Raw genomic sequence first — 88382 nt, 5'->3', positions numbered from 1 at the left:
CTAAGTCTTAAGGCTTGGGAGAGTAGGTCGCTGCCAGGTCTGCCAAAAACGGATGTCTCAATACAATCTCGAAACAAAAGCCCCGCACTCAGAAATGAGGCGGGGCTTTTTGTCGTTCGGAGATGAGCGGGGGAGAGGGGATAGAAGAAGGCCATATCCTTGCCGTGGTGTGGGCCCAGTATGCTACCACCATTTTCCCGCTCCCAAACTTCCGGCCCCGTCCTTCATGATCCTTGCGCGTATTCTTTTGATCTTGTGCATGCTCGCACCGGCGCTAACGGGCAGTGCGCTCGCTCAGGTGCCTCTTCTTCCATCCGCAGACCAGCCGGCTACGGCTAGCGATAGCGAGGTCCAGGACGATCAAAGCGTCAGGCAGTTGATCGAAATCCTCGAAAACGATGCCGCCCGGCAGGCGCTCATTGAGCGCCTGGAAGGGGCCGCAGGCCAGGATGCCAGCGCACCAGTAGAGGAGCCGGCCCCGACGCTGAGCGTCGCCCGTCAACTGGCGGAACATACAAGGGCTCTGTCCAAAACCGCCGGGCGCGCCGCTGATGCGTTCGTTCACGTCGTGCAGGACTTTCGCGGTAGCATCAATGCGGCCCTCAGTACCGACTTCGCCCAGGTGCGTACCGCAGCCTTGAACCTCGCGCTCGTTGCTGCTGGGCTCTTCGGCAGCCTGATGGCCCTGCGCATCGTCGTCATTTGGCTGCAACAGCGTTTAGCCGGCCGGGTGGCGGCGCGCGGATGGCGCGTACGGACAGGGGCCTTCGTTGCGGCGGCGCTGATCGACGGGGCCTCGGTGTTGATGTCCTGGGGGATTGGTTTTGCCACCGCGCTGACTTTGGCCAGAGACAGTGGCGGGCAGGTGGGTGTCAACGAGTCGCTGTTGCTCAACGCGTTCCTATTGGTGGAACTCAGCAAGCTCCTTATCCATACAGTTTTTTCCCCGCGTTCGGCGGCATTACGCTGGATTCCTCTCTCGAACAGCGACGCGGCTTATTGGTCGTTCTGCACCGGCCGGCTGATATCGCTGCTCGGTTATACGTTTTTTTTCGTCGCTCCCGTGCTTTCAAGTAGTGTTTCGCGTGATGCGGCCGCCGCCGTCCAAGTTATCGCCATGACCGCATCGGTGGCATTGGCCATCATCGTGGTGCTGCAGTGCAAGGAAGGGGCACGAGCCCGGCTCACCGAGGTTGCCGCGGAGCGCGGCAATGACGGGGTCGGTCAGGCGCTCCTTCTTGTGGGCCGCTATTGGCACGTTGTGGCCATCGCCTACCTCCTCACACTGCTGGTCGCCTGGTTTGCCAATCCGGACGGGGCCCTCCCGTTCATGTTGGGCGCAACCTTCCAGACGGCCATCGCGGTCCTGGCCGGAATGGCTATTTCGGGCGCCATCTCTCGGGTGATCCGCTTCGGTTTGAGTTTGCCTGAGGATGTGCGCGAGAACTTGCCTCTCCTTGAGACGCGGCTGCAAGCCTTTGTGCCCCGCGTCATGCAGATCATCCGCCTTGTGGTCGTTGCGGGTGTTGTCCTCGCCGTCGTGCAGGCCTGGGGGATGTTCGATGCACTCGGCTGGTTGGGTTCGGAACGGGGCCAGGAGATCGTGGGCTCCCTCATCGCCGCAGCGTTTATCGTTCTCGCCTGCGTGGTGCTTTATATCGTCGTGGCGTCGTGGATCGAGTTTCGGCTCAGCGCCAGAGCCGGCAAGATGCCGACAGCGCGCGAGAAAACTCTGCTGAGCCTGTTCAAGAATGCTTTCACGATCGCACTGGTGGTGTTTGGCGTGATGCTGGCCTTGGCACAGATCGGCGTCAATATCGCGCCGCTGCTGGCAGGGGCTGGTGTGCTGGGTCTGGCTATCGGTTTTGGATCCCAGAAGCTTGTGCAAGACATCATCACCGGCATTTTTATCCAGTTCGAAAACGTCATGAACGAGGGGGATGTGGTGGAGGCCGGTGGGAAGTCCGGGGTGGTGGAAAAACTCACCATCCGGTCGGTCAGCATTCGCGATCAAACCGGAACCCTCCACCTGATCCCGTTCTCGTCGGTGGATCTGGTTTCCAACATGGTGAAGGGTTTCTCCTTCCATGTGGCTGAAATCAGTGTCGCCTACGAGTCCGATATCAGCGTCGTCAAGCAGGCGCTGCGGGACGCCTTTGAGCGTTTGCTGGAAACCGAGCACAAGAACGAGATTATTGACGAGCTCGACATGCAGGGGATCATTGCGTTCGGCGATTCCGCCGTGGTGGTGCGGGTGCGCATCAAGACCCTGCCCGGCAAGCACTGGGGCACGGGTCGGACCTATAGCGAGATCGTCAAGACGGTGTTCGAAGAGCGCGGAATCGAGATTCCCTATCCGCACATCACCTATGTACGGGCCAAGGGCGCAGCTGACGCAAGCGTGCCCTTTGGTGGCGATGACAACCAACGCGCCCTCGCGTGAGCGGCAATGACGTCGACGTGATCTGCTTGAACCGGAGCCTTAAGGTGATCTTAATCCGGATAGTTAAGTTTGTGGTAGCGGTGGCGAGACAACCGCCATCGCGCAGACCGGCTTTAGCCGCCTCGCTTAAGCCTTTTCGCACTCTCCGGAGGCTCACTTGATGTTGCACCCGTCGCTCAGAAGGTCGCGCTACTCGATTGTAGCGCTTTGTTTTGCCGCTTTGTTGAACTTCGGAAGCGCGCCTGCGCTTGCCAGTAGCGCCGATTTCGTTCGTGGGCTCTGGCCACAAGCGGAAGCAAGGGGAGTGAGCCGGAAGGCCTTCGAAGCTTCGTTTGCTGGGTATAGTCCGATCCCTCAAGTCATGGAGCTCACGCGCAAGCAGCCGGAGTTTGCCTCATTGGCGTCAGACTATGTCACCAAGCGAGTGACGGACGCGCAAGCGGCAAAGGGCCGAGCAATGCGCGCCGAGTGGAACCAGACGCTTTCCGCGGCGGCGCAGCGCTATGGTGTGCAGCCCGAGGTCGTGTTGGCGATTTGGGGCATGGAGACCAATTTCGGTGGCTTCATGGGTGGGAACAACACCATCCATGCCTTGGCGACGCTGACGGAAGGTGGCTATCGAGCGGATTTCTTCCGCGATGAACTGCTCAACGCCCTGCGCATCGTTTCGGATGGCCATGTAAGCCCCCGTAACATGGTGGGATCCTGGGCGGGCGCCATGGGGCACACCCAGTTCATGCCCTCCAGCTTCATGCGCTACGCTGTTGATTTCAACGGTGATGGTCGCAAGGACATCTGGAATTCAGTGCCTGATGCCTTGGGCTCTACCGCCAACTATCTCAAGTCATTCAACTGGCGCCCGGGCGAGACCTGGGGCTATGAAGTTCGCCTCCCACAAGGGTTCAATTTCGCTGCCGCGCGGCAGATGGAGCGCGCCTCAGTCAGCCAGTGGCAGGCCATGGGTATCAGCCGAGCTTCCGGCAAGCCATTCCCTCGCTCCAGCGATACAGCCCGGCTCTACTTGCCAACAGGTGCCTCGGGGCCCGCCTTTCTTTTGCTGCCAAATTTCGAAGTGATCAAACGCTACAACAACTCAGACAGTTACGCTCTGGCCGTTGGACATCTGGCCGACCGGATCATCGGCGGCGGTCCCTTTGTTGTCCCCTGGCCCCGGGACTATGCACTGAACAAGAGCCAACGCGCAGAGCTCCAAAGCCTGTTGGCCCGCGCCGGATTTGATATTGGCTCTCCAGACGGTGTGCTCGGCCCCAAGACCCGGGCTGCTGTCCTAGCCTACCAGGCCAAGGCCGGATTGCCGGCTGACGGCTATATCTCCGGGCGCCTGCTGGACTCCCTGAAGCGCTAGTCTCGAGAGTTCATCCGCCGTCACAATATGCCCGGCTTGGCCGGGCATCTTCGTTATCCCGCACTTCGATTGCTTTGCCCCATGATGAAACTTGTCTCGGTTAGATCGCTGCGCGGAGCCATTATGGCCGTTCTGCTGGCTTCCTCACTCCAAGCCAGCCCGGCCCTGGCCGTGTCAGTGATGGACCCGTTCAACCTTCCTGCGTCAATGGACAGCGGTACCGCCAAGGTGGCCGATGGGCTAGCCTATGCCGACGGACCCCGGCACAAGCTGGACATCTACGCCCCCGAGCAGCGTGGCGCCGCTGCACCGGTCGTCTTCTTTATCTATGGGGGCGGCTGGAATCGCGGCGAGCGGAGCGACTACCAGTTCGCGGGCCGCGCGCTCGCCGCCCGCGGATTTGTCACGGTGATCGCTGATTACCGCCATGTACCCGAAGTGCGATTCCCTGGGTTTCTTGAGGACAGTGCCAATGCACTCCGGTGGGTGCAGGACAACATCGCCGACTATGGCGGCGATCCTAATCGCTTGTTCCTGGCCGGGCATTCGGCCGGCGCCTACAACGCCGTAATGCTGGCGCTGGAGCCGTCATTCTTGCGCGAATATGGGGTGACGCTGTCGATCCGGGGCGTCGCGGCGCTCTCGGGGCCTTACGATTTCTACCCGTTCGAATATGGTGAGGTACGCGAAGCCTTTGGCTCGGCGCCGAATCCCGAAGGCACGCAGCCAATCAATCTTGTTGGCCCGGATGCGCCACCCATGTATCTGGCCACCGGCACCACTGACCCTATTGTGCGTATGCAGAACACCCAGCACTTCGCTGAGGTGCTGAAGGCCAATGGCGTTTGGGTCACCACCAAATATTATGAAGGCTTTGGTCACATGGAGCCGGTGATTGCCATGGGCTCGCTCTGGCGTTGGCGCATGCCGGTGCTCGACGACATGGTGTCGTTCTTCCAGATGTTTGGTGCGTTCCCGAGCGGGGTGCCTTACGCGGCAGTGGCGCCCGAAGCGCCCGAGCAGCTGCCAGAGGCGATTGCCCCGATGGACCAGATCGCAGAGCAGCTCAATTCAATGTTTCAGCCCATCGCGCAGTGACGATCAACTGCGCCTTCAGCTTTGGTCAGTTTCAGTGATCGGCCGAAGCTCCACCGATTCAGCCGAGCGTGCTGCGGGGCCGTGGAACACCGCTTCGATGTTGTTGTTGTCGGGGTCGAGCACAAAGCAGGCGTAATAGCCCGGGTGGTAGGAACGCTCCCCCGGCGCGCCATTATCCTTGCCGCCAGCGGCAAGAGCTGCCTGGTAGAACTTGTCCACCGTTTCGCGATCGCGAGCCTGGAAGGCTAGATGGATGTGCGTTGGCGCAGAGGCGGCGTCGGCAGCGTCGACGAACAACTCGTCCACCTGAAACCAGCCTTGGCCGCCTTGCTCAATGGGGCGGCCAAGGGTTGAGAGTGCGGCTCCGTAGAAGCGCCGGGTGGCCTCGAAGTCACGGGCACGAAGATGAACATGGTCGATCAGTCGTCCAACATGCCAGATCATCTTGCGCCTCTTAAGCCGTTATTCAGCCTCGTCCGCTGGAGCGGCGTTGAGCTGACCGTAGCGCTCCTCGCCAATCTTGGCCAACAAGTCCAGCTGGGTTTCAAGGAAGTCGATGTGACCTTCCTCATCGGCGAGCAGTTCATCGAAGAGCTGCTTGGAAACATGATCGTGCAGCTGTGAGCAGAGCTCGCGGCTGGTGCGATAGGCTTCACGCGCCTCGTATTCGCCGGCCAGATCGGCCTCGAGCACTTCCTTGATGGTCTGGCCAATACGCAGTGGCGCAACGCGCTGCAGATTCGGATGGCCTTCAAGGAAAATGATGCGTTCGATCAAGCGATCGGCATGGTGCATTTCTTCGATCGACTCGGCGCGCTCCTTGGCGGCGAGCTTGCGATAGCCCCAGTCGTCGAGCAGCCTGTAGTGCACCCAGTATTGGTTGACTGCACCGAGTTCAAGAAAGAGGGCCTCGTTAAGCCGCTCTATGACCTGTGGTTCGCCCTTCACGCGGTACTCCGTTCCGTTTCTGCTTAAGCTTTTCCAAGCGGGCCTGTACATCGACAAGTTCGCCCGGGGTTCGTGCCTGCTGCAGGTGGAAGCTCTCCGTCACGCGGACGATGATGTCCACCACATTAGGTACACAGCCGCCGCATTTAGCACGGCGTTCCAGTTCGCGGTAGACCTTTGCGGGCACGACCAACTGCCACGGATCTTGTTCGAGCAGTTCAAGGACGATGTCCTCGATCTGCTTGGAGGTAATCATGTTGCATTGGCAGACGAGCATAGCGTGCCAGAACTTCTCGTGGGTGGATGGGAGTGCAGTAGCGTTCGTTATTGCTGATTGTCAATGTCACAAAATGGTGTCGGTTAATCAGCAGCAGGCGCAGCGTCTGCAGGACGGAGCTATTGCCGTTGTCCCTTCTGGCGCCTGGCGGCAATGAGGGCAGCCGATGCCGCGGTGCGGTGCGCCGTCGAGAAGAATTCCCGATAAGCCAGTACTAGGACGGTGCAAAGGCAGACCGCCACGGCCAACCATTCGGACACGAACCAGGCAACTGTGGCGACAGAGAAGTAGTACGCACGGATGCCACTGTTGAAGTTGCGCGCTCCCAGGGCGTTCATATGAGCAATCGCGTCGATTTCCTCGGGCGTGGCTTGGGTTTCGTGATCGAGTGCACCCAGCATGATGCAAAAATGATTGAACTGGCGCAGCGAGAGCGTGAAGGCAAAAAAGGCCAGCACGAACATGGCAAGCATGACGACGAGATGCATCTGCACTTCAACGATGGAATAGGTGCGGTCCAGTGACAGGGACTCCAGAGCGTCCATCAGCGCGGGCAATTGGCCAAAAACCGCGAACACTGCCAAGACCAGCAGTACGGCGGTGGAGGCAAGAAAGCTGACGGACTGCATGATGTTGCCCGAAAGGATGGCGTCAAACGGGCTTTCGCGCCGTGCCGCATTCGCCACCCAGCGCCGCCGCTGCATGTTCATGATCACCGACAATGAAGGGCGGCGCCGCTCCACCATCGGCACGATGATGTTGTAGGCGAAGTAGCAGAGCAGCGGAAAGACAGTGGTAAGCAGGGTCATCGCAGCCCGTTGGAATGGTTGTGGTGACCGAGCTTACTGCGCCAATGCGGCAATTGGGAATGCGCCCGATCAGATCGGGCGCGGATAGCGGCGGTGAATGGCCTCGATGCCGGCCAGAACGTCGGGCGACAGCACGCAATCGGCAGCACCCAGCGCAGTGGCCAGCTGTTCGGTGCTGGTCGCCCCAACAATGACCGACGTCAAGAAGGGACGGGTGAGGCAGAACGCGAGTGCCATTTGCACCGGATCCAACCCATCCTCTCGCGCCAGGGCAATATAGGCCTGGGTGGCTGCCTTAGAATGCTCGTTCAGTCGCCACATGCCGCCTTGATAGTCAGCTCGGCTGCCTGGGGGAACGGTGCCATCCGCATACTTGCCCGTCAAAATACCGGCGGCGAGCGGGGAATAGGCAAGGAGCCCGACATCCTCGTGGTGGCTCAGCTCAGCAAGATCGAGATCGAAGTGGCGACGTAGGAGACTATATTCGTTTTGCACGGATACAAGGCGGGGCAGCCCCTTGGCCTCGGCGATGCGCAGCCATTGTGTTATCCCCCAGGTGGTCTCGTTGGAGACGCCGATATGCCGTATCTTGCCCTGCTGGACCAGCGCGCCCAGGGTTTCAAGCATGTCCTCGATATTGCCCAGCACGTCCGCTGTCTGCTGCTTTTGGGGCGCGTAGGTCCACGAGTTATCGAAATTGTAGTGGCCGCGCGAGGGCCAATGTATTTGGTAAAGGTCGATGTAGTCGGTCCGCAGCCGGCTCAGGCTTTGCTCCACCGCCACTCGGATCGATTCGCCATCTGATCGTCGCCCGTCGCGGATATGTTTGGAGCCGCCACCGGCAATCTTGGAAGCCAGAATCCACTTGTCGCGCTTGCCGGAACTGGCAAACCAGCTGCCGATGATTTCTTCGGTACGCCCGGAGGTCTGCGGGCTGCCGGGCACCGCATAAAGCTCGGCGGTATCCATGAAATTGAGACCGGCTTCCAGCGCCATGTCGATTTGCCGATGGCCTTCGGCTTCGGTGTTCTGGCTACCCCAGGTCATGGTGCCAAGGCACAGTTCGCTTACGTGGATGTCGGTACGGCCAAGGCGTCTGGTGTTCATGAATCGGTTCCGGTTTGCGGCGGCACACTAAGCAGGGCTGGCGTGTGCGGTAAAGCGAGCTTGGCCGCGCGAGCAGACGCGTTCTCCCCAAGAAAGCGTTTTTGTCGTCGTTTAGGGGTTGAGCTATCCCGAACCAGCTCGTATATACCCGTCACGTTCGGCGCTAGCCAAACGGTTGACGCGGGATGGAGCAGCCCGGTAGCTCGTCAGGCTCATAACCTGAAGGTCGCAGGTTCAAATCCTGCTCCCGCAACCAAAATAAAAAAGCGCCCGCAAGGGCGCTTTTTTATTGGCCGCAGCGAAGCTGGCAGCTCGGGAGGAGGGCCGATTTCAGGTTGCCGGCGCGCCCGCAGCGCGCGTTGCGTGAACCGGCCCACTATCCCCCCACACCAGATCGACATGGATGGCCCTCACTCGGCGCCTTTCGCCCCGGCATGAAGTTGCCCGTCATGTTGGCGATAAGTGGCTGGACAACCGGCAGGCAGCCTCATCACCAGTCATTGCAATCTGCACGACACGTGCGTTGCCTGGCGCCTCGCCATGAGGAGCCGCTACACTATCCCCGCCGGCACCCGCACAGCCGACGCAAAAAAGCCGATTAACCTACTTGAGTTAACTTAAAGTGCGCCGCAGTCTTCCCTTACCGTCACCAGCCTGCAGGAGGCAGGCGTGACAGCTAAGGAGAGGCTGTTCCATGACCCGACTCACCCGCAGAACCTTTATCGCGTCCGTTCCCCCCTTGCTGGCGACTACGCAAATTCCAGCTTGGGCGGCCCCGGCATCAGATCTCGACCTGATCGCAGCGCAAAAAGGCGAGCCGGCCCTCGTCAAACTTTATCGCCAGCTCGAACGGCTAACCTCGACCGTGACACTGATGACCACGGGGGCCCATCCCGACGATGAGCCCAGCGGCATGCTGGCGGCACTTCGGCATGTCTACGGCATTCGCCCGGTGCTTTACTGCATCACGCGCGGCGAGGGCGGCCAGAACGCCATCGGTCCGGAACTCGGATCCGTGCTGGGTGTGTTGCGGACGCGCGAAATGACGGAGGCGTCGCGGGCGCTGGACGCCTCGCTGGCCTTCGGTAGCCAGGGGCACCACGACCACATGCACGATTTCGGGTTCTCCAAGGATCCCAATGCAACAATCGACCGCTGGGGTCGTGATCGCGTGATCGAGCGGATGACTTGGGCCGTACGCCAATACAAGCCCGATGTGATCATGAATTGCTTCCTGGATGTTGGCGGACAGCATGGTCACCATCGCGCTGCCAATGTCGCGACCTTTATCGTGGCCGATCTTTCCGGCAATGAGGCGGAATTCCCCGAACAGATCGCGGCCGGCCTAAAGCCCTGGACCGTGCCCAAGATCTATCAACCCGCCTGGGGTGGGGGCGGGGGCGTTTATGATGACGAAACCCCGCCGCCGCCAACGACGCTGGTGATCAAGGCGCCTGAACGAGACCCGATCTCTGGGGCCACCTTCCCGCAAATGGGTGAATGGTCGCGCTCCTGCCATCTGACGCAAGGGATGGGCCGCTGGCGCCCAGACCCGCAGACCGAATGGCCGCTCAACCTCAGCTGGGCTTCGGTCAGCGAAGCCGGCAAGGAAGAAGCGGATATCCGCGACGGTCTTGTCGCCACTGTTGGACACATCGCCGAGCTCGATGGAATGCCCGCTGGAGCCGCCGAGGCCTTGCGCAATGCCCAGGGGCTGATCGAAGAAGCGGTGGATGATTACGGCGACCCGGCCGTTGTCACCGCCAAGCTGGTGGAAATCGGCAAGGCCCTCAAGGAAGCGCAAAGCGCAGTTCCGCCTGAACTGCAGGACCAGGTCGCCCATCGCCTTGAGCGCAAAATCCGGGAAACCGATCTGGCGCTGGCCACTGCCGCCGGCATGCAGATCCGCGCCTATACCGATGGTGGCGATCTTCGTCCCGGTGAAGAAATCATCGTCAAGACCGTTGTTGATGCACCCGGGCAGGTGGCGGTGAAATCGATCACGGTCAAGTCGCGCGATGGTATCGGCGCGGGGGAAAATGACGTGGAAGGCGTAGGCGTCAACATCGCGCCTGACGCGGCCTTGACCAATCCGCTGACCGAGCAGTTCGATCCGCTTGGTGGCAATGGGGATGCCTTTGTGCAGCTGACGGCCGAGATTTCGGGCTATGAGGCAGTGCTCGACATCGATCTGGAGGACGCCTTGCGCGTCCTGCCCGAGGCGTCGCTCGAACTCAAGCCCGATGCCGTGCTGTTCAACACCGAAGCCCAGATTTCCCCGGTTGAGATGACTGCGGTGGTTTCGGGCGCCACCACCGCCGATCTGGACTTCGATCTGCCCGAAGGCTGGGCTGCAACAGCAAAGGGAAAAACCGGCACCGAGGCTGGCACTTTCGAGCTGGTTCCCCCCGCAGAACTGGGCACAGAGCGCATCACCATCGCACCCAAACTGCTCAACAAGCCTGCCTATGCCATCAACGTCTTCAGCTATCCCTATATCGGGCGCTCGGTGGTGCCGACGGAAATAGCGATCCCTGTGCAGGCGGTAGGTGCGGCGCTACCGGAAGGCCGCATCGGCTATATTGGTGGGGGTAATGACAATGTCGGCACCTGGCTGTCCCGGATGGGAGTTGATCTGAAAGAGCTGACGGCTGCCGATATGGAAGCAGGGGCCTACCGCGATCTCGATACCCTGGTGGTCGGCATCTTCTCCTTCGGGCGCCGCGACGATCTGGTGGCAGCGCTCGCGGGCATTCATGAATGGGTGCGCAATGGCGGGCACCTGGTGACGCTTTATCACCGGCCGTCCGATGGCTGGGATCCAGAAATGGTGCCACTGGCTTACCTCCAGATCGGATCACCCTCGATCCGCTACCGGGTCACCGACGCCGAAGCTGCCGTTGAGGTGCTCGAGCCCGATCATCCCCTGCTCAATTATCCCAACAAGATCGGGGAAGCCGATTGGGCCAATTGGGACAAGGAACGGGGGCTGTATTTCGCGTCGGAGTGGGACGAAGCCTATCGCCCGCTCCTGGCAATGAACGATCCCGGCGAGGAGCCGCTGACCGGCTCGCTGCTAACCGCTGAGATCGGGGAGGGGCGGCACACCCATACCAGTCTCATCCTGCACCACCAAATGGACAAGCTAACTCCTGGGGCCTTCCGCCTGATGGCCAATCTGATTCAGCCAGCCAAGCGCGCTAGCTAGATCCTGTTCGGTCCGCTCGGCCTCCCACGAGCGCACCGGCTCGCGGCCGCAGTTGCGGCGGCAGCCCCCGGTCCTTCAGGGCCGGGGGCGTTTGCCTATGAAGTACAGGAAGCCTAGAGCACGCGCGATGGCCTGGGACGGTCCTGGCGCGACGTAAGCAGCAGGGCGCCCAAAATGATGGCGATGCCGGCGATGGTGGTCCAGGCCGGAATTTCGCCAAAGGCCAGAAAACCGGCAAGGCTCGCCAGCACAATCGATAGGTAGCCGAACGGCGCCAGGAGATTGGCTGGCGTGCTTTGATAAGCGCGCAAATAGCAGTACTGCCCGATCTGGGCGAGCACGCCGATCCCAAGTAGCAAGGGCCAGTCCGCCATGGCGACCGGCTGCCAGGCTATAAGGGCCGGAAGTGCCGTGAACACCGAAAGACCAACCGTATAGAAGACCATAAGTACCGTGGTGTTCTCGGCAGCCAGCGCGCGGGTTTGCACCGTAGCAAGCGAGCCAAAGAGCACGGTGGCAAGAGCGGCGATCAAACCAAGGTTCCAGTGCATCTCGCTGGGGCCCACCATGACGAGGACGCCCGCAAATCCAATCACGGCGCCAACCCAGCGCCAAGGTCCGGAGCGCTCCCCCAACAGCCAGGTGGCCAAAGCCAGGACCACGAGCGGGCGCATGAAGCCGATGGCATTGACGAGGGCGAGAGGAAGGGCGGTAAGGGCAGCAAAATTGGCATTCAGCGCCAGGGTGTTGCAGAGCACGCGGAAGCCGTGGCGTCCCCATTGGCGAGTTTGGCTGAGGGAATGGCGGTGCCGCCAGGCGAGGGGGAGGACGCCAACCAGGCCAATCAACGAGCGGATGAACACCATCTGAACGGCTGGATAGGTGGCGCCGCCGAGCTTGACCAGCACTGTCATTACAGTGACCAGCAGCATGTCACTCATGAGCCAGGCGATGCCCGCCCCTGAGGGCCTTGTTGACTCCATCTCAGGCCGCTTGCAGCAGGTTCGCCATCACCCGAAAGGCGCCGGGCACCAGACGATCAAGCTGATGGTGGAGCACCAGGCTGGTATGGGTGTGGCGACCCGCACCGATCGAGGCGGAAAGCAGGGATCCAGTGAGCGGCGCTTCCCCTGCATCACTCATCGACAAGAGGGGCTGATAGGCAGCGTCCCAGCTTGAAGCGAAATAAAGCCCGCGCTCCTTGTTCCACCCCGCGAAGTCGGCGGTGGTGATCTGGTTGGGTCCACTAAAGAGCGGGTGGTTTGGCGCAAGCAAGGTGACTTCCGCCGCAGGGTTGGTGACCCGCCAGCGCAGCGACGGGCTGCCAATGGTGAGCGGCAGTGGTGGGGTGGCTTGCGGGTTCCAGCCATCACTGGGCCGGTGGTAGAGGGTGACAAGGTGCCCGCCACTCTTTACCCAGTCGTGGAGCTTGTTCGTTGCGGCCGCAAGATCCGGGCGGGTTCCAAAGGCAAAGATGCCGACCACGATCGTATCAAGGCCCGAGAGATCGCCGGCGAGGGCATCGGCATCCAGATCGGCGACCTGTGCACCCATGCGCTCCAGCCAGAGGCCGACCCGGTCAGCGCCACCGCCGATATAGCCCACGCGGGTGCTTGGCAGCGCCAGATCGAGCGCCAGGATGTCAAGGTTGAGCGGCCGCACGAAGCGGGCGCGGCCAATATGCGGATAGGCGAATGCGGCAACGCTGTGGGCCTGGAGACCATCGACCAGGACGGGCAGGGTATAACGGCCGCGCGGAAGGTCTGCTGCAGGGGTGACAGTCAAACTGTTCCGGTGGGTGGCGACGGTCAGGCCCGGCACCGGCGCGATCGTGATCTCCGCTATTTTTTCCGCTTTTGCATTGATCGTGCGGGGAGCCTGGTCGCCTTGCGGCAGGATCAATGCGTCGGGCACAATGGCGAGGCTATGCGCCGGGGCGATCTGCAAAGGCTCTTCAGTGTCGATGGCAAAGGTGATCTCCTCTCCCCCGACATTTGCCTGGGCCTTGAGCCAAATCCTGCCGTTGCCACCCAGGCTCTCCCACTGCGGCAGGAAGGCGTTGGCTATATCGGCACCTTGTCGTGCCCGTAACGTCAGCACGGCTTTGTCGTCCGACAGATGCAGGCTTTCAGAGGGTTCGAAGGCGGAGGACGCGACCGGCGTTATCGCGATCGCTTCGGCAGTGCCGGGCTCGGCCTCAATAAAGAGATCGACGCAGCCACCAGGCGTTACGCTGTCTGAAGCAAGCGCGGCAGAAATCTCTAAGCCCGCAGCCAGCGCCATGGCCGTGTCCACCTCGCGCAGCTTGCGTTGCAGCCGATGGGTGTGTTCTGGCGCAACATGGGCGGTGGCACCACCGAGAGCCTGCCGCGCCTGCGCTAGTGCTGCGACGACGGCGGTGCCGTCGGCAAATTGCGCCAGCGCCTCCTCGATAGCAGCATCCGCTTGGGCAAGCTGAGACGAGGGACCGAGATCGGCGAGCCGGGAAGGCAGGCCAGCGAGAATGCTGTCCTCTGCGGTGCCGCCAACGCGATGCAGCCCCCATTGCGTCTGGGCGGGGTGCTGCCAGTGGCCCATGTTCTGGCTGGCGTGAAAGGCACGTGATGCCTCCCCCAGGCGGTCAAACCTCATGCCGGTGGCTTCATCCACGCCTTGCGCCTCGATCCAGGTCGTCGCTGCAGGCGGGGGCACTTCGTCGTCATAGGTGCCGCCGCCGCCCGACCAGGCCGGCAGGTAGAACTTGGCCACCCGCCAGGGGGCAAGCTCGTCCGTGCGATAGGTGGGGTCAGCCGCAAGAGCCAGCGCTCTTTTGGCCGCCTGGGTCATCGCCCGATGATGGCCGTGCTGGCCTCCGACATCGAGGAAGGTGGGGATGACGATATCAGGGCGATATTGCCGGTAGGCGCGCACCAGGCGCTCAATGATCAAGTCCTCGCCCCAGCGAGCCAGCGTGTCCGGACCAGATTTGGAGAAACCGAAGTCATGAACCGCATCATCCGGGCCATGGCCGAGCCAGGCGATATCCGCATCGATGACGCGGGCGGCTTCTTCCATTTCACGCGAGCGCAGAACGCCCAGCGCACCCGATCGCTCCGGTCCAAGCGTGTTCTGCCCCCCTTCGCCGCGGGTGGAACAGGCGACGACGATGCGCATGCCATAATGGTGCCGCAGCAAGGCCAGCATGCCATTGTGCTCGTCGTCTGGATGGGCTCCGGTATTCATCACCGTTACCGTTGAACGCAAGCGAGAAAGCGCGCGATACAGGCGCACGAGACGGGGCGATGTGGCACGACGGTGCAAGCGCTGGCGATCATCGAGCATGAAAGTGGTCCAGAGTTTAAGAGTCAGCCGGTGGGGTCGGCGATGCTCAGATGGGGAGAAACCGTGTCGAGCAGCGGCAGGGCGGCTGCGCCGAGCGCGGCGGTGAGCTGACCCGTTTGTCCCCGCATGACGCGGGGCAACGGCCGCTGGTGGCGCGTCGCAACCGAGACAGGAAGTGGATCGAGGGCGGCGATAACAGCTTCGAGCACTGCGTCCGGAAGGCCGCCGCCGAAGATAACCGTTTCTGGGTCAAAGATGTTTTCGAGCATGGCAACTGTGGGTGCGAGATAGTCAGCGGCCATGTCGATCCACTCCACCAGGGTCTGATTTTGATCATCGTGGAGCTTTTGGATGTCTTCGACGGTGGCGACATATATTCCCGCCATCGCCAAGCGTTCGCGTAGGGCAAAGACCGACACAAAGCGTTCCAATGCGCCAGCGGGGCCATAGCGGGCAGTTCCTTTGCGCGGGACAAGGCTGAGATGACCAATTTCACCGGCGTTACCGAAAGCACCGCGCAGCGGACGGCCATCCTGGATCACCCCAAGTCCGAGACCGACCCCGAAATACAAAAAGCAGAAGCTGCCGAGCTGGCGTCCAGCACCGTAAAGCCGCTCGGCGACCACTGCCGCGGTGGCATCGTTTTCCACCACGACATGTTGCCCGGTTGCCCTGGAGAAGAGCGCGGCCGGATCAACACCTGTCCAGCCAGGCAGGGTCGCCGGGCCAACCGAGCTCATCCCCTCCACTTCAAATGGGCCGGGCATAACGACACCGATGCCCAGCAGCTTGTTCTGGTCGGCACGGAGCGAGGTTTGCAGTCGCTCAACCTCTTGAGCGACTTGACCAGGAACAGTGTCGGGCCCGGCTTCGGAGAGGGAAATGATCGATTGTGCCCGCACGCCTCCCGACAGGTCGACAAGGGCGGTGACCATATGGTCGGCCGCAATTTCGACCCCTGCCGTAAGGGGCCCGTCGGGATTAACAGCAAACTGGATGGGTGGTTGGCCACGCCCCGAGCGCAGGCGGCCCAGTTCGATCAGCAAGCCTTCCTCGAGCAGTTCATAAACGATGTTGGCCACGGCTTGAGGCGTGAGATGAGCGCGGCGGGCGATTTCGGTGCGGCCGAGGTGATCGTGCATGCGAATCACCTCCAGCACGACACGGCGGTTGTGCGCCCGGTTCCGCTCCGGGTTGGACCCGATCGCCACCCGCTGGCGCAATTCGCTCTTGCTGCGGCTGTTCACGTTCTCGCCCCCTCACCAAGCCCATCTCCTCCAACGAGAGCTTAGAACGGAAGGGTAATAACTCAAGTAGATTATTTTATTGACAAGGGAGCGTCACATATCTGACGCTAGTGGCGCTTGGCGGCTGGTCCGCCTCACACTGGTGGAGGGGCCGGAGGACGAGCGGCGGCCCTATTGGAGGACTGAGAAATGCTTACCAAAACAACTTTGGCCGGCCTGGCGGCTGGTGTCAGCCTGCTGGCAATGGGTTCGGCCCAAGCCGTGGAAATTGAGTACTGGCAGTATGTGTTCGACAGCCGTGTCCAGGCAATGGACCAGCTGATCGAGAAGTTCGAGGCTGCCAATCCTGACATCACCGTCAAGCACACGACCTTCCCTTACGCCGACTACCAGACCCGTGTCGTGGCCGCCAAGGTTGCGGGCCAGGGGCCAGACGTGGTGCAATTGTTCTATGGCTGGACCGACCAGTTCGTGAATGGTGGCTTGATCAAGCCGCTTGATCCGGCGGTATTCCCGCACGAAGAGATTGAATCGCAGTTCTTCCCGATCGTTTCGGCGATGAAGCGCGGGGAAGACTATTACGGTTTGCCAACCGCAGTGCGCTCACTGGCGCTGTTCTACAACAAGGCTTTGCTGGACGAGGCTGGCGTTCAGCCGCCACAGAACCTTGAAGAACTGCTTGCCGTCGCCAAGGCGACGACCAAGGTTGACGGCGGAGGCAACATGACCTCAGCCGGTATCACGCTGGACATGGCCGGGCAGGATCACCAGTGGTGGCGTGAAGTTCTGGTGCGCCAGAATGGTGGTGTGCCCTACGACGAAGAAGGCAATGTCGCTTATAACGACGAAGCGGGCGCCGCGGCGCTGAAGTTCTACACGGACCTGCAGACGGAACACAAAGTGGGGCAGACCGGCTTCATGGATGAAGGGCAGGCCGCGTTCCGTGCCGGGTTGGCTGCGATGACCATCGACGGCACCTTCCGCCTCGGCGCCTTTGAAGCCAATCCGTTCGAATGGGGAGTGGTGGAGCTGCCGGCCGACGCCAACGGCATGCGCTCCAACTATTCGAGCTATTTCGCCAATGCGATCGGGGCGACTGCAGAGGGTGAAGAGCTCGCTGCTGCACAGAAGTTCCTTCAGTATATCTCCTCGCCTGAAGCGATGGAAATCTGGCTTGATGCAGTGGGTGAGCTTCCCGCTCGCCGGGACGTTGCCTTGACCGAGAAAAACCTTGCCGACCCGATTCTGGGGCCCTTCCTCAAGGGTCTGGAATATGCCCAGACGACCCGCTTCTATGACGAAGCGGCGCAACGCCAGACCACGATCGACATGGTCAACCGCGTCCTGCTGGAAAACCAGTCCATCGAGGACTCGCTGAACCAGGCGGCGCAGGCTGAGCAGGCCATCATCGACCAGGGCCGTCAGTAACCACCAAGCCATGCAATGCGGCCGACGGCAGTTTACCTGCCGCCGGCCGAGCTAGTTCTTGCAGGAGCGAAAATGTCGTCGGCGAGCGCCATCCAAGCAGGCCCAGTTCGCTTCTGGGATCGTCTGAATATCGGCACCAAGCGGGTGATCTGGGCCTGGGGCTTTCTCGCCCTGCCGATCATCTTTTATTCGGTTATTCGCTTTTATCCCACATTCCAGGCCTTCTGGCTGTCGATGACCAACTGGGACCTGTTGCGCCCGGCTCAGTTCATTGGGCTGGCGAACTACCAGAAGATGTTCGCCGACCCCTTGTTCTGGAAAGTGTTCCAGAACACCTTTCTTTACCTGATCATCGGCACGCCGCTGAGCCTGGCGATCTCCTTTGTGATCGCGTTCTATCTCGATCGCGTCCGGTTCATGCATGGCTTTATCCGCGCGCTCTACTTCCTGCCCTTCCTCACCACGGCGGCGGCAATGGGTTGGGTCTGGCGCTGGTTCTACCAGCCGGTGCCGATCGGGGTGATCAACGGTTTTCTCAGCACGATTGGCATTCCGCAGCAGCCCTTTTTGCGCTCGATCGACCAGGCGCTCCTTTCCATCCTCATCCCGGCGATCTGGGCCGGCCTTGGCTTTCAGATCATTATCTTCATGGCCGGGCTGCGTGCCATTCCGAACACCTTTTACGAGGCGGCTCGCATTGACGGGCTAGGGGAGTGGGCAATCCTGCGCAAGATCACCGTGCCGCTGCTCAAGCCCACTACGGTGTTTCTGGTGGTGTTCTCCTCGATCGGCTTCTTGCGCATCTTCGACCAGGTCTACAACATGACCACCAATGATCCGGGCGGGCCGCTCAATTCGACCAAGCCCCTGGTGCTCATGATTTATCAGACCGCCTTTTCATCCTACCAGATGGGCTACGCCGCCGCGCAGACCGTGGTGCTGTTCACCATCCTGCTCGTCGTGTCCTTGCTGCAGCTTTATGTGCTGAGGGAAAAGCAATGAGCGTCACCACAGTGTCGAGCGAACTCACCGCCAATCGGCGCGATATTCGCCCCGGTCGCATCATCGCCTGGACCTTGCTGTTCATCGGCGGGCTCATCGTAATCACGCCGCTGCTGTTCATGTTCTCGACCTCGCTCAAGACCTCGGGCCAGGTGTACGATCTTCGCCTGATCCCGCTGGCGCCGACGCTCGATAACTATGTCAAGGTTCTCGGTGACGGCCGCTTCATGCAGTGGTTTTTCAACTCCACCTTGATTGCGGTGACGGTCACGCTGTCGAACGTGTTTTTCGACAGCATGGTTGGCTACACGCTGGCCAAGTTCCAGTTCCGGGGCCGCTATTTCATCTTCCTCGCGATCCTTTCGACACTGATGATCCCCACGGAAATGCTGGTGATCCCCTGGTATCTGATGGCCAGTCAGCTGGGTTGGCTCGATTCCTATTGGGGGATCATGTTCCCTGGAATGATGACGGCCTTTGGCACCTTCCTTATGAAGCAGTTCTTCGAGGGCGTTCCCGACGACTTCCTGGAAGCTGCGCGCATTGATGGCCTCAACGAATTCACCATCTGGTGGAAAGTCGCGATGCCGATGGTCGTGCCCGCCATTTCGGCGCTGGCGATCTTCACCTTCCTTGGCAATTGGACCGCGTTCTTCTGGCCGCTGATCGTAACCACGTCCAAGGAGCTTTATACGCTTCCCGTCGGGATCTCGAGCTTTTCGGCCGAGTCCTCCATCCAATGGGAGCTGATCATGACTGGTGCCGCGATCGGCACCATCCCCACGCTTCTCGTCTTCCTCGTGCTGCAGCGCTACATTGTCCGTGGCGTCATGCTGGCCGGCCTCAAGGGTTAACGCCGTGACCGATCCCCGTCTTGCCGATCAGTCGGTCTTTCCCGATCCCGTCTACAAAGAAACGGTGCTGCGGCCGCTATTTGATGGCGCCAAGGACCACCATGTTGCCGGCTTTCGCGCCATTGATCGCGCTCACCTGGTGATGCTGTCCCAAACCGGCATTCTTGATGCCGATCAAGCGCGCGAGATTGCCGGAGCCCTCGAGAGCATCGATGCCGAAATCGATCCTGTCGCGCTGGTTTACACCGGCGAGGTCGAGGATTTCTTTTTCCTGATCGAAAAGGAACTGAAGAAGCGCATCGGTCCAGATCTTGGCGGGCGGCTGCATACCGCCCGCTCGCGCAACGACATCGACCACACGCTGTTCAAGCTGGGGTTGCGCGAGCGCCTCAACCTGCTGATCAACAAGGCGCTCAAGCTGCACTCGACCCTGATTGAATCGGCAGAACGGGAGCAGGCGACACTGATCGTTGCCTACACCCATGGCCAGCCGGCACAGCCGACCACGTTCGGGCATTACCTCTCGGCGATTGTGGAGTTCGTCGGACGCGACATCGAGCGGTTGCTGCAGGCTTATCGTTTGGTGGACCTTTCGCCCATGGGCGCCGCGGCCATCACGACCACGGGCTTTCCCACGGATCGGGCTCTGGTCGCCGAGTTGCTTGGCTTTGCCGCGCCTCTGCAAAATTCCTATTCCTGCATAGCGGGCGTTGACTACATCACGGCCACCTACAGCGCCATGGAGCTGATGTTCCTGCATCTCGGCCGGCCTATTCAGGATTTCCAGGTCTGGTCCAGCTTTGAAGTCGGGCAGCTTTATGTGCCCAACAGCCTCGTGCAGATTTCCTCGATCATGCCGCAAAAGCGCAATCCGGTGCCGGTCGAGCATCTGCGGCACCTGGCGAGCCAGACCTGCGGGCGCGCGCACGCCATGCTGACGGTGATGCACAACACCCCCTTCACCGACATGAACGACAGCGAGGGTGAAACCCAGTCCATGGGCTATGGCGCCTTTGAGAGTGCCTATCGCGTGCTTGATCTGCTGGCAGCATTGGTCGCCCAGGTCCGCATCAACCCTGAACGCGTGCGCGCCAATATCAACCGCTCCTGTATCACCATTACCGAACTGGCCGACAGCTTGGTGCGGCGCGAGGGTTTGTCGTTCCGGGAGGGACACGAAATCGCGGCGTCGGTCGCCAAGGCGGTGGTCGCTGCGGGCGGCGATCTGGCTGGGGATGGCTACGCACCGTTCCTTGCGGCGTTCGAGCACGCAACCGGACGCAAGAGCGCGCTTGATGCTGCAGCCTTCGCCGAGATCGTGTCGCCCGAATATTTCGTTGCAGTGCGCACCCGTTTCGGCGGCCCCGCGCCCGAGCCGCTGCAAGCGGCCATCACTGATTACAAGAAGGATGCGGCCGCATTGGCCGCTCAACATCAAACCATTCTGCGCCGCCAGGACGAAGCCGCGCGCATGCTCAATGAGCGCTTCGACGCATTAAAGGGAACAGCCTGATGGCCAAGATTGAACTGCAGAGCCTGGTCAAGAACTACGGCAAGACCCAGGCGGTGCATGGCATCGACCTCACCGTTGAAGATGGTGAGTTCGTCGTGTTCGTGGGCCCGTCCGGCTGTGGCAAGTCAACGACGCTGCGCATGATTGCCGGGCTTGAGGATATCTCTGCCGGCAATCTTCTGATCGGCGGCGAGGTGGTGAACCAGCGCGAGCCGAAGCAGCGCAACATCGCCATGGTGTTCCAGAACTACGCTATTTATCCTCACAAAACGGTGGGGCAGAATATCGGTTTTGGGCTCTACACCTCCAAGCTGTCCAAGGAGGAAAAACGGCAGCGCATTCTGCAAACGGCCAAGATCCTGGGCCTAGAGCCGCTGTTGGATCGGCGCCCTGCAGCACTGTCGGGCGGTCAGCGCCAGCGCGTTGCCATCGGCCGAGCCATGGTTCGTGATCCAGTGGCGTTTCTGTTCGACGAGCCACTGTCGAATCTCGATGCGCAGTTGCGGGCGCAGATGCGTATGGAGATCAAGAGCCTCCATCGCCGGCTTGGTACCACCATCGTTTATGTTACCCATGACCAGGTCGAAGCCATGACCATGGCCGACAAGATCGTGGTGATGCGTGACGGGCATATCCTGCAGGTCGGCACGCCCACCGATCTCTACGAAAACCCCAACGATGTCTTCACCGCGCGCTTTATCGGCAGCCCGTCGATGAACATGCTCGATGGCAAGCTGAGTGGTGGCACGCTCAGCATCGAAGGCACGACGATCTCGGGCCTGACGCTGCCTGCGCAAGAGGGCGATGTGCTTGTCGGCCTGCGCCCGCATGATCTGGTTGTAGGCGAGGCGAGCGAGCCAGGCCTTGGTGCAACTGGCATTGTCGAGGCGGTGGAGCCGCTGGGCTCGGAGACACTGGTGCATGTTCAGGTCGGCAAGAGCCAGATCATCGCCACCGCACCTGGTCGTGTGGTGCCCAAGGTGGGCAGCACGGTATCGATCAATGCCGGATCGGGGTCGCTCTATCTCTTCGATAAAGCCAGCGAGAAGGCCCTGGGCCGCGCATGACGTCTTCCCCCGTTGCAGCTGGGGCCGTGCTCAGCCTTGGGCGCATTTATTGCGACCTGGTGTTTCGCGGCCTCGATACCATGCCCCAGCTTGGCCGCGAGGTCTTCGCCGGAGAGTTCGAGTTAACCCCAGGCGGCGGCGCCCTGATTACCGCGGCACATCTGGCGGGCCTGGGGCGTCCCTCGGCCTTGTTGGCGCGGTTCGGCACTGACGATTTATCCCTATCGCTCGAAGCCACGATCAAGGCTCTCGGGCTTGACCTGCAGTTTCTCGACCGAAATGCAGCGGCCGGTCCGCAGTTAACGGTGGTAATGGTGCAGGACGGGGATCGTGCATTCTTGTCCAAGCGGGCGGGGCAGGCTCGTCCCCAGACCCTGGAGGCGGCCTTGGCGTGGCGCAAAGCGGCGCATTTGCACATCGCCGAATACGCGACCCTGCACGAGGCAAGCGATGCCATCATCCTTGCCAAGCAGCATAACCTCACGGTCTCGCTCGATCCGAGTTGGGACGACCAGCTGATCCGGGATCCCGATTTTTTCGCGCTCAGCTCAGGAGCCGATATCTTCCTGCCCAATATGGAAGAAGCCGAAGCGCTGACCGGCCAATCCGATCCTCAAGTGGCGCTGGTAGAGTTGGCCCGGTATTTTCCTTGCGTCGCGTTGAAATGCGGCGCGGAGGGCGCCTTGCTTGCCGTTGATGGCCAGGTTTTCCGGCTGCCGAGCCCCAAGGTGGAGGTGATCGACACCACCGGCGCTGGTGATGCCTTCAACGCCGGGTTCCTGCACGCCTGGCTCAGCGGCGCCGATCCGCAAGCATGCCTGGCCGCAGCAATCGATGCCGGTAGCCGTTCCGTTCAGGCTTCGGGCGGCATCGGGAGCTTGCGGGCTGAAGCTTGATTGATTGCGGCCGTGCCCGGTGCCAAGGCGGCGGGAGTCAGCCTTTCGCCTTGCCTGTCTTGGTCACCAGCAACTGGTTGAGCCGCATCTTGTCGGCGTCCACCACCTCAAAGACATAGCCGGCTGCTTCCACCTTGTCGCCCTTGCGGGCCGCTCGGCGCAGCCGATGGACGATGAAGCCGCCAATGGTTTCATAGGCCGCTTCGGCTTCAAGGTGCTTGATCCCCAAGGTGCGCGTGACATCCACGAACGGCGCTACGCCGTCGACAAGCCAGCTCTGCTCATCGCGCTTGAGAATTGCCTGCTCTTCGAAGGGGTTGGCCAGGCCTTGCATCAGCGCGCCCATTAGGTCCTTGAAGGTGACCACGCCAACCACATGGGCGTATTCGCTGACCACGAGGGCAAAGCCCGTGCTCTGGGCTTGGAACTCGGCAAGGACCTCCCAAACATTGAGCGTGTCGGGCACCGACAGCACGTCGCGGCGGGCCTTGGCGAAATCCACCTCGCCATGCTTGTCCATGGCGGTGACCAGCACGTCCTCGGCGCGAACACAGCCAATCACCGCGTCGATGCCCCCGTCGCAGATGGGGTAATGCGAAAATGGTCGGCGGCGCACCTTGTCCTGCTGCACCTCATGGGGGTCGCTGATGTCGAGATAAACGATGTCGTCGCGAATGGTCATCACCGAGGTGACGCTGCGCAACTCGAGCGCCAGGACATTTTCGATCAGCCGATGTTCGTTTTTCATCAGCATGCCGGACGCGGCACCGCCGGCCAAGATAAGCCGGAAGTCCTCGGCCGTGACTTCGTCGGCAGCCACTTTGGACTCGATGTTGAACCAGCCGATGATCACGTCGGACAATCTGCCGAAGAACCAGACCAGGGGCTTGAGCACCTTGACCGAAGTTTCGGGAAACCACACCAGCGACAGGGCGACCTGTTCGGGCACCAGCATGGCAATGCGCTTGGGCGTCAGGTCGGCCAGCAGCACAAACAGCATGGTGACCAGCAAGAAGGCCAGCACGGAGCCGATCGGCAGGGCCAGGTCGGGGGCAACGCCCACCAGCCGCAGGGCGTCGGCGAAAACCGGCCCAAACGCATCATGCCCGAGCGTACCCGCCAAGATCGACACGGCATTGGTCACGATCTGCAATGCGGTGATAACGCTGCCCGCCTCGCCCCGCAGCGCCACGAACCGCAGGGCCCTGCTGTCGCCCCCTTCAGCCAGCGCGCGGATGCGCACTTCGCGCGCTGCCGCGAAGGCGATTTCCGACAGCGACACGATCACGCTGACGCCGATCAGGCCGATGATCAGCAAGACGCCGAGGATGGGAGTCATATTGCTTTCCAGTTAATGCCGGGTCTTCATAGCGACACGCCCACTGAACGTCCAATCGGCAGGGGGCATGTCTTCCAAGCGGGGCCGCACGGCTCAAGCTCTTAGCCGAGGCGCAGGATCTCCGGGGCGAGCGCAACATGCAGTTCATGCCGCACCGCTGGTAGTCCAGGGATGTAGCCGAAGTCGAGTTTGAACTCTGTGGCGGTTAGGCCGCGTGCGGCGGCGTACGCATAAAGCTGGGCAAACCCATCGGCTATGCCACTCACGGGTCCCTCATATCCGATCCGCAGATAGCGTTGTGCCGGGATCTCATGGAGGATCATCCCGGCAGGCACATCGGTTTTGCGGGCGGCCAGAAAGCCCACGAGTTCACGATGGATAGCGCCCTCAACGCCGATCGAGGCGGCAAGAAAGCTCGACGCTCCGGTCTCGGTTTCAAACAGCCAGGTCCATGCCCTCGAGATTGCTTGTGCCAGTTCTGGCTCGGGCGCCTCGACCATGATGCCGATGGCAGTGAGTTCGGGCAGTTCGATGAGTTCGATCATTGGTCACCGGTCCAGGCGGTTTGAGCGAGCGCGGCTGCAGCGCGCCTCGTCAGCGCGAAACTGCATTCTTTGCTGCTGAGCGCTTGTTGGTCAGAGCCCTTACATAGCACAGCCCGTCGGCTTGGCGGCAAGGCGATGAGCTCATATCCTCGCCGCAGTGAGTGCTCGCTGGCTTTAGGATGAGGGACTAAGCACCAAGACCTCCACACGCCGAGACACCGATAGCCATCCGCAGTGTTGCTGTCGACAGCTTGCGCACAAAAGACCTCTCAGGGGTATTGACGCTTCGAAGCGTTGGTATACGCTTTCTTTACTTAGGATCGACACGTCGAGTGCCATGCTCGGCTGTACGAGAAGGGGACACCATGAGACTCTTGCTTACCGCCGCCTTGGCGCTTGCCTCCTTGACGACCGTGCTTCCTGCTTATGCCGACAAGCTCGATGACATTATTGCATCGGGCACCCTGCGTTGCGCCGTGGTGCTGGATTTCCCGCCGATGGGATCTCGCGACGAAAACAACAACCCGGTCGGATTTGACGTCGATACTTGCAACGACCTTGCCGCGGTGCTCGGCGTGCAGGCAGAAATCGTCGAAACCCCGTTTCCAGACCGCATCCCCGCGCTGGTTTCAGGGCGCGTCGATATCGGCGTTGCCTCGACCTCCGATACGCTCGAGCGCGCCAAGACCGTTGGTTTTTCCATTCCCTATTTTGCTTTCGAAATGGTGGTCTTGACCAAGGAAGGCTTGGGTATCGCCGATTACGACAGTCTCAAAGGCAAGAAGGTGGGCTCCACCTCTGGCACCTATGAGGCTTTGGCCCTGGAAGAAAGCGTCAACGAATGGGCTGACCCGGCCGGTTCGTTCCGTTCCTACCAGACCCAGGCGGACGTGATGCTGGCGCTTTCGCAAGGCCAGATCGATGCGACCGTCGTAACCTCCACCGTCGCTGCTTCCACCATCGCCACCGGCAATTTCCCCGGTTTCGTCATGGGCGGCAAGGCGCCGTACGAAATCGATTATGTTGGTCTCATCACCCTGCGCAACGAGCAGGGCTTGCTCAACTACCTCAACCTCTTTGTAAATCAGCAGGTCCGCACCGGACGCTATGCCGAGCTTTACGCCAAGTGGGTTGGTGAAGGCGAGCCGCCGAACCTGACGGTTCCGGGTGTTTATTACTAAGGATCTGGCAAGGAGCGCCCGGGCAGGCGCTCCTTTTTTTCTGCGCACTACGGTGAGCTCTAGCGCCTCGAGAATTGTAGCCCTGATGGTTAGAACGCGCCCTTGATGTTTAATTATACCTTCCACTGGCGTCCGGCGCTTCAAGCGTTGCCGCAGATGCTGGGCGGAGCCGTGGTGACGCTGCAGCTCGCCATTCTTTCCATGATCATCGGCATCATCATTGGCGTGTTGCTGGCACTGATGAGTGGCTCGGGCAGCAAGTTTCTCCGTGGCCTTGCCAGCACCTGGATCGAGATTGCCCGCAATACACCGGCATTGTTCCAGATCTACATGGCCTATTTCGGCCTCGGGCAGTTCGGCATCCATCTCGACAGTTTCGTGGCGCTGCTGGCCGGCATTGCCTTCAACAATGCCGGTTATCTTGCCGAGACCTTCCGGGGTGGGCTGCGGGCCGTTCCCGCCACTCAGGTCCGCGCCGCGCGATCCCTCGGCTTTGGCCCGATCAGTGCTTTCCGGCTCATCGTGTTGCCGCAGATGTTTCGTGCCGTGTTCTACCCGGTGACCAACCAGATGGTGTGGGCGATCCTGATGACCTCGCTGGGCGTCGTGGTGGGGCTCAATACCGATCTCACTGGCATCACCCAGCAACTCAACGTCAAGACGTTCCGAACCTTTGAGTATTTCGCATTGGCCGCGGTAATGTATTACCTGCTTGCCAAGGCGGTCACGCTGGGTGCCCGCCTTCTTGCCTACCGACTGTTCCGATATTGAGGGGGCAGTCATGTTCCAAACTGGCTTGAGCCTCAACGATATCGGTTTTTTGCTGCAGGGGGCTGGTGTCACCCTCCTGATCACCTTCTGGGCCATGCTCGGCGGCACGATCCTCGGCATCGTGTTCGGCGTGTTCCGGGCGACTACGCCTTGGTGGGCGAGCGCTCCGCTGGCCTTTCTGCTCGATATCTTTCGCTCGGTGCCGCTGCTGATCCAGCTCGTCCTGGTCAACGCGTTCCAGGCGATCGCCGGGCTCAACATCAGCGCCTTTATCGTGTCTTGCGTGGTGCTGGCGCTCTACACCTCCGCTTATTGTTCCGAACTGGTCCGGGGCGGTATTGCCGCCGTGCCGGTGACGACGCGTCGCGCGGCGCGCTCGTTGGGCATGACCTGGTGGCAGGACATGACCAATATCGTTTACCCCATCGCGCTGCGTATCATGCTCCCCAGCTGGATCGGCCTGACGCTTGGGGTGATGAAGGATACGGCGCTGGTGTCCTGGCTCGGTATCATCGAGTTGCTGCGCTCATCGCAGATCATCGTCACGCGCATTCAGGAGCCGCTATTTGTGCTCAGCATAGCCGGGCTGATCTACTTCATTATCAGCTTCCCGATTTCGCGCCTGGGCGCCAAACTGGAAAAGAAATGGCGCGAGAATGATTGAGATCGAGAACGTCCAGAAATCCTACAACGAGCTGCGGGTCCTGGATGACGTAAGCCTCAGTGTGTCCAAGGGCGAAGTGGTGTCGATCATCGGTGGCTCCGGATCGGGCAAGTCGACACTGCTGATGTGCATCAATGGCCTCGAGGCGATTCAGGGTGGCAAGATCAGCGTCGATGGGGTTGACGTGCATGCCAAGGGAACCGACCTCAACAAGCTGCGCACCAAGATCGGCATCGTTTTTCAGCAGTGGAACGCCTTTCCCCACCTCACCGTACTGGAAAACGTCACACTGGCCCCCCGTAAAGTGCTGGGCAAGAGCCGCGCCGAGGCCGAGGCGATCGGTCGTCAGCAACTTGAGCATGTGGGGCTTGGGGACAAGCTCGACGCCTATCCCGGCAAGCTTTCCGGCGGGCAGCAGCAGCGCATGGCCATCGCCCGCGCCCTGGCGATGAGCCCGCAATATATGTTGTTCGACGAGGTCACATCCGCCCTTGATCCGCAACTGGTGGGTGAGGTGCTCGACACCATGCGTCTGCTCGCCAAGGAAGGCATGACCATGATCCTCGTCACCCACGAAATGGCCTTTGCTCGTGAAGTCTCCGACCGTGTCGCCTTTTTCAAGTCCGGCAAGGTGCATGAGATCGGGACGCCCGAGCAGATTTTCGGCGATCCCCAGCGTCCGGAAACCAGAGAATTCCTAGCTTCGGTGCTTTAGCCGAACTCACCAGCAGGGCGATCCAGATGAAAATTACCGCTATCAAAGCGTGGCAGGTTGATCTGCCACTCAAGGAAGGTCGCTATAGTTGGTCGGGTGGCAATTTCATGGAGGTGTTCGACTCCACCGTCGTGGCGGTGGAGACCGATGCCGGCATCACCGGCTATGCTGAATGCTGCCCGCTGGGCTCAGCCTATTTGCCGAGTTATGCTGCGGGCGTGCGCGCCGGCATCAGCGAAATCGGGCCCAAGCTCATTGGCATGGACCCGACCGATCTGGGGCCACTTAATCGCGAGATGGATGCGGTGCTGCGCGGACACCCCTATGCCAAGGCGCCTATCGACATTGCTTGCTGGGATATTCTGGGCAAGGTCGCGGGGCTTCCCGTTTATAAATTGCTCGGCGGCCTTGAGCAGGAGGAAGTCGCCCTTTACCGCGCCATCTCGCAGGAAGATCCCGAGGCCATGGCCCGCAAGATCGATGGCTACCGCGCCGAGGGCTATACCAAGTTCCAGCTCAAGGTCGGCGGCAATGCCAATGACGATATCGAGCGCATTCGCGCCTGCCGCGACATCCTCAAGCCCACCGACATTCTGGTATGCGATGCCAATACCGGCTGGACCATGGCCGATGCCGCTCGCGTCGTAAATGCTGTCCGAGACCTCGATGTTTACATCGAGCAGCCCTGCATGAGCTATGAGGAAAGCGTCTCCATCCGTCGGCGCACCAGCCTGCCTTTCGTGCTCGACGAAGTGATCGGTGGGGCCGATACCCTGCTCAAGGGCATTGCCGAAGACGCGATGGACGCGATCAACCTCAAGATATCCAAGGTCGGCGGGCTCACCAAGGCCAAGCTGATGCGCGACCTGTGCGTCGCCTCGGGCATTCCGATGACCATCGAGGATACTTGGGGCGGCGACATTGTCACCGCCGCCATCGCGCATCTGGCCTGCTCCACGCCCGAAAAGTTCTACCTGTCGGCCACCGATTTCAATTCCTACGGCACCGTGTCCATCGCCGATGGTGCGCCGCAGCGCGTCAACGGCAATATGTCGGCGTCCAACGAGCCTGGTCTCGGCGTTACGCCCAAGTTCGACGTGTTGGGCGAGCCGGTGCTGGTGATCGGAAAGGCTGCCTGATGCGCACCAGCAAGATCATCCAGACGGTCTCCTGTCATGCCGAGGGGGAAGTGGGCGATGTGATAACCGGCGGCGTGTTGCCACCGCCGGGTGACACGATCTGGGAGCAGCGCACATTCCTTGCCACCGACGAAACGCTGCGCAATTTCATGCTGCAGGAGCCACGGGGCGGGGTGTTCCGGCACGTCAATGTGCTGGTGCCCGCCAAGAATCCAAAAGCCCAGATGGGCTGGATCATCATGGAGCCGCAGGATACCCCGCCCATGTCGGGCTCCAATTCCATGTGCGTTTCGACCGTCTTGCTGGATGCGGGCATTATCCCGATGACCGAGCCGGAAACGCGCATGGTGCTCGAAGCACCAGGTGGGTTGATCGAGGTCGTCGCCCAGTGCCGCAACGGCAAGGCGGAACGGGTCGCCATCAAGAACCACCCCTCCTTTGCCGACAAACTCGACGCCATCCTGGAAGTCGAAGGCGTGGGAACGCTAACCGTCGACACCGCCTATGGCGGGGACAGTTTCGTGATCGTCGACAGCAAAGCCCTGGGCTTCGCCATTGCGCCAGATGAGGCGCGCGACATTGCGTTGATGGGCATGAAGATCACCAAGGCCGCTAATGAGCAATTGGGGTTCCAGCACCCGCTGCATGCCGAATGGAGCCACTTTTCTTTTTGCCAGATCGCCGCGCCCGTAACCCGGGACGAGAACGGCGTGCTGACTGCCGCCAACGCCGTGGCCATCCGCCCGGGCAAGATTGACCGTTCGCCCTGTGGCACTGGCTGTTCGGCGCGCATGGCGGTGCTGCATGCCAAGGGGCAGATCAAGGTGGGCGAGGCGTTTATCGGCCGGTCCATTATCGGCTCGCGCTTTGATTGCCGTATTGACAGCGAAACCATGCTGGGCGATCGCAAGGCCATCGTGCCCATCATCGCCGGGAGCGCCTGGATCACCGGCACGCACCAGCACATGCTGGATCCCGCCGATCCCTATCCAACCGGCTATCGCCTGTCGGATACCTGGCCAGTGGAGGGCCGTTTCTGAGCATGCCTTACATCAAGATCGAAATGAACGAAGGGCGCACGCCAGAGCAGAAGGCCGCTTTGGCGCGGGCCATCACCGATGCCGTCGTGGAGCATGCCGGGGCCAAGCGGGAGAGTGTCTGGATCGTCTTTGATGATGTGGCGCGACACAACTGGGCAGTTGCCGGCGAATTGCTGGCCAAGCCCGCCTCCTAGATCTGCAAGGCGCCGCCCCTCGGGGCGTTGTATCGGGCCAGAAACAAGAAGGCTCCCCCATTGGGGAGCCTTGCTCGTTATGGTGAGCGCCTCAGCGCGTGTAGTTCTGCACGGCGCCGGGCAGGGTGCTCCACTGAGCATACCAGGCCTTGAACTGGTTGAATTGCCGTTCGGCCCAGGCGCGCTGGCTGGGTGACAGCTCGTCGGTGGGGTTGAAGTGGAGCTTGTAGGCGTCCTCCCCCTGCAGCTCGAGCATGAACTTGTAGTAGAGCACCAGATCGGTGCCTTCATCCCAGGAGGAGAGGATTTCCAGCGCCTCGCCCAATTCCCGGGCACGGATGCGGGCATCGGGATCGCCGGCGGCAGCGGCCTTCGACAGGGCCACTAGATGCAGGATCTCCCGGGGCAGGGCATTGCCGATGCCGGTGATGGTGCCGGTCGCGCCCGCTTTGACATAGCCGTGGTAAACGCCGGTATCGACGCCGGCCATCAGCACCACATTGGCATCGCCACTGGTGATGTGCTCGGCGGCATAGGTCATGGCTGCGGGGCCACCAAATTCCTTGAAGCCGACAAGGTTGGGATGCTTGGCGCGCAGGGCGTTGAACAGGTCGGCCTTGGTTTCGAAGCCGTAATGGGGGCTGTTATAGATTACCGCGGGCAGAGTTGGTGCGGCGGCGAGGATAGCCTCGAAATGGTGGCGCTGGGCGATGGGGGAATTGCCGCGCGACAACACCCGGGGAATGACCATCAAGCCAGCCGCGCCGACCTGTTGCGCGTGTGTAGCCAAAGCGACGGCTGAGGCCGTGTTGATTGCACCGGTGCCAACAATCACGGGCAGGCCCGCCGCGACCAGGCGCGCCACGCCTTCCATGCGCTGGGCATCGGTGAGCAGGGGCCAATCGCCCATGGAGCCGCAATACACCACGGCGGACATGCCGGCAGCGACGAGCTCGGTGGCCTTGCGGACCAGTTCGTCGAAATCGGGGCTACGGTCCGCCTTGCACGGCGTCATCAGTGCGGGAATTACGCCCGTGAAAATTTCGGTTTGCATCGTGTCCTCGTCCAGCAAACGAGCAGGCGTCAACGCACCTGCCCGGTTCACCTACCATTCATGCCACGTTGTATCCTTTTTGTCGACAGGGCAAGCCTGCCTACAACAGGGCGCGGATATCGGCCAGCAAGGCACTGGGAACTTCAACCTCGCCGCTGGCAAGCGAGCGCGCCCGCGCAGCATAGCGCCGCTGCGACGGCAAGCGCGCGCCTTGATCGATAATGGCATCAAAGATGATCTCGGCCCGGTCGGCATGGCGTGACGCCTCCACTCCGGTGAAGACCTGGGGGTCGAAGGCAAGCAGCAGTTCGCCGTGATAGGGTGCTGCGCCAGCGCCGTTATCGAATTGCTTGGACTCGATACTGCTGAGATCGCCGATCAACGGCCCCGCTATCAACTCGATCATGGTAGATAGCGCCGAGCCCTTGTGGCCGCCAAACGTCGTCATGGCGCCGCTAAGCGCCTTTTCTGCGCTGTCGGTCGGAGCCCCGCTCTCATCCAGGGCCCAATCGAGCGGGATTGGCTTGCCGGCGCGGCGATGCAGCTCGATTTCCCCCCGCGCCACGCTGGAGGTCGCGAAGTCGAACACATAGGGATCTTTGCCCGGACGCGGCCAGGCGAAAGCCAGCGGATTGGTGCCAAAGACGGGCTTGGTGCCACCAAATGGCGCAACCCAGTTGTGGCTAGGGGTCATGGCGATGGCGACAACACCCTGCGCCGCCAAGGCCTCGACTTCGGGCCACAATGCCGAAAAGTGGTAGCAGTGGTTGATCACCAGCGCTGCAATGCCATTTTGCCGCGCCTTGTTGACCAGCATGGTGCGACCGGCCTCAAAGGCCAGCAGCGAATAGCCGCCTTTGGCATCGACGCGCACAATACCGGGCGCATGGTCGAACAGTTCAGGCTGCACCACGCCATCCACCTTGCCCGCCCGGATGGACCGGACGCAGCCCAACAGACGATAAAGGCCATGCGAATGACACTCGTCGCGCTGGCCCGCACAAACCACGGTGGCGACTGCCGTCGCGTGATCAATAGCAAAGCCGTTGCGGACCAGCACCGCAACGCTGAGGTCAAAGGCTTCGTCAAGCCGCAGGGTGGACGTTTCTGTCACAGCAATGCCCTTAGTTCATTAAATCGAAGGCATCACCCCAGGTGTCGGCAACCGAGTAACCCTGTGGATAGGGGTCGCTAGGATCAACGCCGATCTGGTGGATGCCATGGATCCAGCCGCGGCCCGAGATAATGGGCTGCACCGCCGGGCGGCCGGCCACCGAGGTGTCGCCGGCATAAGTAACCTCGAAGGTGGAATCGATGATCGATCGGGCGGTGAACCTGTCGCCAGGCTTGGCCAGGCCCCGCGCGGCCGCGACGGCAAGACGGGCGGAATTGCCAGTGCCGCAGGGTGACCGGTCGATCCGGCCAGGTGGCATGATGGTGGCGCCCTTGAGTTCGCCCGCCTCGTTGAAGCTGGTGAACATAGTGTAGGATATGCCCTTGATGGCCTCGATCTCGGGATGGGCAATCTCGAGCTGGGCATTGACGGCGCGGTGGATGGCGCTGCCCGCCTCCACCAGTTTCTTGGCCTGGTCCGGCCTGATCTCGAGGCCGAGTTGCGCCGGGTCGATCAGCGCATAGAAAATCCCGCCATAGCCAATGTCGAGCTTGACCTTGCCGAACCCCGCCACATCGACCACGGCATCGAGCTGGTGGGCATAGGACGGGTTCATGGTGAGCGTAACCCGTTCGCATTTGCCGTTACGGCAACTGGCCCGCGCCGTCACGAGGCCCGACGCCGTCTCGATCCGCACGATGGTTTCGGGCTCGACCATGGGCAGCATGCCGGTCTCGAGCAGAACGGTGGTGAGGCAAATACTATTGGATCCCGACATCGCATGAGCCTTGTCGCCCTGCAAAATCATGAAGGCGATATCAGCGTCCGGACGTGTTGGCGGAAAAATGAGACAAGTGCTCATCTGGGCCGAAGCGCGCGGCTCGAAAACCAGGAAGCGCCGGAGGCTATCGTCGACTTCGTTGATATGGCGCAGCTTGTCGGCAATGGTGGCGCCGGGAACATCGATGACCCCGCCCGTGACGATGCGGCCAACTTCCCCTTCGGCATGGGCTTCAACAAGGGTTACGGTCTTGGACCAGCGCATGGGAGGATTTCCTTTGCAGATTGAGCCACCCGGCCGGGCATCTGCAGTTCCGGCCACCTGACATCATACCGGCGCTATATCCAATCTGTCGACAAACAAAGCTGCTCAGGGGTGCGTTCTCCGGCGTTGAACCGGAACCGCAATCTCCGCTAAGCTCGCCTATCGCTGATCATCCGTCGACGTGCTGGCCGGCCCCCTTGTTGGGCAATACGCCGGCACAAACGGTTCGTGATTGTTGCCGGCCCTTGTGCGCCGCGAATGCCGGGAGCCGCGCCGTGAAAACCAAAGCCAGCGAAACGGCCAAGATTGCCGGCGAACCGGGTCGTATCCGGGGGTCGGGCGCGCAAAAAGTCTATCAAACGCTGCGGCAGTCCATTCTGGACCTTACCCTCGATCCCGGCAGTCCGCTCGATGAGGTGACGCTTTCCGAGCAGTTCCAGATGTCGCGCACGCCGATCCGCGAGGCCTTGGTGCGCCTGGTGGCGGAAGGGCTGGCCAAGACACTGCCCAATCGCAACACCGTGGTTGCCACCATCGATTTCGCCCAGCTGCCGGTATACTTCGAGGCGCTGACGCTGATGTATCGGGTAACGACGCGGGCAGCGGCGGTGCATCACGCCCCCGAGCAGATCGAGACGATACGCAAGTTCGAGGCCCAATATGCGCAAGCCGTGGCGCGTCGCGACGCGCTGGCCATGATCCAGTCCAATCGGGATTTCCATGTCGCCATCGCCGAAGCGGGCGGCAACAGCTATTTCACCAATCTCTTTGCGCGCCTCCTCGATGAAGGCCGACGCATCCTGCGCATCTATTACCGCTCGTTTGATGACAAGCTGCCCCAGCAATATGTGGAAGCCCATAGCCTGATGGTGGAGGCGATTGAAGCGGGCGACGCCGATCGGGCGGATGCCTTGGCCGCCGAGCACGCGGCACAGATCGTCAAGCAGATCCAAAGCTATATCAACCGTGAAACGGTATCCAAAATCACATTGTAGCGTTCAAAAGCAGGGGCAAGATGAAAAAGATCGGCGTCGTAGGCGCAGGTATTGTTGGCGCGGCGATTGCGACCCGACTGATTGGCGATGGCCATGCTGTAACGGTGTTTGATGCTGAACCCGGGGGCTTGCCAGCCTCGTCGGGAAACGCGGCGCTGATTGCCCTGCCCGAAATTGCGCCGATAGCCAGCCCAGGCATGCTGACCGCAGTCCCCAAATGGCTGATGGATCCACTTGGGCCTCTGACCTTGCGCTGGCAGGATGTCCCCGCATTGATGCCCTGGTTGGTGGCCTTTCTAGCGGCCTCGACGCCACAACGCGGTGCGCTCGCCCGCGAGGCTCTGACGGGCCTGATGCAAAAGGCCTTGGCGGATCACCAAGAATTGGCTGCCAGTGCCGGCTTGGCAGGGCACCTGCGGCAAACCGGGTTTATCTCGCTGCACGACAGCCATGCCAGTTTGGACGGCGCGGTGCGCGAGGCCGGGCAGGTGCGGGCTGCGCTTGGCTATGACTTCGAGGCAATAACTCCTCAAAGGGCCCGAGCCATGGTGCCCCAGCTCGAGGGGAGGTTCTTTGGTGCAGTGCACCAGCCTGGCTATTGGATGGTCTCCAACCCGCTGAGCGTCCTGCGGCACTTCCAGGACTTTATTCGCGGGCGCGGCCAACTGCAGCAGGGCCGGGTGCTTTCCCTGACCCAGCGAGAGGCCGGCATTGCCGTCAAGCTGCAGGGTGGCGAGGAGCAGGTGTTCGACAGGGTGGTTGTTGCTGCCGGAGTGTGGTCGCGCGATCTTGTGCGCGGCTTGGGCCTCAAAGTGCTGCTCGAGAACGAGCGCGGCTATAACACGACGTTCACGGACCTGAATTGGAACTTAGCATTGCCGGTGGGCTTTGCCGATCATGGTTTTGTGGCCGTGCCCCTCGTAGATGGGCTGCGCGTAGGCGGTGCGGTGGAACTGGCCAAGCCCGAGACTTCGCCCAATTTTGCCCGCGCCAAGGCGATGCGCAAGAAGATGCGGCGCTATGTCCCTTCGCTGCCCGAAGGGGGCAAGGAATGGATGGGCCGGCGGCCCTCCACACCCGATTCACTGCCGGTAATCGACAGCCATCCAGGGGATCCGCGCATACTTTATGCTTTTGGCCACGGTCATCTGGGCCTGACGTTGAGCGCCGTCACGGCCAATTTGATTGCCGGGATGGTGGAGGGCTCCAGTTCGGCACCGCAGCCGTTCTCGATCAGCCGCTTCCAGTAGCTTGGCGGAAAAAGGCTCGTTACCGCCTAGTCTGCTTCGTCATCCACGACGGCGTAAGGGACCCGGGCCAGAACGACCCGGCCTTCGTCTTCAATCTGAAACTCGCCCCGCGTTGGCTCATCGGCCAAGGCAACGGCCCCCTTGACGGCAAAGGATGCCTCCTCGATCGCTGCATTGAGGGACTCCAGCTTGATGCCGTCGATATCGACGTCGAGCGGTCCGCGGTCGGACTGGTGATTGAAAAAGAACCTCGGCATTTGGGTCACCTCGTTATCGTTCCTCCCCAACGAACTGCGCGGAACGTCTGTTCCCCGCTTGGATTCACAAGCGGGAGAGAAGCAGCTGTCGGCGATGCCGATCAAGCTTGGAGGACGGCTGGCACTTCGCGGGTGCGTGACAGGAGAAAGCGAGCGCGCTACCATTCAGCACGCGCATAGTGGCTCCGGGCTTTGCGGGAGCCGTACTATCCCCGAGCCTTCCACCAGGACAGGACACCATCTTGCTTGATCATCGCCTCACCTTGGCGCGCGACGGCGTCGCAGCCCGATCCCTCGAGGGCATTGTTCCTGCTGATCGCTATCTTGATACGACCATCCACCAGACCTCGGTGCCTTGTGCCCCGTTGCGCCGGGAGCCGTCGCCTTCCGCCGAACAGCTCGACCAAGTGCTGTTCGGGGAGTTGTTCGAGGTGCTCGATGTGGCGGATGGCTGGGCGTTCGGGCGCGCCATGCGCGATGGCTATGTGGGTTTTGTGGCGGCGAGCGCCCTGAGCGGCGCTCCCCGCACCCCTACCCACAAAGTGAGGGCGCTCCGCACCTATGCGTTTAGCGGCCCCAGCATCAAGACCGCGCCAACGGGGCTTTATTCCATGAATGCGCTGCTGGTAGCCGAGGGCCGCGAGGGTCGCTTCGTACAAACCGCAGGCGGCTGGTTTGTTGAGGAGCATCTCGCCCCTGTGCAGGAAGCTGAAACAGATCCCGTCGCGGTGGCGCAGCGATTTGTGGGGACGCCTTATCTCTGGGGCGGGCGCGAGAGCTTGGGGCTTGATTGTTCCGGGCTGGTGCAACAGGCGCTCTATGCCTGCGGGCGCGATTGTCCGCGCGATACCGACCAGCAGGTCGCGCTCGGCCACCCGGTTGACGCCCTGCGCCGGGGTGACCTGGTGTTCTGGCGTGGCCATGTTGCCATGATGACCAGCGATAGGGACATGATCCATGCCAACGCCTTCCACATGGCGGTGGTAATCGAGCCATTGGCCGAGGCCGTGGCGCGGATCAGCAGTCGCGGTGGTGGCGAGCCGACCGCTTTTCGGCGCCTCGACTAGGCCCTGCCGCTTAGGGCAGTGGCCGAATAAAATGGTTGGGCGCCACCTGCCGTACCTCCTGCTGCGGCAGGGCCGATCGTCGCCGGATCTCCTCGACATGCATGAGTTCGGCTGCGCCAGAAGTGTCGGCAAATCGCTGGTCCGGATCGGGAACGGCTGAGAGCAGCAGGCGCGTATAAGGATGCTGGGGATTGCTCAACACCTTATCCGTTTCGCCCCATTCCACAATCTGTCCGGCATACATCACCATGATGTCCTCAGCGACATAGCGCGCCGTGGCGATGTCATGGGTGATGTACAGGAGCGCCAGCCCTAGTTGGCGCTTCATGTCGTTGAGCAGGTTCAAAATGCCCAGGCGAACGGACACGTCGAGCATGGAGGTAGGTTCGTCGGCAACGATCACCGCTGGGTCAACCGCCAGTGCCCGGGCGATGCTGATGCGCTGGCGCTGGCCTCCTGACAATTCGTGCGGATATTTCGGCGCGACCAGTTTTGGATCAAGCTTGACGCGGGAGAGGAGTTCATCAATGGCAACCCGGCGTTCGGCGCCCTTCATCTTGGGCCGGTGAAGGCGGAGTGGTCGCTCCAGATGGTGGCGCACCGTGTGCGCTGGGTTAAGCGAGGCAAAAGGATCCTGGAACACCATCTGCACCGCGGCGCGGTAAGACTTGAGACCGCTGCTGGTGACTGGCATGCCGCGGAACAGGAGTTGCCCCGCATCCGGCCGGTATTCTCGCATGATCAGGCGCGCCGCGGTGGTCTTTCCCGACCCCGATTCGCCCACCAGGGCGAGGGTGCGGCCGGGATGGAGCGCAAACGACACAGAACGCGCGGCATAAACCGGCTGGTCGGCGCGACCAAAGGTCTTGGAAACATTGTCGAGGGCGAGAACCGGTTCGGTCTGGGTCATAGGGCTGCGCTCGCGCCAATCTGTTGGCCGGAGAGCTTGGGCATGGAGCCCCAAAGGCGGCGCGTATAGGCATGCTGGGGCGAGTGGTAGATGGTCTGCGCCGCATTCACCTCCACCAACTCGCCTTCAAGCATGATGCCGATGCGATCACAGGCCTGCACCATCAGGGCTAGGTCGTGGGTGATAAAGAGGACGGAAAAGCCCAGCTGCTGGCGCAGAACATCGATACGGCCCAGTATCTCACGCTGCACCACTACATCGAGCGCGGTGGTTGGCTCATCCATGATCAGCAGCTTGGGATTGAGCGCAAGGCAAATGGCGATGACGATGCGCTGGCGCATTCCGCCCGAGCACTGGTGCGGATAGGAGGATAGCCGATCAGGCGAGATATCGACCATGGCCAGCAGCTCGGCTGCCCGGTCGCGGGCCTGGGCGCGCGACATGCCGGTATGCGTGCGCAGCACATCGAAAAACTGCCGCTCGATGGTGAGGACGGGATTGAGCGAGTTCATGGCGCTTTGGAAAACCATGGCAACCTCGCGCCAGCGGAAGCTGCGCAACTCCTCCTCGTTCAGAGCCAGGACGTCACGGCCAGCAAGCCGGATCTGGCTGCCGCTCAGGATCAGCGCGGGTGGGCGATGCAGGCGGCTAATGGCAAAGGCGATGGTGCTTTTCCCGCAACCCGATTCCCCGGCAAGCCCGAAGAACTCACCGGGCATGATGTCGAAGCTGACATCCTTGACGGCGCGGAAATCCTCCTCGGCGCCAACATAGTCGATGGAAAGGTTGCGAATGGACAGGACGGGATCGGTCATAGCTTGCCCTCTCCGGCCCGCACGCGCGCTGTCCAGCGGCTCAACATGCCGCCGGTGCGCAGGCGCGGATTGGCGATTTCGTCGATGGCAAAGTTCAGCAGCGCCAGACCAAGTCCGAGCAGGGCCAGCGCGAGGCAGGGGGACAGCAGGTCCCACCAGGCGCCCACCGAAAGAGCCGAGGCGTTCTGCGCATTGTAGAGCATGATGCCCCAGGAAACGGTGTTGGGATCACCAAGGCCGAGGAATTCGAGCGTCGCCTCGGTGACCACGGCGAAGATCACGCTGCCGATGAAATTGATGCCCACGATCGAGACGAGATTGGGAAAAATCTCGAAGGCCATGATGCGCCAGCTTGGCTCGCCCAGCATCTCGGCCGACTTGACGAAGTCGCGTTGGCGCAGCGACAGGGTTTCCGAACGGGTGACGCGCACGCCCCAGGCCCAGGAGGTGAAGCCCAGGATCAGTGCGATCACCAGCGGATTGGCCTGGCCGATAAAGGCTGCGATCACCAGCAGCAGCGGCAGGTTGGGCACCACCAGGACCATATTGGTGAAAAAGTTGATGACCTCATCGACGACGCCGCCCTTGTAGCCGGCAAGGATGCCGAGGACGGTGCCGATCAGGCTGATGAGGAGGCCCGCGCCAAAGCCAACCGCGAGCGAGATGCGGGCGCCATAGACCAGGCGCGTGAACACGTCATGACCCAGCCGCGTCGTGCCCAGCCAATGCTCGCTTGATGGGGGCTGGTGGGGGCGGCCCACGCGCTGGGTGGGGGAGTATTCCGTCAGCACCGGCGCAAAGATCGCCACCAGGATGATGATCGTCAGAATGGTGAGGCCGACGACTGCCTTCTTGTTATGGGCAAGCTGAGCAATGAGCGGCACGGTCAGGCCTTCTTGAGGCGCGGATCGAGCAGGAGATAGCTCAGATCGACGGCAAAGTTGGAGATGAGCATGGCGGCGGTCATGATCAGCAGTTGCCCCTGGATCACCGGATAATCCCGGGCGAGGATCGCCTGGTACAGCATGTTGCCAACGCCGGGATAGTTGAACACGACTTCGATCACCAATGAGCCGCCAAGCACGCTGCCCAGCGAAATGGCCAGGCTCGACACCGTCGGCAGCAGCGCATTGCGTGCCGCGTACCAGATCATGACCCGTTGATCGGAAAGGCCCTTGGCGCGGCCCATGACGATGTAGTCCTCGCCCAGCAGGTTGATCATGTTGTTGCGCATGGTCACCGCAAAGCCGCCGGTCAGCGCAACCACCAGCGTGATCATCGGCAAGAAGCCGTGATACAGCACGGACGAAATGTACTGCCAGCTAAACGCCGGATCGAGCATGGGGTCGGCCGCATAGCCGCTGGGGAACCAGCCCAGCGTATAGCCGAACACGAACAACATGATGAGCGAAAGCACGACGGCCGGCACGGAGCTCGAAAAGATGGCGAGCAGCGAAACCACGGTGTCAAATATCGTGCCCCGGCGCCATGCCGCCATGATGCCGAGCAGGGTGCCAAGCGTAAAACCGAGCAGGGTGGCCGAGCCAACCAGGCCCACGGTCCAGATCAGGGCGCGCCCCAGGAGTTCGGTCACGGGCAGTGGGAAGTACTTGATCGAGACACCCAGATCACCGGTGAAGACGCTTTTGAGATAGGTCAGGTACTGCTCGCCAACCGGCGCATCGATAAACCCGAAGGTCAGTTTGAGCGCGTTGAGGTTCTCCATGGACAGGTTCGATCCGGCGCTGGCGAACATGATCTGGATCGGGTCCCCCGGCATCAGGCGGGGCAGGAAGAAGTTGACCGTCGCGGCGGCAAGAAAGGCTGCGAGATAAAAGCCAACGCGCCGGAGCAGAAATGCCATCGATGTTCGTCCGTGTTGGAAAAAGAACCCGCTGCCAGGGGCGAGGGCGAGGATGCGTCAGGTGACGCACCCTTGGCCAGCTTATTGTTGCACTGGGCGCAAGGCCAGCAGCTGGATCAGTCGTCCCGGATTGGCATTGGATACCACCGGGGAGACGATCGGGTTTTCGGCACTCGCCCAGCCGGTGAAGCGCCTGGTGCTGTACTGATAGAAAGCGGGGCTGTTGTAGACGGGGATCACGGGCATGGCTTCAGCAACGATCATCTGGAGCTTGTTCATGATCTCTTGTTGCTGCGCCGGATCCTTGATCTGGGTGTATTGGCCAAGCAGCTCCATCACCTCCGCGTTCTCCCAATGGGGGGCCGTGAAGCGTGACTTGCCGAAATCCTCGGGGTTGAAGGAGCGGATATAGGGGAAGTAGGGATTGGCGGCCGAAGCCAGGGCGTTGAGCGTCATCGAGTACTTGCCCGCGATCAGGTCGGCACTCCACACCGATTCCTCGGGCGTGCTCATCTTGACGTTGAGGCCAGCACCCTGAAGGGACTCCATGGCGATCTGGACAGCGTCGATCCAGTCGGTCCAGCCATTGGGGATTTCGATATCGATGGCGATCGGCGTGCCATCGGGGTTGTCGCGCATCCCGTCGCCATTCTTGTCGACGTAACCGCTTTGATCGAGCAGGGCCGTTGCCGCTTCGGGGTCGAACTTGCCGAACTGGCCAAACTGCACCTGGACTTCAGGATTGGCGAAGGCCTTGTAGAGCTCGCCAAGCATGGAAGGATCTTCGTTGATCAGCGGATAGCCATAGCCGGCGATGTCGACAATTGTCTGCCGGTCGATCAGCATGCTGAGCGCACGCCGGAAATTGACATCGGTGAACGCCTTCCTGTTGTTCTCGTCGGGCGTAATCATGCTGAGCTGGAAGGACACGAGGCTCGAAGGATTGAACCAGTACTTGTTGTGCTCGGGGTCCTTGGCCACAAAAGTGTTGTCGATGTCCGGGATGAAGCTCGTTGCCCAATCCAGCGTCCCGTCAGCCAGTGCGGCCAGCACCTGTGGGTTGTCGGCGAGCTGGGGCAGGCGGATGCAATCAACCTTGAGGCTTTCCGCATCCCAATAATTGGGGTTGCGGCACTGCTCGTAGACCTGGGGCGTAAAGCGGCTGATCTCGGTGAGCGGACCCGAACCAACGGGCGTTTCATTGGTGAAGGTCACCGGATCGGTGATCTCGGCCCAAACATGCTCGGGAACGATCGGCATGCCGACAATGGTATTGGCGATCAGGGAATTGGGCTGCAGCAGGTTGAAGCGCACCGTGCGCTCGTCAATCTTCTCGACGGAGTCGAGGAGGGCTGACACCGAGTTGAAATCGAGCGCCGGAAACTGCTTGAGATAGCCATAGGTGAACACCACGTCGTCGGCAGTAAGCGGCTCGCCATCCGACCATTTGAGGCCATCGCGCAGCACAAAGGTGATGGACTTCAGATCATCGGCCAGCTCGAAGCTTTCCGCGAGACGGAACTCGGTCTGGTTCTTGAGGCGATTGAAGATCGCGAGCGGCTCGTAGATGAAGTCCTTGGTGGTGGCACGCGCCGAAGTCTGGTTGAACGGATTGAAGTTGCGCACCCAGGTGGTGGTTTGTTCCGAACTGACCGTCACCACCACTTGCGCACTTGCGGGTGCTGCCATGGCCAGAATTGCGGCTGACGTCGCCGCGAGCAGTGTTTTGTTCAGCACGTCTCAACTCCCTTGTTTGCTCCAGGCAGCGCCTTAGGCGATGCCATTTTCCCTGAAAATCTGTTCAACTTCGGCGTGGAGCGCCAAAGCGTCCACCCGCAATGTGCCCCGCATCGCTTCTCCTCGCGCAATTCGCCGCAGCGAAGCCTCGCTCAGCGGTCGCGCTGCGTTGGCGGCCGCCTCGCTCGCTTTGAGGTCGCCCTGGCTATGCAGCGCGATATCGCAACCCGCTGCCAGGGCCGCCGTCACGCGCTCCGCCCAGCTGCCCGCCAGCGCTTCCATGGTCAGGCAATCGGTGATCAGCACCCCGTCATAATCGAGCTCGTCCCGTATCAGCTCGTAGACGGCCGGAGACACCGACGCGGGGTGGTCGGGATCGATCTGCGTGAACACGAGATGGGCAACCATGGCCCAGGGCGTGTTGCGAAACGCCATGAAGGGGCGGAAATCGCTTTGGCGCAGATCTTCAATCGATGCATCCACCACCGGACACTGGAAGTGCGGATCGACCGTCACCCGTCCATAGCCTGGAATATGCTTCATGATCGGCAGTTCGCCGACCTCCAGCATGGCATCGATAACCTCGCGGGCCATGGCGATAACCAGTTCGGGGTCATCGCCAAAGGCGCGCTGGCCGATGACGTCATGGGTGCCGGGGCGGGCGAGATCGACCACTGGCGTGGTGCCGCTATCGATGGTGAGCTCGGCCATGATCGTTCCCATGGCTAGCGTCGACAGGCGCAGGGCCCGTTTGGCCAGCTCCAGGTCCTGGCGTGCCAGGGCGCCAAAGCTGCCCAGGCTGCGGAAATTGGGCCAGTTGCCATTGTTGAGCCGCTGCACGCGGCCCCCTTCCTGATCAATGAAAACCGGCGCATCCGCCCTTCCCACCGCATCCCGAAACTGGGCGCACAGCCGGCGCACCTGCTCAGGGGTATCGAGATTGCGCCGGAACAGGAACAACCCATAGGGATCGGCTTCCCGGAAAAAGGCGATTTCATCAGCGGAAAGCTCAAGGCCGGGCATGCCGACAAACAGGGCGAGCGGTGGGGTGGATGACATGCTCAGTTCTGCAACTCCGCGATTGGCTTGAGACGCAGCAGGCCCTGGTAGATGTCTTCCCCCTCATTGAAGATGGGTATCGCTCCTGCGGCCTTGCTGTAGAATTCGACCGGGCCCACACCGCCGATGATCGCATAGGCATAGCCTTGCGCCTTCATGGCCTGGAGCGTTGCCGACAGGAGCGCCAGCCCGATGCCCTTGCCGCGCTGCTGTTCGGCGACCCCGGTGGGGCCGAAGAACCCGCGAGCAGTGGCGTCATAACAGGCAAAGCCCACCAGTTCCCCGTCAGACACGGCAATCAGGCATCCCGGCGGCTGGTGAGCCATGGCGGCGCTGACCTCGCTGACCCAATATTCGCTGAAGTGCCGGCGCACCCAGTCCTTGATGATGTGCTGCTCGGGGGGCAGCGCCACGCGAATGGTGGCCTGCACGTCCTCGACCCGCTTCGCCAGCTCTGCCATCGGTCGAGCATAAAGATTTACGAGACAATCCATGGAAATGCAGCGAACCAAAGCGTTGAATCGTAACTACCAATACGCGGGCCCAAGGCAAAGGACCACCCACCTTCAGCTGTGCCGGGCACGGTGCTGGGGAAATAGCGGTTCATTACCCACTTGCATCTGGCAGCACGGAAACAAAGTTGCTCCACAACGGGAGTTGCAGCCTCGTTCAGGCTATGGCATAAGCCGCCCCGTCGACCGGGTGCGCCTTGCGTGCCGAGTGACCTCGCGGAGAGGTGGCAGAGTGGTTGAATGCACCGCACTCGAAATGCGGCATGGGGGCAACTCCATCGGGGGTTCGAATCCCTCCCTCTCCGCCAGTTTTCCTTCCAAGGCGTTGAACACCCAGCAAGTCCGGCACTTTTAGCCCCTTTCGCGTCCGAAAGTGGTACAGAAGGCTGGTACAGAATGACTCTCCGAGTGGCGCGTCCGGTACGGCGCGGGAAATCCGGAATTGTCTATTTCAGGAAAGCCGTTCCCAAGGATTTATGGCCTGTCCTTGGACGGCGCGAGATCAAGCAAAGCCTGCGGACACCCCTTGCAGCTGACGCTCGTCGACGCCATGCCGATCTGCACAACTTTTGGGAAGCCCAGTTCGAGAGACTGCGCGCCGAAGGAACCACATCGGTGCCTCAAGGCTATTCCCCGGTCTTGCCACCGGCACTGACGCACCTTCCCGAACCTCTGACTCACTCCGCCCAGCCTCTCGCATCTCACCAGGCAGTCGAAGGGTCAAAGCCTGAACGCATCTCGCTGCTGGTCCTTTTTGATCGCATGGCAGTCGAGCGCGATTTCGCTCCAGCAACCATCAAGCGGCACCGCCCGATCATTGAGGAAGTTGCCCGGGAACACGACGACGTTCGTTCAATCACCTCTGATTGGTGCGTTGCCTGGAAGGACAGTCTGATTGCGCGGCAGCTGTCGGCAAGGACGGTGCAGCATGCATACCTTGCCGCTCTTAAGAACTTGATGGGATTTGCATTCGCCAACCAAATGGTCGCTACAAATCCTTTGACCGGCATTTCTGTCAGGGTCAAAGCGCGCAAGCGCAACCGTGTCGAGCGTGGGTTTACGGACGCCGAGGCATTGCTCGTTTTGCGATCTACCCTTGCCAATTTCGACGGCCGCCTGCCTCCCGATCAAAAGCGCGCCCGCCGTTGGCTTCCGTGGATCTGCGCTTATTCTGGTGCTCGCATTGGCGAGGCAGCTCAACTGCGCCGGTCAGACTTCTCGCTCGAAGAAGGGGTATGGATCATGACAGTCCGCCCCGAGGCTGGCACGGTCAAGGATAGGCAGGCTCGCCGGGTTCCTGTCCATCCTCACCTGATCGAGCAAGGATTGATAGACACTATCAGCAAGCTGCCCCAGGGCTACATCTTTGCCGACCCCACAAGGCGCAGAGGTGGGGGGGGCGGAATCATGCACAAGAAGACGGCCGAAAACCTTGGGAGATGGGTCAGGAGTCTCGGCCTCGATGATCCTGAACTGCAGCCGTCTCACGGTTGGAGACACCGATTCAAGACCATGTCGCGTCGCTATCGCATGGACCCTGGTGCCCGCGACTATATGCAGGGCCACTCGCCCCACAACGACGCCGAAGACTATGGCGACCAGCCGGCGCCAGTGCTGCTCGCCCAAATCAGCCTCATCCCGCGATTTGAAGTCCGGTGATGGACAAGGATTTAGCAAGACCTGCGATGGATAGTTCCGCAAATCCAAGCAGCGGGCGATTGCAGTGTCAAAACCGGTCAGACGGCCAAACAGCAGATACTTCTACTTCATCAAGGAGGTGCCAGCGGATCTGCGCGAAATCGTCGGTAAGACCAAGATCAAGGTCAGCCTCAAGACGACTGACCCGGCTGAAGCGGCGGTCAGGAGCGAGGAGCTTGATGTTCTTTGGAATGGCAATTTCGCCTCACTCCGGTCAGGGATAATATCTCTGACTCACGATCAGAGGGTCGCTGCTGCTGGGGTTTTCTACCGGCGGTGTGTCGATCGGTTTCGTGATGATCCGGACGCTCTATTACAAGAGACCGGGGCAGCCCTTTGGGGCTTTGTCGCAGGTGACCCAGGTACGAGAGTCCTTCTTGGTGGCAAGAAGGAGATCACCGATGTGCTGGTTCAAAGAATCAAGCGCACCCATAGCGGCCAGCTGAAGGACTTTCTGCTCGGCGAAGGTCTGCGTCTTTGCGAGGCCGACTTCGAAACCACCCTCACCTTTGTAAATCGTGCCATGTATCAGAGCGCCGTGCGCATCATGCGCTACCGCAACATGGACTACGCTCCCGACCCTGCAGATTACTGGCCGGCATGGGAAAAACCGACGCCGTTGGGCTCGAACGGCAAGCCTATGGTTCCCGAGCAATATGATCTACTCGCGATCTACGACGCTTATGCCGTACAGCAGGGTCATGCGCCTAAAACCGTTGCGAAGTTTCGCCCGATCCTGGAACAGGTGGCGCTGGAGCACCCTGACGTACGAACCATTACCCGGGAGTGGTGCATTGCATGGAAAAAGCAGCTGCTGGCCCGAGGGTTATCTCCCCGAACCGTAAAGAACGCCTATCTCAGCATTCTTGGTACAGTCTGTTCGGAAGCGCAGGGCGACCTCCTCATCGACGTGAACCCTGCGACCAAGATACGTTTGCCGGTACGGTCGAAGATTTTGACGAGAACAGTCCCGGGCTACAGCGATCACGAAGCCTCTGTCGTTCTGACAGCGACCTTCAGTGAAATGTCCGACAGGCTGCCGGACGACCAGAAACGCGCAAGACGTTGGCTGCCCTGGTTGTCATGCTATAGCGGCGCGCGCATTGGCGAATTGGCGCAACTTCGTGGAGCCGACGTCGTCAATGAAGCTGGATTCTGGTTCATCGAGCTGACCCCTAACGCTGGCCGTTTAAAGACGCGGCACCCGCGGCGCGTCCCGATCCATCCACACTTGATGCTGCAAGGCTTTGTCAAAATGGCAAAGGAAGTGGGAGATGGGCCATTGTTCGCCGACCCCAGCAGGCGCCGCTCGCTCGTACCGACCCCTAACAAGAAAACCGCAGAAAACATCGGTCGGTGGGTGAGGGACTTGGGTGTAAAGGACCCTGAACTCCAACCCACCCACGGCTGGCGGCATCGATTTCTGACGTTGCGGCGCGGGACCTCGATCCGACAGGACATGGCGCACTACATTACCGGTCATGTGGCGGTGAACGAGGGTGAAAGGTACGGAGGTTGGAGACCGGAAATTCTAGGCTCCGCCATGCAGGAGTTTCCATACGTCGACGCCGCAACGGGTACCCCGCGCCAAGGACCGGATGCCAATGCGCCGCGATTTTTTTCGCTTCCGAGTGAGGTCTATGGGGAAGAGTACTCGTAGTTGAGGACAATTCCAGCGACGTGGTTTGCTAGTCCACACTAAATCCAAAAGTCGCTGGGCGTGTTTGCAATGCTCGCTACGCGCCGGAGTGTCTGATTAGGGGCCCGATAACGGACTGACTGCTATTAGCGAGCGGCGGTCAGAACCTAACATTAGTCACCCACGGCATTGTCGTCGATCAAGCACTACAAGAGGGTCCGGTCGACACCCGCGGGTTGTCTTGATCGATACCACACCCTTTCCTTTGCAATCTGAGGATGCGCCATCATAGAAAAAAGAAGGGCAGCCTAGGCCACCCTTCTCAGCTTGTGTGCAGGTGCGGCAAGCCTAACCTTGCAGGCCTTTGATAATCGCATGCGCCTGCATGGACAGGACGTCGGAGGCAGTATCGGTCATCCTCCCATCTTCACGCGCCTGCTTGAGCAGGTCGAGGTATTCGCGAAGGTGATGAACGGCAAGGGCGTGGAACTGGGCGTTCTGCGGGGCCTCCGCAGTGTCGCCCTCAGCGACATTGCGGTGGGCTGCGTCGACCGCTGCCACAAGTTCTTCGCCGTCCACCATGTTGTAATAAACGGTGCTCAAGCGAAGGTTGCCCGTGGATGAGAAGTCCAGGCGGTAGTGGCTGCGGTCGAGGCAATACGTGCCGCATTCCAGGCCCGTTCCGATAACCGAGGCGTTGGCTTCCGCAATCGTCTGCTGGCCATCTTCTGGGAGAACGAATCCAGCGTCAATATTGGCCTCCACGGCTGCGCGGACCTTTTCAACATAGGCCTCGTGCGTCGGATAGAGTTGCGCGAGTGTTTCGGTGGGGAAGGGCTCCCAGACACCGATATTCCCGCATTCGAGGCCATCTGCTCGAGCCGTAGGTACAGCAATATCAGCAAGCTGGATGCCCCCCAGGGCATTACCCCTTTCATCTCGTTCCACCCAATGCTCGGCGGGTGCCCATTTGGGGATTGGCCCAGACGGGAGCGGAGTGCCATTTTCGATATTGGCCTTGAGGTGGTGAACGGCCGCATTAATGACATGGCTGATGGGGGTACGGGTGCGGGTCAGGCTTTCCCCGAGCGGGCCCGTCGGACCGCAGGCATCATTACCGGTCAAGCCAATGCCGAGGTCGCGCAGCCTCACGCCATTGCGCCCAACCCGTTGCAGGATGTCGCCATGCGACGAGCCGGAGACCCAGTAGGACTTGCGCAGCTCAGTTTCAGATTCCTCGAAAACGTCGTCGTACTCGCTCTCGCTAAGAACGCGGATTGCCGGGACCTTCAAGTCGTCGCGCAACGGCGAATTGTGGACTTGGAACAGAAAGCCGTCATAGATCGGAGCGCTAAGATGGAGGTAATTGGCATAGACGCTCATGCGCCGGCCCGACTGTGACATGCCCACGCCAATCAGGTTCCTGACGTCGAGGCCCGGAAGAATGTCGCCATTGTTTTTGAGGGCCGAGCCCACCTGCGCAAAAATGTCGTAGGCTGTCTCGCTCTCCAGGCAACACTCGTCGCTGGCGCCCGTGACATCAAGTTTTCCATAGCGTTCGGCGCTGAACTTCTTCAGGCCAAGCTCCTCATGCGAAATGCTGTTATCCTGCGCCGACAGGCCCACGTAGACATAGCCGTCACGCAACAGATGCTGATGCGACTGCACCCAGAAATACTCGCCGTCGAACCCATCCGAGACGTTGAGCCACTCGACGACCACAGTGCCATTGAAATCAGCCGGGTCAACGGGACGCCGAACAACCATTCGGGTGTGATAAGGGATGCCCGTCTCGACTACCTTTGCATTCTCAGTGGGGAGGGTATTGGGCGTTCTATCGGGGGCGTCATAGGTGTTTCCTACCCCGCTGACGAAATATTCTTCTTCGCGATAACCTCGGCTTTCAAGAGCGATATCGGTCGAGAAAAAAGTGTAATCGTTCGAAGGACTGTCGAAGCCTTCGCTCGCGAAGGGCCCGGTCACGGTCGGAACGACAACGCCAGCACCAGCTTGTTGGGCTATGGCGGAACTCGCCACCACCGAGGATGCAATTGCCGCTGCAGCCAACAAGGCATAGCGGGACCGTTGCCGCCACTTGGGCAGCCCATAAGCGTAAGTCATTGATGTCTCCTCATGGTCGGCCTAATCCGGCCAACTCCCGTTTGACCCTCATGGGGCCCACATGCATCAGGCTCGGCGACGAGGCTGTTTACATGACGCTCAGTTCTGATGATTGACAACGGGACCCGATCAAGTTCCTCCGACGGTCTCGTTGCTCTCTCATTTGAACGGCTCGCGACCAGCAGTAGAAATGGTAGCGCGTCCACAAGTCAACGAGGCACGCCTTCCGGGTGCGCCATTTGGTTAGCCCGCTCTCACATTCGATACCCTCCCACTCCAGTCGGGGTCTTATGCTGCAGGGGCGTGAAAGTGAGCTGGCTTGCCAGTGATTGCAGGTCAGTAAAGCAAGCTGACGCACCAAGATTGTTCGTTGAAGGAGGAGCGCGTGAACTTACGTCGCATTCTGTTGCTGTCGTCGTGCCTGGTCGGTCTTGCCCCCGTGGCAGCCTTCGCGGCGGACGGAGCTTTCCAAGTAGGCGCGGCCAAGGTGGACATTTCTCCGCCTGACGAGCTTTATCCCATCGCGCAGGGTCGCAGCTTCTTTGACCCGGTCAAAATGGAAAATGTCCAGTTGCCCTGGACCGGCACCCATGACCCGGTTTATGCGCGCGCCATGGTGATCAACAATGGCGAAACCGAAGTTGCCATGGTTACCATGGATGTCGGCGGCGTGCCCGTAGCGGCTGATCTGACCGCAATGATTGCCGAAAAAACCGGCATTGCACCTGAAGGTATCTGGCTAGCGGCAACCCATAATCACAGCATGCCCTCAGTAGGGCGCGCGCCCGGTAGGATAGCCGATCAGGCGTCCGACCCCGCTTCCAAGGCAATGCTGGACAAGATCCTTGCAGGAGCCGTTGAGGCGGTGGTGCAGGCCAAGGCGGACCTGCAGGATGCCCGCATGGGCCACGGAGCCGGCCAAGCCTATGTGAATGTGAACCGGGACGAGTTCATCGATGATCGCTATGTGATCGGCTATAACCCGGAAGGCCCGTCCAACAAGCGTGTGGATGTGCTCAAGTTCGAGTCTGTGGAGACCGGCGAGCCGATTGCTTTCCTGGTGAACTATGCCGTGCACAGTGTGGTCATGCTGACCGCAGTCACCAAGGATGGTGGCTCGGAAGTTACCAGCGATCTAGCCGGCTGGACCTCCAATTTCGTGGAGACCCACTACGACGACAAGCCTGTAGCTTTGTGGACAATGGGCGCCGCGGGCGACCAGAATCCGCTGTTTATGGCCCTTTACAACCAGTCCAATGAGGGACGGGTCAAACCGGGCAGCACCGATCTGGGCACAGGTGGCTGGGCCCTGCTGCATGCCCAAAGCGCGCGGCTGGCCGAAGAAGTGATCCGCGTTTCCGAGAAGACCGAAGCCGATACCACTGAAGTTGCCATCGGAGCGGGCGTGGCTACCGCCGTCTGCCCGGGCGGCAAGGTGATCATGGATCCCAAGACCGCTGCGGTGACCAATGAGGATGCTCCGGACGTCGAGTTGCGGCTGCAGGCCATCACCCTCAACGACGTTGCGCTCACCGGGGTAAACGGCGAGGTCAACACGGTGATCGGCGACCGGTTCATGGAACAGTCTCCAGCCCAAGAGACGATCCTGATCACGCATACTGCTGGATCGATCGGCTATATCCCAGATGACGAGAGTTACCCGAAAACGACGTTTGAGGTCACGAGCTCCCGCATGAAGCCCGGTTGTGCCGAGCCGGCGATCATCGAAGGCTTGGCCCAGCTGATTACGTCCGTATCGTCGAAGCCCTGAATCCCCGGGAGCGGGCAACCCGCTCCCGTTCGTCTTGCAGGCGAGCACAATGGACTCCGGGAAGATCAGTAAAGTCAGCTGCGCGCCGTCAGGCGGCATAGTGGCACCCCCTCAGCCTCGGTTCCGTTCGGCGCGGCTCCGCTGCACGCAAGCTTGAAAACCTCGTGGCAACCGCATGGATGAGGGACAAGAAAGGGACCAGATCGGCATGGTTCATTGTTTATCCCCTCGGGCTAGCCAAGATTATCTGGAGCTCACCATCGAGTCCAAGAACCTTGGCGTTGTGGGACAAATCCCGTTTCTGGAGCGCTTGTCGGTGCTCACGGCAGTAGGTTCCCCAGGCGCTGCCATCGTGTATGCCCGGGCCGTACTGGAACATGCCCAGTGGGTTGGCGGGCCCCCACTGCTCGGGGGAGGAGTCTTATGCAGTCCGCTTTCGTCCAAGCTCAGTTTCCCAGGTCGCGCCGGATGCGTGTTCGAAGTCTTGGAAGGGAAACTTGCCCCATGGGTCATCAGAACCGCTGACGAAGACATTTTCCCCTCGATACCCAGTGCTCGGCACAAGGAAAATTCTGCTGAACGCCTGGATGTGTTTCTGGGCTGGAGTTATTGCGGATCACAGCAGTCCGGTCGCCTCGACCTGCCCTTGCTGGTTGCCCTCTGGAACGACGAGAAGTTTCGCGGCGTAGTTGCGGAGGCCCTGCAGTATTGTGGGGACCGCCACGACAGGTATCGGTGGCGCTTGCTGGCGTAAGGCCCCAATCGTTCGGGCTTGCGCGTCTGAATAGGTGAACCAGCTGGGTGCAAGCCCGGCGAGCTGGATATGCCCGCCCCCGCCGCTCTCAACAGTGCCCGAGCCTGACAGAGATAATCCAAACAGCAGCCGCTCAGGCGTAGATTTCCATCACCCCATTATAGATCGAGACCAAGCCGACTACGCCAATGACGAAGCGTGTGTAGCGCTGGAAGTGTGCCTCGCTCATCCATTCGAGGACGAATTTGCTGAGGAAGGTTCCGAGGATGGGAAATATCAGGGCTACGGCGAGAAATTCCGGACCCAGCGCCACCGACATGCCCGACAGCGCGAGAAAGTAGGCCGTTTTGGTCAGGTTACCGATGAGCTGGCAGCCTGCCTTGGTTGCTACGATCGTCTTGCGGTCAAAGCCGGTGCGGATAAAGAACGAATCCACCAAGGGTCCGGCAACGCCAGCGACCAGGGTCACCGCCATGCTCGCAAAGCCGCAGAGCAGTCCGCCCGCCGGCCGGTCGGCCTGGGGCACCCAGTGCTTGGGCAACGCCATGACAAGAAATGGTGCTAGCCCCAACATGATCAGCACCACGGCACGATTAGGCTCGAAGCGGAAGAAGCTGAAGATGGCCACGGCGGCAAAGGTGCCCCCAGCGAAGTAGCCCACGATGCGCCAGCGTGTGAACCGGCGCCAGGTAACGACCCGCCAGAGATTGCCGGTCGCCTGCGCCAATCCGTGCAGCGCCATGGCGGTGGCGACGTCGAGCCCCATGGCAAGAAGCACAAGCAGGAGCACCATGCCGCCCGCCATGCCGAACACGCCGGACATGAACGAGGTCAGCGTTATAACCGCCGCGAGCCCAAGCGCGAGCATCGCGCCGGTGCCTAGCCGAGATAAACCGGGTCAGGGCGGGAGAAGTAGCAAAGTAGGGTGTGGGTGGCCAGTGCGTAGTTCTTGCCGTTCAGTGCAGCATGGGCCACGCCAGGCAGGATGATTAACTGCTTGTCCGGGTTGGGCAAGCGGGTGAAGAACGCGAGGACGTCCTCCTGGGAGGCAATTCCATCCCACTCCCCGCGCATGATCATCACTGGTACCGCGATGGTTGCTGGATTCATCACCGGCAACTTGGTGCACATATCGATATAGGTGCCGTTGGGAATGGAAGTATCCAGTTCGAGAACCGCGTCCGCAAACGCCTCAACAACCACTTCATCTGCGCTGCCGGGATGGTCCCGGTTGAAAATCGAAACGAGGCTTGCCCGGTCAATGGGGCGGCGCAGCGAGGTTGTGAGTTCAGGCAGGCGCTTGCGCCGCTGTTCGAGCGTCGGGCTGCCCTCACCGGTCCATACCACCGCGTCCATCGCCAGACGGCCCACCAAAGCGGGGTCGCGCGCGACGTAGACAGCCGCCCGCAGGGCGCCGGCCGACCCCCCGTACACGTGGATATTGGTGTCCCCGGTCATCTCGTTGATGAACTTCATCACCACTGCCAAGTCATCGGCGCCATCGGCAATGTCGAAGAGCCGGTCGCGGTGCTTGGATGATTTCCCATAGCCTTCACAGTCGAAAGTCCACGCGTTCCAGCCTTGCGCCGCAAGGCTTTCCATCAACGAGTACTGCGTGCTCCCCCCAACGATCAGGTCAAAGCATGGCAGGGACGCCTGCGAAGAGCCGTGCACGAGCACGATGTTGCCGCGTGCCGTCTTGGCATCGGCGGGACCTTTGCGCCTGGCGAAAAGCTGGACGCCCTCGTCCTTCTCCAGGGAGAAATCCTGCTGCTCAATATTGCCCACGGTTTGCACTCCACTAGACCAATGACACGATTGGTACAAAGCCCAAACGCCTGTTGACAGGCTGATTACCAGATTTCATTGTAGGCGCAAGCACACCAAAATGAAAATTGGTCCGCCCATAACTGGCCAAGCCCCTGGAGGAGTTCATGACCAACTTCAAGATTAATCGCCGAAACATGCTGATCGGGATGGGGGGCGCGATGGCGCTTGGCGCCATGCGGCCAGCCTTTGCGCAGGACAATTATCCCTCAAGCCGGTTCAATGTCATTGTGCCGACCGGGCAGGGTGGCAATGCCGACATGATGGTGCGTGCCTTCGCCAATTCATGGTCGCCCATGCTTAACAACCAGTCCTTCGAGTTCGAATACCACCCCGCGGCCAGCGGACAGGTCGGCTACGAGCTGTTCATCAACCAGCGGGCTCATGACGGCTACAACATGCTGTTTGGCAACATGGGCCCCGAGATGATCATGTATGTCACCCAAAGTCCGGGCTACAAGTTCCCTCAGGACTACACCTATTTCTGCGGTGTGGACGTGGATGACTGCGGCATTTTTACCCGCCGCGACAGCCGCTTCCAGACCCTTGAAGACGTGATCGAAGAAGCACGCAAAGCTCCCGTAAATATTTCGATGACGCGGATGGCCCATCCGGGCGCCCTTGGGCTGCTTGCCTTGGCGGAAGAAACCGGGGCGCAGTTCAACTTGATCCCATACGGAGGCGGGAACCCGGCGCTGACGGCTGTAGTCAATGGCGAAGTCGAGCTGGGTGGCGGCGGCATTTCGGGCGTACCCAACGAGGCCAATGGTGCGCTTCGGGTTCTTACGGTGTTCAATCGGACCAAGAATCAGCTGGCGCACATGAACGAGAACGCGCCGCTGGTGAACGACGTGCTGGGCACGGATCTGCCCGACTTCTACACCACGCGGTCCTTTGCCATGCACAATGACTGGATCGAGGCCAATCCCGAAGATTTCGAGATGCTCAAGGCTACCGCGGCCAAGGTGTTCGCCGAGCCCAGCTTTGAGGAAGGCATCAAGAAAACAACCCAGCCCTGGGACGCGATGCGCTATCTCGATCAAGAAGGCTGCATGGCTTACGCCAAGGGGATCGCCGAGGTCGCCGAGCGCTTCAAGGCTCAGATCACGGCAGCCAGCTGACGACCATGACGGATATGTCCCCAAATCAAGCCCCGGCCGATGGCCGGGGTGACAACGAGTCCGCCTTGGCAACCCTGATCATACCCGTGCTTGCCGCAGGACTGACGGCCTACTACATGATTTCGACCGTAGGGCTGACCTGGGAAGCACGCAGCACTGGCTGGTTTATCGGGTCCGTGCTGCTGCTGTTTTGTGCTCTTCAGGTGCTGCTGACGCTCCGGCAGGCGCTGGCCGGCAGGATCAGCTTTGGCTTTGGCGACCTGTTCGAGAACTCCCAGAACAACCGACGCCGCCTGGCCCTGCTGCTCGCCCTCACGGTCTTCACTGCCCTTCTGCCGTTCACCGGCACTACGCTTGGCCTGGCCTTGGTGCTTTGCGTCGGCATGCTGATCATGGGTGTGCGCAACATCTGGCAATTGGCGGGCATTTCCCTAGCGACTGCCAGCTTCGTTTTCATTTTGCTGATCTGGCTGGCCGGGAGCCGGCTACCGCAGGGGGCGCTTGAACACGCCCTGCTGTCGATCCTGCCCTAACAAGAGCAAAAGCCATGGAATTCCCTTTCGCTCTCGTGGGCGATCTCTTTATGCAGAACCTGGGACTGTGGTGGATCATTCTACCCGCGACCCTTATCGGCATCGTGGTTGGTATCCTCCCCGGTTTTGGCGCGCAGAACACCTTGATGATGCTGCTGCCGCTCACGCTGAGCATGGACGTCACATCGGCTCTAGCTTTCATGATCGCGCTTTACTGCGCTACCCAACTGGGGGGCGGCGTGCCGGCGATCCTGTTCAACATGCCCGGCGAGGGTGGGGCCGCGGCAACTGCCATCGACGGCTATCCGATGACGCGGAAGGGCAAGGCCCAGCAGGCGCTGGTGCTCTGCTTTTCCTCATCGGTCCTGGCCGGCCTAATTACCACAGCAATCACCATCGCGACGCTGCCGCTGCTGGCCCAGCTCAGCTACGTGATCCGCAGCGTCGAGATGATCGCTTTTATGGTGCTCGGACTGACCCTGATCGCGGCGATCGCCTCGCGAGACATGCTCAAGGGCTTAATCGCCGGCTTCATGGGCCTGATGATCGGTTCAATTGGTGCCGATCCTATCTTTGGCACGCCGCGTGCCACCTTTGGCTTCGCCCAGCTTTATGACGGCGTTCCCCTGATTGCCGCCCTAATCGGTTTGTTCGGCATCTCCGAGGCGTTGGTGATGCTGGAAGAAGATTCCGTCGTGCACAAGAAGGACCAGTCAACGGCTCGTCGCGCGAGCTGGCTCGACACCCTCGATGGCCTACGCCTCACGGTGAAATACTCGTGGCAGATCGTCTGGACCTCGTTGATTGGTCTGATTATCGGCATTCTGCCCGGTGCCGGGGCCACCGTCGCGGCCTTTATCGCCTATCATTACTCCAAGCTCTTCTCCAAGACTCCGGACGAATACGGCAAGGGACACCCTTGCGGGGTCATCGCACCGGAATCCGCCAATAATGGCGTGACCTCCGGTACGCTGGTTCCCGTGATGGCCCTCGGTATCCCCGGCGGCGCAACGGGCGCCGTGATGATGATCGTGCTGGCCTATAATGGGGTCATCTTTGGGCCCCGTTTGTTCACCGATAATCCCGAGATCGCCTATGGCGTCTTCGTACAGATGTTCGTGGCCTATCTGCTTATGCTGATCCTGATCGTCCCGCTTGCTCGATATATGAGCCGCGTGGTGTGGATTCCCACGCGCTTTCTGGTGCCGCTCATCCTTTCGATGATCGCAGTCGCCGCATTCTCCGAGCGCGAATACATCTTCGATATCGGCGTGGCGCTTGGGTTCGGCGTGATCGGCTATATCGCGCGCAAGACCAATTACGAAGTCACCGCCATGCTGATTGGCGTGCTGATGGGGCCACTATTCGAGTCCTATCTGCTGCGCTCTCTTCGAGTCGGTCAGGGCGACCCGATGATCCTGTTCTCGTCACCCATCGGCAACGTGATCTGGCTCATGGCCCTCGCTTCGGCAGTGTTCCCCTTTATTCGTGCCCGCCGAAAAAATGGTGTGCTGGCGCAAGCAGCAATGGCAGGCAACGATGACTAAGTTTCGCACCGACACGCCCGTGGTCCATACCAATGCGGGGCAGGTGAAGGGTTTTGAGAACCACGGCATCCACACGTTTCTGGGCCTTGCCTATGGAGCGGACACTTTTGGTCGGGGGCGTTTCATGCCTCCACGCCCGGCCGCACCGTGGACCGGGGTTCGGCTGGCTTACTGCCATGGCGATATCGCACCCCAGGCGCCGCGACGGCCAAGCTCGCCCGACGATCGCGCCTTCATGGAAGATGCTTTGCTGAACGGGCTGCAGGGTGGCACCCAATCCGAAGACTGTCTGCGCCTCAACATTTGGACCCCGGGTCTCGATACTGCCCGTCGGCCCGTCCTCGTCTGGTTGCACGGGGGGCACTATTCCCTGGGCTCCGGCCACGATCTGGCTGCCTATGAGGGCAGCAATTTGGCACGCCGCGGCGATGTCGTCGTGGTTTCGCTCAATCACCGGCTCAATGTCCTCGGACACCTAAACCTCAGTGGCTTTGGAGACGAGTTCGCCTCTTCGGCCAATGTCGGGATGCTGGACATAGTGTTGGCGCTGCAATGGGTGCGCGACAACATTGCGGCCTTCGGCGGCGATCCCGACTGCGTCACCATTTTTGGGCAATCGGGCGGTGGCGGCAAAGTCACGACACTGATGGCTATGCCTGCGGCCAAGGGGCTGTTTCACCGCGCCATCGTCCAAAGCAATTGCGCCCTGCGCCAAATGGATGTGGAAACATCGCTGTCGCTGACCGCGGCCGTGCTGGATGAACTCGGCATGCCCCATGCCGATGCAAGCCAGTTGCAGGAGGTGCCCTATGCTCAATTGAGTCGCGCTGAACTCGCTGCAGTCGCTAGGCTCTCGCCGCCGTCCAATCCGGCCCGTCGCAATCGACGGATTCGCTGGGAGCCGGTGGTTGACGGAAATGTCCTTCCGCGCCATGGCGGCTGGCCGGACACTCCTGCCATCAGCGCTTCGGTGCCAATGCTGGTGGGAACCACGCTTAATGAGTTTACTCACGCCATAGGCCAGCCTGATTTGGAACAGCTCAGTTTCGAGGAGGTGGCAGCCGACTTCGCCCACTCGTTTGGGCCTTCGGCAGATGCGGTACTCACGACATTCAGGGACCGCCATCCCGACGATCGGCCCTTCGACATCATGTCGCGCGCTTATTCGGCGACCATCCGGCAATGTGCCGTTGAGCAGGCGCAGGGCAAAGCAGCTCTTGGCGCAGCCCCCGCTTGGCTATATTGGTTTTGCTGGCAAACGCCGCTTTTGGACGGACGCCCCAGAGCCTACCATAATGCCGAATTGCCGTTTGTGTTCAATAATGTCGAGCGCTGCAGCCACGGCACAGGGGGCGGCCAAGAGGCCGTCCGCCTGGGTGAAATCGTGGCCGACGCCTGGGTCGCTTTTGCCCGGCATGGCAATCCTGAACATCCCAGATTGCCGGCCTGGCCATGCGTGACACCGGATGGGGCACAAACCATGATCTTTGATGCGGCGTCGCGCTTTGAAACCAATCCGGACCATGACGAGCGCATGGTCGTCGGAGCAGCTTGACGGTTACCATAGTGAGCAATCGGATCGCCGCGACGCAGCAGATGAAGCAGTGGCTCTCGAGCGGGCAGTGGCCGGTGAACAGCCGCGTGCCGCCTGAGCGGGAACTCGCCGAGCAACTGGGAATTTCACGCGGCGCGCTGCGCCATGCGCTCGGCGAGCTGGAAGCCGAGGGCTATATCTGGCGCCATGTGGGAAAGGGCACCTTTGTTGGCGCGCGCCCCGAGGACGCCGGGGAAAGCACTTCCGCATTGGCGGCGCGCACCAGCCCGACCGACGTGATGACTGCGCGTCTCATCATGGAGCCGAGCGCCGCGCGCCTTGCGGCGCTCAATGCATCCTCGTCTCAGATCAACGAGATGCATCGGTGCCTCATGCGAACCGAGGCCGCCAAGACCTTCCAGGAATATGCTTTTTGGGACGGCAAGTTGCACATCGCCATCGCCCAAGCGACGCGCAATGTGCCCCTGACCCATTTCCTCGAGACACTGCACAATGTCCGGCACGTGGCCTTTTGGGGGCGGCTCAGGGATAAGCAGCCTCCATCCCCCTCCAATCCCAGTCTTGAGGAACACCAGCGGATCGTCGAGGCGATCGAGCAGCAGGAACCCGAAGTGGCTGAGCAGTTCATGCTTGGCCATCTACAACGGGTCCAACGCGGCATGCACGGGCAAATTCTAGAGGCGTAAACTCTGCTCCGCTACAGGCGGGCCCGATCGACGGAAGCGGAGAGACCGAGCGGGGTATGTCGATGACAGCCAGATTGACCACTTGCTTTAGATCGGCTGGCACCGGTCGCGACATCAACATTCGGCATCTGCGGGCGTTCGATGCCGCCGCAAGACTGGAAAGTCTCAATCAGGCAAGCGAAGCCGTCCACATGTCGCAGTCGAGCGTCGTCTACGCGGTCAAGCGGGTCGAGGGGATGTTTGGTACTCGGCTATTGCAAAGGGGCTCCAGTGGAAGCCGAGTGACCCCGGCGGGCGAACTGGTGAGCCGACGACTGTCGGCGTTCTTCACGATGTTTGAAGCGGCAGTTGCGGCGGCCCTTATGCAGGCGCAATTGAGCAAGGGGCATGAATGTGCTCGCCTTACTGGCGCATTGACCTGGCAGCACATGCTTGCCGTTGTCGGTATCGCGAGGCTCACCCAGGCGCGTTTAGTGGCAACCGCGTTGGGGGTATCCGCCAGCGCCGTTCTAACGAGGCTGCGGGATACCGAAAGACTGTTCGGTTGCGTTCTGTTTGAGCGCAGGGACAACCAGATTTTTCTCAACCCTGTCGGTCAGGTCTTGGCTGAGGGGCTTAGTCAGGCTATCCGGGAGCTGGACTATGCGATTGATGATCTTGCGGCTTATGTCGAGACACCGCGCCCGACCATTGCCATCGGCTGCCTCGGTTTTGCGCGGTTGGTCTTGATCCCTTTGGCAATCTTGAACTCTCCCGACAGCGAGAGCTCATTGGTGCTGAGAGTTATCGACGACACCTTTCCTGTGATGGCAGCCAAGTTGCGGTCGGGAGAGTTGGACTATCTAATCTGCACCAAGAAAGCTGGCGTGGATACGCGGGGCCTGGAAGGAGAAAACCTCTTTCAAACCCGCTTTGCCGTGGCCTGCCGCCGCAGCCATCCGCTCGCCACTGCCCGTCGCGTTTCGGTCGAGGATCTGTCCAGGTTTGAGTGGATCCTGCCACTTCCTCAAACGGCGCTGCGGCTCGCCTGCGAGGAGGTTTTCAAGGACACCGGCCTTCCCAACGGAATTTCGGTCGAAACCCGCTCGGCCGCGCTCTCTTTTGCCATGCTGCGCTCGAGCGATCGGCTGATGATCGTCTCGGAGCACGAGATGCAAGCTGGTGGAAACGGTACCGACTTCGTTGCCCTGCCGTTTTCCTTGCCTATCCCTCCACGCGAGGTGGTCATCTACCGGCGAGAGGCATTCTTCGCACCGCCTCATCACGCCCGTTTTCTCGATCATCTCAGGGCAGTGGCGGCAACCCTGTCGTTGCCGGGACGCTCGGCTGCCGATGCCTCAGCAGCGTAACAACGTCAGGGTTTCGCGGCAGCTCCTAGCGTGGATCACGCGGGTCGCACGCCGCCAGAAGCTACTCGGGATGCGGCCACGCCAAGGGCGCGACCGCATCTTTCTTTAGTTCGTCAGGGCAGACTGCTCGATGCCGCTCAGCTCAAAGACGCGCATGCGGTTTACCTCGTCGCGCGAGGGATAAGGCGTTTCGGTCACCGAATAAGCGTAGCCGGCATTGAAGCGCGTGAAATTCGGCGCCCCGTCGGGCTGCACCCATTCGGGTAAACCTTCGCCATTTGGGTTGCCCGTTTTTACGAAGTTGGCCAGATAGGTGGAGATCGTCTCGCCCATCCGCCTGTCCGCGTCGGTCCAATGGCGCTGGCCATGCCAGTCGCGCATGGAGTTGAAGAAGTACCACAGATCGGACGAGTGGTAGGCACCGTAGAACTCCGAGTTCCGGCCCGGTGGGCTGTGGTTGAAGTAGAAGGCGTAGACATTGCTGTCTTGGTTGTTGGCCTTGACATACTCAGCCGAAATCAACGCCTTCTGGAACTCGAGGTCAGCACTGGCGCGCAGTGTCATACGATAGGCATCCTGTGGGTCCGAAGGCTGGTAGGCCTCCTTCCAGTCCTCGTTGCCATAAAGGTCCGTCATGGTTTTGGCGAATTCTTCGTCCGACATGGTCTTGTCAGGGCCGCCCCATTGCGACGTCCGCTCGTCCGAAGCCCCACCGATCATCAGATCAATGCCGTCCAAGGCTCCTGGCTGCAGCAGATCAACCGAGTCCGTGGTCAGCGAATAGCCGTCGATGATGTACTCGCCCACCTTCTTGTCGAGCGCCATGTAAAGGATGTCATCCCCGACGCTATTTTGCATGAAGTCATCGGTCGGCAGGGCCCGAAGCTCGTCTAGGCTCATGGGCTTGCCGAAGATTTCCTCGATGGCGGCAGCGTTATCGGCTTGAGCGTCTTCGAGCGATTTAAACTCGAGTGGCAGGATGCCGCCAAAGCCGCTCTGCACCACAGCGCGCTGGAAAAGGCCCTTTGCCAGCGGGCTTCTCAGCAGCGTGATGGTGTTACGCCCTCCGGCGGACTGCCCCCCAATGGTCACGCTGGCGGGATCGCCGCCGAAATTGGCGATGTTGTCCTTGACCCATTGCAGGGACGCGACGAGGTCGAGCAGAGCATAATTGCCTGAGGCCCCTTCCGGACCCTCTTGGCTCAGTTCCTCCAAGGCCAGGAATCCCATTGGACCGACGCGATACTGGACCTGAACGACGATGATGCCTTGTTCTGCCAGCTTGGACGCCCAGAACTCGATCTCGGAAGCATAGCCGTGATCGTTGCCGCCACCATGGATCCAGACATAAACCGGCAGCTTTTCATCCGCGCTTTTGGCGGGCGTATAAAGATTGAGCGCGAGGGAGTTCTCGCTTGCTGGCGGCAGGAAGGCCCGGTCGTAGTAGAACTCGTCGCCCCAGAACTGGCCTACGGGATTAAGGTTGATGTCCTGCACTACCTGGTCCGGCCACCGGTCCATGACCTTGACGCCCTCCCACGGTTCAACCGGCTGCGGGCCGCGCCAGCGATTGGCGCCCGATGTAGGAGCCGCAAACGGAATTCCCTTGAACAGTTGCACGCCCGCAATGTCAGTTGGAACGCCTTGGGCTTTGCCGCCGACAACCTCGACAACGTCGATCGGAGCCGCGAAAGCGACAGGCAGGGTCACCATGAGCCCGCTCAACAGCACTGTTCCGGCGAGCAAGTTGCCCAATAGGGGCCGTCGGCCCATTTTATTTACACTCGAATGCATTGAGTCCTCCCTTGAGATGCTTTCAAACAGCATACCTCCAGTTTTCCGATCTAGCGCGGGCCTCGCCGGCGGGATGCTGTCGTGCACTGCCGATCAGACCGCACACCTGGTCAACTGGATGGGCACTTGCCCTGTCTTTATGTAGGCAAGTATGGAACCGGTAGATTTGCTGCTCGAAAATGATCAGACGCCGGATGCTAACCCGGTATGGTTGGCCCGCGTTATTCAATCAGGCTGTAAGGATATCGAATGTGGAGTAAAGTGCGACTTTGAGGCCGGGAGCGGTCAGTCAGCTGCTAGACAATGTTCGTCGCAAGCAGACACTCGCCACATGCGTGCACGGCGGACTGGGGTGGGGTGGGTGGAGACACGACGGGCCGCTTCGCGGCCTGCATACCTGCAACGATCATTGATGCTAACTGCCGTCTTTTCTGAAGGTGTTGATCCTTATCTCCCCACCAAGAAGGGTCTCCTTGAACGAGGAGATCACATCTCTTTCGTCAAGCCAGCGAGCTAGCATTCGGTTTCTGTCGTTGTTTTCGAGTCTCGGGAACTTGCCAAACGTTGCGATGTCCGAATACGGGCTGGGCAGGTGCGCGAGGACCTCGCGAACGTCGAGAACCGACAGCAGCTGATGCATCTTGTTCAAAAGCGAGATCTGCACGTTGATCCCGGGCGAGTGAACGAGCACCGCCTTGATGACGTCAACGCTGTAATCCAACTTGGCCTCCGGGGACCTTTCAAGCAACGGGCCCACGATGGCGGCTACCTGCGGAGTTGAGGCAATGTAATCCTCGCTCATGTCCGCCAGAACCGCGAGCTTCTGTGCCTCTGGAACCTTGCGTAGCAACTTGCCGCGGAATCCGTCGTTGATCGTGTAGCCCGGCTTGTCGGCTTCGTAGGCCGCGAAATTCACCGACAAGAACAGGACCTGTAGCTCTTCTTCTTCCAGCTCGTTGAAGGATGAGGGCGAGAAAATGACCTTGTGTTCCTCGATCAACACCCTTCTCTTCGCCTCATCGACGCTTGGGAAAGCTACGGAAGGGCGCGGCAGCATCCGGACGTAAGACCGGTAATGGTCCGCATCGAGGGAATCGTTGCCTAAGACGAACTGCCGGAGTGGTTGCGCCGCTTCGCCGTCCGGAATTGGCTGACGTGCCAGAGCCGCAACGACTTGTTCTTTTTGAAGATAATCGGTGAGAACATCGGCGTCATAGGCGTCGGAGCCCATGTAGTGCAGGCAGTTTGTCCAGGAAGGCTCGACATGTTGTCCTTCCAAGGCGAGCTGTTGGAATTCAGCCGGAACGTCCTTAAGATGCGGGAACTTCTCGGTTTGCCTTCTTAGGAATCCGGCTTTTAGGTCCAGGCTGACGTCTTCCCGTTCCAGTACCGTCGATATCGCCCGTTGATTTTCATTGGTGTTCGTTGGCAGGGATAGCAGCACATCGCGCACATACTTCGGAAAATCTGCTTCGATACGCTTGAGCAGCGCCTTGTCGTTGGCGGTTTGTAATGTCGTGAGATGCCGGCTTTCGAGGGTCTCCATGTGGGGCCAGCGAACCACGTGACCCAGGACGTGCCTGATGTTCTCGATGGTTAGGCGATAAAGTCCCTCTTGAGCGACAAAGGATTGAGCCTCCGGATACTCGGCCAGCGAAGCGACTTCTGTTACTTGGACGCCCAGTGACCGGAAGCGCGTCACGTTTATATCCACCGGCTCAGCAAGAACTTGGCGAGCGTTCTCAGACAAGAACGATTTTAGCGGGCCTGCGTTTGCAGTTACGTTCAAGACCCTGTCGGAAGTGTAGGCCAACATCCGGGCGGCGTGTGGCACTCCCTCCGCCCCATCCAACGCCACTGAGGCGAAGGATGGCCACTTCGCGACGAGTGTTTCAATGAACTCGGCAACCAGGGTGCCCGTGGCGTAGTAGCTGCGGAAGAAATCCGCGCTGGCGAGAAAATTGTCCGAGATGAAGCGTATGGCATCGGTAATGCGGGTGGCATTTGCAACCGCGTCGGTAAACAGGTGGTCGACGATAAATCGGTTGAGCACATATGCCTGCCCGAAATCCGTCGCACGCATTGAGGCGACCACTTCCACGACATTGTCGAGAGGAAAATCCGGAGGGGGATTGTTGTAGGCGCGAATTTTGATCAGGTAGCTGTTGTCGTTTGGGGACAGGCGGCCACGGTGAAAAAGGGAAGTATATTGGTAGTAGGTGTCATCCAGGTGGCCCTCGAGGATTAGGTATCTCAGAAGATCCTGGTTTTCACCCGCACCGACAAACAGCTCTTCGATAAGTTCGGCGCTCTCGCGGACGACCTCGTTGAATCTCCGGATCCGAACGGTCGACAATTGCTTGGTAAGTTCCCGGACCCGCTTCTCGGACTTCTGTCGGAACTTCGCCGACTTGAGCTCCATGTCGGCTCTTCTTTCCTCAAATGAGCGGGTCGGATCCATTGAGTCTTCGACATCGCTGATATCAACCGCTGTCCGGTTCCCATAATGCGGGACGGAAAGAGTCACCGTCCTTTGTGCAAGAAGCTTTTCCAGAGTGTCGCCCTCTGAAATCTGGCTGAGGTTGATGGCGGCACCTGGGATTTGGATGATAGAGTAGTTGGCGGGCACGCGCTCCACGATCGCCATCGCATACACCTTGCGTAGCTCGGAATGGTCACGGAGAGCCTGTGCTTCGCCGAGTTCCAGGTCGGCCTCGATGGCCGAAATCTCCTGTCTAATGCCGACTTCGACCTTGGAGACGTATTGCTGGTAGCCGGCCAATACCTGCGACAGCACCCCCTCCTGGCGATGCAAGGCTGCGAAATCCCCGGGCATCGTGTTCTTGTAGATGAGGACGGCTAGCAGTTTGTTGGGGTCGAGCAGGCCTTCCTGATCAGCATCGAGGTTCGTAGAGTAGACCACATACTCGTTGAAGATGTTCCGGATTAACCGGAGGTCGCTTAGGTACCGCGACACCTCGCGGACGAATTGCTTGTTCAGCCGCTTGTCTAGCTCGATCCGTTGGCCTTGCTCGAGGACTTTGTCGATCGAATTGGAGTGGTTGATGACCGGAATGACGGGGACGATGAACTCGAAGAACTTCGTGCGATCCGTATTGGCGAATATGTCGTCGCGCAGTGCATACAGGAACCGGACCCGTCGCTTGACCCCTTCGTTTGAGTTGATCAAGCCGTTGATCTCTCGGAGGGTGACGAATATGTCCGGGTTCTCGAACCGATCCAGATCCTCGATAACGACCAAGTCGTAGTTCGTGGACTGGAAAAAGTAGAGGATTTCGTCAAGGTGCCTGTTGAGTATGGACTCTTGGTCTGTCGCGGCAGGGGCGATCGTCACGTCCTTCAGCGAGATGCTCTTCAGGGAAAGACCGAGGCTGTTCGTGTAGATGCTGTGCACGAATTTCCACGCCAGACCCCCAACTGCCACGATGCAGAGGTAATTGAACCAGTTGCTGAGCTGGAACGGATCGAGGAGGTCGCCTGAAATAAATTCGTCTTGCTTGGAGAGCAGGTACCAAGCGCAGGCGAGGCCGACCGTGACCAGCAGTGACGTGCCGATGGCAATGCGTTTCGGCGCCCTAATCCTCTTGAACCGGGAAAATGGCAGTTTATGAGCATCAACCCCATAGAGGATTTGCTGGAGGATGCTCCGCTCGATTTCTTGCTTGCTTACCTTTCCGGGTTCTTCGCCATCCGGAAGGAAGGACGCCAAAGATAACTGCAATGGAAAACCGGAATACCTAGCAAGGAAGCTCTTTATGACACTGCTCTTGCCGGAGCCGTAGGGCCCGGTCAGCGCTATATTGAGCACGTCTTCGTTGCTGGTGGCGTAATCAAGAGCCTCGAAATATATCCCCGCATTTTCAACGTTCCCAGTAGGAGCCAGATCAACAAACCTTGTCGCGGTCGGTTTGGGTGGCTCGGTAATGCAAAATCTTTGAAATGCCGCACGCGCCTTGTTGGTAACCCAGTTCAACAACGGTGCGCCCCTCAAGCGAAACTATTCGTACCGACAATGCAGAGCATATCAGAGCCCAAGAAGCTACGCCCGCGCAACGGCAATTGCCGCAAGGGCCGCGGGCCCTTGTCGGCCTGCACCTTCGCATGCGCGACTGGCCGGCCGCTGAGTTTGTGTCCGCGGCCATTCCGACAGAGTCGAACAACCGACGTCCGGCGCGTGTGTGACGGAGTGGATGTCTGGTTTTGGAAGGCTCGAAACTAGTGGAAGGCCGGAATGGGGCGCGTTGCCGCCCGGCAACAACCGACCCATTGCCGCCCTTGCGCGTAAGCCTGCAGATTGCTGAAAGCTGCCACTCGACCAAGTTAGCCGTGGCAAACGACATGGCGTTGAGACTCTAGTCCGGTATCCACACCTAACCATCAACGAGCGTTGGCGGCCACCCAAGCTCCCGTCGGGGCTTAGGTACTGCTTCGGATAGCTATGTCGATCGGCAAGGTGAAGATCTGCGAGTACAATGGCTGACCCTCAAGGCGGGCTAGCAGCCGTTCGCCGGCTAGACGGCCCAGGTCGTAGTCGGAGATCTTTATGGTGGTCAACGGCGGATCTAGGTGGCATGCAAAATCGAGATCGCCATAACCGCCGATCGCCAAGTCGCTCGGAACGGCAAGACCCCGACGCCGCGCCTCGATAAGTGCACCCATCGCGAGCAGATCAGAACCGTAGAATATCGCTTGGCAATCCGGAAGCTGTAACAACACGCGGTCAACCGATGCCACACCATCGGAAACAGATTGATTGCCCTCTATGGGGACTACGACGGCGGCCGCTACCCCGTACGCCTTTAGGGCATTCTCAAACCCGTGCAGGCGCCGCTCGCCGTGGCCCAAGGTATGGCCGCAAAAGGCTACCCGCTTAAAGCCACGCCGGCCAAAATGCTCTCCCATGAGGCGGCCCGCCTCGAAGGAAGAAAACTGCACCAACATATCGACCGCATGCGTGCGCTCGCCCATTTCGACGATCGGAACCTGCAGGTTCATCAGCGCGCGGCGCGTGGAAACATCGCCCTCGACGCCGGCAAGCACCATGCCTGCTGGGCGGAAGGGCAGCACGGAATCGATCAGGTCAGCCGTCAGTTCGCCGCGCCAGCCAGTCTGGGCGAACATCAGACGATAGCGGCTGCCTTGGAATGCATCGATTATGCCCTGGGCTTCAGCGGACAGGTGCGGGTTCTGGAGGCTGGCGACAAAGATGGTGATGATTTTCGACCGGCCCGAGCGCAGGGTCGAGGCGATGGAGTTTACCACATAGCCAGTACGTGCCACCGCCTCATTGACGCGCTCACGCGTTTCTTCGCGCACCAGATCGGGCGTATTGAGGGTGCGCGACACGGTGATCGGGGAAACCCCGGCTTCGCGCGCCACATCCTCCACCCGAACCGTTGGTCTGGATGTCGTCGGGGTCTTTTGGGTAATGGCCCGCTCCCTCAGGCTGCCGGCTGCAGCTTTCGCAACTCTTCGGAAAACACCGGCGCAAGATGCTCCATCCAGGCCAGCAGATCCGCATCGCGTCCATAGCGGGGAATGAACTGCAAGCCAAGCGGCAGGCCGTTATCGGCAAAGCCGGCAGGCAGGCAGACGCTGCCGAGGCCCGCAAGGGACCAACTGCCGGTCATTTCGACCCAGCCGGTGACGTGGTAATTTTCAGGCGCGGCGCCATTGCTGCCGGGCAGCATCCAGAGATCGATTCCCGCCTCGTCCATCAGGGCTTCGATGTTGCGGCGGTGTTGCGCCTGGAAGGCCCGGGATTCGGCATATTGTGCATCCGAAATGGTGTTGCCGACCTCAAGACTGTCGAGGGTGCGCTGGCGGTAAAGGTGCCGATTGGCCTCGAAGAACGGGGCATGGAACCGCGCCATCTCATAGGGCAGCAGAACGCTGATCTGGCGGCCCACTTCGGCAAGATAGGCGCCCGAAAAGGTGGGAACGCGTCTCACGGTGAAGCCGGCCGCCTCCAGAGCGGCCAGTTGTCGGTCGAGGGCGATGGCAGCATCGGGGTCGAGAGCGGCATTCTTGACGTCGACCGGAAAGCCCAGGACCGGGCGGGCGATGTCGGGGGTCAGGGTGACCTCGGCAAGCAATTGCGAAGCCATGATGATGCTGGGAAGGTCCTGCGCCAGAAAGCCGAGCGTGTCGACGGTATCGGCCATGTAGACTACCCCGTCCGAAGGAATGGTGTTCCAGCTAGGCTTGTAGCCGTAAACGCCGCAAAAGGCGGCGGGGCCGATGATGGAGCGGAAGGTCTGGGTGCCGATGTGGATGGGCGAGATGCCAACCGCTGCGGCAGCCGCCGAGCCGGCGGAACTGCCGCCGGGAGAATGTTTGAGATTGCGGGGGTTGCGGGTTACCGGCGGCTCGCTATTGGCAAATTCGTCGGTCTCGGTCTTGCCCAGCACCAGCCCGCCTAGTGCCTTGATGCGCTTGACCAGCGTGCCCTCGGGCCCCGCCAGCGCTTCAGGGGGCAGATAGGAGCCGGCGCGGGTTTCAAAGCCCTCGACATGGAGCAGGTCCTTGACGCCGACCGGGATGCCGAAGAGCGGCGGCCGGTTGGCGGGATCTGGATAGCGGGCCAGGAGCGCCTTTGCATCGGCAAGCAGGCGCTGGCGCCGATTGGGTTCGGGCAAGAGCGCGCGCAACTGGTTGTCCGTCGTTTCGATGCGGCGGATCACTTCGGTGATGTAGTCGATCAAATTGAGCGAACCCGAACGCAGGGCAGTGGCGATTTCGGGCAGCGAAGCGCGGTAAAAATCCATCGGCAAGAACCTTCTGGCATTTGGAAAGGGAGCGCCGCTAAAGAGCGGCGCTCGGCAATGGTGAAATCAGGCAGCGCGGGCAGCGGTCAGGTCGGTGACGATCTTGGGCCAGATATGCTTCCAGGGCGCGGCTCGTTCGAAGGCTGCGGAGGCGCGCATCACCATAGCATCGTCCAGATGGCGGCCCACGATCTGCATGCCAACAGGCAGGCCCGCTCTGGTGAAACCGGCAGGGACGCTGGCGGCGGGCTGGCCGGTCCAGTTGAAGATCGAGGTGAATGGCGGCTGCTTGTAGCGGTCTGCGGGCTGGCCGTTGATTTCCTTGGGACCATAGCCGCCGTGATCGAAGGCCGGCGCCGTGGTGGTCGGCGTCAACAGCAGGTCGTAATTCTGCATGAAGCGCCACATCACATTGACCGCTGCCTGGCGCACCTTGTTTGCCTCGGAGAAATCCTCGGCGGTCCATTTGCGCTGCAAGCCTTCGACCAGGTGTGGGATCTGCAGGAGGCCCTTGTCGAGGAACTCGCGCATGCCGACGAGGTCGCTGTCGCGCATCACGATGGCCCAGAACGACTCGCCCAGGTCAGGTAGCTTGGGCGAATCCTCGACCACTTCGCAGCCCAGCTCGTCGGCGAAAACCTTTGCCGCCTTGGCCGTGATTTCCTTGGTCTCGTTGTCGACCTGCTCGAAGCCGAAATCGGGGCTGAAGGCGATCTTCTTTCCCTTGAAGTCTTCCTTGATGACCTTCATCCAGTCGAAATCCGCTGCCGGCAGCGAATGCCGGTCGCGCATGTCGGGTCCGACGACTACGGACAGGAGCAGCGCGGAGTCTTCCACGGTGCGGGTCATCGGGCCGATATGCTCGATGGTTTCCCAGCTCGATACGCCCGGATAGCGCTCGTCGCGGCAACCGGGATAGAGCGGCACGCGGCCGAACGACGCCTTCATGCCGAAGAGGTGGTTGAGGCTCGAGGGGCCGCGCACTGAGCCGCCGCCATCGCTGCCAAAGGTCAGCGAACCCATGCCGCTCGCGACGGCCGCAGCGCTGCCAGCACTGGAGCCACCAGAGCTCTTGCTCAGGTCCCAGGGATTGCTGGTGACCGGCGCAACCATGTTCCAGCCGACGCCGCCATAACCCAGTTCGGCGACATTGGTCTTGCCCAGCATCACCGCGCCGGCCCCCTTGGAGCGCTCAACGACGATGTCGTCCTCTTCGGGGATGAAGTTTTCATAGGCCCGCGAGCCGGACATGGTGCGGATGCCCTTGGTGCAGATGAGGTCCTTGATCGAGATCGGCACGCCGTGGAGCGGCCCAAGCGCGTCGCCGCGCATCACCGCCTCTTCGGCCCGCCTTGCATCCTCGCGGGCAATGTCTTCGGTGAGGGTGCAAAAGGCATGAAGTGTCGGTTCGAGCTGGGCGATGCGGTCGAGCACGGCTTCGGTGACTTCGATGGGCGACGCTTGCTTGGTGCGGATCAGTTCGGCCTGTTCGGCGCCGGACATGCTGCAGATATCGGATTTTACCTGGCTCATGGTGGCCTCTCTTGAAGTGGTTGGAAGGGTCGGATCAGGCGGCTTTGGCCACGATGTGCGGCCAGATGTGTTTCCAAGGACGCGCGGTCTCGAAGGCGGCCGAAGCGCGCATGACGCCGGCATCGTCGAGATGGCGCCCCACGATCTGCAGCCCGACCGGCAAGCCGGCCTTGGTGAAGCCGGCCGGAATGCTGGCGGCCGGCTGGCCGGTCCAGTTGAAGATGCCGGTAAAGACGGGCATCTGCTCGGGACTGACTGGCGCGCCGTTGAGTTCATGTGGCATGTACTGGCCGTGCGGAATCGGAACATGGGCATTGGTCGGCGTCAGCAAGAAGTCGTAATTGCTCATGAAGCGCCACATGGCGTTGACCGTGGCCTGGCGGACCTTGTTGGCCTCTGAGAACTCCTCGGCCGTCCACGGATGGCGAAGATTATCGACCAGATGCGGGATTTGCAGCAGGCCGTCGTCGAGGAACTGGCGGAGGCCCACGAGATCGCTGTCGCGCATGATCACGGCCCAGAATGCCGGCCCGACATCCGGGAGCCTGGGGCTGTCCTCGACCACTTCGCAATCGAACTCATCGGCGAACACCTTCGCCGCGGCGCGCGTCAGTTCTACGATTTCGCTGTCGACGATACCGCCGCCCAGGTCCGGGCTATAGGCGATGCACTTGCCCTTGAACTCTTGCTTGATGACCTTCATCCAGTCGAAGTCGGGTGCGGGCAGCGAATGTCTGTCGCGCATGTCCGGGCCGACCACTACGGAGAGCAGCAGCGCCGAGTCTCCGACCGTGCGGGTCAAGGGGCCGATATGTTCGATGGTTTCCCAGCTCGAAACACCGGGATAGCGCTCGTCTCGGCAGCCAGGATAAAGCGGCACGCGGCCAAAGGACGCCTTCATGCCGAAAAGGCTGTTGTGGCCGGCGGGGCAGCGGATCGAACCACCGCCATCGCTGCCAAAAGTGAGGGAACCCATGCCTGATGCAACGGCAGCGGCACTGCCGGCGCTGGAGCCGCCCGAGGACTTGCTAAGGTCCCAGGGATTGTTGGTGACTGGCGCCACCATGTTCCAGCCGACAAGGCCATAGCCAAGCTCGGCAACATTGGTCTTGCCCAGCATTACGGCGCCAGCGGCCCTAACCTTTTCGACCACTATATCGTCTTCGTCGGGGATAAAGGTCTCGTAGGCCTTCGACCCGGACATGGTGCGGATGCCCTTGGTGCAAATGAGGTCCTTGATCGAGATCGGCACGCCATGCAGCGGGCCGAGGTCGTCGCCGCGCATCACAGCGTCCGCGGCGCGGCGGGCATCGGCTCGCGCCATGTCGTCGGTGAGGGTGCAAAAGGCGTTGAGATAGGGGTCGAGTTTGTCGATGCGATCGAGCACGGCTTCGATCACTTCTACGGGCGACGCCTGTTTCGTGCGGATGAGTTCAGCCTGCTCTGCTCCCGTCATGGAGCAGATGTCGTTAGTGGATATGGTCATCTCGGTTCCGAAGGGTTTGGGAAGCGTGTGGCTAGTGTCTTTGCTGCCTGCTGCGGATGCCCAGATCGATCAGCAGGAAAGCGCTGATCAGGCTCATCACGGCAATGCCGGGGAAAAAGGAGACCCACCACTCGCCGCTGATGATGAAGCTGTTTCCTTCCGAGATCATCAGGCCCCATTCCGCATCGGGTGGCTGCACCCCGAAGCCCAGAAAACTCAGGCCCGCGGTCACCATAATGGCGCCCGAAACGTCCGTGGCGATCAGCGTCATGATGTAGGGAACGCTGTTGGGCAGCAGGTGCAGGAACACGATGCGCGGCGCGCTGAAGCCCATGGCGCGTGCTGCATCGGCATAGGGCTTGCCCTTTTCCGTCATGATCACGGCGCGTGTGGTGCGGGCGTAATAGGGCATGAAGACGATCGCGATCGCGAGGATCAGGATGGCCGGTGACGGCGAAAAGGCGGCGGCCATGGCCAAGGCAAGGACGAAGCTCGGAAAGGCAGAGATCACGTCGGTGACTCCCATGATCAGGTTGTCGATCCATTCATGCGTCGTGCCGGCAATGGCGCCCAGCACCAGCCCCATCACCGTCGCCAGCAGCACACTGCTCATGGCCACGATGATGTCGTAACGAAACCCCACGGCCACCCGCACCAGGATGTCACGGCCAAGCGCATCGGTGCCGAAAAGGTATTCCATCGAGGGGGGCAGCAGCTTGGCGCCATAGACCACATCAGTGGCGCTGCGGCCGAGCAGCGGCGGCACGAGGAGGGTGATCAGCGCCCAGGCGGCGATGATGGCGATGCCGACCACAAGGCTCAGCGGCCACTTCTTGCGGGCGCGGCGGTGAGGTAGGCGGGGCGCGGCAGGCAGTGCGACAGGCGCAGTGACAGACTGAGTTGCGGGTTCATCGAGGAGGGTCATGCTGCAGCAACCTTCACGCGGGGATCGATCCAGAAATAGGCGATATCGACAAACAGGTTCACCGCGAGGGTAAAGCCGGTGATGATCAGCACCACCGCCTGGAGCGGGGCGAGATCGGCGACCTGCATGCTCTCGACGGCGTAGCGGGCAATGCCGGGCCAGGCGAACACGGTTTCAACGAGGATCGCGCCGCCCAATAGCAGGCGCGTCAAGTGCGCCGTCATGGTGAGGACTGGGATCATGATGTTCTTGAGCGCGAACTTGCCCACCACCTGGCTGCGGGGAATGCCCGCCGCGGTGGCGGCGCGGATGTGGTCGGAGCGCAATTGCACGCCCATGACATTGTAGATCATCACCACGAGCGGCGCCGCGCTGACCAGCGTCAGACACAGCACCGGCAGCATCAGGCGCCAGACAACGCTACCGAAAAGCTGGAGATTGCCGGCAAGCAGGCTGTCGACTGTGTAGAGGCCAGTCACATAGGGGGGGGCAAGATCGAGAATGCCGATGCGGCCAGAGGGTGGCGGCGCCCAGCCGAGGAGGAAGTAGAACAGGAAGATGCTCATCATCGCCAGCCAGAACACCGGGATGCCCATGCCGAGGAGGGCATAGGTCTGAATTGCCCTGTCGATCCAGGTGCCGGCCCAGGTTGCGGCGATCACACCGAGGACAACAGCGAATGGAATGGTGATTATGAGCGTGATCAGCGCCAGCTCGATGGTAGCCGGAATGCGCTGCGCCAAATCGAAGGTCACGGCGTTTCCAGTCTTCCAGGAATGGCCGAGGTCGCCCTGAAGGATGTTTTGCACATACATCCAGAACTGCACCAGCATCGGCTGGTCGAGGCCCATCGAAGCCTTGACCGCCGCGATGGTCGCCGGATCAACAGAAAGCCCGACGCGCGCGAGGGCGGCATTGCCCGGCACGGCCTGGGTCAAAAAGAAGATGACGACCATGGCCCCGATCAGAGTCGGAATGGTCCAGGCCAGGCGGCGCAGTGTATAGGCGAGAACGGCCATCAGACAGCCTCCTCCGCAAACGATGAGGGAAGCGGGCGGCCGATCTCGGGCACCGCATCGCGGAGGCTCCGGGCATATTCGGTCGCCGGCTCGGTCACGAACTGGTCGCGGCTGGTGATCTCAACGAGCTCGCCGCGCTTCATCACCGCGATGCGATCGCAGACTTGCCCGATGACGGAGAGGTCGTGAGAAATGAAGATGTAGGTAAGGTTGAGTTCCTGCTTGAGATCGACCAGCAGGTTGATGATCTGCGCCTGCACCGACACGTCGAGAGCCGAGGTCGGCTCGTCCAGAACGATTAGCCGCGGCTGCAAGGCCAGTGCACGCGCAAGGCAGATGCGCTGCCGCTGACCGCCGGAAAATTCACGCGGCAGACGATCCTGAGTCGAGGGCGACAGGCCTACGATCGAGATTAGGCGGTCGATTTCGACCTGAAGCGCCTTGCCGCTCAACTTGCGCTGGATGCGCAGGGGCTCGGAAAGCGACCGACGGATCGTCATGGTCGGGTTGAGGGCGTTGAAGGGATCCTGGAACACCATCTGCATGCCGGCGCGAAGCTTGCGCAACTGCACCTGCGGCATCTGCGCGATGTCGGAGCCCTCGAACATGATCTGCCCGTCGGTCGGCTTTTCGAGGCGGAGCAAGAGGCGCCCTAGGGTCGACTTGCCGGAACCGGACTCGCCAATCAGCCCGAAGGCTTCGCCCGGCATGATCTCGAACGAGACGTTGTCGACGGCACGGACCAGATGCGCCTTACCGAAGCTGCCGCCAGAGCGGAACACCTTGCTGACGCCGCGCACCTCAAGAACCGGGCGGACGCGCGGAGCACCGTCCGGGCGTGGCTCCACGGGGTCGATCATGCTGGTGTCTCCTCAATGGGCGGTATGGTTTCGGCGTAGTGGCAGCGGGCCAACTGGCGAGTATGGACCGGGCGCAGCACCGGCTCGATCGTCGCGCAATTGCCGCGGGCAAAGGCACAGCGCGGGTGGAAGCTGCAGCCGCTGGGAAGTTCCGAAAGTGGCGGCATCGACCCCGGAATGTTCGCGAGGCGGGTGCGGACCTGGCCGAGGCGGGGCAATGCCATGATCAGTGCCCGCGTATAGGGATGCTTGGGCCAGCGCACAATGACGTCCGTCAGCGCGTTCTCGACAACCTGACCGGCATACATGACGCAGACCCGGTCGCAGAGCTGCCAGACGGCGCCCAGATTGTGCGAGATGAACAGGATGGCCATGCCTCGCTCGCGGGCAATGCGGCGCAGCAGCAATAGGATTTCGGCCTGCACTGTGACATCGAGCGCTGAAGTCGGCTCGTCCGCAAGAAGCAGATCGGGTGATCCGGCCAGAGCCAGTGCGATCATTACGCGTTGCGCCATGCCGCCTGAAAACTGGTGGGGGTATGAGCTGAGCCTTGCTTCCGGATTGACGATCTTGACCTGGTCGAGCAGGTCGATCGCCCGGCGCCGCACTTCGGCATCGGCGAGCCGAGTCTCGGCATGCGCCCGGATCACCGCTTCCAGTTGCGCACCGACCGTGAACACCGGATTGAGGTGGCGGATAGGATCCTGGAAGATCATGGCGATCCGCCCGCCCCGCACCTTTTGCATCTCGCCCGGCTTAAGATCGAGGATATCGCGACCGTCGAAGCTCACCGCACCGGACGTAATCTCCACGGCCGAGGGCAGCAGGCGCAGCATGGACAAGGCCGTCATGGTCTTGCCGCTGCCACTCTCGCCCACCAGGCCTAGGATTTCTCCTGGCCCGATGTCGAGGCTGACCCCCCGCAGGATCTCGGGTGCACCGGGATCCCTGCCAAGGCTGGCGCGCAGGTCCTGAACCGAGACCAGCGGAATTGTTTCGATGGTCGCGTCCATTCGCTAGACCATGGTCAGGTTGTCGAAGCGGATGACAGTGTCGTAGTCGGGATAATAGGCGAACCCGGTTACGTTCCGCGTATGGGCGACCACGGCCTTGGCCGAGGTGGTGTAGACATGGGAGACCTTGGCAGCCATCATCTCCTGGAACTGCTTGAGCAGCGCCGTGCGCTTGGGATCGCTTGGATCCATGTAGAGCAACTCCCGGCCAACCGCTTCCTGCTTTGGGTCCGAATAGCCGAAGAAATTGGCATAGCTGTCGGGGAAGAAGTTCCACAGCGTCTGGTAGCCGGCATCAGGAATGAAAGAGAGGAAGCCCGACATGCCCATGGGCAGGGTCTTGGCCACCTGCGCGTCCGAATACTGCGCCGGGGTCTGCTTCTGAATCGCTACTTCAATGCCGATCTGGGACAGCGCCTCGACGATCAGCTGCGCCGTACGCTCGGTGTTAATGTCGCCATTGGACACCGCCAGCGTGCTGGAGAAGCCATTGGGATACCCCGATGCCGCCAGGTATTCCTTGGCCTTGTCGAGATCGTATTCATACGGCCAGGTGGACGGATCGGCGCCGACCACCTTCTGACCAAAAGGCGTCTTAGCCTGCACGGCAAAGCCGTAATAAACAGTGTCGATGATGTCCTGGATCGGCAGGGCGGAGGCGATTGCCTTGCGCACATTGACGTCCTGGAATTCGGGCAGGCTCCAATTGAGGCCCAAATAATCCCAGGCGTTGGAAATCCAGGACTCCACGACCACCTTTTCGTCGTCGGGCGCAATGGTGGCGAGATCCTTGAACTCGAGGCCCGTGGCAATATGGACTTCGCCGCGCTTGAGCAGGGAGAAGCGCACCGAGGCATCTGGGATCATGGTGAAGACGATGCGCTCGATGGAAGGCTTGGGGCCCCACCATTCGGGCCGATAGGTCAACACCATCTGCTGGCCGGGAACCCAGTTCTCGATCTTGTACGGACCCGAGGGGGTTGCGTTGCGCTCAAGCCAGGCGACACCGAACGGATCCTCGGTGGTGGCGTGGCTCATGATCTCGTCGGCGTCCACCACCGCCAGCAACGTGATGTAGTTGGCGCTAGCGCCCCATGGAACGGTGTCGACTAGCTGCATAGTAACGGTATTGCCCTCGAAGGTGACCGATGCCGCATCGGCCAGCCCATCGACCTTGGCCTGGCCGCCGCCGACTTCGTTGCGGTCCAGATACCATTTGAAGGATTTGGCGATCGCCTCAGCGCTGATCGGATTACCGCTGCCGAACGCCATACCCTCGCGGATTGTCCAGACCACGGTCTTCTTATCTTCGCTCAGTGTCATCGACTCGGCGAGGCGCATGACCAACTTGTTGGGGTCATAGGTGAGTTGCCCGTCCTCACCCTCCATTACGTCGAAATCACAGAGGGTGTCATAGCAGGCGCGCACCGCGAGCCAGTTGAGGTCGGGACCCCACGTATCTGGCTTAAGGGAGGACGCATCCTGGTCCACGGCAACGATCAGTGTTCCGGGTGACTGCGCCCAGGCGGCGGTGCTCGTCAAAGATGCGGCCAGTCCGCCCAGCGGCCCGGCTACGAACGCCGCGGCGCCAAGTCCACCGACGAAATTTCGGCGCGAGATGTTCGTAGTGATAACGTTATCATTGCCGAGTTTGATTGGAGTGGTCATGGACGTTCCTTGGTGGGATGCAAGTTGGAAAGCGGCAAATTTTCAAGACGGGAAACGAGAAAGGAACTATGACAGCGTTACCATAAACGGCTAGAAAACCGGCGAAAGTGGCTGCTGAACGCCGGGCCTCGCATCGCGTGAGCCTCGGCTTATGGGCGGTTTCTTGGAAGCGACGGGCCATCTGTAGCTCCTGGATCGCTCCTCCCTGCAGTTACTTAAGCACAGCACTTTCACAGTGGCAACATTGTTTGTGCACTTTCTGATCCTGCTTATAATGTGTGCAAATTATGAGACAGAGCGCCTTAAGAACACGCATAAACAACAAGCGTTACGGGTCAGATGGGCCGTGGCGCCACGCGCTTGATGTCGGCTTTTGCGGTCAGAAGCCCGAAAGCCGCCTGTCTGCAAACCACCCCATCTCGGCCATGGCTTTCTGGATTTCGGAACGGCCGCTTTCGGGAAGTGGTCGCCTCCCCCCTGAATGGCTGAATGGGCGCCTTCCAGCCTGGCAGTTGCCGATCCTATTGCGGTAGATGGGTGTCGTTATCAGGCGCTGTCCATTGGATAGAGGCCCCCCTTGAGAACTTCGCTTCGGGCTCCGCCGACGTAAGAACCATCAAGACGCTCGAGCAGCATCCTTGTGGCGACATGCGCCTGTTCTGCGGGCTGCACGCCCGCCCGCGTAAGTCGCGGCCGGATATAATTCATCTGGGGTTGATCCCCGTAAACGGCAACTGAAAGATCTTGAGGGATGCGTACGCCCAGATCGAAAAGACGAGCAATGCCGCCGAGCGCCATCAGGTGGTTGCCGAAGAATAGAGCAGTGGGCATGTCCTTCTTGTGGTTATTAAGCAGCCAGTCGACACCTTCGGTGCCTGATGGCGAAAGGAAGGTGCCTTCCCATGCCCAAACATCTTGGGGCGAAACGCCGCTGTCGATAAGGCCCTTTCGAAAGCCACGTGCGCGATCCATGGCTTCAGCGAAGAAACTGGGTCCGGTAATCTGCGCAACTTTGCGGTGACCCCGCTTTGCGAGATAGCATCCCATTTCGTAGCAGGCTCCTTCATCATCGACGCGCACGCTGTCGACCGCCCGATTGGGCAGCTTGCCGATGAACACCGTGGGAATGTCGATGCTGAGCAAGGCGTCGTGCATGCCGTGCAGCGCAAAATCACCGATGATCAGCCCGTCGACCCGCTTGCTACGGATCTGCCGGAGATATTCGTAGACGTGTTCCTGGCTGTGGCCACCCGGAACGTCGGTGTTGAAGATCAAGGTGTCCAGACCAACCGCTTCTAGATCGGTCTGCACCGACTTGACCAGTTCGGGATAAAACGGGTTGCGAATGTCAGGGATCACCATGGCCACCATATTGGTGCGGCCGGTGCGCAGGCTTTGTGCCTGCGGGTTGGGGAAGTAATTGAGTTCGGCGACCGCCTGCATCACCCGTTCGCGCAGATGCGGGGACACGCGGTCCGCATGATTGAGCACATGCGAAACCGTGGTGCGGGACACGCCCGCTCGTTCGGCTACCTTGGAAATGGTTGTCATGGAGCCATTCGCTAGCACCCGGCAACGTCGTTGGCAAACCGGTTTGTGAATGCATTTGCAAAACGATTTTTTGGTGCTACGGTTTGGGCGTCGGAGCCCAGAACTCCGGCGGCAAAGGGCAAAAGCGACGCCAGTTCGGTGCCCAGCCAGCGAGGAGAATCATGAATGCGCCAATTCGAAAGCGCCTAGGCGCGCCTGCATGCGCACGCTGAGCCGCCCGGCCAAACCGGCAGGGGCGAGGGTGTGCGTGCCGTTTAGCTTCGATCCGGGCTCATGCGCCGTCCGCCTGCGGGACGATGCTCGCCCTCATTTTGACCTTTACCTCGGCAAGAACAATGAACGCACCCTTTTCCGGCCTGGACCTTAATATCGGCAATTTGTATCGGCTGTCCGATGCTAAAACCCGCTCGATCTCGCCGGAGAACTTCAGCGGAGAAAAGGGCAAGGGCGGGATGGCAACCGAGGGCACGGGTGCCGTTTGCGCGCGCGGCCTGGGGCAGGGCTGGAAGGTTTCGCCGTCGATCCGCATCGAGCCGGGTGAAACCCGCGTGCTCGCCGACATCGAAGGCCCGGGTGCCATCCAGCAGATCTGGCTGACCACGGCCCATCTGCGCTGGCGGGACCTGATCCTGCGGATCTACTGGGACGACCAGGAGCATCCCTCAGTGGAGTCGCCGATCGGGGACTTCTTCTGCTCGGGTTGGAACCGATTTGCGCAGGTGACCTCGCTGGCTGTTTGCGTCAATCCGGGCCGGGCCTTCAATTGCTATTGGCAGATGCCGTTCCGCCAGCGCGCCCGGATCACTATCGAGAACCGCGATCCTGCAGAGCACGGCATCATCTATTATCAGATCAACTATGCCCTGACCGAGGTGCCGCCAGACGCTGCCTATTTCCATGCGCAGTTCCGCCGCACCAACCCGCTGCCGTTCATGCAGGACTACACGATCCTCGATGGCGTGCAGGGCAGGGGGCACTATGTCGGCACCTATATGGCCTGGGGCACCAACAATTCAGGTTGGTGGGGCGAGGGCGAGATCAAGTTCTTCATGGACGGTGACCAGGAGTTTCCGACCATCTGCGGCACAGGCACCGAGGATTATTTCTGCGGCGCCTACAACTTCGATGGCGGCGTGGTGGATGACACCATGGAAAGCGCCTATCGCGAGTTCACCACGCCCTATGCGGGGCTGCCGCAGGTGCTGCGGCCCGACGGGGTTTACCAAAGCCAGTTACGCTTCGGCATGTATCGCTGGCACATCCCCGATCCCATCCGGTTCGACCAGGACTTGCGGGTAACCATTCAAGCGCTGGGCTGGCGGACGGAGAAGAAGAACCGGCGCTACCTGCCCTTGCAAGACGATATCGCCTCGGTGGCCTTCTGGTATCAGACCCTGCCGACGGCGCCGTTCCCGGAACTCGCGCCCGCCGATTACCTTGAAGTCATCTGACCCATGAACCTGCTTCGCTACATCGCCGGACGGCTCGTGGTGTACGCACTGGTGATCATCTTCGCGCTCACCGTGCTGTTCTTTGTGCCTCGGCTTGGACCGACCGACCCGGTGGAGGCCATGCTGGCTAAGGTTGCTTCCCAGGGCGCCTATATGGACGCGGCACAGTTAGACATGCTGCGCCAGTCGCTCTCGGACACGTTCGGGCTCAACGGGACCCTGCTCGAGCAATATTGGGCGTTCATCAAGCGCATCGTCATCACCGCCGATTTCGGCCCTTCGCTCTCGATGTATCCGACGCCGGTGATGGAGCTGATCTGGAACGCCTTGCCCTGGACTTTCGGGCTGTTGCTGACCTCAACGCTGATTGCCTGGATCCTCGGCAATTTCGTCGGCCTGCTCTCGGGCTGGCGGCCAACCAGCAACAGCTCCCGGGTGATGGAAGGGATTGCGATCTGCCTCTACCCGATCCCCTATTACATCCTGGCACTCGTGCTCTCGATCCTGTTCTCTTATGTGTGGAAGATCTTCCCGCTGACGACCACGATCCGGGGTGCGCCCTGGAGCTGGGACCTGATCGCTAGCATCGTCTGGAATTCGTTCCTGCCGGCCATGTCCATCGTGATCGTGGTGTTCGGCTGGTGGGTGATCAGCGTCAAGGCGCAGACCACGGCGCTGCGAGAGGAAGAGTTTGTCCGCTACGCTCGCCTCAAGGGGCTCAGCGATGCCCGAATCCTGAGTCGCTACGTGCTGCCCAACGCAATATTGCCGCAGATCACCTTTCTGGCCCTCCAGATCGGGCTGATGTTCAACGGCTCGCTCATCACCGAGATCCTGTTCGATTATCCGGGCCTGGGCCTGCTGATTTACTCGGCCGTCTTGCAGGGCGACTTCAACCTTCTCATGGGCACGATCAGTCTTTCCATCATTGCGGTGGCGACAGCCACGATGGTGATCGACCTGCTCTACCCGCTGATCGACCCTCGAATTCGGCACAGATAGACCCATGCGCAGCTTTTTTACCCATGCGCCGTTTCGACTTTATCTCGGCATCTTCCTTGTCGTGGTGTTCGTAGTGCTGGGCGGCATCCTGCCCTGGTTCGCGCCGACCGACCCGCTGGTCTGGTATACGGCGCCACGAAACCAGAACCCCAGCGCCGCCCATTGGCTGGGTACGACCAGCCTCGGGCAGGACGTGTTCTGGCTCCTGACCTATGCCTTGCGCAATTCCCTGATCCTGGGGCTTGTTGTTGCGGCATTCTCCACGCTGATCGGCGTGTTTCTGGGCCTTGCTGCAGGCTATGCCGGCGGGTGGCTCGACCGGGTGTTGTCGTTCTTCATGGATGCGCTGCTGTGCATCCCGACCCTGCCCATCCTCATCCTGATGGCCGCGTTGTTCGGCGGCCAACTGGCGCTGCCCATCATCGGCTTCATCCTGATCTTGTTCAACTGGCCCTATCCGGCGCGCCAGGTCCGGGCCGTGGCCCTGACCATGCGCGAACGTGAGTTCGTCAACGTCGCCTGGTTCAGCGGGGAATCAAGTGTTCGCATCCTGATGCGCCACATCTTCCCCTATATCGCGGGATGGTCGGCGGCCAACTTCATCAACACCGTCCTTGTCGGCATTTCGACGGAAAGCGCCGTGGCCGTGATCGGACTGTCGAGCGCGCAGCAGGCGACGCTCGGAACGATGATCTACTGGGCCATCAACTACCAGGCGCTGCTGGCGGGCAAGTATGTCTGGGTCGGCTCTCCGGTGGTGTCCATCGTCCTGCTGTTCGTCGGTTTGTTCCTCGTGTCCTCGGGCCTGTCGATGAGATCATCTGCCCGGAGGATGAGCGTATGATCAGCATCGACAATGTAACCGTCGGCTATGGCACGGCCGGGTTCATAACCGCGGTGGATGGGGTGAGCCTTGCCATCAACAGCAATGAAATCCTGGGTATTGCCGGGGAGTCCGGGTCGGGCAAGTCGACGCTGATGCGGGCAGTGTATGGTGATTTTTCCACCGGGTTACGGATTCAGAGCGGCACCGTTTCGGGCAAGTTCACCGACCCAAGGACAAGCCAACTCGTCGAGGCGCAATCGAGCGATTTCGCAAAGCTTTGGTGGGACCAGATCACCTATATTCCCCAAGGCTCGATGAGCGTTCTCAACCCGCTGATGAAGGTCGAAAAGCAGGTCATCGATGGCTTGCCCCAGCGCGAGCGGCACGGAAGCCGCGCGGCACTGCGCCAGCGGATCGTTGATTTCCTCGGCGGGTTCGGCCTTGAGGAAAGCGTGCTCGATGCCTATCCGCACCAGTTGTCCGGGGGCATGCGGCAGCGGGTGCTGGTGGCGATTGCCGCCTTTGTGAACCCCAAGCTGATCCTCGCCGACGAGCCCACCACGGCTCTAGACGTGGTGGTGCAAAAAAAGATCCTGCTGATGATGGTGGAAATCCAACGCAGCCAGCGCAATACGCTGGTGCTCGTGTCCCATGACATGGGCGTGCACTACCAGATCACCGACCGATTGGTGATCATGTACAAGGGCAAGATTGTCGAAGAGGGTCCGACGGCCCAGGTCTTTGCCAATCCCCAGCATGACTACACCAAGAACCTCATTGCCTCGTTGCCGCGACTGCATGGAAGGCGATCGGCCGACCCCGTGGGAGCCCTGGCATGAGCGGGGTCCCTATCTTGGAAGTGGAGGGCGTGAGCCGCGTCTATCGCAAGGGCGGCCTGTTTTCGGGCAGTCGTTTTTCGGCGGTGGACAATGTCTCGTTTTGCTTGCCCGAGACGCCCCAGGTGTTCTCCGTGGTCGGAGAATCGGGATCGGGCAAGACGACGCTGGCGCGCATGGTCCTGCGGCTGGTCGAGCCGAGTTCGGGCAGTATCCGGCTCATGGGGCGCCCCCTGACCGGCCGACACCAGGACCGGGTGGACGACCTGGAATTCCGCCGCCTGGTGCAGCCGATCTTCCAGAACCCCTTTGAGGCCTTCAGCGCTTACCTGCCTGTCGAGGACTATCTGCGGCGCACGGCCATCAACCTCAAAATCGCCGGGGAAAGGGGGAATGCCAGCGAAATCTGCGACCGGGCGCTTCGCTCGGTGGGTCTCTCTCTGGAGCGCATTCGGGGCAAGTATATCCGTCAGTTCTCGGGCGGAGAGCTGCAGCGCATCAGCGTCGCGCGCGCGCTTATTCCGCGACCCAAGCTGATCGTTGCCGACGAGCCGGTGTCCATGGTGGACGCCTCACTGCGCATGAGCATCGTCAACCTGTTCCGCCAGATCGTGGAAGAGCAGGGTGTGTCGTTCATCTACATCACCCATGACCTGTCCACCGCCTACTACCTGTCCGATCAGGTCTCGATCATGAACCGGGGGCGCGTGGTCGAAAGTGGCGTGCCCACCGACATCCTCGACCATCCAACGCAGGATTATACCCGCGAACTGATGGCCGCCATTCCAACCGTTGATGAGCGCTGGAGCGAACTGGCCGCCATCGATGCCCGCTATCGATCCGAGCAGACCAGAAAGCCCGGTGCACTCGTGCACCCCAACGCGCATCAAGCATCCAAATGAGGAGGAGATCTTGTTGACCAGTTCCCTGCGCCCCGGCGCCAGAACCACCCTATTCAGCCTCGGGCTTGTTTTGGCCCTTGGCGGCACGATGTTGACCAGCACGACGCTGCCCGCATGGGCACAGCAGATGACCGATGTGGGGACCCCGCGCGAGCAGACCCTCGTGGTAGACATGCTAAACGCCCGCGTCGGCAATCCGACCAATATGAACATGTACCAGCAGGGCGTGACCATCAACCATGGCTACCACCAGATGGCCGGCGCCTTGCTCTACGATATCGACACGGCCAAGGGTTCGCAGTTCCCTGATCTGGCGGCCGAAATGCCGATCGCCAATGAAGACTTCACCGTGTTCACCGTTCCCTTGCGGCAGGGCCTGACCTGGAGCGATGGCCAGCCATTCACTGCCGATGACGTGATCTTCACCGACAACATGATCCGCAACACCTCGGCCCTCGCTTATAGCGCCGCCTATGCGGCCCAGATCGCCTCGATGACCAAGGTGGATGATCATACCGTTGAGGTGACGACCACCAAGCCCACAGCTCGCCTCGCGGTGGTGCTCGGCTCGGTGATCTATGGCAACAATTTCCACGTGGTGCCCAAGCATATCTGGGAAAACGAGGATCCGGCCACCTTCGCCAATTTCCCGCCCGTTTCCATCAGTGCCTACAAATTCAAGGACTATGACCCCAACGGCACCTGGTTTCTTTGGGAAAAGCGGGGTGACTGGCAGAACTCCGATATCGGCCAGATCATTGGCGAACCCAAACCTCAATTCGTGCTGTTCCGCTCCTACGGCACGGAAGAGCGACGGGTCTTGGCGATGGCCGCCAATGACATCGACATCCTAACGGACATCTCGCCCGAGAGCCTCGACATCCTGCGCAACCAGAACCCGGCGGTCCGGGCCTGGTTTACTGATTTCCCCTATGCCAATCTCGACGATCCATGCGAGCGGGGGATGCACTTCAATACCTCCAAGGCCCCCTACGACAATCCCAAGACACGTTGGGCGCTGGCGCTGGCCATCAATGCCGAGCAGGCCAGCATCGCAACGTTCTCGGGCATGCTGAGGGCTTCGCCACTCGCCATTCCACCCACGACGGTGCTGATGGATACCTATCATCAGCCGATGGCGCAGTGGCTGGCCGAGTTCACCATGGAGGATGGCTACAAGCCCTTCGATCCCGACTATGCCGTGCGCCTGGGCGAACGGCTGAGGTCGGAAGGGGTCGAAAGCATTCCCGAAGATCCAGACGCCTTGCGCGAACTCCTCGGGGTCGGGTGGTGGAAGCATGATCCCCAACAGGCAACAAAGCTGCTGACCGAAGCCGGCTTCACCAATACTGGCGGGCAGTGGCTCAAGCCGGACGGCACGCCGTGGACGATCAACATCCTGGCTCCGGCCGATTTCGAGGTGCAGTCGCAGCGCCTCGCCTTTGCCGTCGCCAATGAATGGACGCAGTTCGGCATCCCGACGCAGGTCCAGCAAATGCAGTCGGGTGCATTCTTTACCGCCGAGAACACGGGCGACTACGACGTTGGCTCCTATTGGGGCTCGTCTTGTGCGATCACGCCCGATCTGTTCGTGCGGCTGGAAGGCTGGCACAAGGATTATGTCCGCGAGAACGGCACGCCTGCGTCTTCCAACCAGGGCCGATATGTCGACGAGGAACTGAGCGCCCTTATCGATGAACTGCGGGCGGTCCCGGCCAATGACGAGCGCGTCGTGGGGTTGAGCACCGATATGCTCAAGGAACTGGTGCAAGGCATGCCGAGCATCGAGCTGTTCGGTACGTCCAAATTCGTGCCGGTCAACGAGACCTACTGGACCAATTACCCTTCGGCCGACAATTATTATGAGGGGCCATGGTGGTGGTGGAGCAACTTCAAGTTCATCGCCGCCAAGCTGGAACCGGCAGCGGCACAGTAACCGGCAAGGCGGAGGGGCAGAAATCCCCTCCGCCTGTCTGGTCGTAACGTCGAAGGACCTGCTAATACAGAAGTAAGGTCTGGCTTGCCAACCCGCCGCTCGGCCGGGATTGGTCGGCGAAACGACTTCGGCGTGCCAAATGTCTGCTAACTTGCCAAAGCCACCAAAAGCCGACTGACGGCTCTCCACCCCAATACGAAGTGGGGTAGGGCGCTGCTAACGACCCCATTCCAGCCGATAAATGGACTTATGCAAATTCCGAAAAGCAGACATGTCTGACAACAGATGTAGCTACGCGGCCGGCCGACGGTGGAAGTTAGTTCACTATCGAATCCAGATTTGAGGTGGCCTGGGTCCGGCCACGGCGCGGAGCCTAAACTGGGCCGCCGCCTTCCTTGATGTGTCGTGTTTTTTGGTTATATTGAATACACGCCAAGCATGAGGAGCCTTCCATGTCCCGCACTACGACCACGACGACCATGACCGTACGTCTGAGCGGTGCGCTCAGCGATTTCGTCGCGGCCAATGTCGGCGAGAACGGCTCCTACGAGAACATCAGCGAATATGTCCGTGACCTGATCCGGCGAGACAAGGAGCGGGCCGAGCAGGAGGCTTTCGACCGGCTGAAGGCCGAGCTGACCCGCGCATTCGCCGCGCCCGAGACCAGCTACGGGCAGCTGACAGCGGCCGAAGTCATCGCTCGCAACCGGGCCTGAGAGGATGGCGATCCGGGTTCAGGAGGCGGCATCACTCCGCCTCGATGACATCTACCGCTATACGCGCGACCGATGGGGCGAGGTTCAGGCCGATCGCTACATTACCGGCATGTTCCAAGCGTTCGAACGGATCGAGGCGCATGGCGTCGCCTCAAAGCCCATCCCGGCAGAGTTCGGCGTCGAAGGGTTCTTCTTCCGGTACGAGCACCACTTCGTTTATTGGCGCCGACTGTCCGACGGCGATATCGGTATCGTCGCGATTCTGCATGAGCGCATGCACCAGATCGACAGGTTCAAGGAAGATTTTCGCGACTGAGACGGCAGGCGCCCACGCCCACAGTGCTTGCACGGGCCGTCGGCGGGTTCCGCTGGTGGAGAAGGTTCGACGGTAGGCCCATCCCCTCCACCACTTTTCATAAGTGGTCGTTGAGAGGTCCGCCTGCCGTCCGGGGCCACGTCCCGCGGAGAATGCCACCTGGTTGTAGATCTTAGGGGTGAGCAAGGAAGCGGCCACTCCACACGTAACGATTGACCACGCAGCTCCGAGACCCACCTGTTGCAGCCTCCTTGCAGTGGGAAAGCTCACCGATGCAGAACCAGTGGTCCGACGAACAAGTGCTGTCGCACCTCAGATGGGGAGGCGTTCCTCTTATCGGTGAGGGTAGCGAAGCGCGGGTGTTCGACATCGGCGGTGATCGAGTTCTGAGATTGGTGCGGCCCGGCGGGCAAGCAGGCGCTCAGCGGACGCGTGCAGAACTCTTGCAGAAGATTTCCGCTGCGCACACGGCGGCAGCCTTCAGAACACCCAAAGTGATCGACATCTTCAACGTCGGCGGGCGCGTGGCGGTGATCGAGGAAAGGCTGACCGGCATAACGCTGACCGAGACCTTGAAGACTACTCAAGGTCGATCTCGCGATCGCCTGATTTGCAGCTATTTGGACGCAGCGGCATCGATAGGCGACATCCAAATCCACATGCCCTTCTGGGGCGATATTTTTGCGCCGCCCGGCATTCGTTCCACCACCTACAGCGAGTACCTCATTGACAAGTTGCGCAGCGTCTAGCTCGTCGGTGGGCCTTTGGCCGAACTTGTCATGGTGGAGCCCGGAGAAATGCCGGACTGCTCGACCCCTTCCTTGGTGCACTTCGATATCTTCCCTGACAACGTGTTGGTGGAAGGGGGCAGTGTCAGCGCCATAATCGACTTCGGCCCTCATCCAGGATGGCGGACAGGCGTCTCGATGTTTGGTCGGCAGTCGCTTATCTCGACCACGAACTTTCTCCGTTGGCATCCGAAGATGACAGAGGCTTGGCTCTCGAATGGCTTAGGTCCAAGGGCTTGGATAGCGACTATCTGAGTGCCAAGCGATGGATAGCCAGTTGCTGGTGCTTTGCGCACGACGATCCCGCCGTCCGGTCGTGGTGCCGGCGGGTGTTGTCCGCTTAGTCTGAGCATCACCCATTTGCAGACTGGCAGAAAACCGCCCCAGGGAAGCCGTCCCGGAGTGCCGAAGAGGATAGGCTGCTATTAGGATTTGGATCGGGCAGGTTGAACGGCCGAAATGGGGCGCTTCGCCGACTGCTCTCATAGGGGCCGGCGAAGGCGGTGAATGTTAGATTTCC

At 60.7% G+C, this 88382-nt stretch carries 75 protein-coding genes and 2 tRNA genes; 41 read left to right on the top strand and 36 right to left on the bottom strand.

The annotated features are described in order from the left end of the window. Positions 1–376 precede the first annotated feature (376 nt). The 3 genes from AC3YMN_RS19170 (at position 377) to AC3YMN_RS19160 (ending at position 4907) form a co-directional block, all read left to right on the top strand. Complete coding sequence (locus AC3YMN_RS19170) at positions 377–2443, top strand: mechanosensitive ion channel domain-containing protein (protein WP_489891271.1); 2067 nt, start codon at positions 377–379, stop codon at positions 2441–2443. A 160-nt stretch (positions 2444–2603) separates the two neighbouring features. After that, positions 2604–3809 (top strand): lytic murein transglycosylase, encoded by a 1206-nt coding sequence (locus tag AC3YMN_RS19165; protein WP_489891270.1) that lies wholly within the window; start codon positions 2604–2606, stop codon positions 3807–3809. 123 nt (positions 3810–3932) lie between these two features. Then, positions 3933–4907 carry an alpha/beta hydrolase gene (locus AC3YMN_RS19160; RefSeq protein WP_248307262.1) on the top strand — a complete coding sequence of 325 codons (975 nt, stop codon included), beginning with the start codon at positions 3933–3935 and terminating at the stop codon, positions 4905–4907. A 15-nt stretch (positions 4908–4922) separates the two neighbouring features. On the opposite strand, the gene AC3YMN_RS19155 is transcribed toward AC3YMN_RS19160, so the two are convergent. The 5 genes from AC3YMN_RS19155 to AC3YMN_RS19135 form a co-directional block, all read right to left on the bottom strand. Beyond that, positions 4923–5351: a VOC family protein gene (locus AC3YMN_RS19155; RefSeq protein WP_172125852.1), complete on the bottom strand. Its 429-nt coding sequence runs from the start codon at positions 5349–5351 to the stop codon at positions 4923–4925. Between the two features lie 18 nt (positions 5352–5369). Further along, positions 5370–5855 (bottom strand): bacterioferritin, encoded by a 486-nt coding sequence (gene bfr / locus AC3YMN_RS19150; protein ID WP_127754558.1) that lies wholly within the window; start codon positions 5853–5855, stop codon positions 5370–5372. After that, positions 5821–6111 (bottom strand): (2Fe-2S)-binding protein, encoded by a 291-nt coding sequence (locus tag AC3YMN_RS19145; RefSeq protein WP_248305160.1) that lies wholly within the window; start codon positions 6109–6111, stop codon positions 5821–5823. The genes bfr and AC3YMN_RS19145 overlap by 35 nt, the downstream gene beginning before the upstream one ends. 140 nt (positions 6112–6251) lie before the next feature. After that, the gene (locus AC3YMN_RS19140; protein WP_489891269.1) at positions 6252–6941 is read right to left on the bottom strand and encodes a DUF599 domain-containing protein; all 690 of its coding nucleotides are present in this window, start codon (positions 6939–6941) and stop codon (positions 6252–6254) included. 69 nt (positions 6942–7010) lie between these two features. After that, complete coding sequence (locus tag AC3YMN_RS19135) at positions 7011–8048, bottom strand: aldo/keto reductase (RefSeq protein ID WP_489891268.1); 1038 nt, start codon at positions 8046–8048, stop codon at positions 7011–7013. A gap of 179 nt (positions 8049–8227) precedes the next feature. Here AC3YMN_RS19135 and AC3YMN_RS19130 point away from each other — a divergent pair. Continuing rightward, a tRNA-Met gene (locus AC3YMN_RS19130) sits at positions 8228–8304 on the top strand. Positions 8305–8742: 438 nt separating this feature from the next. Continuing rightward, on the top strand, positions 8743–11256 hold the full coding sequence (locus AC3YMN_RS19125; protein ID WP_489891267.1) for a PIG-L family deacetylase: 2514 nt from the start codon (positions 8743–8745) through the stop codon (positions 11254–11256). A gap of 113 nt (positions 11257–11369) precedes the next feature. On the opposite strand, the gene AC3YMN_RS19120 is transcribed toward AC3YMN_RS19125, so the two are convergent. The 3 genes from AC3YMN_RS19120 to AC3YMN_RS19110 are packed head-to-tail and all read right to left on the bottom strand — an operon-like array spanning position 11370 to position 15824. Then, complete coding sequence (locus AC3YMN_RS19120; RefSeq protein ID WP_489891266.1) at positions 11370–12239, bottom strand: DMT family transporter; 870 nt, start codon at positions 12237–12239, stop codon at positions 11370–11372. Position 12240: 1 nt separating this feature from the next. Continuing rightward, complete coding sequence (locus AC3YMN_RS19115; protein WP_489891265.1) at positions 12241–14577, bottom strand: PIG-L family deacetylase; 2337 nt, start codon at positions 14575–14577, stop codon at positions 12241–12243. 23 nt (positions 14578–14600) lie between these two features. After that, a complete protein-coding gene (locus AC3YMN_RS19110) occupies positions 14601–15824 on the bottom strand; it encodes an ROK family protein (RefSeq protein ID WP_489891264.1) in 1224 nt (407 codons plus the stop codon). Positions 15825–16013: 189 nt separating this feature from the next. Between AC3YMN_RS19110 and AC3YMN_RS19105 the strand changes: the two genes are divergently transcribed. The 6 genes from AC3YMN_RS19105 to AC3YMN_RS19080 all read left to right on the top strand — a co-directional run bounded on the left by AC3YMN_RS19105 (position 16014) and on the right by AC3YMN_RS19080 (position 22584). After that, positions 16014–17252 carry a sugar ABC transporter substrate-binding protein gene (locus AC3YMN_RS19105; protein ID WP_489891263.1) on the top strand — a complete coding sequence of 413 codons (1239 nt, stop codon included), beginning with the start codon at positions 16014–16016 and terminating at the stop codon, positions 17250–17252. Between the two features lie 72 nt (positions 17253–17324). After that, on the top strand, positions 17325–18254 hold the full coding sequence (locus AC3YMN_RS19100) for a carbohydrate ABC transporter permease (RefSeq protein WP_489891262.1): 930 nt from the start codon (positions 17325–17327) through the stop codon (positions 18252–18254). Then, the gene (locus tag AC3YMN_RS19095) at positions 18251–19108 is read left to right on the top strand and encodes a carbohydrate ABC transporter permease (protein WP_489891260.1); all 858 of its coding nucleotides are present in this window, start codon (positions 18251–18253) and stop codon (positions 19106–19108) included. Before AC3YMN_RS19100 ends, AC3YMN_RS19095 begins: the two co-directional genes overlap by 4 nt. 4 nt (positions 19109–19112) lie before the next feature. After that, positions 19113–20621, top strand: a complete 1509-nt coding sequence (gene argH, locus AC3YMN_RS19090) for an argininosuccinate lyase (protein ID WP_489891259.1) — start codon at positions 19113–19115, stop codon at positions 20619–20621. Continuing rightward, positions 20621–21688 carry an ABC transporter ATP-binding protein gene (locus AC3YMN_RS19085; RefSeq protein ID WP_489891258.1) on the top strand — a complete coding sequence of 356 codons (1068 nt, stop codon included), beginning with the start codon at positions 20621–20623 and terminating at the stop codon, positions 21686–21688. The genes argH and AC3YMN_RS19085 overlap by 1 nt, the downstream gene beginning before the upstream one ends. Next, entirely contained in the window at positions 21685–22584 is a 900-nt protein-coding gene (locus tag AC3YMN_RS19080) for a carbohydrate kinase family protein (protein WP_489891257.1), read from the top strand. Before AC3YMN_RS19085 ends, AC3YMN_RS19080 begins: the two co-directional genes overlap by 4 nt. Positions 22585–22621: 37 nt before the next feature. Here AC3YMN_RS19080 and AC3YMN_RS19075 read toward each other — a convergent pair whose 3' ends face one another. After that, positions 22622–23923, bottom strand: a complete 1302-nt coding sequence (locus tag AC3YMN_RS19075) for a hemolysin family protein (RefSeq protein ID WP_489891256.1) — start codon at positions 23921–23923, stop codon at positions 22622–22624. 101 nt (positions 23924–24024) lie between these two features. After that, positions 24025–24468, bottom strand: coding sequence for a GyrI-like domain-containing protein (locus AC3YMN_RS19070; protein ID WP_127754543.1), 444 nt, complete (start codon positions 24466–24468; stop codon positions 24025–24027). 365 nt (positions 24469–24833) lie between these two features. Between AC3YMN_RS19070 and AC3YMN_RS19065 the strand changes: the two genes are divergently transcribed. From AC3YMN_RS19065 to thmT, 7 genes are all read left to right on the top strand, one after another. Next, positions 24834–25649 carry an ABC transporter substrate-binding protein gene (locus tag AC3YMN_RS19065; protein ID WP_489891255.1) on the top strand — a complete coding sequence of 272 codons (816 nt, stop codon included), beginning with the start codon at positions 24834–24836 and terminating at the stop codon, positions 25647–25649. 105 nt (positions 25650–25754) lie between these two features. Beyond that, entirely contained in the window at positions 25755–26420 is a 666-nt protein-coding gene (locus AC3YMN_RS19060; RefSeq protein ID WP_172125885.1) for an amino acid ABC transporter permease, read from the top strand. Between the two features lie 10 nt (positions 26421–26430). After that, positions 26431–27084 (top strand): amino acid ABC transporter permease, encoded by a 654-nt coding sequence (locus AC3YMN_RS19055; RefSeq protein WP_127754540.1) that lies wholly within the window; start codon positions 26431–26433, stop codon positions 27082–27084. Beyond that, positions 27077–27799: an amino acid ABC transporter ATP-binding protein gene (locus AC3YMN_RS19050; protein WP_127754539.1), complete on the top strand. Its 723-nt coding sequence runs from the start codon at positions 27077–27079 to the stop codon at positions 27797–27799. The genes AC3YMN_RS19055 and AC3YMN_RS19050 overlap by 8 nt, the downstream gene beginning before the upstream one ends. A gap of 26 nt (positions 27800–27825) precedes the next feature. Further along, positions 27826–28938 carry a cis-3-hydroxy-L-proline dehydratase gene (locus AC3YMN_RS19045; RefSeq protein ID WP_489891254.1) on the top strand — a complete coding sequence of 371 codons (1113 nt, stop codon included), beginning with the start codon at positions 27826–27828 and terminating at the stop codon, positions 28936–28938. After that, the gene (locus AC3YMN_RS19040; protein ID WP_489891253.1) at positions 28938–29978 is read left to right on the top strand and encodes a trans-3-hydroxy-L-proline dehydratase; all 1041 of its coding nucleotides are present in this window, start codon (positions 28938–28940) and stop codon (positions 29976–29978) included. The genes AC3YMN_RS19045 and AC3YMN_RS19040 overlap by 1 nt, the downstream gene beginning before the upstream one ends. A 2-nt stretch (positions 29979–29980) precedes the next feature. Beyond that, the gene (gene thmT / locus AC3YMN_RS19035) at positions 29981–30172 is read left to right on the top strand and encodes a 2-hydroxymuconate tautomerase (RefSeq protein WP_489891252.1); all 192 of its coding nucleotides are present in this window, start codon (positions 29981–29983) and stop codon (positions 30170–30172) included. 91 nt (positions 30173–30263) lie between these two features. Here the strand turns inward: thmT and AC3YMN_RS19030 are convergent, their stop codons facing one another. The 3 genes from AC3YMN_RS19030 to AC3YMN_RS19020 form a co-directional block, all read right to left on the bottom strand. Continuing rightward, complete coding sequence (locus tag AC3YMN_RS19030; protein ID WP_489891251.1) at positions 30264–31226, bottom strand: dihydrodipicolinate synthase family protein; 963 nt, start codon at positions 31224–31226, stop codon at positions 30264–30266. A gap of 100 nt (positions 31227–31326) precedes the next feature. Next, complete coding sequence (locus tag AC3YMN_RS19025; protein ID WP_489891250.1) at positions 31327–32340, bottom strand: Ldh family oxidoreductase; 1014 nt, start codon at positions 32338–32340, stop codon at positions 31327–31329. A 10-nt stretch (positions 32341–32350) separates the two neighbouring features. Continuing rightward, entirely contained in the window at positions 32351–33385 is a 1035-nt protein-coding gene (locus tag AC3YMN_RS19020; protein WP_489891249.1) for a proline racemase family protein, read from the bottom strand. Between the two features lie 275 nt (positions 33386–33660). On the opposite strand from AC3YMN_RS19020, the gene AC3YMN_RS19015 reads away from it, so the two are divergent. Together AC3YMN_RS19015 and AC3YMN_RS19010 are read left to right on the top strand one after the other, a co-directional pair. Continuing rightward, positions 33661–34380: a GntR family transcriptional regulator gene (locus AC3YMN_RS19015; protein ID WP_349236757.1), complete on the top strand. Its 720-nt coding sequence runs from the start codon at positions 33661–33663 to the stop codon at positions 34378–34380. Positions 34381–34400: 20 nt separating this feature from the next. Then, positions 34401–35630: an NAD(P)/FAD-dependent oxidoreductase gene (locus tag AC3YMN_RS19010; protein ID WP_489891248.1), complete on the top strand. Its 1230-nt coding sequence runs from the start codon at positions 34401–34403 to the stop codon at positions 35628–35630. Between the two features lie 26 nt (positions 35631–35656). Here AC3YMN_RS19010 and AC3YMN_RS19005 read toward each other — a convergent pair whose 3' ends face one another. Next, positions 35657–35887, bottom strand: a complete 231-nt coding sequence (locus AC3YMN_RS19005) for a DUF6894 family protein (RefSeq protein WP_127754531.1) — start codon at positions 35885–35887, stop codon at positions 35657–35659. A 242-nt stretch (positions 35888–36129) separates the two neighbouring features. Between AC3YMN_RS19005 and AC3YMN_RS19000 the strand changes: the two genes are divergently transcribed. Then, entirely contained in the window at positions 36130–36954 is an 825-nt protein-coding gene (locus tag AC3YMN_RS19000) for a C40 family peptidase (protein WP_489891247.1), read from the top strand. 10 nt (positions 36955–36964) lie between these two features. On the opposite strand, the gene AC3YMN_RS18995 is transcribed toward AC3YMN_RS19000, so the two are convergent. From AC3YMN_RS18995 to AC3YMN_RS18965, 7 genes are all read right to left on the bottom strand, one after another. After that, entirely contained in the window at positions 36965–37864 is a 900-nt protein-coding gene (locus AC3YMN_RS18995; RefSeq protein WP_489891246.1) for an ABC transporter ATP-binding protein, read from the bottom strand. Continuing rightward, entirely contained in the window at positions 37861–38679 is an 819-nt protein-coding gene (locus tag AC3YMN_RS18990; protein ID WP_173088900.1) for an ABC transporter ATP-binding protein, read from the bottom strand. The genes AC3YMN_RS18995 and AC3YMN_RS18990 overlap by 4 nt, the downstream gene beginning before the upstream one ends. Beyond that, positions 38676–39554, bottom strand: coding sequence for an ABC transporter permease (locus tag AC3YMN_RS18985; protein ID WP_489891274.1), 879 nt, complete (start codon positions 39552–39554; stop codon positions 38676–38678). Before AC3YMN_RS18985 ends, AC3YMN_RS18990 begins: the two co-directional genes overlap by 4 nt. A gap of 11 nt (positions 39555–39565) precedes the next feature. Continuing rightward, a complete protein-coding gene (locus tag AC3YMN_RS18980) occupies positions 39566–40543 on the bottom strand; it encodes an ABC transporter permease (protein ID WP_172125913.1) in 978 nt (325 codons plus the stop codon). Between the two features lie 81 nt (positions 40544–40624). Further along, positions 40625–42277, bottom strand: coding sequence for an ABC transporter substrate-binding protein (locus AC3YMN_RS18975; protein ID WP_489891273.1), 1653 nt, complete (start codon positions 42275–42277; stop codon positions 40625–40627). Positions 42278–42313: 36 nt separating this feature from the next. Continuing rightward, a complete protein-coding gene (gene nagZ / locus AC3YMN_RS18970; RefSeq protein WP_489891245.1) occupies positions 42314–43339 on the bottom strand; it encodes a beta-N-acetylhexosaminidase in 1026 nt (341 codons plus the stop codon). A gap of 2 nt (positions 43340–43341) precedes the next feature. Beyond that, the gene (locus AC3YMN_RS18965; protein ID WP_248305157.1) at positions 43342–43800 is read right to left on the bottom strand and encodes a GNAT family N-acetyltransferase; all 459 of its coding nucleotides are present in this window, start codon (positions 43798–43800) and stop codon (positions 43342–43344) included. Between the two features lie 269 nt (positions 43801–44069). Here AC3YMN_RS18965 and AC3YMN_RS18960 point away from each other — a divergent pair. The 3 genes from AC3YMN_RS18960 to AC3YMN_RS18950 all read left to right on the top strand — a co-directional run bounded on the left by AC3YMN_RS18960 (position 44070) and on the right by AC3YMN_RS18950 (position 47209). Beyond that, positions 44070–44159 (top strand) — tRNA-Ser (locus AC3YMN_RS18960). 100 nt (positions 44160–44259) lie between these two features. Continuing rightward, positions 44260–45510 carry a DUF6538 domain-containing protein gene (locus tag AC3YMN_RS18955; RefSeq protein WP_489891244.1) on the top strand — a complete coding sequence of 417 codons (1251 nt, stop codon included), beginning with the start codon at positions 44260–44262 and terminating at the stop codon, positions 45508–45510. Positions 45511–45574: 64 nt separating this feature from the next. Further along, positions 45575–47209, top strand: coding sequence for a DUF6538 domain-containing protein (locus tag AC3YMN_RS18950; protein WP_489891243.1), 1635 nt, complete (start codon positions 45575–45577; stop codon positions 47207–47209). Between the two features lie 327 nt (positions 47210–47536). Here AC3YMN_RS18950 and AC3YMN_RS18945 read toward each other — a convergent pair whose 3' ends face one another. Continuing rightward, positions 47537–49309, bottom strand: coding sequence for an alpha/beta hydrolase domain-containing protein (locus AC3YMN_RS18945; protein ID WP_489891242.1), 1773 nt, complete (start codon positions 49307–49309; stop codon positions 47537–47539). Between the two features lie 385 nt (positions 49310–49694). Between AC3YMN_RS18945 and AC3YMN_RS18940 the strand changes: the two genes are divergently transcribed. Further along, positions 49695–51080 (top strand): neutral/alkaline non-lysosomal ceramidase N-terminal domain-containing protein, encoded by a 1386-nt coding sequence (locus AC3YMN_RS18940; RefSeq protein WP_489891241.1) that lies wholly within the window; start codon positions 49695–49697, stop codon positions 51078–51080. Between the two features lie 887 nt (positions 51081–51967). Here AC3YMN_RS18940 and AC3YMN_RS18935 read toward each other — a convergent pair. Further along, complete coding sequence (locus AC3YMN_RS18935) at positions 51968–52702, bottom strand: TSUP family transporter (RefSeq protein ID WP_489891240.1); 735 nt, start codon at positions 52700–52702, stop codon at positions 51968–51970. A gap of 11 nt (positions 52703–52713) precedes the next feature. Beyond that, positions 52714–53622, bottom strand: coding sequence for an alpha/beta hydrolase (locus tag AC3YMN_RS18930; RefSeq protein ID WP_489891239.1), 909 nt, complete (start codon positions 53620–53622; stop codon positions 52714–52716). 146 nt (positions 53623–53768) lie between these two features. On the opposite strand from AC3YMN_RS18930, the gene AC3YMN_RS18925 reads away from it, so the two are divergent. The 6 genes from AC3YMN_RS18925 to AC3YMN_RS18900 all read left to right on the top strand — a co-directional run bounded on the left by AC3YMN_RS18925 (position 53769) and on the right by AC3YMN_RS18900 (position 60452). Further along, on the top strand, positions 53769–54782 hold the full coding sequence (locus tag AC3YMN_RS18925; protein ID WP_489891238.1) for a Bug family tripartite tricarboxylate transporter substrate binding protein: 1014 nt from the start codon (positions 53769–53771) through the stop codon (positions 54780–54782). Positions 54783–54847: 65 nt separating this feature from the next. Beyond that, a complete protein-coding gene (locus AC3YMN_RS18920; RefSeq protein ID WP_489891237.1) occupies positions 54848–55315 on the top strand; it encodes a hypothetical protein in 468 nt (155 codons plus the stop codon). A 14-nt stretch (positions 55316–55329) separates the two neighbouring features. After that, positions 55330–56862 (top strand): tripartite tricarboxylate transporter permease, encoded by a 1533-nt coding sequence (locus tag AC3YMN_RS18915; RefSeq protein ID WP_489891236.1) that lies wholly within the window; start codon positions 55330–55332, stop codon positions 56860–56862. Continuing rightward, positions 56855–58417, top strand: coding sequence for a carboxylesterase/lipase family protein (locus tag AC3YMN_RS18910; protein WP_489891235.1), 1563 nt, complete (start codon positions 56855–56857; stop codon positions 58415–58417). The genes AC3YMN_RS18915 and AC3YMN_RS18910 overlap by 8 nt, the downstream gene beginning before the upstream one ends. After that, positions 58414–59103 (top strand): FadR/GntR family transcriptional regulator, encoded by a 690-nt coding sequence (locus AC3YMN_RS18905; RefSeq protein ID WP_489891234.1) that lies wholly within the window; start codon positions 58414–58416, stop codon positions 59101–59103. Before AC3YMN_RS18910 ends, AC3YMN_RS18905 begins: the two co-directional genes overlap by 4 nt. Positions 59104–59159: 56 nt before the next feature. After that, entirely contained in the window at positions 59160–60452 is a 1293-nt protein-coding gene (locus AC3YMN_RS18900) for a LysR family transcriptional regulator (protein ID WP_489891233.1), read from the top strand. Positions 60453–60557: 105 nt separating this feature from the next. Here the strand turns inward: AC3YMN_RS18900 and AC3YMN_RS18895 are convergent, their stop codons facing one another. The 12 genes from AC3YMN_RS18895 to AC3YMN_RS18840 all read right to left on the bottom strand — a co-directional run bounded on the left by AC3YMN_RS18895 (position 60558) and on the right by AC3YMN_RS18840 (position 79089). Next, positions 60558–62177 carry a carboxylesterase/lipase family protein gene (locus tag AC3YMN_RS18895; RefSeq protein WP_489891232.1) on the bottom strand — a complete coding sequence of 540 codons (1620 nt, stop codon included), beginning with the start codon at positions 62175–62177 and terminating at the stop codon, positions 60558–60560. A gap of 484 nt (positions 62178–62661) precedes the next feature. Then, positions 62662–66243 (bottom strand): YobI family P-loop NTPase, encoded by a 3582-nt coding sequence (locus tag AC3YMN_RS18890; protein WP_489891231.1) that lies wholly within the window; start codon positions 66241–66243, stop codon positions 62662–62664. Positions 66244–66683: 440 nt separating this feature from the next. After that, positions 66684–67646, bottom strand: a complete 963-nt coding sequence (locus AC3YMN_RS18885; protein ID WP_489891230.1) for a LacI family DNA-binding transcriptional regulator — start codon at positions 67644–67646, stop codon at positions 66684–66686. A 62-nt stretch (positions 67647–67708) separates the two neighbouring features. Continuing rightward, positions 67709–69034, bottom strand: a complete 1326-nt coding sequence (locus tag AC3YMN_RS18880; protein ID WP_489891229.1) for an amidase — start codon at positions 69032–69034, stop codon at positions 67709–67711. 66 nt (positions 69035–69100) lie between these two features. Then, positions 69101–70567 carry an amidase gene (locus AC3YMN_RS18875; protein ID WP_489891228.1) on the bottom strand — a complete coding sequence of 489 codons (1467 nt, stop codon included), beginning with the start codon at positions 70565–70567 and terminating at the stop codon, positions 69101–69103. Between the two features lie 34 nt (positions 70568–70601). Continuing rightward, positions 70602–72053, bottom strand: a complete 1452-nt coding sequence (locus tag AC3YMN_RS18870) for an amidase (RefSeq protein ID WP_489891227.1) — start codon at positions 72051–72053, stop codon at positions 70602–70604. 31 nt (positions 72054–72084) lie between these two features. Next, entirely contained in the window at positions 72085–72978 is an 894-nt protein-coding gene (locus AC3YMN_RS18865; RefSeq protein WP_489891226.1) for an ABC transporter permease, read from the bottom strand. Then, positions 72975–73997 (bottom strand): ABC transporter permease, encoded by a 1023-nt coding sequence (locus AC3YMN_RS18860; protein WP_489891225.1) that lies wholly within the window; start codon positions 73995–73997, stop codon positions 72975–72977. The genes AC3YMN_RS18865 and AC3YMN_RS18860 overlap by 4 nt, the downstream gene beginning before the upstream one ends. Beyond that, positions 73997–74857 (bottom strand): ATP-binding cassette domain-containing protein, encoded by an 861-nt coding sequence (locus AC3YMN_RS18855; RefSeq protein WP_489891224.1) that lies wholly within the window; start codon positions 74855–74857, stop codon positions 73997–73999. Before AC3YMN_RS18855 ends, AC3YMN_RS18860 begins: the two co-directional genes overlap by 1 nt. Further along, the gene (locus tag AC3YMN_RS18850) at positions 74854–75870 is read right to left on the bottom strand and encodes an ABC transporter ATP-binding protein (protein ID WP_489891223.1); all 1017 of its coding nucleotides are present in this window, start codon (positions 75868–75870) and stop codon (positions 74854–74856) included. Before AC3YMN_RS18850 ends, AC3YMN_RS18855 begins: the two co-directional genes overlap by 4 nt. 3 nt (positions 75871–75873) lie before the next feature. After that, positions 75874–77538, bottom strand: coding sequence for an ABC transporter substrate-binding protein (locus AC3YMN_RS18845; RefSeq protein ID WP_489891222.1), 1665 nt, complete (start codon positions 77536–77538; stop codon positions 75874–75876). A 546-nt stretch (positions 77539–78084) separates the two neighbouring features. Next, a complete protein-coding gene (locus tag AC3YMN_RS18840; protein WP_489891221.1) occupies positions 78085–79089 on the bottom strand; it encodes a LacI family DNA-binding transcriptional regulator in 1005 nt (334 codons plus the stop codon). Between the two features lie 335 nt (positions 79090–79424). Here AC3YMN_RS18840 and AC3YMN_RS18835 point away from each other — a divergent pair, with 335 nt between their 5' ends. From AC3YMN_RS18835 to AC3YMN_RS18790, 10 genes are all read left to right on the top strand, one after another. Beyond that, positions 79425–80540, top strand: a complete 1116-nt coding sequence (locus tag AC3YMN_RS18835) for a glycoside hydrolase family 172 protein (protein WP_489891220.1) — start codon at positions 79425–79427, stop codon at positions 80538–80540. A 3-nt stretch (positions 80541–80543) separates the two neighbouring features. Next, positions 80544–81542: an ABC transporter permease gene (locus tag AC3YMN_RS18830; RefSeq protein WP_489891219.1), complete on the top strand. Its 999-nt coding sequence runs from the start codon at positions 80544–80546 to the stop codon at positions 81540–81542. Positions 81543–81546: 4 nt separating this feature from the next. Continuing rightward, the gene (locus AC3YMN_RS18825; RefSeq protein WP_489891218.1) at positions 81547–82386 is read left to right on the top strand and encodes an ABC transporter permease; all 840 of its coding nucleotides are present in this window, start codon (positions 81547–81549) and stop codon (positions 82384–82386) included. Further along, the gene (locus AC3YMN_RS18820) at positions 82383–83207 is read left to right on the top strand and encodes an ABC transporter ATP-binding protein (protein ID WP_489891217.1); all 825 of its coding nucleotides are present in this window, start codon (positions 82383–82385) and stop codon (positions 83205–83207) included. The genes AC3YMN_RS18825 and AC3YMN_RS18820 overlap by 4 nt, the downstream gene beginning before the upstream one ends. Beyond that, positions 83204–84106, top strand: a complete 903-nt coding sequence (locus AC3YMN_RS18815; protein ID WP_127754385.1) for an ABC transporter ATP-binding protein — start codon at positions 83204–83206, stop codon at positions 84104–84106. The genes AC3YMN_RS18820 and AC3YMN_RS18815 overlap by 4 nt, the downstream gene beginning before the upstream one ends. Before the next feature lie 13 nt (positions 84107–84119). After that, entirely contained in the window at positions 84120–86042 is a 1923-nt protein-coding gene (locus AC3YMN_RS18810; protein ID WP_489891216.1) for an ABC transporter substrate-binding protein, read from the top strand. Between the two features lie 452 nt (positions 86043–86494). Continuing rightward, positions 86495–86758 (top strand): ribbon-helix-helix domain-containing protein, encoded by a 264-nt coding sequence (locus AC3YMN_RS18805; protein WP_127753252.1) that lies wholly within the window; start codon positions 86495–86497, stop codon positions 86756–86758. A 4-nt stretch (positions 86759–86762) separates the two neighbouring features. After that, positions 86763–87074, top strand: a complete 312-nt coding sequence (locus AC3YMN_RS18800) for a type II toxin-antitoxin system RelE/ParE family toxin (RefSeq protein WP_127753251.1) — start codon at positions 86763–86765, stop codon at positions 87072–87074. 272 nt (positions 87075–87346) lie between these two features. Beyond that, positions 87347–87823: a protein kinase family protein gene (locus AC3YMN_RS18795; protein WP_489891215.1), complete on the top strand. Its 477-nt coding sequence runs from the start codon at positions 87347–87349 to the stop codon at positions 87821–87823. A 30-nt stretch (positions 87824–87853) separates the two neighbouring features. Next, entirely contained in the window at positions 87854–88117 is a 264-nt protein-coding gene (locus AC3YMN_RS18790) for a phosphotransferase (RefSeq protein WP_489891272.1), read from the top strand. Positions 88118–88382: the final 265 nt, after the last annotated feature.

The organism is Devosia sp. Z11_6, from assembly GCF_058133665.1.
Note: the sequence above shows the minus strand (reverse complement) of the source record. Positions and strands in the feature narration are given on the sequence as shown.

Excerpts from the sequence above, each read along its gene's own strand:
- AC3YMN_RS19070 (WP_127754543.1), bottom strand. The coding sequence starts at position 24,468 with ATGATCGAACTCATCGAACTGCCCGAACTCACTGCCATCGGCATCATG.
- AC3YMN_RS19050 (WP_127754539.1), top strand. The coding sequence starts at position 27,077 with ATGATTGAGATCGAGAACGTCCAGAAATCCTACAACGAGCTGCGGGTC.
- AC3YMN_RS19045 (WP_489891254.1), top strand. The coding sequence starts at position 27,826 with ATGAAAATTACCGCTATCAAAGCGTGGCAGGTTGATCTGCCACTCAAG.
- AC3YMN_RS19155 (WP_172125852.1), bottom strand. The coding sequence starts at position 5,351 with ATGATCTGGCATGTTGGACGACTGATCGACCATGTTCATCTTCGTGCC.
- AC3YMN_RS18790 (WP_489891272.1), top strand. The coding sequence starts at position 87,854 with ATGGTGGAGCCCGGAGAAATGCCGGACTGCTCGACCCCTTCCTTGGTG.
- AC3YMN_RS18910 (WP_489891235.1), top strand. The coding sequence starts at position 56,855 with ATGACTAAGTTTCGCACCGACACGCCCGTGGTCCATACCAATGCGGGG.
- AC3YMN_RS18875 (WP_489891228.1), bottom strand. The coding sequence starts at position 70,567 with ATGAGCCAGGTAAAATCCGATATCTGCAGCATGTCCGGCGCCGAACAG.
- AC3YMN_RS18835 (WP_489891220.1), top strand. The coding sequence starts at position 79,425 with ATGAACGCACCCTTTTCCGGCCTGGACCTTAATATCGGCAATTTGTAT.
- AC3YMN_RS18900 (WP_489891233.1), top strand. The coding sequence starts at position 59,160 with ATGTCGATGACAGCCAGATTGACCACTTGCTTTAGATCGGCTGGCACC.
- AC3YMN_RS18995 (WP_489891246.1), bottom strand. The coding sequence starts at position 37,864 with ATGACCCAGACCGAACCGGTTCTCGCCCTCGACAATGTTTCCAAGACC.
- AC3YMN_RS18925 (WP_489891238.1), top strand. The coding sequence starts at position 53,769 with ATGACCAACTTCAAGATTAATCGCCGAAACATGCTGATCGGGATGGGG.
- AC3YMN_RS18820 (WP_489891217.1), top strand. The coding sequence starts at position 82,383 with ATGATCAGCATCGACAATGTAACCGTCGGCTATGGCACGGCCGGGTTC.
- AC3YMN_RS18935 (WP_489891240.1), bottom strand. The coding sequence starts at position 52,702 with ATGCTCGCGCTTGGGCTCGCGGCGGTTATAACGCTGACCTCGTTCATG.
- AC3YMN_RS18845 (WP_489891222.1), bottom strand. The coding sequence starts at position 77,538 with ATGACCACTCCAATCAAACTCGGCAATGATAACGTTATCACTACGAAC.
- AC3YMN_RS19160 (WP_248307262.1), top strand. The coding sequence starts at position 3,933 with ATGGCCGTTCTGCTGGCTTCCTCACTCCAAGCCAGCCCGGCCCTGGCC.
- AC3YMN_RS19115 (WP_489891265.1), bottom strand. The coding sequence starts at position 14,577 with ATGCTCGATGATCGCCAGCGCTTGCACCGTCGTGCCACATCGCCCCGT.
- AC3YMN_RS19005 (WP_127754531.1), bottom strand. The coding sequence starts at position 35,887 with ATGCCGAGGTTCTTTTTCAATCACCAGTCCGACCGCGGACCGCTCGAC.
- AC3YMN_RS18825 (WP_489891218.1), top strand. The coding sequence starts at position 81,547 with ATGCGCAGCTTTTTTACCCATGCGCCGTTTCGACTTTATCTCGGCATC.
- AC3YMN_RS19030 (WP_489891251.1), bottom strand. The coding sequence starts at position 31,226 with ATGCAAACCGAAATTTTCACGGGCGTAATTCCCGCACTGATGACGCCG.
- AC3YMN_RS18805 (WP_127753252.1), top strand. The coding sequence starts at position 86,495 with ATGTCCCGCACTACGACCACGACGACCATGACCGTACGTCTGAGCGGT.
- AC3YMN_RS19105 (WP_489891263.1), top strand. The coding sequence starts at position 16,014 with ATGCTTACCAAAACAACTTTGGCCGGCCTGGCGGCTGGTGTCAGCCTG.
- nagZ (WP_489891245.1), bottom strand. The coding sequence starts at position 43,339 with ATGTCATCCACCCCACCGCTCGCCCTGTTTGTCGGCATGCCCGGCCTT.
- AC3YMN_RS19055 (WP_127754540.1), top strand. The coding sequence starts at position 26,431 with ATGTTCCAAACTGGCTTGAGCCTCAACGATATCGGTTTTTTGCTGCAG.
- AC3YMN_RS18800 (WP_127753251.1), top strand. The coding sequence starts at position 86,763 with ATGGCGATCCGGGTTCAGGAGGCGGCATCACTCCGCCTCGATGACATC.
- AC3YMN_RS19120 (WP_489891266.1), bottom strand. The coding sequence starts at position 12,239 with ATGGAGTCAACAAGGCCCTCAGGGGCGGGCATCGCCTGGCTCATGAGT.
- AC3YMN_RS19145 (WP_248305160.1), bottom strand. The coding sequence starts at position 6,111 with ATGATTACCTCCAAGCAGATCGAGGACATCGTCCTTGAACTGCTCGAA.
- AC3YMN_RS19010 (WP_489891248.1), top strand. The coding sequence starts at position 34,401 with ATGAAAAAGATCGGCGTCGTAGGCGCAGGTATTGTTGGCGCGGCGATT.
- AC3YMN_RS18795 (WP_489891215.1), top strand. The coding sequence starts at position 87,347 with ATGCAGAACCAGTGGTCCGACGAACAAGTGCTGTCGCACCTCAGATGG.
- AC3YMN_RS18840 (WP_489891221.1), bottom strand. The coding sequence starts at position 79,089 with ATGACAACCATTTCCAAGGTAGCCGAACGAGCGGGCGTGTCCCGCACC.
- AC3YMN_RS19060 (WP_172125885.1), top strand. The coding sequence starts at position 25,755 with ATGTTTAATTATACCTTCCACTGGCGTCCGGCGCTTCAAGCGTTGCCG.
- AC3YMN_RS18980 (WP_172125913.1), bottom strand. The coding sequence starts at position 40,543 with ATGGCATTTCTGCTCCGGCGCGTTGGCTTTTATCTCGCAGCCTTTCTT.
- AC3YMN_RS18855 (WP_489891224.1), bottom strand. The coding sequence starts at position 74,857 with ATGATCGACCCCGTGGAGCCACGCCCGGACGGTGCTCCGCGCGTCCGC.
- AC3YMN_RS18860 (WP_489891225.1), bottom strand. The coding sequence starts at position 73,997 with ATGGCCGTTCTCGCCTATACACTGCGCCGCCTGGCCTGGACCATTCCG.
- AC3YMN_RS19095 (WP_489891260.1), top strand. The coding sequence starts at position 18,251 with ATGAGCGTCACCACAGTGTCGAGCGAACTCACCGCCAATCGGCGCGAT.
- AC3YMN_RS19100 (WP_489891262.1), top strand. The coding sequence starts at position 17,325 with ATGTCGTCGGCGAGCGCCATCCAAGCAGGCCCAGTTCGCTTCTGGGAT.
- AC3YMN_RS19065 (WP_489891255.1), top strand. The coding sequence starts at position 24,834 with ATGAGACTCTTGCTTACCGCCGCCTTGGCGCTTGCCTCCTTGACGACC.
- AC3YMN_RS19165 (WP_489891270.1), top strand. The coding sequence starts at position 2,604 with ATGTTGCACCCGTCGCTCAGAAGGTCGCGCTACTCGATTGTAGCGCTT.
- AC3YMN_RS18865 (WP_489891226.1), bottom strand. The coding sequence starts at position 72,978 with ATGACCCTCCTCGATGAACCCGCAACTCAGTCTGTCACTGCGCCTGTC.
- AC3YMN_RS19135 (WP_489891268.1), bottom strand. The coding sequence starts at position 8,048 with ATGAACACCAGACGCCTTGGCCGTACCGACATCCACGTAAGCGAACTG.
- thmT (WP_489891252.1), top strand. The coding sequence starts at position 29,981 with ATGCCTTACATCAAGATCGAAATGAACGAAGGGCGCACGCCAGAGCAG.
- AC3YMN_RS18815 (WP_127754385.1), top strand. The coding sequence starts at position 83,204 with ATGAGCGGGGTCCCTATCTTGGAAGTGGAGGGCGTGAGCCGCGTCTAT.
- AC3YMN_RS19020 (WP_489891249.1), bottom strand. The coding sequence starts at position 33,385 with ATGCGCTGGTCCAAGACCGTAACCCTTGTTGAAGCCCATGCCGAAGGG.
- AC3YMN_RS18880 (WP_489891229.1), bottom strand. The coding sequence starts at position 69,034 with ATGGATTTTTACCGCGCTTCGCTGCCCGAAATCGCCACTGCCCTGCGT.
- AC3YMN_RS18965 (WP_248305157.1), bottom strand. The coding sequence starts at position 43,800 with ATGGCAGAGCTGGCGAAGCGGGTCGAGGACGTGCAGGCCACCATTCGC.
- AC3YMN_RS19140 (WP_489891269.1), bottom strand. The coding sequence starts at position 6,941 with ATGACCCTGCTTACCACTGTCTTTCCGCTGCTCTGCTACTTCGCCTAC.
- AC3YMN_RS19040 (WP_489891253.1), top strand. The coding sequence starts at position 28,938 with ATGCGCACCAGCAAGATCATCCAGACGGTCTCCTGTCATGCCGAGGGG.
- AC3YMN_RS18915 (WP_489891236.1), top strand. The coding sequence starts at position 55,330 with ATGGAATTCCCTTTCGCTCTCGTGGGCGATCTCTTTATGCAGAACCTG.
- AC3YMN_RS18870 (WP_489891227.1), bottom strand. The coding sequence starts at position 72,053 with ATGACCATATCCACTAACGACATCTGCTCCATGACGGGAGCAGAGCAG.
- AC3YMN_RS18850 (WP_489891223.1), bottom strand. The coding sequence starts at position 75,870 with ATGGACGCGACCATCGAAACAATTCCGCTGGTCTCGGTTCAGGACCTG.
- AC3YMN_RS18990 (WP_173088900.1), bottom strand. The coding sequence starts at position 38,679 with ATGACCGATCCCGTCCTGTCCATTCGCAACCTTTCCATCGACTATGTT.
- AC3YMN_RS19125 (WP_489891267.1), top strand. The coding sequence starts at position 8,743 with ATGACCCGACTCACCCGCAGAACCTTTATCGCGTCCGTTCCCCCCTTG.
- AC3YMN_RS18945 (WP_489891242.1), bottom strand. The coding sequence starts at position 49,309 with ATGACTTACGCTTATGGGCTGCCCAAGTGGCGGCAACGGTCCCGCTAT.
- AC3YMN_RS19085 (WP_489891258.1), top strand. The coding sequence starts at position 20,621 with ATGGCCAAGATTGAACTGCAGAGCCTGGTCAAGAACTACGGCAAGACC.
- AC3YMN_RS19080 (WP_489891257.1), top strand. The coding sequence starts at position 21,685 with ATGACGTCTTCCCCCGTTGCAGCTGGGGCCGTGCTCAGCCTTGGGCGC.
- AC3YMN_RS19075 (WP_489891256.1), bottom strand. The coding sequence starts at position 23,923 with ATGACTCCCATCCTCGGCGTCTTGCTGATCATCGGCCTGATCGGCGTC.
- AC3YMN_RS18830 (WP_489891219.1), top strand. The coding sequence starts at position 80,544 with ATGAACCTGCTTCGCTACATCGCCGGACGGCTCGTGGTGTACGCACTG.